This is a genomic window from Cytobacillus sp. Bva_UNVM-123 (assembly GCF_046351715.2).
Classification (GTDB): Bacteria; Bacillota; Bacilli; order Bacillales; family Cytobacillaceae; genus Cytobacillus.
Map to the genome: position 1 here is coordinate 1,209,846 of NZ_CM177772.1, position 115,343 is coordinate 1,325,188.

108 protein-coding genes and 3 pseudogenes (2 of these 111 cut by a window edge) are annotated in these 115,343 nt (G+C 36.3%); 79 read left to right on the top strand and 32 right to left on the bottom strand.

From position 1 onward, the window contains the following. Window positions 1-197 carry the 3' end of a hypothetical protein gene (locus KDN24_RS05825; protein ID WP_409971412.1) on the top strand. It extends 370 nt beyond the left edge of the window, so the window shows 197 of its 567 coding nt (coding positions 371-567); the start codon falls outside the window, past its left edge; the stop codon is at window positions 195-197. A gap of 169 nt (window positions 198-366) precedes the next feature. Here the strand turns inward: KDN24_RS05825 and KDN24_RS05830 are convergent, their stop codons facing one another. Together KDN24_RS05830 and KDN24_RS05835 are read right to left on the bottom strand one after the other, a co-directional pair. Then, on the bottom strand, window positions 367-1,419 hold the full coding sequence (locus tag KDN24_RS05830) for a lactonase family protein (protein ID WP_409971413.1): 1,053 nt from the start codon (window positions 1,417-1,419) through the stop codon (window positions 367-369). 282 nt (window positions 1,420-1,701) lie between these two features. Further along, on the bottom strand, window positions 1,702-1,860 hold the full coding sequence (locus KDN24_RS05835; protein ID WP_409971414.1) for a hypothetical protein: 159 nt from the start codon (window positions 1,858-1,860) through the stop codon (window positions 1,702-1,704). Between the two features lie 91 nt (window positions 1,861-1,951). Here KDN24_RS05835 and KDN24_RS05840 point away from each other — a divergent pair, with 91 nt between their 5' ends. Continuing rightward, window positions 1,952-2,899, top strand: a complete 948-nt coding sequence (locus KDN24_RS05840) for an aminoglycoside phosphotransferase family protein (RefSeq protein WP_409971415.1) — start codon at window positions 1,952-1,954, stop codon at window positions 2,897-2,899. A gap of 120 nt (window positions 2,900-3,019) precedes the next feature. Here KDN24_RS05840 and KDN24_RS05845 read toward each other — a convergent pair whose 3' ends face one another. Then, on the bottom strand, window positions 3,020-4,234 hold the full coding sequence (locus KDN24_RS05845; protein ID WP_409971416.1) for an MFS transporter: 1,215 nt from the start codon (window positions 4,232-4,234) through the stop codon (window positions 3,020-3,022). Between the two features lie 373 nt (window positions 4,235-4,607). Between KDN24_RS05845 and KDN24_RS05850 the strand changes: the two genes are divergently transcribed. Beyond that, complete coding sequence (locus KDN24_RS05850; protein ID WP_409971417.1) at window positions 4,608-6,068, top strand: alanine/glycine:cation symporter family protein; 1,461 nt, start codon at window positions 4,608-4,610, stop codon at window positions 6,066-6,068. Between the two features lie 72 nt (window positions 6,069-6,140). On the opposite strand, the gene KDN24_RS05855 is transcribed toward KDN24_RS05850, so the two are convergent. Then, on the bottom strand, window positions 6,141-6,569 hold the full coding sequence (locus tag KDN24_RS05855; protein WP_491348341.1) for a hypothetical protein: 429 nt from the start codon (window positions 6,567-6,569) through the stop codon (window positions 6,141-6,143). A gap of 148 nt (window positions 6,570-6,717) precedes the next feature. Between KDN24_RS05855 and KDN24_RS05860 the strand changes: the two genes are divergently transcribed. Both KDN24_RS05860 and KDN24_RS05865 read left to right on the top strand, forming a co-directional pair. Next, window positions 6,718-7,851: a DEAD/DEAH box helicase gene (locus KDN24_RS05860; protein ID WP_491348342.1), complete on the top strand. Its 1,134-nt coding sequence runs from the start codon at window positions 6,718-6,720 to the stop codon at window positions 7,849-7,851. An 84-nt stretch (window positions 7,852-7,935) separates the two neighbouring features. Continuing rightward, the gene (locus tag KDN24_RS05865; RefSeq protein ID WP_409971419.1) at window positions 7,936-8,067 is read left to right on the top strand and encodes a hypothetical protein; all 132 of its coding nucleotides are present in this window, start codon (window positions 7,936-7,938) and stop codon (window positions 8,065-8,067) included. 91 nt (window positions 8,068-8,158) lie between these two features. On the opposite strand, the gene KDN24_RS05870 is transcribed toward KDN24_RS05865, so the two are convergent. Beyond that, window positions 8,159-9,685: an FAD-dependent oxidoreductase gene (locus tag KDN24_RS05870; RefSeq protein WP_409971420.1), complete on the bottom strand. Its 1,527-nt coding sequence runs from the start codon at window positions 9,683-9,685 to the stop codon at window positions 8,159-8,161. A 137-nt stretch (window positions 9,686-9,822) separates the two neighbouring features. Between KDN24_RS05870 and rraA the strand changes: the two genes are divergently transcribed. Continuing rightward, window positions 9,823-10,299, top strand: coding sequence for a ribonuclease E activity regulator RraA (gene rraA / locus KDN24_RS05875; RefSeq protein ID WP_409971421.1), 477 nt, complete (start codon window positions 9,823-9,825; stop codon window positions 10,297-10,299). 45 nt (window positions 10,300-10,344) lie between these two features. On the opposite strand, the gene KDN24_RS05880 is transcribed toward rraA, so the two are convergent. Beyond that, window positions 10,345-11,268 carry a VanW family protein gene (locus tag KDN24_RS05880; protein WP_491348343.1) on the bottom strand — a complete coding sequence of 308 codons (924 nt, stop codon included), beginning with the start codon at window positions 11,266-11,268 and terminating at the stop codon, window positions 10,345-10,347. A gap of 161 nt (window positions 11,269-11,429) precedes the next feature. Here KDN24_RS05880 and KDN24_RS05885 point away from each other — a divergent pair, with 161 nt between their 5' ends. From KDN24_RS05885 to KDN24_RS05915, 7 genes are all read left to right on the top strand, one after another. Then, window positions 11,430-11,786 carry a lmo0954 family membrane protein gene (locus KDN24_RS05885; RefSeq protein WP_409971423.1) on the top strand — a complete coding sequence of 119 codons (357 nt, stop codon included), beginning with the start codon at window positions 11,430-11,432 and terminating at the stop codon, window positions 11,784-11,786. Window positions 11,787-11,809: 23 nt separating this feature from the next. Further along, on the top strand, window positions 11,810-12,457 hold the full coding sequence (locus tag KDN24_RS05890; protein WP_409971424.1) for a PspA/IM30 family protein: 648 nt from the start codon (window positions 11,810-11,812) through the stop codon (window positions 12,455-12,457). A gap of 136 nt (window positions 12,458-12,593) precedes the next feature. Continuing rightward, complete coding sequence (gene liaF / locus KDN24_RS05895; RefSeq protein ID WP_491348344.1) at window positions 12,594-13,331, top strand: cell wall-active antibiotics response protein LiaF; 738 nt, start codon at window positions 12,594-12,596, stop codon at window positions 13,329-13,331. Next, window positions 13,328-14,350, top strand: a complete 1,023-nt coding sequence (locus KDN24_RS05900; protein ID WP_409971426.1) for a sensor histidine kinase — start codon at window positions 13,328-13,330, stop codon at window positions 14,348-14,350. Before liaF ends, KDN24_RS05900 begins: the two co-directional genes overlap by 4 nt. A 79-nt stretch (window positions 14,351-14,429) precedes the next feature. Next, a complete protein-coding gene (locus KDN24_RS05905; protein WP_409971427.1) occupies window positions 14,430-15,074 on the top strand; it encodes a response regulator transcription factor in 645 nt (214 codons plus the stop codon). A 409-nt stretch (window positions 15,075-15,483) separates the two neighbouring features. Further along, window positions 15,484-16,818, top strand: a complete 1,335-nt coding sequence (locus KDN24_RS05910; protein WP_491348345.1) for a polysaccharide biosynthesis protein — start codon at window positions 15,484-15,486, stop codon at window positions 16,816-16,818. 92 nt (window positions 16,819-16,910) lie between these two features. Next, complete coding sequence (locus KDN24_RS05915) at window positions 16,911-17,462, top strand: RNA polymerase sigma factor (protein ID WP_409971429.1); 552 nt, start codon at window positions 16,911-16,913, stop codon at window positions 17,460-17,462. A gap of 220 nt (window positions 17,463-17,682) precedes the next feature. Here the strand turns inward: KDN24_RS05915 and KDN24_RS05920 are convergent, their stop codons facing one another. Beyond that, entirely contained in the window at window positions 17,683-18,189 is a 507-nt protein-coding gene (locus KDN24_RS05920; RefSeq protein ID WP_409971430.1) for an acyl-CoA thioesterase, read from the bottom strand. A gap of 216 nt (window positions 18,190-18,405) precedes the next feature. On the opposite strand from KDN24_RS05920, the gene KDN24_RS05925 reads away from it, so the two are divergent. Further along, the gene (locus KDN24_RS05925; RefSeq protein WP_409971431.1) at window positions 18,406-18,732 is read left to right on the top strand and encodes an SCP2 sterol-binding domain-containing protein; all 327 of its coding nucleotides are present in this window, start codon (window positions 18,406-18,408) and stop codon (window positions 18,730-18,732) included. A gap of 85 nt (window positions 18,733-18,817) precedes the next feature. Here the strand turns inward: KDN24_RS05925 and KDN24_RS05930 are convergent, their stop codons facing one another. Beyond that, window positions 18,818-19,315, bottom strand: a complete 498-nt coding sequence (locus tag KDN24_RS05930) for a GNAT family N-acetyltransferase (protein WP_491348346.1) — start codon at window positions 19,313-19,315, stop codon at window positions 18,818-18,820. A gap of 142 nt (window positions 19,316-19,457) precedes the next feature. Between KDN24_RS05930 and cls the strand changes: the two genes are divergently transcribed. From cls to KDN24_RS05955, 5 genes are all read left to right on the top strand, one after another. Further along, on the top strand, window positions 19,458-20,969 hold the full coding sequence (gene cls, locus KDN24_RS05935) for a cardiolipin synthase (RefSeq protein ID WP_491348347.1): 1,512 nt from the start codon (window positions 19,458-19,460) through the stop codon (window positions 20,967-20,969). Window positions 20,970-21,235: 266 nt separating this feature from the next. Continuing rightward, window positions 21,236-22,627, top strand: coding sequence for a TldD/PmbA family protein (locus tag KDN24_RS05940; protein ID WP_409971434.1), 1,392 nt, complete (start codon window positions 21,236-21,238; stop codon window positions 22,625-22,627). A gap of 1 nt (window position 22,628) precedes the next feature. Next, on the top strand, window positions 22,629-23,972 hold the full coding sequence (locus KDN24_RS05945; RefSeq protein ID WP_409971435.1) for a TldD/PmbA family protein: 1,344 nt from the start codon (window positions 22,629-22,631) through the stop codon (window positions 23,970-23,972). Window positions 23,973-24,117: 145 nt separating this feature from the next. After that, window positions 24,118-24,843, top strand: a complete 726-nt coding sequence (locus KDN24_RS05950; protein WP_409971436.1) for a response regulator transcription factor — start codon at window positions 24,118-24,120, stop codon at window positions 24,841-24,843. Beyond that, window positions 24,840-25,928, top strand: a complete 1,089-nt coding sequence (locus tag KDN24_RS05955) for a sensor histidine kinase (protein WP_409971437.1) — start codon at window positions 24,840-24,842, stop codon at window positions 25,926-25,928. Before KDN24_RS05950 ends, KDN24_RS05955 begins: the two co-directional genes overlap by 4 nt. Window positions 25,929-25,994: 66 nt before the next feature. Here the strand turns inward: KDN24_RS05955 and KDN24_RS05960 are convergent, their stop codons facing one another. The 3 genes from KDN24_RS05960 to KDN24_RS05970 are packed head-to-tail and all read right to left on the bottom strand — an operon-like array spanning window position 25,995 to window position 29,076. Then, window positions 25,995-26,606, bottom strand: a complete 612-nt coding sequence (locus tag KDN24_RS05960; protein WP_409971438.1) for a hypothetical protein — start codon at window positions 26,604-26,606, stop codon at window positions 25,995-25,997. 36 nt (window positions 26,607-26,642) lie between these two features. Next, a complete protein-coding gene (locus KDN24_RS05965; RefSeq protein WP_409971439.1) occupies window positions 26,643-28,202 on the bottom strand; it encodes a hypothetical protein in 1,560 nt (519 codons plus the stop codon). A 16-nt stretch (window positions 28,203-28,218) separates the two neighbouring features. Further along, window positions 28,219-29,076: an ABC transporter ATP-binding protein gene (locus tag KDN24_RS05970; protein WP_409971440.1), complete on the bottom strand. Its 858-nt coding sequence runs from the start codon at window positions 29,074-29,076 to the stop codon at window positions 28,219-28,221. 98 nt (window positions 29,077-29,174) lie between these two features. Here KDN24_RS05970 and KDN24_RS05975 point away from each other — a divergent pair, with 98 nt between their 5' ends. Further along, complete coding sequence (locus tag KDN24_RS05975; protein ID WP_409971441.1) at window positions 29,175-29,342, top strand: hypothetical protein; 168 nt, start codon at window positions 29,175-29,177, stop codon at window positions 29,340-29,342. 108 nt (window positions 29,343-29,450) lie between these two features. On the opposite strand, the gene KDN24_RS05980 is transcribed toward KDN24_RS05975, so the two are convergent. Both KDN24_RS05980 and mscL read right to left on the bottom strand, forming a co-directional pair. Further along, the gene (locus tag KDN24_RS05980) at window positions 29,451-30,101 is read right to left on the bottom strand and encodes a Bax inhibitor-1/YccA family protein (RefSeq protein WP_409971442.1); all 651 of its coding nucleotides are present in this window, start codon (window positions 30,099-30,101) and stop codon (window positions 29,451-29,453) included. A 69-nt stretch (window positions 30,102-30,170) separates the two neighbouring features. Continuing rightward, on the bottom strand, window positions 30,171-30,572 hold the full coding sequence (gene mscL, locus KDN24_RS05985; protein ID WP_409971443.1) for a large conductance mechanosensitive channel protein MscL: 402 nt from the start codon (window positions 30,570-30,572) through the stop codon (window positions 30,171-30,173). A gap of 298 nt (window positions 30,573-30,870) precedes the next feature. On the opposite strand from mscL, the gene KDN24_RS05990 reads away from it, so the two are divergent. Continuing rightward, the gene (locus tag KDN24_RS05990) at window positions 30,871-32,028 is read left to right on the top strand and encodes a hypothetical protein (protein WP_409971444.1); all 1,158 of its coding nucleotides are present in this window, start codon (window positions 30,871-30,873) and stop codon (window positions 32,026-32,028) included. Between the two features lie 53 nt (window positions 32,029-32,081). Here KDN24_RS05990 and KDN24_RS05995 read toward each other — a convergent pair whose 3' ends face one another. Continuing rightward, window positions 32,082-33,314 carry an aminopeptidase gene (locus tag KDN24_RS05995; protein WP_409971445.1) on the bottom strand — a complete coding sequence of 411 codons (1,233 nt, stop codon included), beginning with the start codon at window positions 33,312-33,314 and terminating at the stop codon, window positions 32,082-32,084. A 671-nt stretch (window positions 33,315-33,985) separates the two neighbouring features. On the opposite strand from KDN24_RS05995, the gene KDN24_RS06000 reads away from it, so the two are divergent. The 3 genes from KDN24_RS06000 to hutH all read left to right on the top strand — a co-directional run bounded on the left by KDN24_RS06000 (window position 33,986) and on the right by hutH (window position 39,277). Continuing rightward, window positions 33,986-34,510, top strand: coding sequence for a hypothetical protein (locus KDN24_RS06000; RefSeq protein ID WP_409971446.1), 525 nt, complete (start codon window positions 33,986-33,988; stop codon window positions 34,508-34,510). A 787-nt stretch (window positions 34,511-35,297) separates the two neighbouring features. Beyond that, window positions 35,298-37,487 carry a DNA topoisomerase III gene (locus KDN24_RS06005; RefSeq protein ID WP_409971447.1) on the top strand — a complete coding sequence of 730 codons (2,190 nt, stop codon included), beginning with the start codon at window positions 35,298-35,300 and terminating at the stop codon, window positions 37,485-37,487. Between the two features lie 290 nt (window positions 37,488-37,777). Then, on the top strand, window positions 37,778-39,277 hold the full coding sequence (hutH, locus tag KDN24_RS06010; protein WP_409971448.1) for a histidine ammonia-lyase: 1,500 nt from the start codon (window positions 37,778-37,780) through the stop codon (window positions 39,275-39,277). Between the two features lie 70 nt (window positions 39,278-39,347). Here the strand turns inward: hutH and KDN24_RS06015 are convergent, their stop codons facing one another. Continuing rightward, window positions 39,348-39,527, bottom strand: a complete 180-nt coding sequence (locus tag KDN24_RS06015; protein ID WP_409971449.1) for a hypothetical protein — start codon at window positions 39,525-39,527, stop codon at window positions 39,348-39,350. A gap of 84 nt (window positions 39,528-39,611) precedes the next feature. Continuing rightward, complete coding sequence (locus tag KDN24_RS06020) at window positions 39,612-39,782, bottom strand: CotG/ExsB N-terminal domain-containing protein (protein WP_409971450.1); 171 nt, start codon at window positions 39,780-39,782, stop codon at window positions 39,612-39,614. A 157-nt stretch (window positions 39,783-39,939) separates the two neighbouring features. Here KDN24_RS06020 and KDN24_RS06025 point away from each other — a divergent pair, with 157 nt between their 5' ends. The 6 genes from KDN24_RS06025 (at window position 39,940) to motB (ending at window position 45,103) form a co-directional block, all read left to right on the top strand. Beyond that, window positions 39,940-41,034, top strand: a complete 1,095-nt coding sequence (locus KDN24_RS06025) for a CotH kinase family protein (RefSeq protein ID WP_409971451.1) — start codon at window positions 39,940-39,942, stop codon at window positions 41,032-41,034. Window positions 41,035-41,237: 203 nt separating this feature from the next. Then, window positions 41,238-41,405, top strand: coding sequence for a hypothetical protein (locus KDN24_RS06030; protein ID WP_409971452.1), 168 nt, complete (start codon window positions 41,238-41,240; stop codon window positions 41,403-41,405). Window positions 41,406-41,857: 452 nt separating this feature from the next. Then, window positions 41,858-42,112, top strand: coding sequence for a hypothetical protein (locus KDN24_RS06035; RefSeq protein ID WP_409970504.1), 255 nt, complete (start codon window positions 41,858-41,860; stop codon window positions 42,110-42,112). After that, on the top strand, window positions 42,054-43,316 hold the full coding sequence (ltrA, locus tag KDN24_RS06040; RefSeq protein WP_491348469.1) for a group II intron reverse transcriptase/maturase: 1,263 nt from the start codon (window positions 42,054-42,056) through the stop codon (window positions 43,314-43,316). Before KDN24_RS06035 ends, ltrA begins: the two co-directional genes overlap by 59 nt. 226 nt (window positions 43,317-43,542) lie before the next feature. Beyond that, window positions 43,543-44,337, top strand: coding sequence for a flagellar motor stator protein MotA (motA, locus tag KDN24_RS06045; protein WP_409972199.1), 795 nt, complete (start codon window positions 43,543-43,545; stop codon window positions 44,335-44,337). Next, complete coding sequence (gene motB / locus KDN24_RS06050; RefSeq protein ID WP_409972198.1) at window positions 44,330-45,103, top strand: flagellar motor protein MotB; 774 nt, start codon at window positions 44,330-44,332, stop codon at window positions 45,101-45,103. Before motA ends, motB begins: the two co-directional genes overlap by 8 nt. A 233-nt stretch (window positions 45,104-45,336) precedes the next feature. On the opposite strand, the gene KDN24_RS06055 is transcribed toward motB, so the two are convergent. Further along, entirely contained in the window at window positions 45,337-46,539 is a 1,203-nt protein-coding gene (locus tag KDN24_RS06055) for an MFS transporter (protein WP_409972197.1), read from the bottom strand. A 237-nt stretch (window positions 46,540-46,776) separates the two neighbouring features. On the opposite strand from KDN24_RS06055, the gene nosD reads away from it, so the two are divergent. Genes nosD through KDN24_RS06075 form a run of 4 tightly spaced genes read left to right on the top strand, consistent with a single transcriptional unit; the run spans window position 46,777 to window position 50,141 of the window. Continuing rightward, window positions 46,777-48,138, top strand: a complete 1,362-nt coding sequence (nosD, locus tag KDN24_RS06060; RefSeq protein WP_409972196.1) for a nitrous oxide reductase family maturation protein NosD — start codon at window positions 46,777-46,779, stop codon at window positions 48,136-48,138. Continuing rightward, window positions 48,135-48,596 (top strand): nitrous oxide reductase accessory protein NosL, encoded by a 462-nt coding sequence (locus KDN24_RS06065; protein ID WP_409972195.1) that lies wholly within the window; start codon window positions 48,135-48,137, stop codon window positions 48,594-48,596. The genes nosD and KDN24_RS06065 overlap by 4 nt, the downstream gene beginning before the upstream one ends. Further along, window positions 48,593-49,417 carry an ABC transporter permease gene (locus tag KDN24_RS06070; protein ID WP_409972194.1) on the top strand — a complete coding sequence of 275 codons (825 nt, stop codon included), beginning with the start codon at window positions 48,593-48,595 and terminating at the stop codon, window positions 49,415-49,417. The genes KDN24_RS06065 and KDN24_RS06070 overlap by 4 nt, the downstream gene beginning before the upstream one ends. Continuing rightward, entirely contained in the window at window positions 49,410-50,141 is a 732-nt protein-coding gene (locus KDN24_RS06075; RefSeq protein WP_409972193.1) for an ABC transporter ATP-binding protein, read from the top strand. Before KDN24_RS06070 ends, KDN24_RS06075 begins: the two co-directional genes overlap by 8 nt. Window positions 50,142-50,187: 46 nt before the next feature. Here the strand turns inward: KDN24_RS06075 and KDN24_RS06080 are convergent, their stop codons facing one another. After that, window positions 50,188-50,808, bottom strand: coding sequence for a nitrous oxide reductase accessory protein NosL (locus KDN24_RS06080; protein ID WP_409972192.1), 621 nt, complete (start codon window positions 50,806-50,808; stop codon window positions 50,188-50,190). 247 nt (window positions 50,809-51,055) lie between these two features. Here KDN24_RS06080 and KDN24_RS06085 point away from each other — a divergent pair, with 247 nt between their 5' ends. Continuing rightward, window positions 51,056-52,147, top strand: a complete 1,092-nt coding sequence (locus KDN24_RS06085) for a carbohydrate kinase (protein WP_409972191.1) — start codon at window positions 51,056-51,058, stop codon at window positions 52,145-52,147. A 17-nt stretch (window positions 52,148-52,164) separates the two neighbouring features. Then, a complete protein-coding gene (locus tag KDN24_RS06090; protein WP_409972190.1) occupies window positions 52,165-53,079 on the top strand; it encodes a pseudouridine-5'-phosphate glycosidase in 915 nt (304 codons plus the stop codon). 53 nt (window positions 53,080-53,132) lie between these two features. Here KDN24_RS06090 and KDN24_RS06095 read toward each other — a convergent pair whose 3' ends face one another. After that, window positions 53,133-53,477 (bottom strand): helix-turn-helix domain-containing protein, encoded by a 345-nt coding sequence (locus KDN24_RS06095; RefSeq protein ID WP_409972189.1) that lies wholly within the window; start codon window positions 53,475-53,477, stop codon window positions 53,133-53,135. 224 nt (window positions 53,478-53,701) lie between these two features. Between KDN24_RS06095 and KDN24_RS06100 the strand changes: the two genes are divergently transcribed. The 3 genes from KDN24_RS06100 to sinI (KDN24_RS06110) all read left to right on the top strand — a co-directional run bounded on the left by KDN24_RS06100 (window position 53,702) and on the right by sinI (KDN24_RS06110) (window position 54,642). Continuing rightward, window positions 53,702-53,926 (top strand): hypothetical protein, encoded by a 225-nt coding sequence (locus KDN24_RS06100; protein WP_409972188.1) that lies wholly within the window; start codon window positions 53,702-53,704, stop codon window positions 53,924-53,926. A gap of 1 nt (window position 53,927) precedes the next feature. Continuing rightward, on the top strand, window positions 53,928-54,098 hold the full coding sequence (sinI, locus tag KDN24_RS06105; RefSeq protein ID WP_409972187.1) for a DNA-binding anti-repressor SinI: 171 nt from the start codon (window positions 53,928-53,930) through the stop codon (window positions 54,096-54,098). Window positions 54,099-54,492: 394 nt separating this feature from the next. Continuing rightward, the gene (sinI, locus tag KDN24_RS06110) at window positions 54,493-54,642 is read left to right on the top strand and encodes an anti-repressor SinI family protein (RefSeq protein WP_409972186.1); all 150 of its coding nucleotides are present in this window, start codon (window positions 54,493-54,495) and stop codon (window positions 54,640-54,642) included. Window positions 54,643-54,869: 227 nt separating this feature from the next. Here the strand turns inward: sinI (KDN24_RS06110) and KDN24_RS06115 are convergent, their stop codons facing one another. Together KDN24_RS06115 and mnmH are read right to left on the bottom strand one after the other, a co-directional pair. Next, window positions 54,870-55,193, bottom strand: coding sequence for a helix-turn-helix domain-containing protein (locus KDN24_RS06115; RefSeq protein WP_409972185.1), 324 nt, complete (start codon window positions 55,191-55,193; stop codon window positions 54,870-54,872). 184 nt (window positions 55,194-55,377) lie between these two features. Next, on the bottom strand, window positions 55,378-56,436 hold the full coding sequence (mnmH, locus tag KDN24_RS06120) for a tRNA 2-selenouridine(34) synthase MnmH (RefSeq protein ID WP_409972184.1): 1,059 nt from the start codon (window positions 56,434-56,436) through the stop codon (window positions 55,378-55,380). Between the two features lie 222 nt (window positions 56,437-56,658). On the opposite strand from mnmH, the gene KDN24_RS06125 reads away from it, so the two are divergent. The 9 genes from KDN24_RS06125 to KDN24_RS06165 all read left to right on the top strand — a co-directional run bounded on the left by KDN24_RS06125 (window position 56,659) and on the right by KDN24_RS06165 (window position 69,470). Beyond that, complete coding sequence (locus KDN24_RS06125) at window positions 56,659-58,356, top strand: methyl-accepting chemotaxis protein (RefSeq protein ID WP_409972183.1); 1,698 nt, start codon at window positions 56,659-56,661, stop codon at window positions 58,354-58,356. A 204-nt stretch (window positions 58,357-58,560) separates the two neighbouring features. Next, the gene (locus tag KDN24_RS06130; RefSeq protein ID WP_409972182.1) at window positions 58,561-59,559 is read left to right on the top strand and encodes an ABC transporter substrate-binding protein; all 999 of its coding nucleotides are present in this window, start codon (window positions 58,561-58,563) and stop codon (window positions 59,557-59,559) included. Between the two features lie 2 nt (window positions 59,560-59,561). Then, window positions 59,562-61,634 (top strand): ATP-binding protein, encoded by a 2,073-nt coding sequence (locus KDN24_RS06135; RefSeq protein ID WP_409972181.1) that lies wholly within the window; start codon window positions 59,562-59,564, stop codon window positions 61,632-61,634. 23 nt (window positions 61,635-61,657) lie between these two features. Continuing rightward, on the top strand, window positions 61,658-63,001 hold the full coding sequence (locus KDN24_RS06140; RefSeq protein WP_409972180.1) for a sigma-54-dependent transcriptional regulator: 1,344 nt from the start codon (window positions 61,658-61,660) through the stop codon (window positions 62,999-63,001). A 226-nt stretch (window positions 63,002-63,227) separates the two neighbouring features. After that, complete coding sequence (gene tatA, locus KDN24_RS06145) at window positions 63,228-63,455, top strand: twin-arginine translocase TatA/TatE family subunit (protein WP_409972179.1); 228 nt, start codon at window positions 63,228-63,230, stop codon at window positions 63,453-63,455. 15 nt (window positions 63,456-63,470) lie between these two features. Continuing rightward, a complete protein-coding gene (locus tag KDN24_RS06150) occupies window positions 63,471-64,373 on the top strand; it encodes a 4Fe-4S dicluster domain-containing protein (RefSeq protein ID WP_409972178.1) in 903 nt (300 codons plus the stop codon). A 32-nt stretch (window positions 64,374-64,405) separates the two neighbouring features. Further along, on the top strand, window positions 64,406-65,701 hold the full coding sequence (gene nrfD, locus KDN24_RS06155) for an NrfD/PsrC family molybdoenzyme membrane anchor subunit (protein WP_409972177.1): 1,296 nt from the start codon (window positions 64,406-64,408) through the stop codon (window positions 65,699-65,701). Further along, a complete protein-coding gene (locus KDN24_RS06160; RefSeq protein WP_491348348.1) occupies window positions 65,694-68,792 on the top strand; it encodes a molybdopterin-dependent oxidoreductase in 3,099 nt (1,032 codons plus the stop codon). Before nrfD ends, KDN24_RS06160 begins: the two co-directional genes overlap by 8 nt. 81 nt (window positions 68,793-68,873) lie before the next feature. After that, window positions 68,874-69,470 carry a molecular chaperone TorD family protein gene (locus tag KDN24_RS06165; RefSeq protein WP_491348349.1) on the top strand — a complete coding sequence of 199 codons (597 nt, stop codon included), beginning with the start codon at window positions 68,874-68,876 and terminating at the stop codon, window positions 69,468-69,470. Window positions 69,471-69,731: 261 nt separating this feature from the next. On the opposite strand, the gene KDN24_RS06170 is transcribed toward KDN24_RS06165, so the two are convergent. Then, a complete protein-coding gene (locus tag KDN24_RS06170; protein WP_409972174.1) occupies window positions 69,732-69,959 on the bottom strand; it encodes a DUF1128 domain-containing protein in 228 nt (75 codons plus the stop codon). 158 nt (window positions 69,960-70,117) lie between these two features. On the opposite strand from KDN24_RS06170, the gene KDN24_RS06175 reads away from it, so the two are divergent. The 3 genes from KDN24_RS06175 to KDN24_RS06185 all read left to right on the top strand — a co-directional run bounded on the left by KDN24_RS06175 (window position 70,118) and on the right by KDN24_RS06185 (window position 71,823). Continuing rightward, entirely contained in the window at window positions 70,118-70,588 is a 471-nt protein-coding gene (locus KDN24_RS06175) for a low molecular weight protein-tyrosine-phosphatase (RefSeq protein ID WP_409972173.1), read from the top strand. A 12-nt stretch (window positions 70,589-70,600) separates the two neighbouring features. Further along, window positions 70,601-70,942, top strand: a complete 342-nt coding sequence (locus KDN24_RS06180) for a YtxH domain-containing protein (RefSeq protein WP_409972172.1) — start codon at window positions 70,601-70,603, stop codon at window positions 70,940-70,942. A 104-nt stretch (window positions 70,943-71,046) separates the two neighbouring features. Then, window positions 71,047-71,823 (top strand): YihY/virulence factor BrkB family protein, encoded by a 777-nt coding sequence (locus KDN24_RS06185; RefSeq protein WP_409972171.1) that lies wholly within the window; start codon window positions 71,047-71,049, stop codon window positions 71,821-71,823. A gap of 255 nt (window positions 71,824-72,078) precedes the next feature. Here KDN24_RS06185 and KDN24_RS06190 read toward each other — a convergent pair whose 3' ends face one another. Together KDN24_RS06190 and KDN24_RS06195 are read right to left on the bottom strand one after the other, a co-directional pair. Then, window positions 72,079-74,001, bottom strand: coding sequence for a heavy metal translocating P-type ATPase (locus KDN24_RS06190; protein ID WP_491348350.1), 1,923 nt, complete (start codon window positions 73,999-74,001; stop codon window positions 72,079-72,081). Window positions 74,002-74,249: 248 nt separating this feature from the next. Then, complete coding sequence (locus KDN24_RS06195) at window positions 74,250-75,428, bottom strand: MFS transporter (protein ID WP_409972170.1); 1,179 nt, start codon at window positions 75,426-75,428, stop codon at window positions 74,250-74,252. Between the two features lie 154 nt (window positions 75,429-75,582). On the opposite strand from KDN24_RS06195, the gene cax reads away from it, so the two are divergent. From cax to nhaC, 3 genes are all read left to right on the top strand, one after another. After that, the gene (cax, locus tag KDN24_RS06200; RefSeq protein WP_409972169.1) at window positions 75,583-76,641 is read left to right on the top strand and encodes a calcium/proton exchanger; all 1,059 of its coding nucleotides are present in this window, start codon (window positions 75,583-75,585) and stop codon (window positions 76,639-76,641) included. Window positions 76,642-77,130: 489 nt separating this feature from the next. Beyond that, window positions 77,131-77,949, top strand: a complete 819-nt coding sequence (locus KDN24_RS06205) for a YfkD famly protein (protein WP_409972168.1) — start codon at window positions 77,131-77,133, stop codon at window positions 77,947-77,949. A gap of 223 nt (window positions 77,950-78,172) precedes the next feature. Then, complete coding sequence (gene nhaC / locus KDN24_RS06210) at window positions 78,173-79,594, top strand: Na+/H+ antiporter NhaC (protein ID WP_409972167.1); 1,422 nt, start codon at window positions 78,173-78,175, stop codon at window positions 79,592-79,594. Between the two features lie 65 nt (window positions 79,595-79,659). On the opposite strand, the gene KDN24_RS06215 is transcribed toward nhaC, so the two are convergent. Beyond that, the gene (locus tag KDN24_RS06215; RefSeq protein ID WP_409972166.1) at window positions 79,660-80,931 is read right to left on the bottom strand and encodes a transcriptional regulator; all 1,272 of its coding nucleotides are present in this window, start codon (window positions 80,929-80,931) and stop codon (window positions 79,660-79,662) included. Window positions 80,932-81,289: 358 nt separating this feature from the next. Between KDN24_RS06215 and KDN24_RS06220 the strand changes: the two genes are divergently transcribed. The 18 genes and pseudogenes from KDN24_RS06220 (at window position 81,290) to KDN24_RS06305 (ending at window position 98,568) form a co-directional block, all read left to right on the top strand. Beyond that, on the top strand, window positions 81,290-82,399 hold the full coding sequence (locus KDN24_RS06220; RefSeq protein WP_409972165.1) for a mandelate racemase/muconate lactonizing enzyme family protein: 1,110 nt from the start codon (window positions 81,290-81,292) through the stop codon (window positions 82,397-82,399). Between the two features lie 13 nt (window positions 82,400-82,412). Continuing rightward, window positions 82,413-83,117, top strand: coding sequence for a GNAT family N-acetyltransferase (locus tag KDN24_RS06225; RefSeq protein ID WP_409972164.1), 705 nt, complete (start codon window positions 82,413-82,415; stop codon window positions 83,115-83,117). 120 nt (window positions 83,118-83,237) lie between these two features. Beyond that, window positions 83,238-83,420 carry an SE1561 family protein gene (locus tag KDN24_RS06230; protein ID WP_409972163.1) on the top strand — a complete coding sequence of 61 codons (183 nt, stop codon included), beginning with the start codon at window positions 83,238-83,240 and terminating at the stop codon, window positions 83,418-83,420. Between the two features lie 247 nt (window positions 83,421-83,667). Then, entirely contained in the window at window positions 83,668-85,215 is a 1,548-nt protein-coding gene (locus KDN24_RS06235) for a fumarate hydratase (RefSeq protein ID WP_409972162.1), read from the top strand. A gap of 176 nt (window positions 85,216-85,391) precedes the next feature. Next, on the top strand, window positions 85,392-86,147 hold the full coding sequence (pdaA, locus tag KDN24_RS06240) for a delta-lactam-biosynthetic de-N-acetylase (protein WP_409972210.1): 756 nt from the start codon (window positions 85,392-85,394) through the stop codon (window positions 86,145-86,147). An 841-nt stretch (window positions 86,148-86,988) separates the two neighbouring features. Further along, a complete protein-coding gene (locus KDN24_RS06245; RefSeq protein ID WP_409972161.1) occupies window positions 86,989-88,278 on the top strand; it encodes an MFS transporter in 1,290 nt (429 codons plus the stop codon). A 93-nt stretch (window positions 88,279-88,371) separates the two neighbouring features. Next, window positions 88,372-88,581, top strand: a complete 210-nt coding sequence (locus tag KDN24_RS06250) for a hypothetical protein (protein WP_491348351.1) — start codon at window positions 88,372-88,374, stop codon at window positions 88,579-88,581. Window positions 88,582-89,943: 1,362 nt separating this feature from the next. Next, a complete protein-coding gene (locus KDN24_RS06255) occupies window positions 89,944-90,084 on the top strand; it encodes a cytochrome C oxidase subunit II (RefSeq protein ID WP_409972160.1) in 141 nt (46 codons plus the stop codon). Window positions 90,085-90,096: 12 nt separating this feature from the next. After that, window positions 90,097-90,564 (top strand): cytochrome c oxidase subunit II, encoded by a 468-nt coding sequence (locus KDN24_RS06260; protein ID WP_409972159.1) that lies wholly within the window; start codon window positions 90,097-90,099, stop codon window positions 90,562-90,564. 14 nt (window positions 90,565-90,578) lie between these two features. Continuing rightward, window positions 90,579-92,276, top strand: coding sequence for a cbb3-type cytochrome c oxidase subunit I (locus tag KDN24_RS06265; RefSeq protein ID WP_409972158.1), 1,698 nt, complete (start codon window positions 90,579-90,581; stop codon window positions 92,274-92,276). 88 nt (window positions 92,277-92,364) lie between these two features. Continuing rightward, window positions 92,365-92,994, top strand: a complete 630-nt coding sequence (locus KDN24_RS06270) for an SCO family protein (protein WP_409972157.1) — start codon at window positions 92,365-92,367, stop codon at window positions 92,992-92,994. 2 nt (window positions 92,995-92,996) lie between these two features. After that, entirely contained in the window at window positions 92,997-93,554 is a 558-nt protein-coding gene (locus tag KDN24_RS06275; protein WP_409972156.1) for a hypothetical protein, read from the top strand. A gap of 370 nt (window positions 93,555-93,924) precedes the next feature. Continuing rightward, a pseudogene (locus tag KDN24_RS06280) lies at window positions 93,925-94,841 on the top strand (DNA-3-methyladenine glycosylase family protein). A 223-nt stretch (window positions 94,842-95,064) separates the two neighbouring features. Next, on the top strand, window positions 95,065-96,456 hold the full coding sequence (rlmD, locus tag KDN24_RS06285; RefSeq protein ID WP_491348352.1) for a 23S rRNA (uracil(1939)-C(5))-methyltransferase RlmD: 1,392 nt from the start codon (window positions 95,065-95,067) through the stop codon (window positions 96,454-96,456). 772 nt (window positions 96,457-97,228) lie between these two features. Continuing rightward, entirely contained in the window at window positions 97,229-97,444 is a 216-nt protein-coding gene (locus KDN24_RS06290; RefSeq protein ID WP_409972153.1) for a hypothetical protein, read from the top strand. A 35-nt stretch (window positions 97,445-97,479) separates the two neighbouring features. Then, window positions 97,480-97,614, top strand: coding sequence for a hypothetical protein (locus tag KDN24_RS06295; RefSeq protein ID WP_409972152.1), 135 nt, complete (start codon window positions 97,480-97,482; stop codon window positions 97,612-97,614). 304 nt (window positions 97,615-97,918) lie between these two features. Then, the gene (locus KDN24_RS06300; RefSeq protein ID WP_409972151.1) at window positions 97,919-98,110 is read left to right on the top strand and encodes a hypothetical protein; all 192 of its coding nucleotides are present in this window, start codon (window positions 97,919-97,921) and stop codon (window positions 98,108-98,110) included. Between the two features lie 134 nt (window positions 98,111-98,244). Beyond that, window positions 98,245-98,568: a hypothetical protein gene (locus tag KDN24_RS06305; protein WP_409972150.1), complete on the top strand. Its 324-nt coding sequence runs from the start codon at window positions 98,245-98,247 to the stop codon at window positions 98,566-98,568. A 445-nt stretch (window positions 98,569-99,013) separates the two neighbouring features. Here the strand turns inward: KDN24_RS06305 and KDN24_RS06310 are convergent, their stop codons facing one another. Continuing rightward, window positions 99,014-99,475 (bottom strand): DUF4365 domain-containing protein, encoded by a 462-nt coding sequence (locus KDN24_RS06310; protein ID WP_409972149.1) that lies wholly within the window; start codon window positions 99,473-99,475, stop codon window positions 99,014-99,016. A 243-nt stretch (window positions 99,476-99,718) separates the two neighbouring features. Between KDN24_RS06310 and KDN24_RS06315 the strand changes: the two genes are divergently transcribed. The 4 genes from KDN24_RS06315 (at window position 99,719) to KDN24_RS06330 (ending at window position 102,536) form a co-directional block, all read left to right on the top strand. Then, on the top strand, window positions 99,719-100,072 hold the full coding sequence (locus KDN24_RS06315) for a hypothetical protein (protein ID WP_409972148.1): 354 nt from the start codon (window positions 99,719-99,721) through the stop codon (window positions 100,070-100,072). Continuing rightward, window positions 100,062-100,220 (top strand): hypothetical protein, encoded by a 159-nt coding sequence (locus KDN24_RS06320; RefSeq protein WP_409972147.1) that lies wholly within the window; start codon window positions 100,062-100,064, stop codon window positions 100,218-100,220. Before KDN24_RS06315 ends, KDN24_RS06320 begins: the two co-directional genes overlap by 11 nt. 377 nt (window positions 100,221-100,597) lie before the next feature. Next, window positions 100,598-101,629 (top strand): hypothetical protein, encoded by a 1,032-nt coding sequence (locus KDN24_RS06325; protein WP_409972146.1) that lies wholly within the window; start codon window positions 100,598-100,600, stop codon window positions 101,627-101,629. 688 nt (window positions 101,630-102,317) lie between these two features. Further along, the gene (locus tag KDN24_RS06330) at window positions 102,318-102,536 is read left to right on the top strand and encodes a hypothetical protein (protein WP_409972145.1); all 219 of its coding nucleotides are present in this window, start codon (window positions 102,318-102,320) and stop codon (window positions 102,534-102,536) included. A gap of 74 nt (window positions 102,537-102,610) precedes the next feature. Here KDN24_RS06330 and KDN24_RS06335 read toward each other — a convergent pair whose 3' ends face one another. Together KDN24_RS06335 and KDN24_RS06340 are read right to left on the bottom strand one after the other, a co-directional pair. Then, window positions 102,611-102,835: a DUF2188 domain-containing protein gene (locus KDN24_RS06335; RefSeq protein ID WP_409972144.1), complete on the bottom strand. Its 225-nt coding sequence runs from the start codon at window positions 102,833-102,835 to the stop codon at window positions 102,611-102,613. A gap of 138 nt (window positions 102,836-102,973) precedes the next feature. Continuing rightward, window positions 102,974-103,102 carry a hypothetical protein gene (locus KDN24_RS06340; protein WP_409972143.1) on the bottom strand — a complete coding sequence of 43 codons (129 nt, stop codon included), beginning with the start codon at window positions 103,100-103,102 and terminating at the stop codon, window positions 102,974-102,976. A 584-nt stretch (window positions 103,103-103,686) separates the two neighbouring features. On the opposite strand from KDN24_RS06340, the gene KDN24_RS06345 reads away from it, so the two are divergent. Next, the gene (locus tag KDN24_RS06345; RefSeq protein WP_491348353.1) at window positions 103,687-104,031 is read left to right on the top strand and encodes a hypothetical protein; all 345 of its coding nucleotides are present in this window, start codon (window positions 103,687-103,689) and stop codon (window positions 104,029-104,031) included. A gap of 818 nt (window positions 104,032-104,849) precedes the next feature. Then, a complete protein-coding gene (locus tag KDN24_RS06350) occupies window positions 104,850-106,583 on the top strand; it encodes an HNH endonuclease (protein ID WP_409972142.1) in 1,734 nt (577 codons plus the stop codon). A 1,118-nt stretch (window positions 106,584-107,701) separates the two neighbouring features. Here KDN24_RS06350 and istB read toward each other — a convergent pair. The 4 genes and pseudogenes from istB to KDN24_RS06370 all read right to left on the bottom strand — a co-directional run bounded on the left by istB (window position 107,702) and on the right by KDN24_RS06370 (window position 113,459). Continuing rightward, window positions 107,702-108,453: pseudogene (gene istB / locus KDN24_RS06355) on the bottom strand (IS21-like element helper ATPase IstB). Window position 108,454: 1 nt separating this feature from the next. Then, window positions 108,455-109,978, bottom strand: a pseudogene (gene istA / locus KDN24_RS06360) (IS21 family transposase). Between the two features lie 719 nt (window positions 109,979-110,697). Beyond that, window positions 110,698-112,128: a hypothetical protein gene (locus tag KDN24_RS06365; RefSeq protein ID WP_409972141.1), complete on the bottom strand. Its 1,431-nt coding sequence runs from the start codon at window positions 112,126-112,128 to the stop codon at window positions 110,698-110,700. Between the two features lie 17 nt (window positions 112,129-112,145). Then, a complete protein-coding gene (locus KDN24_RS06370) occupies window positions 112,146-113,459 on the bottom strand; it encodes a hypothetical protein (protein WP_409972140.1) in 1,314 nt (437 codons plus the stop codon). A gap of 623 nt (window positions 113,460-114,082) precedes the next feature. Between KDN24_RS06370 and KDN24_RS06375 the strand changes: the two genes are divergently transcribed. Next, on the top strand, window positions 114,083-115,343 hold the 5' portion of the coding sequence (locus tag KDN24_RS06375) for a hypothetical protein (RefSeq protein ID WP_409972139.1). The gene runs 929 nt beyond the window's last position; only the first 1,261 of its 2,190 coding nucleotides appear in the window; it begins with the start codon at window positions 114,083-114,085; its stop codon lies off the right edge, out of view.

The window sequence follows — 115,343 nt, forward strand, 5'->3', positions numbered from 1 at the left end:
TAATTAAAGCATTAATAAATGGTCAGGAATCCTTGAAGGCTGAATTAAGTGAAATGAGATTACAAAATGCTAAGGACTTCGGTGAAATTAAAGGACAAATAAAAGGAATTGAAGACAGTATTGATTTATTGAAGGAAGATATATGGATGAATAAGAAAGACATTCGCAGAATCCAAAAAACGATGGGAATGTGTTAAAAAGGATAAACACCGTTTGGATAGCACTCATATTCCCCAAAAAATGCACAGCTTATTAACCCTCATTTGATAAAATTCCTTAAAAAATAGCCTTCCAAGTAATTAAGGAAGGCTATTTCTAGTAATAAATCCTAAGAATATTACCTTGAAAAAATTTTAAAAGATATGTTTACTTTAGGAATTTCACACAAACTGGTTCAGGAACTACAATATTTTTCTGCAATAAAGTTAGTTTTCCAGTAGCTTCATCTCTCGCGAATAAAACAAGATTCCCTGAATTTTGGTTAGAGGCGACAAGAAATTTCTCGGTAGGGTCTAATGTAAAATCCCTTGGCCAATCTCCTTCCGTAGAAGTATGGTCAATGATATGAAGCATTCCTGTTTCTTCATTAACTTGGAAGATAGCAATGCTATTATGACCACGATTGCCTGCATATACAAAATGGCCGTCAGAGGAAATATGGATGGCACTTCCTTGATTGTTCTCATCAAAATTTTCAGGAATGGTTGATATAGATTGAAGCTGTTTGAAGCTTCCATCTTTCTGATCATAACTTAAGACAAGAACTTCTGAGCTAAATTCAGTCATGACAAAAGCATGTTTTCCGTTCGGATGAAATGTAATATGTCTAGGTCCACTGCCTGGCTTTACTGAGAGAGAATTTTTTTGAGCAAACTTACCGTTTAATAATTCATACGTAATAATTTTATCAATACCAAGCTCTACAGCTATAACGAATTTTTTATCTGGTGTAAATCCTGCATAATGGGTATGTGGCTTTTCTTGTCTTTTATCAGGCCCTTTTCCTGTATGTACAATAATAGAAGTTGGAGGAAGAATCGCCCCTGTTTCCTGATTCAAATCATGTGCTTCTATCGTGCCTTTATGGTAGTTGGCGCTTAAGACATAGTTTGATTTATTGTCTATGCTTACATGACATGGAGGTGCGCCTTCTGAAACATGGCTGTTAATAAAAGTTAATTCACCATTTTGGCTATTAACACGAAAAGCAGCGATTCCACCTAATTCTCCATCCTTCACAACCGAATATAGAAAATGATTGTCATGGCTTAAAGCTAAATAGGTTGGATTATCAAGTTCAGCAACAAGTGCAGCCTCAGCTATTTCCCCTTTTTTTGTATCTAAAGTGAAAGAATAAATTCCTTTACTCTCCCCTTTTGTATAAGTGCCGATAAGTCCGACGAACTTATAGTTATCCATAACGACTTGCCCCTCCCATTCACTTAACATTCTGTTTCTTTTACTTTATCATAGAATTTCAGGATAGCAAAAATGGTACTATTTGTATTGACATTCGTCATGCAAGTTAGAAAATTTTAGAATTGGAGATATAATGGGGAATTTTCCTTTTCTATATTACTAATATCAATTAGTTCAACTACCAGTGGGGGATGGGGCAGTCTAAGAACGCGATGTCCTGTCACAACGTCTGCAATAGCACATCCTGCGCGTCGAAAAACCCCCACTGAATGAAGTTTCAGATTAATTGTCGTCTCCACTATCGTTATCTTCATTATCTACTTTATAAATATGGAGTCCAGGCTTTGCATCTTTGTCAATTTTGACTTGGCAACCAGTAATAAGAAATAACGAAAAAATAAGTGATGTAAAAGTTAAGAATTTCTTATTCTTTATGAACATTAAAAATCTTCCTTTCTAATTTTAGTATTAGTGTATTAGTTGTATAATGCACTAATACGATATAGGGAGTCAATAATTATGAGGAGGTATGATGAATATGATTAAGACATTGCGACAAAGTATCCCTTTTCTACAGAATGCCATTGAAATTGAAATCATTCATAAAGGTTTTTCCAGTGATGTAAAGTATGTTGTCTATTTCAAGCAAGGAGAAAAATATTTATTAAGAACAGCTGATCTGAACCTATTTTCCAGAAAAGCGGAAGAATTTCATCTGTTAAGTACATTACATAAAATGCAGGTTAATTCGCCAAAACCGATTAAGATCGGAGAAGTAGCAGAGTTAGAAAAATGCTATTATTTGCTTTCATATATTGAAGGTGAAGATGCACGAGATTTACTCCCTTTTTATCGTAATATAGTTCAATATGAAATTGGCCTGGAAGCAGGAGCTGATTTAAAGAAAATTAATTCAATTCATGCACCTATCTCAATAGGTCCCTGGTATGAAAGGAAAATGAAAAAATATAAAGCGTATTTAGAAACGTATAAAACATGTGGGATTAAAATTAAAGAGGATCATAAACTGATAGCGTTTATTGATAAGCATGTACATTATTTGAAGGAGCGGCCTAGTCAGTTTCTTCATGATGATTTCCATGTTGGGAACTTAATTGTTAAAGATGAGAAGTATGCGGGAGTAATCGACTTTAATCGTTTTGATTGGGGAGATCCCTATTTTGAGTTTATTAAAGTAGGTTTGTTTAGCAGGGAAGTAAGCATCCCTTTTTCAGTCGGACAAATTCAGGGCTATTTTAACGATAATATTCCGAATGATTTTTGGCAGCTTTACTCAGTTTATTTAGCAATGGAATTGTTATCTGCTGTAGTTTGGACAAAAAAAGTAGTTCCAGAGAAATTAACTGATATGTTTGAACGGATAGAGATGATTTTAGAGGATCATAAAGGGTTTGAGCTAATTATTCCGACTTGGTATAGCGAATACAACAAAGAAAGCGATATTGAAATATCAAACTAAATCATATTATTGAAAGACTATCATATTGACACCAAAATAAAAAGCTGTTCCTTGATCATATGAAATGACAAAGGAACAGCTTATTTATGAACAAACAAAATGGCTGAAAAAGGGAAAGATTTATGCAGATTTCCCCACTACTTCTGTTTTTGGATGGCGGTTCAGTGCAGCTAATAAGATTAATCCACTTATAATAAGCAGCATACTTGTTGAAATGAACACGGCAGTAAATCCAAAATAACCCGAAACAATGCCTCCCATTGCAGGCCCAATTATATTCCCGAAGAAACGTAAGCTCGTATTATATCCGAGTACTTCGCCTTGCATCGCAAGCGGGGCTTCCTGCCGAATATAGGCAATGCGAACAGGGATGATCCCGCCAATTGAAATTCCCAGTAAAAACCGAATGAAGACAAGCTGCCATATATTAGTGACAAATCCTCCAGGTAAATAAAAGATCCCAGCAATAAATAGTAAGATGATCAAAATTTTTATATAACCATAACGGTCAGCAATTTTCCCCCATTGTCTCGCCATCATTAAGTTCCCTAGCCCGGCTGCTGAAAAAGCTATTCCTGCGAAGAAAGCAAGATTTTCAGGTCCATGTAATTCACTGACATATAAGGATAGAATCGGTTGAACACTAAAATGTGCCATTTGAATAAGGGATGAAATAAGGAGTACCGTTAGTAAAATAGGGTGTCGAATGATGTGTAATAGCACTTCTTTACTAGAATATTTTGTTCTTGTATTTTCGTTACTCGATATTTTATATTCTCTTGCAAAGATGACGAGAAAAGCAGAGATAAATATTGAAATTGACGTCCATTTAAATGTATCTGCGTAGCCGAACGAATCTGCAAGAATTCCACCAAGCAAAGGTCCCATTAAAGAGCCGGTTATACTTCCTGTTTGAAGTGTGCCCATCACTTTACCAGCAATTTCTTTTGGTGTTTGTGTCGAAATAAAGGCTTGTGACATCCCAATAAAACCTGTAAAAATCCCCATTACGAGGCGGAGGATAAATAGCTGCCAAACAGATGTAACAAATCCCATTAGGAAAATAGAAATCCCCATCCCAATTCCAGAGAAAATAAGGATTTTTTTTCTTCCGTATAAGTCTCCAATTCTTCCCCAAATCGGTGAAAAAATAAAGGCCGTAACAAATGTAACCGCAAATGTCCAACCAGACCATTGCTGAACATAAGTCGTTGAGTATTTTCCGAATGTCTCAATATATAAAGAGATAAACGGTAAAACCATCGTCATGCTTCCAGAAATAAAGAAATTTGCGAACCACATGATAGATAAATTGCGTTTAGCTTCCCGAGTCATTAAATATACAGCTTCTTTCTGAACAATTATTTCGGAACCCTAAATATATTATAACGAAATTTTCGAAAATATAAAATGAAATAACTTATAAGAGAGGAACTGTACATTTTTTTCTAAAAGTCATAAAAATACTAAAATGTATCTGTATAAAACCAATAAAAAAATTGTTGTATTATAACAAATGGTAATTTTTAAATGTCATTAAGGAAGAGAAATGATATTATCTGTATTTACTTGTAATATAACAATTTTATTTGATTTAAATTTTGCTATAAAAATGATTTTTAAAAATAATAATTGTTTTATTTTTACGCTTGTTCTATAATTCTTAATAGGTAAAAGATTCAGAATATATAAAAAAGGGGGAATTTTGTTGGAGGCTTTTGTAGGTTCATTGAATGATATTTTATGGAGTACACCGGCAATCTATGCTTGTCTAGGTATTGGATTATTTTTTTCTTTACTAACGAGGTTTTTACAAGTAAGACATATTAAAGAGATGGTTACCCTTATGTTCCAAGGAAAAAGTTCTGAAGCGGGTGTTTCATCTTTCCAGGCATTATCTATCGCTCTTTCTGGCCGTGTAGGAACTGGTAATATTGCTGGAACTGCAACTGCAATTGCAATGGGGGGACCAGGAGCTGTTTTCTGGATGTGGGCAATTGCCTTTATTGGTGCAGGATCGGCTTATGTTGAATCGACATTAGCACAAATTTATAAAGTGAAAAAAGATGGGCAATATCGTGGCGGCCCGGCCTATTACATAGAAAAAGGAATCGGAATTAAATGGTTTGCTGTCCTTTTCGCTATATCTGCTTTACTGGCAATGGCAGTCTTAATGCCCGGAGTTCAATCCAACTCAATTGCAACAGGGATGGAAAATGCATTTGGTATTAATAAAGCGGTTACAGGATTCATTATTATTTTTCTATTAGGTTTAATTATTTTTGGCGGAGTAAAGAGAATTGCTTCTGTTGCACAAATTACTGTACCATTTATGGCGTTAGGTTATATGTTAGTTGCTCTTATCATTATTGGTTTGAATATTAGTGAAGTACCAGCAGTAATTTCTTTGATTTTTAAAAGTGCATTTGGGGCTGACGCTGCATTTGGCGGAATTCTTGGGAGTGCAATCGCATGGGGAGTAAAACGTGGAATTTACTCGAATGAAGCGGGACAAGGAACTGGTGCACATGCTGCTGGAGCTGCGGAAGTTTCCCACCCTGCAAAACAAGGATTAGTTCAAGCGTTTTCTGTATACATAGATACGCTATTTGTATGTTCAGCAACAGCATTCATGATCTTATTTACCGGCATGTATAACACAGTTGATGAGAAAAATAATGGTGCAGTCCTTTATGAAGGCTTGGCAGGAGTTGAAGCAGGTCCAGGATACACACAAGCTGCAGTTGAAACAGTCTTGCCAGGCTTCGGCTCAGGATTCGTAGCGATTTCTCTTTTCTTCTTTGCTTTCACGACGATTATGGCTTACTACTATATTGCAGAAACAAATGTTGCCTATTTATTTAGAAACAGTAAATGGCCGATGTTTTTCTTGAAGCTTATATTGCTTGGAGCAACATTCTACGGTGCAGTCAAAACAGCAGGTCTAGCATGGGCATTAGGGGATGTTGGCTTAGGTTTAATGGTATGGTTGAACTTAATTGCCATTGTCATTCTCACAAAACCGGCCGTAATTGCTTTGAAAGATTATGAAGCACAAAAGAAACAAGGACTCGACCCTGTGTTTAACTCGACAAAGCTCGGCATCAAAAATGCTGAGTACTGGGAAAATGGTTATCAGCTTGAAAGTGAAAAAGAAAAAGTATCTTAACAAAGAATTGAAAAAATGCTCGGCTAAAGCTGGAGCATTTTTTCTTGTTTACATGTAAGATTACTCACATTCTTATTGTGAGCTACTTAAAATGTTTATGATGAATTCGTTTGCTGATTTTCGATTCGATATTGTAAAGAAGAAAAAGTGATTTTCATCATCATAAGTCATAATATATGGTTCTTCGTCTTCAGGGTAAAATATAATCATTTCATCAACGAGGGAGTCCATCCATTGATTTTTAACATGAATCATTGGTTTAATCGGAATTTTCATCATAAGACCTTTTTTAGGAATAGGATTAATTTTTTTGTAAATATCATGAATATCATTAAGAATATTCTCTGCTTTAGCTTGGATCATTGGATTTGACGGTACGCTTTTAATGACGCTCTCTTTTTCGATATCAAAAACTTCAATTTGATTCATTGTTTCTGCATGAATAGGAACATTAACCATTAGGAATGAAATAAAAAAAAGAAATCCAATTTTTCGAATCAATCTAATTCACCTCAGTAATAATATGACCAAGTTGGATTTTCTTTATAAAAACAATGAATGGTAAAGACTAGACATCATTCTTTTCATACGATAGGATCATTAACAGTAATAATGACGTTTATATTGTTAAAACATAAAGGAGTTACCTATGACACATTCGTTAATTAATCAACTAAAGCCTTTTTTACAAGAAGGATGGAAAAAATCTGAATTTCAGCAGCCAACAACCATTCAGATGAGAACGATTCCAGCTGTATTAGAAGGAAAGGATGTTATCGCAGAATCGCCAACAGGAACGGGGAAGACGCTTGCCTATTTATTGCCAATACTGGAACGAATTGACCCAGAAAAAAAAGCCGTACAGGCTGTTGTCATCGCACCTTCTCAAGAGCTCGTTATGCAAATCCTTCAAGAAATTCAGAACTGGACTGAAGGCAGTGGTATTCGAGCTGCTTCATTCATCGGAGGGGCCAATGTAAAACGGCAGCTCGAAAAATTGAAGAAGCATCCGAATATTGCTATTGGGACACCAGGAAGAATGCTAGAGCTAATTAAACAGAAAAAGCTAAAGATGCATGAAGTAAAAACAGTTGTGCTTGATGAGGTTGATCAATTATTTGTTCCAGAACATTTAGATACGATTAGAAGTATTGTGAAGTCAACATTAAGTGAGCGCCAAGTTATAATGGTATCGGCTACTCTTCCGATTGCGGTAGAAAAAATAGCTAAGGAATTAACGAATGCTCCCGAAGTTATTAAAGTGGAGACGGATGATACCATTAATGCTGAGGCTGTAGAACATATTTATTTCATTGTTGAGCAAAGGGACAAAATAAAGCTGCTTGAAAAAATTTCACGCCTTGAAGCGATCAAAGCTCTTGTATTTGTAAAGGATATTGGGAATCTTACAGTAATCGCTGAAAAATTACAATACAATCATATCCATTCTAGCTCTCTTCATAGTGACCTTAGCAAAGTTGAGAGGCAAAGTGCTTTAAAGGATTTTCGAGCTGGAAAGACAAATATGCTTCTAGCAACAGATGTAGCTGCGCGAGGATTAGATATTAAAGGTGTGACCCATGTTGTTCATGTTGATTTTCCAAAGGATATGAAGCAATATATTCACCGTTCTGGAAGGACAGGTAGATTCGGAGCGAGCGGAACAGTTATTTCTCTTGTGACAGAGAGGGAAGAAAGAGAATTGAAGAAGTTTACAAAAGAATTGGGCACACAAGCTAATAAAAAAGTAATGCGAGGCGGTAAGGTTGTTGACCCTACTTAACAGGATTATCCTGAATAATGTGTGCATATTCGCCCATACTACATTTGAAAGAAAGCACGATTGATAAAAGGAGTAGAGGCGAATATGGGTAGAAAAAAACTAGGTAATGCAAATGCACAACGAAACAATAACGTAAAAAAAGGCAATCGCACAAGCTCTGAACTAGTCGAATTTACGACTGGAGCAGACAAAAATAATACTGCCAATAAACAATAACAGGTGCCAGGCACCACTCGTGGACAGAGTGGTGCCTTTTGTCTTTTTATGGTGCCTGGCACCGTTTTAAGACACCGTTTTAGGCACCGTTTTATTCCAATTCAACTTTTCTTAACGGCCTTTTCGTTGGCCCGTTAAGTACTTCTCCATTATATGAATAACGTGAGCCGTGACAAGGGCAATCCCATGTTCGCTCTGCGTCGTTCCATTCAGTTTCACAGCCAAGATGTGTACAAGTCGTATCGACTAAATGGAGTTTGCCTTCTGTATCTCTATATGCTCCCGCTCTTTTCCCATTGACCATTACAACAGCACCTTCATCGTTTGCAACTTCACTTGGTTCTTTCGGGACAAGCTCAAGTTTCCCTTTAATTAAATGACCTGCAACATCAGTGTTGATTGAAATGACCTTCTTAAGGCTAGGGTCGGCTTGAAATCTTGAAGGATTGAATAAATCACGATAAGGGTTGTCTTTTTCCATAATGATATCTTTCAACAATAGAGCGGCAGCGGTCCCATTCGTCATACCCCATTTTCGATAGCCAGTTGCAACAAGAATCCCATGCTTATTTGCCGTAATTTGGCCAATATAAGGTACTTTATCAAGAGTGATTAAATCTTGTGCTGACCAACGATATGGATAATCGGTGATTTTTAACGTTTTTTCCGCAAATTCCTCTAATGCCTCATAATGCTTTATCATATTAATTCCTTGACCTGTTTTATGGCCTTCTCCTCCGACGAGGATAAGCTTATCTCCATTATAAGGAGTAAATCTTAATGAACGAGTTGGCATATCAGCACTATAATACATACCACCTGGAAAATCTTTTTCCGTTTTCACACCAAGAACATAAGAGCGGCTAGCATACATTCTTGCAAAATAAAATCCCATCATATCGACAAATGGGAAGTGTGAAGCAACAATAACATGCTTACAATTTACACGATGTCCATCTCTCGTTATGACGACAGGATGATCACCTTCTCCAATGTCGGTTGCAGTCGTATGTTCATAAACCATCCCACCTGCTTCAGTGAAACGATCAAGAAGTTGGCGTAAATATTTTAAAGGATGAAACTGAGCTTGGTTTTTCATCACGATTACTGATTTTGTTTGAATATCGAAAGGAATGCTATCAGCCGTTGTACTAGCAATTCCAAGCTTAGCGTACGCATCCATTTCTGTTTCGACTTTATGAGCATATTCATCTGTTGTTGCATAAATAATGGCATCTTCATTGCTAAAGTCGCAGTCGATTTGTTTTTCTGATACGGTTTGCCGAATGAAGTTTAATGCACTATTTTGTGCCTCATAATAAAGCTTTGCTTTTTCCACGCCAAAGTGATTGATTAATTCGTCATAAATTAACCCATGCTGTGCAGTAATCTTTGCAGTAGTATGACCAGTCGTACCGGTTAAAACGCTGCCTGCTTCTAAAATCGTGACTTTATAGCCTTCCTTCACTAACAGTAAACCCGCGGTAATCCCGGTTATTCCACCACCAATGATGGCAACATCAGTCGAAGTATGTTCAGTTAATTTTCCGAATGTAGGCTGCTCGATTTCTCTCCAATAAGATTCAGGGGATTTTGGCATTTTTGAATTAGATGTCATAATGTTCCTCCAATAAATATTCTTATACATAATTTTTCCAATTGAGACAGTTTGTATACAAGGTTCTCTTGAAAAGGAGGATTATCACAATTGCTGGTGAATAGTTTATATAAAAAACAAATGGAGGGATTGTCAATATGAATATGAAAACAGCTGATTTATGTGATGAATTTAAAAGTGAATTAACTGTTTGTCAGTTAGAGTTTAAATCCTATGGAAAAAGAAAACGTTTTTTTGGAAAAATATCAACCGTTAAAGTATTCGAGGACAATGTCCTGGTGAAAAAGGCATTAGAAACGATTCCAGAAGGAAATGTACTGATTGTTGATGGAGGGGGGTCAAAAAGATGTGCGCTATTAGGTGATCAACTAGGTGAAATTGCTGTACGTAGAAAGCTTGCTGGCGTCATTATTAACGGATGTATCCGAGATACAGCTGAGCTTGCTGGCTTAGACGTTGGCATTTTTGCTATTGGCAGCAATCCGTTAAGGAGTGAGAAAAAAGGAAAAGGTGATCAAGAAATCACTGTAACATTTGGTGGGATTACATGGAATCCGGGTGATTACGTATATGCAGATGAGGATGGAGTAATCGTCAGTCCTAGAGCACTATAAACAAAAGGCGAAGGGAAAATAAAATCCCTTCGCTTAAAACCTGACTTAATCCATTGCCTCCTCAGCAATATGTATTTCCTCTGGAAGCATTTTCGAAGCTTCTGGTACAGAACGAGGCTCATAGTCGATTTCATCGGAGGAATAAATCTGAATAACCATTTGTCCTCCAAAGACTTTTGCACGAATGAGGATCGGAAGGCTATAAATGTTTTTAAAACGATAATCTGGTCCATTCCAGCTTACTGCAGCATCTCTACCAGGTGGTACATACGGAACTTTTTTTGAATGGGAGTAGCGTGCTAAAATTTTCATTCCAGCACGATCTGTTGCATTAAATAAAGTTGACGACACTTGGCAGATCCCGCCACCAATATCCTCTGACAGCTCTCCTCTAACAATGACAGGTGCTTTCATATATCCTCTTTCCTTTGTTCTTTGTCCAACAATTCGATTAAATGAAAAGGTTTCCCCAGGAAAAATAACATAACTATCGATTGCTTGAGCAGCCAGTTTAATATTATGGGTTCTTGCTCGATTTCTTTGATTAAAAAAAGTGACATATTGTCCAATTTGTTTCGTCCGAATATGAATTAATAAATCACGGTCTACTTTCGGATGAATTGGGAGCATAGGCAACTCTATTTCCGCAGCAGTTGAATGATAAAAAAAAGAATAGAATAGATCAGTGAATGCTTTTCGATATAATCTTCGTCCGAACTCCCCCTCTCTCACTTGTCCTGCATGATCAATATAAGCATTTTTTGGTTCCAAGTATGTCAAATTGTCCAGCTTAATCAGAAGTTGATTATATTTATCTAAATCAATGAGAGGAACTCCTGGAATAGGCGATTCATAAGTAGAACGATCAATATTTGCTATCGTTTCCCCTTGACTTTTAACTGTTAAGCTGTCAGGAAGATTGACTGGCTGAATAAATAGCAATAATCCACATAACCAAGAAAAGCTCATGAACTTCAACACCTCCCAAACTTAGTATGGTTTTCATTTGAAATTTCAAACCACATATCTACTTGTACTCCGTCTCAAGTCGTAGTTAAAAATAAAGCTCTAGCTCGTTATGAAAATTTGGGAATCTAGGTAAGATGGAATCAAGAAAGGAGGAAATGAACATGAAGAAATTCGGTTTATTTTTAATAGGAGGGCTAGCAGCGTTAGTCTTACTATCGAATTTAGGTTCGATAATTGGTTTAGCAATAAGCATTTTAATTTTATACCTCGTGTTTAAACAGTTTTTGAAAGCAAACTCAACATTAGGAAAAATTGCCTGGGGCATACTTGGGTTAATCATTCTCGCAACTTCTGCAACAAATGTACCAGCGATTCTAGGTATTGCAGCTGCCTATATTCTTTACTTAGTATACAAAAAGTGGAATGAAACAAAAGCAGCAGAAGTAAAAGTAAAAGTTGAAGATAATGACCCATTTGTCAATTTTGAAAAACAATGGTCTGAATTAAATCGAAACTAAAATGATGGTAAGGAGAGATTAAGATGGGAAATTTATTTACTCGCATTAAAAACACAGTATTAGCAGATATCAATGAGGCTTTAGATAAAAAGGAAAATAAGAATCCAATAAGTTTATTAAATCAATACTTGCGGGAATGTGAAGTTGAAACAGAAAAGGTTCGTAAGTTAGTGGAGCGCCAATATTTACTGAAAGAGGAATTTGCACGTGAATATAATCAAGCGCAAGAATTAGCTAACAAAAGAAAACGCCAGGCGGAAATTGCTGCTCAGGCAGGGGAAACGGAATTAACTTTATTCGCCTCTGACGAGTATGAGCATTATGAAGAACGTGCTTATCGTTTGAAAGAAGCTTTAAATCATGCTACTTCTCAGCTTGGAGATTTAGAACGTAAATATGAAGAAATGAAGCATAAGCTAAAAGATATGCATATTCGCAGAATGGAGCTAATGGGTAGAGAGAATGTGACAAGAGCACAAAATAGAATAAACAAAGTACTCGACAATAACGATCACTCAAACAACTCTTATTCACGTTTTCAAGAAATTGAAACATATTTAGACCGATTAGAGCATCAAGTTAATAGCTCTTATCATCGCAACACAATTGATGCAAGAATCGCTCAATTAGAAAAAGACATGAAAAAAGAAGAAACTCATTCTATTTCTTAAGGGAAACATGGTATTCTTAAAAGGCGTACATAAAGTTACGCCTTTTCGGGCTAATAGAATCGTTAAAATTTATGCAGATACTAAATTAAAGCTGAAATTTCATACATTATCGTCTGATTAGAAGGGAGGATGCCCAATGTTAAATAAAGTGAAAAGTGAATACATTAGTTGGATATTTTTGCTAGGGATTATTATACTTTTCTTAGAATTTACTTTTTTTAACAGGGGATTAATTTTCTCCCTTTTAGTAAATATCGGAATGATTTATGTAGGAAGAAAATGGATGCCAAAAACGATAGGAAAATTATTGTTTTGGTTTGGGATTGTATTATTAATTATTAGTATATTTAGTATGATAACCTTTAGGTTTTTCTTGCTTGCTATTTTAGTTCATCTCATCATGCAATATGCTCAATCAAAACGAAAGCCAGCACATATTCGTCCTGTTATAAAAGATGAGATGGGTATAGTTTTGGATAAGGAACCAATTCATAAGAAGGAACCACTTTTTGCTAATCAATTATTCGGTCAGTTGAAAACACCTACTCACAGCTATGAATGGCGAGATATTAATATCCAAACAGGAATTGGCGATACCATTATTGATTTAAGCTATACGGTGCTGCCAAAAGGAGAAACGGTCATGTTCATCCGAAACTTTATCGGCAACATTCGGATTCTTGTACCATATGATATCGAGGTAAGTGTGAATCATTCGGTCATTACTGGCACGACTGAAATTTTTGAAATGGAAGAATCAAAAGTTTTCAATCAGACAGTGCACGTTCAGACTCAAGGCTTTGAAAATGCTGAACAACGCATAAAAATTTTCACCTCTTTGTTTATCGGTGATCTAGAGGTGAAACGTGTATGAATACTGTTCAGCGACAAATTGTTTGGGGAGCAAGTCTAGCAATAATAATATGTACCATTTTTATTATCTCTTTATTAATAGGATTTCCCGTTATAAGTTGGAAGGAATTATGGGATACGAATGTGATGGATATTCCATTCGTTCTTTTTGTTCCAAGCGTTAGTATTGTTATGGGTCTTTTATTTGGTCTATCACTTGGCGTAAATTGGAAGAAACAGTTCCAATTAATTGATAGCTGGCTTCACGAAATTGAAGAAGGTCGGCAATTAGAAATAAAAGAAAAGAATTCGAGTACAGAGCTTCATTCAATTGCGACTAGAATTGAAAAAATTCAAAAGCAAATCGTTGATCAAGCAAAACTCTCACAAAAATTGGCAACGGAAAAAGCAGAAGATATTGAAATGAGGATGCAGGAAATTATTTCTCAAGAAAGAAATCGATTAGCACGTGAACTTCATGATTCCGTCAGTCAGCAGCTGTTTGCTGCCTCTATGTTGATGTCTGCAATAAATGAAGCAAAATCGTCAACAGATGACAGGGAGACAAAGCAATTGAAAATGGTTGAAGAAGTGATTCATCAATCTCAACTGGAAATGCGTGCTCTTCTTCTTCATTTAAGACCTGCTGCTTTAAAAGGCAAAACATTGCAAGAAGGTATTGAAGAACTGTTAATCGAATTATCACAAAAAGTAACGATGCAAATCAAATGGAAAATCGAAGATATCCCTCTTGATAAAGGGATTGAGGATCACTTATTCCGTATTCTTCAAGAAGCAGTTTCAAACACTCTTCGTCATGCAAAATCGACTATGCTTGAAGTGCTTCTTATTCAGCGAGATGAGTATGTTATTTTACGAGTCGTCGACGATGGTGTTGGTTTTGATGTTGAAGAAGCGAAAGCAGGGTCCTATGGGCTGCAAAATATGTATGAACGTGCAGTTGAAGTTGGTGGGACAATTAAAATTATTAGTTTAAAAAATAGCGGAACACGTCTTGAAGTTAAGGTTCCGATGATATAGAAAAGCTAAGGAGATTCGCTTATAACCTCGAGTCCCTAAAGCTATTACAGGATAAAGAAATGCCGAGAGGGTGAAGGCGATGATCAAAGTATTGTTTGTTGATGACCATGAAATGGTGAGAATTGGGGTCTCTTCCTATTTGTCAGCACAGCCTGATATTGAAGTAATTGGTGAAGCAGATAACGGAAAAACGGCTATTGAGCTTGCATTAAGTTTACGACCGGATATTATTTTAATGGATCTAGTCATGAAGGAAATGGATGGAATTGAGGCAACGAGAAACATTATTGAGCAATGGCCTGAAGCAAAAATCATTATTGTAACAAGCTTTCTTGATGATGAGAAGGTGTACCCTGCCCTTGAAGCAGGTGCAACAAGTTATATGCTGAAAACTTCTAAAGCAAGTGAAATTGCTGATGCCGTTCGTTCTACTTTCAAAGGTCAGTCTGTTTTAGAGCCAGAAGTAACGGGCAAAATGATGGTGAAAATGAGACAGAAAACACAGCAGCTGCCTCATGAAGAGTTAACGGGAAGAGAGATGGAAATTCTTCTTCTCATGACAGAGGGAAAAACGAATCAAGAAATTGCTGATGAACTTTTTATTGCTCTCAAAACTGTAAAAACCCATGTTAGTAATATCCTTAGCAAGCTTCAAGTTCAGGATCGTACACAAGCAGTTATTTATGCATTTAAACATAAGCTTGCAGGTAATGGCGGAGAATAGTTTTAACGTAATCGTACGTTTGCTCTAATATTCAATGTTATGAACCGCGCTAGCTCTGTCATAAGCCAAGTACCTTTGTTCATGTGATTCGTCGTAATGGGCATATAAACTGGGCTATTTGGCATGCTCGAATTTTTCCTCAGTTGTTGTTATATTTTGACTGTAAACTTTTATAATCTTGTTTTTAATAAATATTAGCAGCTATCTGTGCACCCTCAATTAACAATCATTTTTTAAACGAAATTTAAACTTGTTCGCCCGCAGTTTTAACCATGTCTTATTAAAATATAGATTAAGGTTAAAAAACAATAAAATAATCTCATAACTTGTCTCATATCTTATATAAAATGCTAATCACGATCATGCAGATATGCTCGTTGCAATAGGCATACATATAAGGAGAGACAAAATGAATAAATTTTTCAAAGGAACGTTATTACTTGCATTGGCTGCTTTTGCAGGGGAATGCCTCGAGTTTTTAGTAAATATGATATTAGCTCGGGAGCTGGGAGAGAGAGGGCTCGGAATGTATATGTCTATTCTTCCGACCATTTTCTTAATTGTTTTACTTGCAAGCTTTGAGCTTCCAATCTCGATTTCTAAATTTATTGCAGAAAAAGATAAAAAATATCACCAAAGCATGCTTAACCAAGTGATCAAATGGACGGTTATTTTTACTGTTATTCTATTGCCAGTAGCCATTTTAATCATCCCTTTTGTAGGTGTATTTGATCAATATCACCCATACTTAAGGTGGGTCGTTATTATCTTTATTCCAATTGTTTCTTTTTCATCCATTACACGTGGGTTTTTTATGGGAAAGCAACAGATGGGAAAGATTGCTACATACAATTTTTTGCGTCGGATGATCCAACTGTTATTACTAGTTTTTCTTTATCAATTTTTTCAGTTTAATACAGAAACAGCCGTCTTTATTGCTTTATGTACACTAATTGGCAGTGAGATCGTTGTCTTTTTATATTTGCTGTATATGTTTATCATTCAGTATCAATTAATAAGAAAAGATTCAAGTGAAAAAATGAACGGTAGTAAGGTTCGGAAGAGCTTGCTTGCTGTTTCCATTCCTACGACCGCACTGAGAGTATTTCACGCATTAACCCATGCAGTAGAGCCGTTTTTAATAAAAGCTGCCCTTTTACAAGCAGGAGTAAGCGGTGTGATAGCGACAGAGCATTTCGGAATGCTTGCGGGAATTGCGATGACAATTGGATTTTTCCCAGCATTTATCGCCCATTCCTTCTTAATTATGCTCATCCCGACGGTATCAAAGGCTTATGTCGAAAAAGATACAGAGCAGCTTCGAAATCTCCTTCAGCAAGTGTTTTTCATTACGATTTTATATGGAGTTCCAGCTGTTGCTTTCTTTTACTTTTTTGCAGAGCCTTTAACAAGTAAGTTTTTTCATTCTATTGATGCCGCTGTATATTTACAAATGCTATGGCCGTTTTTCTTGCTTCACTACTTTATTATTCCGATGCAGGCATATTTAATTGGTTTAGGGCTAATGAAGGAAGCACTTTATCATTTTATCTGGTCAACTATCGTTTCATTCTCTCTTATGTATGTGCTTGGCTCGATGCCTGTGTTCCAAATGGACGGAGTTATAATTGGAATGAATGCCGGAGCAACTATTTTGTTTCTAATGCACTATTTAACCATTTGCCAAAAAATAAATGTCAGTATTTTACTAGCACCTAGCAAGCGATTCAAGTTAAAATCATAATCTTTTTCTAAAATAAGAAAAACTGTAGGGGTTAACAGTTTTATTTTCGTCTATTAAGATGAGTACGAATTTTAATGAAGGAGTTAATAGAAATGCATTTCTGTGAGCAATCGCAATCCAAACAAGTGATTGATCAATACTTTGAAGACTGTGTAAACGAGTATGGCAAATCACTTTTTAACTATATAAAATTTAAGGTTAGACATAAAGAACTTGCTGAAGATATATATCAAGAAGTGTTAATTTCAGCTTATACTGCTCTTCCATTTTTTGAAGAAAGGGCAAAGCTGAAAAACTGGCTTTTTAAAATTGCTATTAATAAATGTCGGGATTACTGGAGAAAGGAAAAGTCTGCCAATCGTTTTTGGGAAGAAAAAGTGTATACATATGTTGAAGATACCAATCCCCTGCAGATGCCAGAGGAATCCATTGTTGCTAAATGTACAAAAGCAGAAATGGAGGATACTCTCCAGGAACTTCCAAAAATGTATCGTGAACCTTTAATATTATTCTATTATCATCACAAAACATTGATGGAAATTAGTACAACGACAAAAATACCACTATCTACCGTAAAAACAAGAATGAGAAGAGCAAAGGATCAGCTTCGGCCAAAAGTGGAGGATCTTGTTGGAAATGGATGAATGTAGGCACAGGATAATAAAATGATTTCTATTAACTTATCCATTGAATTCTGTTCCAGCCGCTTCGCCAACCGGTAAGTCTCCTTGGCGGTAAAGCTCCTGCGGGGTCTCCCCCTGTCAGTTTGTCCCGCAGGAATCTTCGCGCTCGGCCTTCCACTACAATCCAACTTAGTGCAAAAAAATAACCTTCCCACACTTCATTCAGGTGATGGTAATATAGTTAGCTCGTAAATCCAAATGTTTTGGCTCTGCCAATACTAGCAGTACGTCTTCTTTTACGAATATCAGCTCGTTCTTTTGCTGAGTTATATAAGCTTTTTTCTTCATCCGTTTCAGGAATAACGGCAGGCACAGGAGTCGGCTTTCCGTTCTCATCAATAGCGACCATTGTTAAAAAAGACATCGCACAAAGATTTTTTTCCCCTGATAATAAATCTTCAGCGATAACTTTTACAAATACTTCCATCGATGTTCTTCCGGTATACGTGACAAATGATTCAACATATACGGCATTTCCTTGATGAATGGGATGAAGAAAATCAACAGAATCTGTAGAAGCTGTGACTGTATTTTTTCTTGCATGACGCATAGCTGAAATGGAAGCTACGTCATCTATATAAGCCATTAGCTTTCCACCAAATAATGTCCCATGAGAGTTCGTATCAGGTGGTAGGACAATACTTGTTTTGACGATAAATGATTCCTTGCAAAATTTTGACTCACTCATTAAAATTCCCCTTTTCACAATATAAAAATTTTTCGTAGATTCCCAAGCCTTTATTTTAACTTAGTTTCACCGAAATTTGTTGTAATATCCAAATCTTGAAATTTTGCAAAAAAATGAATGATAATTCATTTTTAAGCAGGACTTTTAAGTGTAAAGGTTGAATAAAATCATTAATTGCAGTATTTCAGTTTATTTTCACAAATAGGGGGTAAATATATGTCAGTAAAAACCGAACTTTATCAGTTAGCAGAAAAGATGAACACAAATCCTGAGCATATACGAGACGAAAAGGATCGTATTTATCAAGTGAATCTAAAAGAGAGTGGTTCTTTCCAAATTGTACTGAAAAATGGCAAAGTAGACATAATAGAAGGAACTCCATTTGAATCTGAAGTAACGCTTATCCTATCTGACGAGAATTTCTCAAAATTATTAAAGGATAACTTAAACACAACGATCGCATTTATGACTGGAAATTTAAAGGTTGAGGGGAAAATGGGATTAGCATTAAAACTTCAGGAGATTGTGAAGAAATATCAATAAAGGTGCCAGTGTAAATAGCTAGTAGCAATCATGATCACCGATTAAACTGGTGATCATGGTTAAGTAATAATCGGTTTAGAAAAAATTAGAGAAACAAAACCATATGCTCCTCATCAAAATACTCATCACCAATTTTTAACGCTCTTTTTTCTTCTCCATATACTTCAAAACCGAAAGAGGAATAAAGTTTCCTTGCAGCCGAATTCTTTTTTTCAACAGCTAAATAAACTTGTTCAATGTTATTTAGCTCTTTTGCCAGCTTTATTGCTGTAGATAGTAATGCATTCCCAACGCCTTGTTTCCGCATAGAAGATGAAACATACATCCCAACAATATGTGACCGGTGCTTTAGTTTGAGCTTTGTTTCTTTAAGTAATGTAACCGTTCCAATTAAATTCTCTTGCTCGAAAGCGCCAAATGTGAAAGAATCCGGAGATTGAAATCGCTCTCGATAAACAACAGCTGTGTATTTACTTTCCTCCTCAAAGCTTGAAGAAAATGCTTCAGGGTGCTCGGATAATGCTTGCAATCTAATTCTTCGGTAGGCATCAGCATCTTCTGCTGCTAAAAGTCTTATATTCATTTGTCTCCTCCTAATATGTAATGAATAGTTGAAGTATTCATTTAAGTATATAATACCGAGACTGATTGCGTAATCACTAAAGCCTAAACAAATTGGCAATAATATTTCCAATACATCTAGAAAAGATTTGGAGAATAAATAGATGAAAAAACGCAGAATAGAATTTTTAATTGCTCTTATTTTAATTGTATCTATTTCTATGTTTTTATTTAGTCATTTGAGCTGGCCATTAAAAGCTATCTGTTTGCTTTTTTATTTCTCTTCGCTAATGGTGAGTATGTACTCATTAATGCTGGAAAACCGTTCCCCCCAGAATACTTTGCTTTGGATATATGTGCTTGCGTTTTTTCCTGTATTTGGGTATTTATTTTATCTTTTTTCAGGTCAACTTTATTTGAAAGGGTATCTATTTAAAAATAAACGTAAAAAGGATAGGGAGGAATGGAAAAGATTATTAAAGCTAGATAATTCACCAGATTTATCTTTTCTACAAGATAGTCAGCTATCCTTCGCTAAATTTGCGGGGCAAGCTTCTCCAACTCCAATAAGTACAGCGACTCGTACATTTATTTTGAAAAATGGCGAAGAAACTTTTTCGGAGATTATAAAAAATCTTAAAAAAGCTGAAAAATTTATTCACCTAGAGTATTACATTTTTCGCTCTGACAGTCTTGGGAAAAAAATTATGAATATTCTGATGGAAAAAGCACAAGCAGGTGTCGAAGTTCTCTTTATTTACGATGCAGCTGGAAGCCGAAAAATCGCAATTGAGGATTTAGAAGCAATGAAGACTTCGGGGATTAAAGTTCAGCCATTTTCACCATTGAAATATGGCTTTTTTAATCAGAAAGTTAATTTTCGCAATCACCGGAAAATCATTATTATTGATGGGGAGGTAGGCTTTGCTGGAGGCTTAAATGTTGGGATTGAATATGTAGGCAAGGACGAGGAGATAGGTTTTTGGAGAGATACTCACATGTTATTAAAGGGTGAAGCTGTCTATTCACTCCATATGGTCTTTTTGCTTGACTGGGAGTATGTGAGTGGAGAGAAGGTAAAGCATAAACATTCAACCTCAAAAACGGTAATTGATGATGGAGTATTGGATGGAGCTGTACAAGTTGTTGCAAGTGGACCAGATACACAGCAGGGGCTGATGAGTGATTTCTATTTTTCCATGATCGCCTCAGCGACAAAATCAATTTGGATTGCTAGCCCTTATTTTATTCCAGATGAATCGATTCGGACTGCCTTGAGGGTGGCCTCAGCGAAAGGAATTGAAGTAAGGATTATCGTCCCCGAAATTAATGATGGCTTTTTAACACAGTATGCTAGTCAATCCTATTTTCCGGAACTGCTGCGATATGGAGTTGAAATTTATGCTTATAAAAAAGGTTTTCTACATCAAAAAGTGATTATTATTGATGGAAATTTAGCTACGCTTGGAACGGCTAACATGGATATGCGCAGCTTTCATCTTAATTTTGAGGTGAATATGTTCTTATATGGAACGAGCTCTATTCGTGATCTCGTCGCACATTATGAGGAAGATATGGAGGAAAGCGAGAAAATTAGTCCAGTTCAATTTTATAAGCGTGGCTTTATAGAAAGGTCTAAAGAATCCTTTGCACGTTTATTTTCCGGTGTTTTATAAAAGTGGCTATCCGAAAACAAAGAGCCTGGCACCTCCAACACTTTATATAGATAAAAAGCAGTTAAAGTACTCTATATTGTGTTGTGAGGAGAGAGCTAGGCACTTATCGGACAGCCCCATTTTTCATTTGCGAACGCGCAAATGAATTTTTTTTATCCTTTCCCATATATATTGCTATAATGTCGCAAAGTAGAAAATTAGGAAAAAAGTGATATAATAGTAGTGTTTGAATAATTTGAAAATATAAAAATAAAGGAGGTCCCTTGATGTTTTCTAAATCTGTCATTGAAGACGTCTTAACTGCTGCCTTATCAACAGGAGGCGATTTTTCTGAAGTGTTTGTTGAGGATCGCTATGTAAATAATCTTACACTTCAAGGTGGGAAAATTGAAAACAGTTTATCAGGTAGAGATTTTGGAATTGGTATTCGTGTATTTAAAGGGCTGCAAAGTGTATATACATACACAACAGATGGAACGAAAGAAGGGCTATTAAAAGCGGCAAGAAATGCTGCTCACGCAATATCAGGGGAGACCATTATTCAATTAAAGCTACTAGAAAAAGAAATGATTACATGTGCACACCCAATTGCGATTAATCCGTTGGAAACGGAGAAGGTTCAAAAAGTAAATGTTATGAAAAAGGCATATGAGATTGCCAAAAACTATCATTCTCGCATTGAACAAGTCATTGTTCGTTACTTAGATGAGGAACAAAATGTGCTAATCGCGAATAGTGAAGGGAAATATGTTGAGGATCGCAGAGTTAGAAGCCGATTAGCGATCCAATCCATTGCATCTGATGGGACACAAATTCAACCAGGCTTCTATGGTCCTGGAGCACATAAAGGATTTGAGTTTTTTGAGAACTTGAATCTTGAACATTATGCTGGAGAAGCGTCTCGAATTGCGGTTGCAATGCTTGGTGCAGATCCATGCCCTAGCGGGAAATTCCCAGTCATTATTGATAATGAATTTGGTGGTGTTATTTTCCATGAGGCTTGCGGACACGGATTAGAAGCAACATCTGTCGCAAAAAACAACTCTGTTTTTGCGAATCGTATCGGGGAAAAAGTAGCTTCAGACGTCGTTACTTATATAGATGATGGAACACTGGAAAATGAATGGGGATCCATTACGATTGACGATGAAGGTGAAAAGGCACGTAAAAATGTGTTAATTGAAAATGGGATTTTAAAAGGATACTTGATTGATAAATTTAATGGGCGCAGAATGGGGATGGAATCTACTGGTTCGGGCAGAAGACAGTCATACCGATTTGCACCAACCTCTAGAATGACGAACACTTATATAGCGGAAGGAAAGTCAACTCCGGAGGAGATTATCGCCAATACAGAGCATGGTATTTATGCAAAATATATGGGTGGTGGTTCAGTTAATCCCGCGACAGGAGATTATAATTTTGCTGTTATGGAGGCTTATTTAGTTGAGAATGGCAAGCTTGGTAAGCCGCTTAAAGGAGCAACACTTGTCGGCAACGGACCTGAAACCATTAAGCTTGTTGATATGGTCGGAAATAATTTAGCACACGGTGCAGGTATGTGCGGCTCTTTAAGTGGAAGCATTCCTGTCAATGTGGGACAGCCGATGATTCGAGTAAGTGAAATGACTGTCGGCGGTAGTAAGGAGGCTGAATAGAATGAGTATTTATGAATTCCAGCAGAAGCTATTTGAGCTTGGAGAGAAATATGGTTTTACTGATATGGAACTTTATTTTGAGAGCGAGGAAAAATTCGGCTGTGGGTTATTTAAAGGTGAAATTGATTCTTATGAAACTTCAGAAGTCGCAGGTGTATCATTTCGCGGGCTTTATGAAGGGAAAATGGGCTATGCTTTTACAGAAAAAATAGAAGAGGATTCTATGTTATTTTTAGTAGAAAATGCTAAAGAGAATGCTCAATATATAGAAGATGAGGTTCAAGAAGAAATTTTTGCTGGGAGTGAAAGCTACCAAAACGGAAGCTATTATTCTAATGAATTAGAAAAAGTGACGATTCCTGAGAAAATTGCGCTTTTAAAAGCAATAGAAAAGGAAATTTATGCGTATGATAACCGAGTAGCGGGAACAAATTATTTCATGTTGGAAAGTACGGATTCGGAGCGGGCAATCATAAATAGCAAAGGGCTCTCCATTAAAGAGAGAACCAATCATATTGGAATGTATATTTCGGTTATTGTGAAGCAAGCAGACGAAACGAAAACAGGTGCGTATTTTAAGGTTACGCGTGATTTTACTCTTTTCAATCCAAAGGACATTGCCAAGTATGCTGTAGAAGAGGCATTGTCAAAGTTAAAGGCACAATCAGTAGAAAGCAAGAAATATCCTGTATTATTGAGAAATGATGCAGCTGGAAGCTTGCTAGAAACGTTCTCACCGATTTTCTCAGCAGAGATTGCCCAAAAAGGCCAATCACTTTTAAAAGATAAAGTGGGAGAAGTGATCGCAGTCCGTGATTTACAAATCATTGATGATCCATTTTTAGAAGAGGGAATTTCTAGTCGAACTTTTGATAGCGAGGGGGTCGCTACCTTTAAGAAGGAAATTGTGAAGAATGGAAGCCTAGTCACCTTGCTTCATAATCGAAAAACAGCAGGCAAAGCTGGGGTTGAGTCTACTGGAAATGCTTATAAATCTTCATATAAGGGCTCTTTAACTGTTTCACCTGCTAATTTTTATGTCATGCCTATGGATAAGAGTTTCGAGGAATTGATTGCCTTGATTGGAGAAGGAATTATCATTACACATTTAGCAGGTCTTCATTCTGGAGCTGATACTGTTTCTGGTGACTTCTCCCTTGCTGCCAATGGATTTTTTGTCAAGGATGGAAAAGTCGAAAAAACGGTAAAACAAATGACCATTGCCGGTAATTTCTATGATCTATTAAATAATATTGAAGAGATCGGTTCTGATTTGCAATTTTTCATGTCAAATGTTGCCTCACCGTCCTTGTTGATTAAGGAATTAGCGGTAACCGTCGAATAATGATTGTTCATATGACTGTCTCAAAAGTCAGCTGTGGCTTTGAGGCAGTCTATTTTGTTGCGAAAACTTTTTTTCGCGAAGAGGAAAATGGTAGAATGGAAGTATAGGATATTAATGGGATAGTGGAAATGGGGAATAATAAATAGTGACAAAGCCTGAGCATATTTTACTAGTTGATGATGAAAAAGGGATATTAGAGCTGCTTGAAACGACATTAAGAAAAGAGCGCTATATGAGTATCACTTGCTGTGAAACAGCTCATGAAGCATTATTCCAAATAAAAAACAAAAATTACGATTTAATTGTCCTTGATGTCATGCTTCAAGATATGGATGGTTTTGAATTATGTCGCACAATTCGCCATTATACGAATGCCCCTTTAATTTTTGTCACGGCATGTTCTAGCGATTTAGATAAATTAACAGGATTAGGGATTGGTGGAGATGATTATATTACAAAGCCCTTTAATCCACTAGAGGTAGCAGCAAGAGTTAATGCACAGCTAAGAAGAAGGCGTATAGATTCACAGCACCATTCAGAGAAGACGGTAGAAAAGATTTATGATTACGGCCGCTTTTCTCTTCATATAGAGGAAGCAAAGCTATTAGTGAATAATGTACCTGAAGTTTGTACGGCGAAGGAATTTGAGCTCCTCATGTTTCTTTGCAGGCATCCAAATCGAGTTTTTACAGCTTCTCAATTATATGAACGAGTTTGGGGAGAAGATAGTTTTGGAGATGATAAGACGGTCGTTATGCATATTTCAAAATTACGAAAGAAAATAGAAAAAGATCCGAAAAATCCAGAGTTTATCTTAACTTTAAGAGGGATTGGGTATAAATTTGTACCGAATGGTAAAGGTGAAAGATGAAAATAAGTTTAAGATTTACCCTTCATTTAATTATTAGTTTCATGATTGGCCTTGCACTTGTTACATTTGGAACGATTCTGCTGATAGATTTCATTTTGCCAGCAGTGCGTATGACAGAAAATAATGGTTATTATGATTTAATTGTTGTCGTTTTTTTTCTGCTGATTATTTTTTTGTCTGCCATCGTATTTGGAAGGTTTTTTGGTAAGCCGCTTATTGAAATTTTGACATGGTTGCAGCTTTTGGCAAAGGGGAATTATCAATTTCCATATACTACAATTAAGAAAAGAAAGGGAAAATTAAGCTGGCCCTATAGTCTTTACGAAGAAGTTATTGTAGGGCTGAAAGAGCTTACAATGAAACTAAAACAAGCCGAAGAAAGTAAAGAAGAGTTAGAACGGTTAAAAAAAGAGTGGGCAGCGGGTATATCTCATGATTTAAAAACGCCACTTACATATATTAATGGTTATTCTGCTTTACTTCTTCAAGATAAAGATTGGAGTAATGAGGAGAAAGAGAAGTTTTTAAAGGAGATTAATCAAAAAGGTCTACAAATGGAAGAGTTAATTAAGGATCTCAACTTTTCATTTAAAATGACGGCTGCTTCCTTGCCTGTTCTTTATAAAGAGCACTCAATCGTTGAATTTGTTAGGAGATTGATTGCCAATATTTTGAGTGATTCCTCTATCGTTGATAATGAGTTCACACTTATCGCTTCAGATTCAGAGATAAAAGGTTTCTTCGATGATAAACTAATGTACCGTGCAATGGAAAACATTTATATGAATGCAATCATTCATAATCCCCCAAAAACAACCATTCAAACAACCATTCAATCAATTGATGATATAGTGATCATTATGATTGAAGACAATGGAAATGGTATGGACAAAAACACGGTAGAACATATATTTAATCGCTATTATAGCCAAAACAACATTGAGAAGAATACTGATGGTACAGGTCTAGGAATGAGTATTGCAAAACAAATAATAAGTGCACATAATGGCACGATTGTAGTTGAAAGCGAACCAAATTTCGGAACGAAAATGATAGTTTCATTTCCCCTTACCGTTCAAAAATAGGTGATAAAAAAGATTGCTCTTTTTATCACCTATTTTTGTCGGTTATGACTAAAAAATGTTAAAGTATTAATCGGTCTGTACTAAATAGATATTTCCACTGCTAGTTGCCGCTTCAATTTTCATTTTTGCATGCTCTGTTAGATGCTCTACAATGTTTCCTCCTCCTTTTTCCTGTACGACTAAATGGGCTGTGAATGCTGATTCAATTTTTCCTGTTGCTGCCTTTAAGCTAATATTCATATCATCAGGTTTATCTAATAGTTGAATGGTTACATCCCCGCTATCAGTTTGGATGTTCCTCACAATGCTTTTAGCCTTGAGAATAATTTTTCCTGAAATCGTTTCAATCTTTATTTTTTCATATATTTTTTCTGGAAGCTCAACTTTTAGTTCTGGCGTATGAAAATTTACTACTTTAGATGAGGCTTTTGCTTCAATATAAAGGCTGTTTTCTTTTTCCATAATTTCAGGCTTTTCCCCACCGGTAACCGTTATTTTCACTTCATTACTAGTGGTCGTTATCATATTTACAGTTTGATTATCTGCTGTTACGTATATCTCTTCCATTTCTTTTGCGGGAATTGAATTCGTTATCTCTTTCTTCGCATCTTTTCCACAAGCGGTAAGGACTGTTACAAAAAGTAGAGGGATAAAAAAACCGAACAATATTTTTTTCATGATTTTCTCCTATTTGAAATTTTTTTGAGTTTCACATTATCTTAAGCTAGGCTTTCTAATCACCCCGACATATGCAATAGCTAGTAAAATAATCGTCATAGCTGAATACATCAGGGGTGCAGGTGTAGCAACACCTGAAAAATCAACATAGCTCATGCCATTAACAGGACCTAAATACCACCAAATCATATAAATCACCTCGAACATTTTCTCTGAACTGCTCCAAGCACCAAGAGCGGATGCGAGTGCAGGGATGAAGAAACATGCGATGAGCCAACATAATAATTGAAGATAGTCACCAGCTATTAAAAAGCGAATGATGACTCCGAGTGAAACAATCGTAGTGATGCATACTCCACTTACCCAGGCAGCAAAAAACGGATAGATAGGTGAGCAAGTTGTTCTTAATAGTTCTATTACTCCATATCGTTTTTCTTTTACATTAATGAGTGACCATGCTGAGAGCGGCCAAATCATAATGACAGGCAGCCATGCCTTCACAAAAGACATAGGTGCGAATAGACAGAAGAGAATAATGGCAATGGTTACTAGATGCCACCATAAGGACATTTTTTTGATTAAGAAAAGGATTTCATATTGTACTACTTTCACAAAGTTAACGCGATTTGTCCTTACAATACTTGTCAACGAAATAGACGGCACTTCGAATCTTTGATTTCTGCTATTCTTAGACTCTCTTAAGAACAACCAAGAGCTAGATTTATTATTAGGCGGAAACGCATTAAACATGGCTGTGGAGAGCAGGGTTAGCAAAATGGCGCCTACAATCCAAAGTCCCCGCTTGAAATGTTTAGTCAAACTCCAATCAATCCCTTGCCATTCAAAAGTAAGTGCTGGCTGATTCATCGGATAATACCCGAAGCTCCCACCGTCATTTCCATTTACCATTTCACCGTAAACGAAGCTTGCTTCTTTGACCATATCTGAACGAATGACATCTATACCGAAAATATCAATGAAGCTATCAGGCTTTTCCAGTGACATCACACTTAAGATGAGCCAAAGAAAAAAGAATAGTATATTCCCCGTTGTCCCTTTTAAGCCAGGGGTTGTATCAAATAAAATGGCTATCGCTGAAAGCATAGCAAAGGAGGGAATGATGAGATAGATAGTGGGACCAATATAGTCCAAAATCTCAATAAGATAATTTTCGCCTCTTAAAAGCTGCATGATAAGAAAGGAAGCCATTAAAATAATATGAATCGTCATAACGATGAAAAAATTGCTGAGAAACTTACTGCTGAGATAGGTTAAGTTTCTAACCGGTGAAGAACTAATTAATGGCATTAGCTTATATTGCGAATCATTTGTGACTCGATTTTTAAGCATATAAAAACCAAAAAGCCAGACAAAAATAGTAGATAGCATTGTTCCCATGCCACCTAGCCAAGCAGAATTATACTCTCCTCTCACACCAGAAATATAGAAAACTTGGTAGCCTGCTGAGGCAGCTGGTACTGCTAAATATGCTAGAAATAGGATGAGGCTTATTAAGATGAAAAAACGACTATTGCGCATATATTTAATGGTCTCGATTGAGACAAGTTGGAAAAAATTAGAAACTGCTGCAAACAAATGAATTCCCCCTTAATTAAGAAAGATGAAATAAATAAGCTTCTTCTAATGTTGCTGAAACAGCTTTGCAATTATTTCCGGGATTTGTATTAGAAATCATTCTTATTTGAATTCCATTTCCTCGATGAATGGCACTGCTAATTTGATACATTTCTTGAATAGCGGAAAAGTCTTGAGTAGGAATAAGTTGCTCCCAAACTTTATTTTCAGCTGATTTTATTAATTCCTCAGGTGTCGTCATTTTTGTCATCTGTCCCTTTTTCATAATGGCAAGGTTAGAAGCAAGAGCTTCAATATCTGATACAATATGGGTTGAATAAATGATCATTCTGTCACTTGCTAATTGAGATAGTAAGTTACGAAACCGAATTCGTTCTTCTGGGTCTAAACCTACTGTTGGTTCATCAACAATTAATAGAGCAGGATCATTTAATAATGCCTGTGCAATCCCTACGCGCTGAAGCATTCCTCCTGAAAAACCTCCTAATGGCTTTTTTATAGAGTCGGTTAAATTAAGTGACTCTAAAAGCTCAAACATTCGCTTTTTAGCTGAGTTTGGCTTCAGCCCTTTCAAAGCTGCCATATATGTTAAAAACTCAATTGAAGTCAAATTTGGATAGACACCAAAATCTTGTGGCAAATAACCGAGCTGTTTTCGCAAGTGCTGAGGCGTTTTTGCAATATTACTTCCATTCCAAGAAATTGTCCCACTATCAGCCTTTTCAATGGTTGAAATGATGCGCATTAAAGTTGATTTTCCTGCACCATTTGGACCTAAAAGTCCTAATATTCCGGACCTAAGCTGTAGACTAATTTGATTGAGGACAAGGTTTTTTCCGTAAGTCTTTTTTACTTGTTCAATATTTAGTTCCATTTATAACTCTCCTTAACTAATTTAAAATTAACTTTAAATGATGAAAGTAACAGGAAAGTAAAATGAAAACCAAGAGAGAGTAAAATGAATCTTTAGAAATGTGGGATACAGTTTATGTAGAAATAGAAATAAAAGATGACCTTGGAAATAGCTATTCTGGAGAAGGTAACGGTGGCAGAGGAAAAGATTCATACAGCATGAATTGGAGTAAAACAGTACAAAAGCTAGATCCGAAAGTCAAAGTTCATAGTAACTCCTCATGTTGATTTAAGAAAGCTTGGACCTAATCAACAAGGTAAAGCAGAAAAAAAGAGTTGTCCTCAAGTCGTTCATTGACTTGGAGACAACTCTTCGTTTGTTACTTGTTAAAGCTCTTAATCTCTGCTCCCTAATATTCCAAAAATCCGCAAAATATTAATGAACAAGTTAATAAAATCAAGATATAAATTAAGAGCCATTAATGGAACTTCTTCAGCTGAAACGCCGTATTGCTTCATGCGATTGAAATCAAAAAGAACATAACCGCTAAATACGAGTACGCCAACAAATGAGAAGGCGAGCATTCCAGTAGAGCTTAACGGCCAAAAAATATTAAAAATTGAAATGGCAATTAAAGCAAGAAGTGCTGCCATTAGCATGCCGCCTAAAAAGGTGAAATCACGCTTTGTTTTTGAGGCATAGATAGCAATACCTGTGAACACAGTTGTTGTCGTTGCAAGTGCAAGCAAAACTGGATTTGGCCCAATTGTTGTTAGATAATGAGAAACAATTGGATACGTTGTAATCCCAGAAATAAATGTAAAAGCAAAAAGAAAAGGATAAGATATTGCTTTTTTACGGCGTAAGAAAAAAGCAAAGATGAGCATTCCAACCTCAAGAATAACGAGTGGAAGGAACATTGCTGGTGGAACAAAGACACCTACCATTGTACCGATAAAGGCAATGCCTAAAGATAAAGCAAAAGTTCTTAAAACAGATGGTAAATATCCATTTCGATTAACTGTTTGTTGTGATTGTGCATACATTTTAGTTATTTTCACCTCATATTTAATTAGCTTATCCTTTTATACGAGCTTACAAGTAAAAAGTTTCAATCAGTTTGATTTTCCCCGAACTTTTTGAATATCTTCTTTCAGTAAGTCACGAATTTCAGATAAAAGAGCTTCCTTCTTATCCACCTCAACTGGTGCAGGCTTCTTTTCTTCTTTCTTTCTAAAACGTTCATTGATCACTTTAATGAAAATAAAAATTGAAAAAGCAATGATAAGAAAGTCAATAACAGTCTGAATAAATGAACCGTATTTCACTTCAGCATCATTGAAAGTAAAAGAAAGAGCTGTAAAATCAATCCCCCCTATAAGCAGTCCGATAAGTGGCATAATAATATCATCAACAAGTGATGAGACAATTTTTCCGAAAGCAGCTCCGATAATAACCCCGACAGCAAGATCTAGAACATTTCCTTTAAGGGCAAACTTCTTAAATTCATTCCACATTCAGTTCTAACACCTTTCTATACAAAATTAACGTTTATTATACTATGTTTAAAAGAGTGAAAGCTAGTTAAAATAGGCGTGTTTTTCAATAAAATCATTGTTAATACCGTATTTATGTCTATCGAATCTAATAACTCATATGTATAATAGACATACTACGAAGTACAGAAGTGAAATGATAGGAAAATGGATAAATTTTTAGATTTGTAGATTTCGCTTCTATTTGTTACAATTTTAACAAGAAATATTTCAATTCTATTACAAAGAGAAAAAATGATTTACTTACTAGGGAGATTTTATGAAAAACTATTTATATATACTATCTTTAATGTTGTTTTCGGGAGCTCTAGCAGGATGTTCCAATGAAACAATTGCTTTAACAAATGCAATGCAGGATAAACAAGAAACACAAAAAGAAGCCAAAAGAAAACAAGCGATCATGTCAGAAGGAAAAGAGCAAAAAGATACAGGATGGCTGAAGGAGAATTCTCATTTTCAATTCGAGGTAAAAGACGGTGAATTTATTTATACTTTATTCCTTTTTGCTGAGGATGAAATGAGTAAACTTGTCCGAAAAGAACAATATTATTCAGGTCATTATTCTGTCTATTTAGCTGAAAAAGACTCGACAGTCGCCTATAAGCAAAATATTCTGCAAGAAATGGAAGAATTAACTTTTCATTTTTCTTCTGAACAAGTTTATCCATTGAATATTGGGAATAAAACACTTATTGGAATTCTACAGCCTCAAGATGCAAATAATTCAACTCCTTTATTATTAGCAGTAAAAGATGGAGAGGTAAAGATTGTTCAAACTGCAGATATCTTACCATCGATTTATGGATATGAGATGAAGGCAATAAATCAGAAATACTTGCAAACGGCCCATATTCAAACGAATAATGAATGGAAATTTGTTACATGGGAATATGATAATGATGCCATGAAGCTAATAAAAATAGATGAGTCTGATTTGGCGAAAAGCGATCAGGCTGAGCTTTTTGATCAGGATTGGTACAGTCTATGGAGTGAAAAAAGAGAGAATTATTTTCCTTACTTGAATCTAGAGCTAAATGGGGATGTGATTGAGAAAGCAAAGCAAGGCATCCCGTTGGGAAGTCCTTATCCAATTGGCACAAATATTTCTAATATAAAAAAGGCTGCCCCGAATTTTATGATGGAAGGAATTCAAGAGGGAGTTCCATTTGTCATGTATCCTGAATTTACTTATTTTTATAATGAAGCATCAGGAATTGTAACAGCTGTTTCGATCCCTGGTGAGCGAATGAAGATGACAATGGATGAAATCATCCGTTTGTTTGGGGAACCTGATTTTGAAGGTTATGATGGGTTCAGCCAAAATCGAAAGGCTATTTATGTTGCAGACAAATATACAATTGAAGTGAAGACGAATGTCAATGAAGAAGTAAACAGTATCGATTTACAAAAAAAATAATAGAAGAAAAGCCATTTCACATCGCATGATGTGAAATGGCTATTTTTGATCCTCTAGAATGCCCAGTCTCCATTGCGGAAGATTGGCTCCACTTTCCCATCTTTTGTTACACCATCAATGTCCATTTCAGCAGATCCAATCATAAAATCAACATGTGTTAAGCTATCGTTCAAGCCATGTTCCTTTAATTCTTCGCTAGACATTTGCTTGCCACCTTCAAGACAGAAAGCATAAGCACTGCCGATTGCCAAATGGTTTGAAGCATTTTCATCAAACAATGTGTTATAGAAGAGAAGGTTTGACTTGGAAATTGGTGAATTGTAGGGAACTAGTGCCACTTCTCCAAGATAGTGAGAGCCTTCATCTGTTTCAACAAGCTGTTTCAGAATAGCTTCGCCTTCTTCAGCTTTTACGTCGATAATCCGACCATCTTCAAAGGTAATTGTAAAGTTATCGATAATATTGCCGCCATAGCTTAACGGTTTTGTACTAGAAACGGTACCGTTCACACCTGATTTTAATGGAGTTGTAAATACTTCCTCCGTCGGCATATTGGCCATAAATTCGTCGCCTTTTTCATTTATGCTTCCAGCACCACACCATAGGTGTTTTTCAGGAAGCTCAATTGTAAGGTCAGTGCCAGGAGCTTTATAATGTAATTGTTTATAACGTTTATTGTTTAAATAGTCCACTTTTTCATGAAGTGTTTGATCATGTTTTTTCCATTCTGTGATCGGGTTATCTACATCCACTCGTGTTGCTTTGAAAATAGCGTTCCAAAGCATTTCTACTCTTTCCTCAGCTGGAGTGTTAGGGAATACTTTATCAGCCCATGCCTGTGACGGAGCAGCGATAACAGTCCAGCTTACTTTATCCGACATCATCATTTTTCGATAGTTCGCCAGAGCTTTCCCTGCTGTTTTTTGGAAATTAGCAATTCGTTCTGATTTTACTCCTTTTAGCAAATCAGGGCTTGAAGAAACGATAGACATAAATGCAGCACCATTTGCAGCTAATTCTTCAACCTCTTGTGCACGCCATTTAGGATATTCTTTAAAAGCTTCATCAGGAGCAAGGTCATATTTTGCTCGTGAAACAATGTCATCACTCCAGTTCACGACAACATTATACGCACCAGCTTCATAAGCATTTTTAACGATTAAACGAACGAGCTCAGCTGAGTCAAGTGCAGTATTAATAACAAGAGTTTGGTCCTTTTGAATATTAACACCAACCTTAACAGCAAGCTCAGCATATTTTTCTAGATTTTTTTGAAAATTAGTCATTATGTAGTCTCCTTTGTCAGAGTTTTCCTATTTATTGTAACTTTTTCATTTGAAAAAAGAAACTTTTAAGTAAAATTTCTTATATGGATTTTTTATTTATCGCAAACTTATTTGGTTTTTCTGAAATCAGATTGAATGACTTCATTTGTATATACAGGAATGAGCAGCTAATACTCTGCAACAATAAATAGAAGGAAGGGGATATCTCGAAAGATAACCCCATAGTCTTTTACTTGGTCCATGGAGAAAATGTCGAAAATTCAGAATGTTAATTTTACAAAATATACGTTATTGTAAGAGATGTACTAGTTCAACTGAAAATTGGTATAAACTTCCGAATCATTTGATTATAAGGAATACTTTGGAGATGTCGCTTACACTTTTCAATCTACGGTAAAAGCTAAGTATAGTGATGGGACTACGTCGGACGATTTGAATTATGGTTATCAATGGGGTAATACCGTTCAATAAAAACAGAAAAGAGTGAAGGAATACGAAGAAATTAGGGTTAGTCACTTCATTATTTATGTAGTTAAAGTAATACTACTCTTGGCTCTAGATTTAATGTTTCATGGAGTACCTATAGTTATCATTCAAATGATGGATTTGCGACTGCAAAATATAGTTTAGATACAGTTCATTAGTTTCTAAATTAAGGGAGGTAGAGAGTTATGAAAAAAGGGGTTATTTTAATAACCGGATTAGTTTTGCTATTACTTGGAGCAAGTGTTGGAACAGCTAGTGAAAAAGGGTTCTTTGCTTTTGAAAATGCTTTAGAAAAACCTTTGAGTATTGAAGAACAAAAAAAGAAAGAGATTGTTGATAATGCAAATAAGCAGTTTTTGGCAGAAGTTAATCAGGATATTCAAAAGTCATTAAATTTGGATGTTAAGGGTTTTGAGGAAATAGAATTGAGTGTTTTGTATACTATTGAAGAATATAAAGATCTCGGACGTTTGGTTATGGAAGTTATGGATAAACTAGAAATTGGTGATGTTCAACCAACACTTTATAAAAATGAAGATAAGGTCCTGATTATGTATAAGAAAGCAGATGGTTCAAATGTTGTACACAAATATAAGCTCGACAATGAAACGGAGAAGTGGGAAAAGACCCAAAAAGATGGTGCTAAAGGAAGAAGTATTGTCCATCCATTGGATAGAGTAAATGTCCCGCCAGCTGAAAGTAAAAAATAGTTTTTTAGTAAATGAAAGAAGGGGAGTATTTTTGCTCCTTTTTTAAAGTATGGGACAAAAGTGAAATAAATAAAGCTGAAAAAGATATTCAGCGGAATTTAGATAAAAATGATCTTCAGGATTACACCCTAAAAATAAATGAAAAAGAATAATATCTACAATAAAATTAATATCCTCTTAGAATAAATTAGATATTATTGAAATAGAGAATAATGAAACAATAAATATTTGGAAAAAAATAAAGGGATGCTCTATAAGTGATATGCTCCCTAACTTATCAGATTTGGCATCAATTCATATTTCAGATGGATGGGTCAATTATACTAGAAATTAGATTATAGTGTAGTGGTCTTTAATGAAGTAAATGAAGCCTGATTTCTCACAAGTAACACAGAGAAATTAGGCTTTTTACTATTTGGAATTCAAAATGGTTTTAGTGCATTTGAACTAATTTAAATGATTAAAGCCCTGTTTAAGAAAAATAAAAAGAGATGGGAAACAGAAGAATAAGAATTAGGGAATCCAAAGATTATATTCAAGTTATGGAATATAAAGAAGTTATTAATCATTTGGAACGGGAACACCAAAAGGTAATATTAATTAACGCTTCCCCGATTTCATTTTTTAGAATATTGCTATCATACTACTATTGTTTTAAAAAAAACAAGATTTTTTAGAACGGCTCTAACCTTCATGTAAGGTTAGTTTTTAAATAATTATTCATATATAATGAAAGGAAGTCGGGAAAATAAATTGAAAAGAAGAACCGAAAGGATGTTTTTATTAGGTGAAGAAAAGTGTAGTTATTGCTGAAAAGCCTTCTGTTGCACGGGACATTGCTCGTGTATTGAATTGTCATAAAAAAGGAAATGGCTATCTAGAAGGAGATAAATATATTGTGACGTGGGCATTAGGACACCTCGTGACATTAGCGGATCCAGAGAACTATGATGTGAAATATAAGACATGGAATTTAGAGGATTTGCCAATGCTGCCTGAGCGATTAAAGTTGACCGTCATCAAACAGACTGGGAAGCAGTTTCAAGCGGTTAAAAGCCAACTAATTAGAAATGATGTTGGCGAAATAATCGTGGCAACGGATGCAGGAAGAGAGGGTGAATTAGTCGCACGTTGGATTATTGATAAAGCGAAGGTGAATAAACCGATTAAACGGTTATGGATTTCTTCTGTTACAGATAAAGCGATTAAAGATGGCTTTGCCCATTTAAAGCCCGGCAAACTATATGAAAATTTATATGCTTCTGCAGTTGCACGTTCAGAAGCAGATTGGTATATCGGCTTGAATGCGACCCGTGCACTAACGACTAAATTCAATGCTCAACTTAACTGTGGCCGTGTACAAACTCCGACTGTTGCGATGATTGCCGCACGTGAGGAAGAGATAAAGAATTTTAAGCCACAAACATATTACGGGATTGAAGCAGTAACAAATACAAAATTAAAGTTAACTTGGCAGGATAAACAAGGAAATAGCCGCAGCTTTAATAAAGAATTGGTCGATGGCATTGTCATAACGCTCGGTCGTAAGGAAACAATCGTAACAGAAATTGAACGCAAGCCAAAAAAATCATTCGCGCCAGGCCTATATGATTTAACAGAATTACAAAGAGATGCAAATAAAATCTTTGGTTATTCAGCAAAGGAAACATTAAACATTATGCAAAAGCTATATGAACAGCATAAAGTTTTAACATATCCTCGTACAGATTCGCGCTATTTATCGTCAGACATCATAAATACGCTGCCAGAGCGCTTAAAAGCATGTGGGATTGGTGAGTACCGTCCTTTAGCAAATAAGGTTTTAACAAAACCGATTAAAGTAACGAAATCCTTTGTAGATGACAGTAAAGTAACCGATCATCACGCCATCATTCCGACAGAAGGCTACGTGAATTTCTCAGCCTTCTCAGACAAGGAACGCAAAATCTATGATCTTGTCGTCAAAAGATTCTTAGCCGTTTTATTTCCTGCATTTGAGTATGAACAGTTAACTTTACGAGCAAAAATGGGCGAGAAAAGCTTTGTTGCACGTGGAAAAACAATTTTACATCTAGGCTGGAAAGAAGTGTATGGCAATCATTTTGAAGAGGAAGAATCAACAGATGATTTAAAAGAACAGATTTTCCCTCAGATTGAAAAAGGGGATAAATTAAATGTAAAGCTCATCACGCAAACATCAGGACAAACGAAGCCGCCTGCCCATTTTAATGAAGCAACTTTATTATCTGCAATGGAAAATCCGACGAAGTATATGAAAACGGGTGATAAGAAACTGGCAGATACGTTAAAATCAACTGGAGGGTTAGGGACGGTTGCGACACGAGCTGATATTATTGATAAACTGTTCAACTCATTCATGATTGAAAAGCGTGGAGGCAAAGAAATTTTCATTACGTCTAAAGGTCGCCAATTACTCAACTTAGTACCAGAGGAATTAAAATCTCCTGCCCTTACCGCAGAATGGGAAATGAAATTGGAGCAAATTGCAAAGGGACAGTTAAAAAAAGAGCGATTTATTAGTGAAATGATCAATTATACGAAGGAAATTGTTGCCGAAATAAAAAATAGTGATAAAAAGTATAAACATGACAATATTTCAACGAAAACTTGTCCTGATTGCGGAAAACCGATGCTAGAAGTGAATGGCAAAAAAGGAAAGATGCTCGTATGCCAAGATCGTGAATGTGGCTACCGAAAAAATGTTGCACGACTTACAAATGCTCGTTGTCCACAATGCCATAAAAAACTTGAGCTGCGTGGAGAAGGGGATGGGCAAATCTTCACATGTAAATGTGGTTATCGTGAAAAGCTATCTGCTTTTGAAGCACGACGGAAAAAAGAATCAAAAGGAAAAGTAGATAAACGTACAGTCCAAAAATATTTAAAACAGCAAAAACAAGAAGAGCCAATTAATAACGCATTGGCAGAGGCATTAAAGGGGTTCAAGTTAGAATAAGTAAATAAAGTGATGACTATCTTTAATAGAAAGCTGTTACTGCAATAAAATTCCCTTTAGCCTATTAACAATCTAATAATCTAACTTGTTAAAAATTGTAAAAGAAAGATTGACAACTGGTTAAATAAAAGCATAAGATTAATTATATTCGGAAAAATTCCTAATAGGGTTGATGAAGATGCTAAATCATGTTCGAATGGTAAATAAAATGAACAAAAAGGCTGAGTTTCAAACGTTTGTTTGAGACTCAGCCTTTTCTTTATCTCACTAATGTATTGAGGAGGAAGAAAATGGTTGTATTAACTGGACAAACACTAACTTTAAATGAAGTAAAAAAGGTACTGTTCAATATGGAAGAAGTCGTTGCTTCCGAAGAGAGCATGGAGGCAGTAAAAAAGAGCCATGCTGCTGTTACAAAAATCGTAAAAGAGGAACGAGTTATTTATGGAATTAATACCGGATTTGGAAAATTTAGCGATGTATTAATTAATCAAAAGGATGTAAAGGATTTACAGTTGAATTTGATTCGCTCCCATGCGTGTGGAGTTGGCGAGCCATTTCCAGAGTCTGTTTCACGGGCAATGGTCGTTTTGCGAGCAAATGCTTTATTGAAAGGTTTTTCAGGTGTACGACCTGAGCTTATCGAGAGATTGCTTGAGCTTGTAAATAAGCAGATTCATCCCGTTATTCCACAGCAAGGATCGCTTGGAGCAAGTGGTGACTTAGCACCACTATCCCATCTTGCATTAGTTCTCGTTGGGGAAGGAGAAGTATATTATAAAGGAAATCGAAGACCTGCACTTGAGGTTTTAACAGAAGAAGGATTGACCCCTCTTACTTTAGAAGCGAAGGAAGGGCTAGCATTAATAAATGGTACCCAGGCTATGACTGCCATGGGCATTGTTGCCTTTTTGGAAGCGGAAAAGCTTAGCTATCAAAGTGAGTTAATTGCAGCTGTCACGATGGAAGGTTTAAATGGAATTATTGATGCTTTTGATGAAAAAGTTCATCGGGCAAGGGGCTATCATCAGCAGGTCGATACAGCAAGAAGAATGAGAGAGTATTTGGCAGATAGTAAATTAATTTCTAGGCAAGGGGACATTCGCGTTCAAGATGCTTATTCAATTCGTTGCATTCCCCAAGTTCATGGTGCGACATTTCAAGCACTAGATTATGTAAAGGAAAAGCTAGAAATTGAAATGAATGCAGCAACAGATAATCCACTGATTTTTGATGATGGAGAGAGTGTCATTTCCGGTGGAAATTTCCATGGCCAGCCAATTGCACTAGCAATGGATTTTATGAAAATTGCGGTCGCAGAGCTTGCGAATATTTCGGAAAGAAGAATTGAGCGATTAGTAAATCCACAGCTTAATGATTTACCGCCATTTTTAAGTCCAGAGCCAGGCTTGCAATCAGGTGCAATGATTATGCAATATTGTGCTGCAGCATTAGTTTCCGAGAATAAAACATTGGCACATCCAGCAAGTGTCGACTCCATTCCTTCCTCGGCAAATCAAGAGGATCATGTGAGTATGGGTACAATTGCAGCAAGGCATGCCTATCAAATCATCCAAAATGTCAATAATGTTCTTGCGATCGAGCTTATTTGCGCCTTACAGGCAGCAGAATATAAAGGTTATGAGAAAATGGCTGCGACAACGAAAGAGTTTTATTTAGAAGCGAGAAAAACAATCCCTTCTATCTCAAAGGACAGAATCTTTGCTAAAGATATTGAAGCTTGTTCAGCATGGCTGAAAGCTTTTGATATGGCATCTCTAACACGATAGAATAGAGCAGGGTCTAGCATTTTGGTTTCTAGACCCTGCTTTCTATATTTAAGCTGACTCTATTGAATCATTATTTTTCACGAAATTCAGTTCCATCATGACCTTCAATGCGGTTTTTAAATGCCTCTTGAATAACAAGAAATTCTTCATCTTCTTGTGCTTCAGTTGCTTTTCCTTCGATTACAGCATTTTTAGGGAAATTGCCAGGATGCTGCTTTTTTTTGTGATTAAAATTTTCTCCACGAGACATGTTATACGCTCCCTTCATCATTCTTTTAGTAGCTTACCCTTTAATAAAATTCCTATGTAAAAAGCTCTGCATGAGCAAAGCTTTTTAATCCTTTTTTTCATAATCGTTTTCTGTTTGTACTTGATTAAGCGTATTCTTATCGGACTGCCTTGATCTTCTTGGAGAAAGTGGCTCTTGATAAAGAAACTTTTCCATTCCAGCAGCAATCACTTCATTAACTGCCTGACGAATATCATCCTCACTATATTTTTTCAAAAGCTCATCATCCCTTCTTTTCCTTTATATAGCATACGATTTTTAGCGGAGGTTTGACTTAGACGAAAGCATATTCTAGGAAAGCAGAATAATTAGGAATGTCACCCTTCAGATGTTTGTCATACGATTAAATAACGGCAAACGAAGGGTGATTAAATTGAAAAATGAAGAGATACCTATTTATAAGTTGTTTATTAACCCAAAAGATCTCATTGATTTGAAGAAAGATATTTGGTCTGATAAATCTGTAATCGGGAAATTAAATATAAATCAAAAAAAGCATGATATCGATATTAAATATAGAGGATATTATGTTCGGGAGTTTAAGAAGAAATCGTATCATATCCAGTTTTATAAGCCTAAAACATGGAATGGTGCAAAGGAACTTCATTTAAACGCGGAATATAAGGATCATTCTTTACTCAGAAATAAGCTTTCCTTTGATTTCTTTTCCTCCATTGGAGTTATGACGCCAGCTGCAGAGTATGTTTTTCTAGTGTTAAATGGAAAACAAGAAGGCGTGTATTTGCAGTTAGAATCTGTAGATGAATACTTCTTTAAAAAAAGAAGTATTCCAGTCGCATCCGTTTTCTATGCGATTGATGGTGATGCCAATTTTTCGTTAATAAGTGAATATGATAATGCCCCAAAACGCTCTCTAGGAATGGGGTATGAAATAAAATACGGATTGGACGAAGAAATTTTGTTCTTACAAGAATTTATTTTTAAAGCAAATACACTATTAAGAGAAGAATTTGAACGAGAAATTGGAAATTACATGGATGTGGAAAAGTATTTACTATGGCTTGCAGGGGTAGTATGTACTCAAAACTTTGATGGGTTTGTCCAAAATTACGCCTTGTGTAGAAATGGAGATAGGGGCTTATTTGAGATTCTGCCATGGGATTATGATGCAACATGGGGGAGAGATGTTCATGGGGAAATTATGGAATATGACTATGTACGAATAGAAGGATTTAATACGTTATCAGCGAGAATTCTCGATGTCCCTTCTTTTAGAGAAAGATATTATAATAACTTGCTTCAAATCCTCAATCACCAATTCGCAGTCGACTTTATGCAGCCTAAAATAATGGAATTACACTCCCTTCTTCGACCATTTGTGTTAAAGGACCCTTATAAAAAAGATCATATTGAACAATTTGATATGGAACCAGAGTTTATTTGTGATTATATTGCAGATAGAAATAACTATATGAAAAGTGAACTTAAAAAACTTAGCTATCCCTAATTTAGGCGAATATTGCTTGATTATTGATTAAAATGGGCGGTTTTCTCTAGGTGGTTGTCCATACAAAGCGACAGTGGGAGCATATCTTATAGTAGTCAAAAGAAAGGAGGGAATGTAAATGTCTATGTCCCATCAACCAGAACACGACGGAAGAAGACGAGTCATTAATGCTGAAGAAGTGAATATTAATGCTAACAGAGTAAATGTATTCTCAAATCGGAGAACTGATCGGAGAACTGATCGGAGAAGTTGTCGTAGAAGTGATCGTAGAAGACGTAGTGATTGTTGCTGTAGAAGACGCAGAAGTGATTTTTGTTGCAGAAGAAGAGGTTGTTTCTTCTTCTAAAATAATATTGTTGAAAACTGACTAAGCAAAACAAGCAACAGTCGTATGAAAGCTAATGTGTATACAGTTTTCATAAAAAGTGACGAACAAAAAGACAGGGGTATGTAGCCCTGTCTTTTTTTCGTGCGCCCAGCATGGGTGCAATCTATAGGGTGAAAGTCCTGAACTGTGAAGGCAGAAGTAGCAGTAGCTTAACGCAAGGGTGTCTGTGGTGACGCAGAATCTGAAGGAAGCGGGCGGCAAACCTCCGGTCTGAGGAACACGAACTTCATATGAGGCTAGGTATCATTGGACGAGTTTGCGAAACAAAACAAAGTCCTTTCTGTCGAAGGTGATACAGAGTAAATGAAGCAGATAGGTGGAGGGAAAGATTGCACTCTTACCTGGGGAGGTCTGATGAGAACATGAAGTACCCTTCATAACCTACTTGGCGACAAGTAGCTGAATCATCAGAAGTCAGCAGAGGTCATAGTACAAATGGGTCTAGAACCATTTGGAAGGACTGAACAATTAAGAGAGAATAGCCCTTGGCATGCCGTTCTGGATGATGGAACACAGAAAACAGAGAAACCTCACATGATGAAGGTAGTGGTGAATCCCATGAGGTGCTTCATGGAGGGTGTAGTTCAGGCGGTTATAAGAAGACAAGTTATTCACGGAAAGGAACGAAATGGTGAAATTGAATCAAATTTTAGCACGACTGAATATGATACAAGCACTCAAGCGAGTTGAGGCGAATAAAGGAAGCCATGGAGTAGACATGATGCCCGTAAAATCCTTACGAGAGCACATCCTCGAAAATTGGGAATCCATTAAATCGCAGATTCTAGCGGGAACCTATGAACCGCAACCGGTGCGTCGTGTCGAAATCCCGAAACCAGACGGCGGTGTGCGTTTACTAGGTATCCCCACCGTGACAGACCGTTTGATTCAACAAGCTATATCGCAGATATTATCAGAGGAATATGATCCAATATTTTCGGATAATAGCTATGGATTTCGACCAAATCGGAGTGCCCATGACGCTGTCCGAAAAGCGAAAGGTTATTTGAAAGAAGGATATCGATGGGTTGTCGATATGGACTTAGAAAAGTTCTTTGACAAAGTCAATCATGACCGCTTAATGAGTACATTAGCGAAAAGAATTCAAGATAAGCCATTACTCAAACTCATCCGAAAATATCTCCAAGCCGGTGTCATGATAAATGGAGTGATTTCAAGTACAGAAGAAGGAACACCACAAGGTGGTCCACTCAGCCCGTTACTTTCAAACATCGTGTTAGATGAGCTCGATAAAGAATTAGAGAGACGAGGTCATAAATTCGTTCGGTACGCAGATGACTGTAATATTTACGTGAAAAGTAAACGTGCAGGCGAACGTACGATGGCAAGTGTACAGCGATTTATTGAAGGAAAACTACGACTTAAAGTAAATGAACAAAAGTCAGCAGTAGACCGACCGTGGAATCGGAAGTTCTTAGGGTTTAGTTTTACCTACCATAAAGAACCGAAGGTTCGTATTGCGAAAACAAGCCTACACCGAATGAAGAAGAAAATACGAGAAATTACCTCAAGAAAGATGCCATTTCCAATGGAATATCGCATTGAAAAACTAAATCAATATCTAACTGGCTGGTGTGGTTACTTCGCGCTCGCAGAGACACCAACAATATTTAAATCTTTAGACAGCTGGATTAAAAGAAGATTGCGAATGTGCCTTTGGAAGAATTGGAAGAGCCCTCGAACAAGAGTCAGAAATCTCGCTCGCTTTAACATTCCTTATGGAAAAGCATATGAGTGGGGAAACAGTCGAAAAGGCTACTGGCGAATTTCAAATAGCCCCATATTACACAGAACCCTCGGCATTTCCTACTGGGAAAAGCAAGGGTTAAGAAGTCTGCAAGTTCGTTACGAATCTTTGCGTTACTCATCTTAATTGAACCGCCGTATACGGAACCGTACGTACGGTGGTGTGAGAGGTCGGGGGTTAATCACCCCCTCCTACTCGATTTAAGCACGCCGAAAGACCCGCCGAAAGCAAGTTTTTCTAACAATTAATAGATTTGTTCTAAAGTTTATAAAAAAAATGTCGAAATAAGAAAGGAGTATTCATTTTTTCTAATACAAAAATTTAAAGATTTTTTAAGATAGGTGAGGGCAAAATGGATAAAACATCGATAATTGGTTTGATTTTAGGAATCATTGCAGTTGGAGTAGGAATGTTTTTAAAAGGGGTTAGCCCTATGGCTATAATAAACCCTGCTGCGTTATTAATTATTGTTCTTGGAACAGTTGCCAGTGTGACAATTGCATTTCCGACAAGTGAGATTAAAAAGGTTCCAAAATTGTTTGGTATTATTTTTAAGGAAAAGCAGCAAATGAATCCAGTTGATTTAATTAGAATGATTTCAGATTGGGCACAGTTAGCTAGAAAAGAAGGGCTGCTTGCACTTGAAGCGAAGACGAATGAAATCGACGATCCTTTCTTGAAAAATGGACTTTCTCTTGCTGTAGATGGGCAGAGCGCAGATTACATACGTGATATTTTAAATGAAGAAATTGAGGCAATGGAAGAAAGACACTCAGCTGGTGCGCAAATTTTTTCCCAAGCGGGTACCTATGCTCCTACTCTAGGAGTTCTTGGTGCTGTTATCGGGTTAATTGCAGCACTAGGAAATATGAATGACACTGACGCACTTGGTACTGCGATTAGTGCGGCATTCGTTGCAACATTATTAGGGATTTTTACTGGGTACGTTCTATGGCATCCATTTTCAAATAAGCTTATTCGAAAATCAAAGCAGGAAGCAAAACTAAAAGTCATGATGATTGAAGGTATTCTGTCTGTTCTAGAAGGAGAAGCGCCAAGAATTATTGAACAAAAACTAGCTTCATATCTACCTGCTGGGGACAAAAAGTTATTCCTTGCAGAAGGTAGTGTGAATAAAGATGAGTAGACGTAGAAAGAAAAGTAAAGAAGAGGGACATATTAATGAGTCTTGGCTGCTTCCATATGCAGATCTTTTAACTTTGCTTTTAGCTCTATTTATCGTTTTGTTTGCTATGAGTTCTGTTGATGCACAAAAATTTGAAGAGCTATCGAAAGCTTTTAATGCTGCATTCACTGGAGGAACAGGGATTTTTGAATTTCCTAAGCCTATGCCTGAATCAAAAATGCAGACAGGCGACAAAGCACAACCAGAAAAAAAGGATGAGAATAGTTTAGATATTGACAAAAGTTTACTTCAGCAGGCTGATCAAAAGGAACTTTCAGTCATTCAGCATAAAGTGAATTCCTATATTAAACAGAATGAACTATCTGGAAAATTGGATACTTCCTTAACAGATGAAGGGTTGTTAGTGTCAATTAGGGATAATGTTTTGTTTGCTCCCGGCAGTGCAGATGTAAGGGAATCAGACCTTAAAGTGGCTAATGAAATTTCAGATCTTCTTGTTATGGAGCCACCAAGAAATATTATTATTAGTGGTCATACAGATAACGTTCCAATCGGTAATGCTCCTTTTGATTCGAACTGGGAACTAAGTGTTATGAGAGCGATTAACTTTATGAAAATAATTTTGAAAAATGAAAAGCTTGATCCTAGTATGTTTAGTGCTAAAGGATTTGGTGAATTTCAGCCAGTAGCACCAAATAATACAAGTGAAGGAAAAGCAAAAAATCGAAGAGTTGAAATTTTAATTTTACCAAGAACAGCAAGCTGACCCAAAAGGTCGTTCATAACGATTTTTACGCTGAGTTGATTGGAGTGGAAGACGCGAAGACTCCTCGAAAATGCATACGCATTTTCTCGTGCGGAGATAATTCTGAGATGATTACTCAACGTCCTGCGGGAAATCAACGGACAAGTTAATAAGAACAAAAAACAAGAGAATGCCCCTAAAAGTTATCCTTTTGGGACACCTCTTGTTTTTTTTATAAATAAGTGTGTGCACTTTTATGAGATTTTAGTTTCAGATTGAACGAGCTGTTGTCGTTTCGAATCCTTATTACCATGAAGAAGATGATAGGCAACTAAAGCTAGCAAAATAACAAAAGTGAGCATGAAATAGAGTGTTGAAAGGCTAGTATGCACGGCTATCATTCCAAGTACATAAGAACCGAGACCAATTCCAGCATCGAGCATAGTAAAATATGTTGACGTTGCAAGCCCTCTTTTTTCAGGAGCAGCATTTTTGATTGCGACTGTTTGCAAACTCGGTGTAATGGTTCCGTAGCCTAATCCGATAATGGCTCCTGACAGTAGAAAGGTAAGCGGATGATGTGCTTGACTTAACAATAGCATGCCAATTGCAAAAATAATAATGGAGGGATAAATAAGTTTATTTTCCCCGTAAAGGTCAAACCATCGACCAGTGAAAGGTCTTGAAGCTAGGATAGCTGCTGCATAAACGACAAAGAAGAAACTAGCAACTTCAAGTAGACCAAGCTGTTTGGCATAGATGGAGATAAATGAAAGAATTCCAGCGTAGCTGAAAGCAAGAATTCCAGTCACCAAAGCGATTGGAATAGCACTTTTTTCGAATAGACTAGCAAATGAGACTTTGCTAGCTGTTTTTTCCTTTTCATGTTTACTTTCAGGAATCGTTGCAGTTGCTGAAAGGAGAAAAGCAATGAAGGCTAACACTGCACATAGGATAAATAGCCAATTAATAGAGGCATATTGCAAAATGGTTAAGCCGGTAAATGGCCCAATGACCATCGCTAAATTCATAAATGTTGCGTAATAGCCTAGTCCTTCCCCTTTTCGTTCATTTGGAATAATATCTGCCACAATCGCTCCTGTCGCCGTCGTTGCCATGCCAAAACCAATCCCGTTTAGAAATCGAAGTCCTAGTAAAAGAGGAAGTGAATCTGCCCAAAAATAAAAAAAGGACGAAATAGAAAATATGCTCATGGCAATCAGCAATATCTTCCTTCTTCCTATTTCATCAACCCATTTTCCTGTAATTGGTCTGCTTAGAACAGCAGCAATTAAAAATATAGAAACAATTAAACCCACTTCCGTTTCATTTCCGTGCAAATCCTCTAACACATAAATGGGTAAAGTAGTTAGTAAAATATAAAATCCTATAAAAAGAAAAAAGCTAGTGAAAGATATACTCAAAAAATCCTTTGTCCATAATGGTTGTTTTTTCATGATGTAATAAAAGACCACCTGTGTGAATAAATTAACTTTCTTACTATATAATATTTTACATAAAATGTCTAGAAAAATATTTCGGATTCCGAATTAATCCCACTAATTTATTTACCCAAACGTTCAGCTACTTCATTAATTCCCCATAGTAATTTCAATATTCTTTCACAATTTTTTGCTAGATTAATGGTGCAATATGCCATTCAAGTTTTGGAAAGTTTGCAAAGGGTGTGAATTATGAGTGAGTTGATAAAGGGGAGACGGTTTTATCTAGCTGTATTAGTTATTTTCTTAATGATTTCATCAAATGCTCGTGTTTTGGCTGCCGAGAAAATGGTCAAATCTGGCACCACATTGCAGGAAATGATTAATAATGCACAGGCTGGAGATATCGTAAAAGTTAAAAAGGGGTTATACAAGGAATCAATCGTTATCTCTAAACCGTTAACGCTTATTGCGGAAGAAGGCGTCATTATTGATGGAGATGGAAACGGGAGTGTTATCACAATAACTGCTGATGGTGTAGGTGTGAGCGGATTTGCAATACAAAACAGTGGTAAAGCGAAAGATGACAGTGGAATTGTTTTAAAGGGTGTAAATGGGGCCTTAATTGAGGCTAACAAGATGACGAATGTTTTATATGGAATTTATTCAGAGAATAGCTCAAACAATACGATTAAAAATAATGAAATTTCAAGTTTTCCTACCCATTTTTCCAAACGGGGAAATGGCATTCATCTTTATAAGGGAAAAGGAAATCTCATCGAGAATAACAAAATTGTCAATGTTCAGGACGGGATATACTTTGATTTTACGACGAATAGTCAAATTCAACAAAACATAGTTAAAGATTCAAGGTATGGCTTTCACTTCATGTTTAGTGAAGATATTATAGCTGAAAAAAATTTAATTCAAAAAAACATAACAGGCTTTATGGTGATGGATTCAAAAAATCTTCAGTTCATTCGGAATGAAATAGTTGATCAATTCCATTTCAGAGGGGTAGGAGTTCTTCTTTATGATGTAGACAACATTGTACTGGAAGAAAATAAAATTAAACAAAATAGCGCAGGTCTTTATTTTGAAAAAGCGAGATACACGCATATCAAAAGAAATATTATAGCGGCAAATCAAGTAGGCTTACAATTTAAAAGTGAAAATGAAGGAAATATATTAAGGGAAAATAATTTCATTGGAAATGTCGTTCAGTCGAAAATTGCTAATCACAATATGCGGCTTGATGACAATGAAATGGGAAACTATTGGGATGATTACACTAGCTTTGATTTAACGGGTGATGGGATTGGCGAGATTCCGTATAAAGCAGGTTCAATCTATGATCGAATTTTGCAAAAATATCCTCATTGGCAATTTTATTTTGAAAGTCCTGCGATAAAAATTTGGAATAAAGCAGAATCTATGTTTCCGTCAATTGGAACAGTAAATGTATATGATGAAAAACCGTTAGTTGAGCCAGTGAAATTGGCAGAAAATATGAAAATGAAAGAAGCTAAAACGACAATATCCACATTGTTTATTGGCCTGCTATTAATCGCTTCTTCATTATTCATTATCGTGAAGGGGAGACGAATGGGATGAAAAGAATTATTTTGCTAGTACTAGGTGTCATGTTTTTATCAGGTTGTGGCAGCGATAAATCCTTTGAGCCAGTAGAAATAAATACTGAAATTGATGTATGTGAAATATGTAATATGGGAATTGCTCACGAGTATTATGCAACAGAAATCATTTCAACAGATGGGGATGTATATAAATTTGATGATATCGGCTGTATGCTTGAGTTTTTAGAGCGTGATCAGAAGATTTCGAACGATAAGGTTGCAAAACAATATGTGAGAGATTCAGAGACAGGTGAATGGGTCGAGCTTGAACAAGCTTATCATGTTTATCATCCTGATTTTTGGACACCAATGGCAAATGGAGTTGTGACGTTCAAGGATAAGGAACAGGCTGAGAACTATATGAAGGAACAAGGAATGGGGGAGTTATATGACTATGACAGACTATTAAAGCATCAATGGGGCTGGGAGCAATGACGACTTATCAAATAGCTAGACAGCAGTTAACACTCATATTAAGAAGTAAATGGTTAGGTAGCTTTGGCATTTTGTTTGCTTTATTAGCTGTTTTTGTTACTTTCTTCGGTCATTCAGGGCAAACAGGGTATAACGGGTTCAGCCGGATGTCGGCAAGTCTCTTAAATTTAAATTTATTATTAATTCCTTTAATTGCGCTGCTAATTGGCAGTTTATTTCTCGCCGGGGACAAAGAAGACCAAGGACTTATGCTGTTATTAACGTATCCAGTATCGATCAAGACGATTTTAACCGGTAAATATGTGGGGCTTTTTCTCGCAATATGGTCAGTCATTACGTTTGGCTATGGCGCGGCAGCGATTGTTATGTTTATCGCAAATGCCGCATCCTCGATAACAGTTTTGCTATTATTCTATTGTCTTTCGCTATTATTAGCTGTCATTTTCTTAGCTTTATCAATGCTGATTGGGCTATGGTCCAAAACCCGTTTTCAAGCATTAGGATTAAGCTTAATCATATGGGCAATCAGTGTATTATTTTATGAGTTTATCGTTATGGGAATTAGTTTATTTATTACAAAGGATTGGATATTGCCAATGCTTTCAACATCTATTTTTCTTAATCCCGTTGAATTAATAAGAGTGTGGGCCATTCTATCATTAGATGGTGCATCTGTTTTTGGACCAGCATTATATGATTTAACTGTGTGGGCAAATGGCTGGATCGGAAAAAGTTTATTCATAATGGCGACTGTTTTTTGGATTAGTGTCCCCCTCCTATTTAGCCACCTTCTCATCAAAAGGAGAATCGGACATGAATAAAGATGTTTTAATCGAACTAGCCAATATAATGAAAAAATATAATGAACATAAGAGAATTGGTGAAATTTCTTTTACGGTGAATAAAGGAGAAATCCTTGCTCTTTGTGGTGGAAATGGAGCAGGTAAAAGCACACTTATTAAAATGTTGACAGGGATTATGAAACCGAGTGCTGGAATGATAAAAATCGCTAATAAACAGGCTGACACGATGAGTATGCAATATAAAGCGTTTTTTTCATATATGCCTGATGATATGGTTTTTCCAAAACAATTAACAGGTTTGGAAATCCTTAAATTTTTTGCTGTATTGCAAGGGATTGGTGAAGAGCGGGTAGAGGAAAGCTTAAGGAGGGTCGGCTTATTCGATGATCGAAATCAATTCATTAAACATTATTCAAAGGGAATGCAGCAAAGACTCTCACTTGCCCAGGCACTTCTATCAGATGCCCCCCTTTTAATTCTGGATGAACCGACGAACGGGCTTGATCCGTTTTGGGTTTTTCGTTTTAAAGAAATGATGAAAGAAGAAAAAGCAAGCGGCAAAACGATTCTTTTTTCTTCTCATATTCTTTCGATAGTTGAAGAAATTGCAGATTCTGCCGTTTTTCTTGAGGAAGGAAAGCTTCTGTACTATGAAGAAGTGGCAAAGCTTACAAAGATGAATGGAGATTATACGCCACTTGAAAAAGTATTTTTCGAAAAACAAAAAGCTGTAGGCAGATAAGAAACCGCTGCGAATGACGCAGCGGTTTTCTATATAATGTATTAAATTAATGACTGTCTCCTCCATGCTCCTCATCATGATCATCACCATGCTCATGGTCATGATCATGATGGGCGTCGCCATGTTCACCATCCATTTTCTTATATCTTTCATTAGAAGTTTTATCAATCTCATCCCAAGTGGAAATGGCGAGATTCATATTGCTATTTTCGCTAATAAATGTTTGAGCACTGTCTTTTGTTTCAAAGAAAGCAAAGCCGTATTTCATCGGTGTATGTATGTCACCATATACAGGGACAGCTTCTTTAGCATTGATCCATTCCTTTGTTATATAATCACGAACCCACATTTTCTTAAAAGCTTCACCTGTTTCTCGTTCATAGTTCAATAAACATCCAGAATCATCGAAGAAGAGGTGCTTTCCTTTTGAATCAATGGCTTGTGCAGTGAAAACCCCCATTTCTTCTTCTTTTGTATAAACTTTCATACTGCAAAATGCGCATACATCGTCTTTTGTTGGCTCGATCGGTTCGATATTTGCTGTCTCATTTGCTCCATCTGTTTGCTCTTTTTCATTAACCACTTTCTCATTTGTACTGTTACTTCCACAAGCAGATAAAGCTAAAACAAATAAAGCACAAAAAAATAATAAACTTAATTTCTTCATTTCTTGTCCCTCCACTTTGTTCTCAGTGTATCAAAGGTAGTCTACTGAATAAATGTGATTAATTGATGAAAAATATGAGTGCAAAGAGTGAGATTTAATCGGTATTTTTCTCACAAAATAAGCAAAGGGGTTCTTAAAACAGTTGCTAAATAATAAACAAAGGTTTATTATATAAACATAAGTTTGTTTTTGTTTAATGACTGTCATATAGGTAAAAGAGAATTTTTTGTATAAGGGCTGAATCTTTATGAATGAAAAAGAACAGTTAATATTGCAGCTTATTAAAGAAGATCCGTTTATATCGCAAATTGATCTTGCTGAAAAAACAAAGTTGTCAAGATCAGCGGTAGCTGGCTATATTTCTTCTTTAACGAAAGGAGGAAAACTGCTGGGACGTGCATATGTTCTTCCAGAGAAGAAGGAAATTTTATGCATCGGTGGTTCAAATATCGACCGAAAGATACAAGTATTAAATAATCTTCAATATGGAACGTCTAACCCTGCTGAAAGCACACAGTCGTTCGGGGGAGTAGCCCGCAATATTGCTGAGAATTTAGGGAGACTTGGAGTAAACGTTTCCCTTATGACAATTGTCGGCAAGGATAGTGAAGGAGAATCTCTTCTTGATTATACAAAATCTTTTGTAGATATGAATCCTTCACATGTTTCACCAGATATGGCAACAGGTACGTATACAGCAGTTCTAGATAGTACTGGTGAACTTTCAATAGCTCTTGCAGATATGTCCATTTACGATTCTGTTGATATTGAGTTTGTAGAAAAAAAATGGGGTTATGTTGCAGCTGTTGAGATGGTTGTGATTGATACAAATTTTCCAGCAAATGTTTTGGAAAAAGTAATTAATCGTTGTCATGAGGAAAATATACCACTATGCATCACACCTGTTTCTGCACCGAAAATAAAAAAACTCCCACAAAAGCTACATGGTGTTACTTGGCTCATTGCTAATAAAGATGAAGCTGAAGCCATGTCTGGAATGACCATTAAGAATGATGATGACTTTTTTAAAGCGGCAGAGCTCATCATGAGCAAAGGAGTCGAAAAAGTGGTGATTACTCGAGGGGATAAAGGATTGATTTATGTTACAAAGGATGAATCAGGTAAACTGCGCCCTCCTCATGTAACAGTTGTCGATGTAACAGGTGCAGGTGATTCACTCGTTGCGGGAATTATGTTTGGTCATTTGAAAGGGTTGAACACAGAAGACTCATGTAAAATTGGAATTTCATGTTCTAGCCTAACCCTTCAGTCACATGAAACAGTTAATCCGAATTTAAATGAGATTCGATTACAAGAATTATATAAACAATACTATTAAAAAGGAGCTTTCACATCATGTTAGAAAACTGGTTACATTTTTCCGATGAGGTACTTGAAGCAAAAAAACAAAACAAGCCTGTTGTTGCACTAGAATCTACGATCATTTCACACGGAATGCCATATCCTCAAAATGTGCAAACAGCGAAAGAAGTAGAAGAAATTATTCGTCAAAATGGCGCTGTTCCCGCAACAATTGCGATTATCGATGGAATAATTAAAATTGGTCTGTCAAACGAAGAATTAGAATTTTTAGCTCAAAGTAAAGATGTTGAGAAGGCGAGTAGACGTGACCTTCCTTTTTTAATAGCTAATAAGAAAAACGGTGCGACAACTGTTGCCGCTACAATGATTTGCGCAGAGCTTGCAGGGATTGAAGTGTTCGTTACTGGAGGAATTGGCGGCGTTCATCGGGGGGCAGAATTAACGATGGACATTTCTGCAGACTTACAAGAGCTTGCAAAAACGAATGTTGCGGTTGTTTGTGCCGGTGCAAAGTCTATTCTAGATATTGGCTTAACATTAGAATATCTTGAAACACAAGGAGTTCCTGTCGTCGGGTTTGAAACAGATGTCCTTCCTGCCTTTTATACGAGAACAAGTCCATTTTCGGTAAATTATCGTGTGAATACAGCAGAAGAAGCGGCTGCAATGATTCGAACAAAGTGGGAGCTTGGTTTAAATGGTGGAATCGTTATTGCGAATCCAATTCCTGAGAAAGATGCATTGGAGGAGAGCTTAATCACATCCACAATTGAAACAGCATTAAAAGAAGCAGAAGAAAATAATATTGGTGGTAAAAAAGTAACACCATTTTTATTAGGGAAAGTAAAGGAATTAACGAAAGGGACAAGCTTAATTGCAAATATTGCACTTGTTAAGCATAATGCCGAAGTTGGAGCTAAAATAGCTGTATCCCTTCAACAAAAATAATATGATAAAGGCCAAGCTCTGTCACGATGTTGCATTGAGTGGCCTTTATTTTTTTAATCAATATTTCGACTCCTATTCTTAAATTTAACGAAATCTAAATAATAACTAAAATCCTCTTTTGTAAATCCCTGCTGAATTGCTTCATTTACAAGTTGAATCCATTCCTGATCAATGGTGCGTTTTTCTATTTCTTTCCTCCTTTTCTTCTGTTCTAACAAGTCTTCTACATTTGTATCAAGAGTTTCAGCTAGTCTTGAAAGAACTTGTAAAGATGGATTCTGCTGAATCCCTCTTTCTATGTAACTTAAATATGATTTTGAAACACCGGCTTTATCAGAGAGTTCATTAATGGAATATCCCTTTTCAAGCCTCAATCGTTTTATACGGTTTCCTACCATTTATTTTTTCCCCTCTGTTTATATTCCATGTTTTCATTATAACGAACAAACTGTTCAATAAAAAATACAAAAAATTAAGATAATTAAAGTAAACGAGAGAAAACCTGAGAAAATCGTTCTTTAAAACGAAAAAATGACTGAATTTAGAATTTTAAAAAATAATACATCTGGACTATACTCAATTTGAAAGTTCGTTAAAAAGAACGTTTTAAAGGTGGTGCTCAATGTATCAAAAAAACTGTGATCGATGTAACCGCCCGTCATTTAGCAGTAGTGAAATGGGAAAATGGATATGCCCAGTTTGTGGACAAGACTTGACAACATACCCTTTCTTTAATGCTATGACAATGGAACGAATTAATGTAAACTCATTTCCTTTTCAAAAGAAAATGAAGTGTTATCAAAACAATGAATATGTGACTGTTCAAAATAATAAGGAAGAAAACTAAAATGGAGGGAAAATTTGTGCTTGAAACAACATCAAATATTTCCGAATTAGACGTAGAATGGCTTCAATTAATAATCGAAGCAAGAAACCTTGGAATTGAGAAAAAAGAAGTATTAGATTATTTAATAAATAACGGAATGAACATAGAGAATATTGAAAAAGAAAGTTTTTAGAGAATTAATTAAATTTTCTTAGTGAGATTTATCACTTATTTTGTCTGTTTCTTCCAAAAAAACGACTTCATTCAACAAAATTTTTGGCGTATTTCATGGTGATTAAGTACCGGCTACCTATTTTCAATGATTGTAAAAGTAAAGTTATTAAGAAAATTGTAGAATAATGTTAAATAATCAAAGAAAAATTGGGCTTGCTAATTATTTGAGTAGACAAAAAGTAACACAATAAAAATATGAATACGATTAAAATTTGAATAGTAAAAGGATTATTAGTACATAGAAAATCATATTCATATTGTTTATGGCTAATGGGGAAAGACAATTGAGATGACAACAGTATTCATATGGCTAGTTTTGCCTAGAATACATTCGTATTTTGGGGGGAGAGACTGTGGTTGAGACAAAGGAAGTACATAAAAATGAGGAAATGGATAGGGAGTGGCTACAGTTAATAATGGAGGCAAAAAATATAGGGATTAAGAAAGAAGAAATTAGGAGATTTCTTTTTAGAGAGCATGAGGTTCTTGTAGAAGGGCGATAAATATAATAGGTTTTAGGAAGTATTCCTTGGAGGATGTTAGTTTTAGGGAATGCTTTTTATTTTCAGAAGCAATAAATGAGTGCCGCAAAAGCGGCACCTCCATTTCTAATTCGTAGCACAATGGGCTTGTTTTAAGCCTGAGGGCAAATGCAGCAGGTCAACAATGACATAAGGGCGTGATATTCTATATAAGCAATCCTTTTGTTAATCGCTTTTTTATCGTTGCTCTATTTATTTTGATCAATTCTCCATTTATTGAATTCGAGAAATTCACGAAATTGATCTTTCGTCACACCAGAATTCATTGCTTCCTGCACGATTTTAAGCCAATCGGAATCTAATTCTTCAGTATTTGGTTGTTCATGTATTAAATGATCAACTGGCACATTAAGCACAGCAGCTATTTTTTCAAGAAATTGTATTGAAGGATTCGTTTGCAAGTTTCGTTCAAGTGAACTTAAATAAGACTTGGCAACGCCAGCTTGTTCTGCAAGCTCGGATAACGACATTTTCTTTTCTTTGCGGAGTAATTTTACTCGTTCACCGATCATCCAATCTCACACACCTTATCATGTTATCTACTTTAATTATAACAATATCAATGAATTAGTTCCATATTAAGAACATTATAATTAAAAAGATATTAATATTTTAACATATAATATCATTGAGAATTAAATAAATATACATAAATTTTAATAATTTTATTCTTTTTTCAAGCTGAAAAGCACGATTCTATCGTGTTTTGATTTTTCTTGATTCAATAATTTTCATGATTTCTTCAACCGCATCATCGCTATTTTTTACTTCTACATGAAAGAAAGGGCCGTCGTACTCCAGCTGTTTATAAGAATAACGAGGGTCATAATAGTTCTCTAAAAGAGTTTTAATGAACAATTTATAGTTTTCAAATGTTGCAGCCTCATCAAGAATAGAAATAATTTCTCGATCCTTTATTCGTTTTTTTATATAGGAAAAACGTTCAATTACCTTCTCCTGGAACCAAACTTCATGGATGTAAGGCATTACGTATTCATGATAAATCCGTTCCACTCGAGAATTCAATGAGGCTTGAAGATTAATATTTATACCTTGCTGTTTTTTGTGAAATAGTTCGTCAGGTTGGACAACTTTGCCTATTCGTTTACTTTCTGCTTCGATAATGAAATATGGTTTACCATTTATTTCAGTTAATGTTTGAAATAAAAGTGCATCAAAGTTTTTTTGATTGTTTCCCGTCTCTAATCCATACGTACCAAATATAGACCCGCGATGCTCAGCTAGTCCTTCTAGATCTATGATAGGAAATCCCTTTTTGCCTAATTTATGTAAAACCTCCGTTTTACCGACACCAGTCATTCCATGAAGCGTAATCGCTTGATCGGGGATCAATTCTGGAATTTTTTCCAAAATATATTGGCGGTAAGCTCGATATCCCCCAATTAATCGTGGAATGGAAATGCCAGAGAAAGATAAGAAGGTTGCTACTGCTTTACTTCGCATTCCACCTCTCCAGCAATAAATAACCGGATGATGATTGTCTGCTAGTAAATCCTTAATTTTGCGTAATAAATCTGGGATTTTTGGTGAGACAATTTCCATTGCTCTCCATTTCGCTTCGTCAGATCCAATTTGTTTATAAACCGTTCCAATTTCAACACGTTCTTCATTAGAAAATAACGGAATATTTACTGCTCCTGGAATTTTGAACTCATTAAATTCTTCAGGTGATCTCACATCAACAGGAATTGCTTTCTTTAAGTTGATAAACTGTTCTATATTGATTTCTCTCATCTGCTATTCCTCCGAGTCTGTATCCTTATAGAGGATATTACATAAATATTATTTTATCCATTAATGAAGAGATTGAAAACCCACTGAAAAAAATAACACTATTAGCAATTTATTAATATAAAATATTACTCAATTTATGAAATGTTTATGAAATAGTGTAAATAGTTATTGTTAATATTGTCAATTCTTGTAGAATTTTCTTAACGGGAAGGAGATGGTTGTGTGAGGCGATTATTAGCATTGCGACTTGGTACAAAGTTTAATATTCTAGTTGTTTCGTTGTTATTATTATTTTCAATTTTCATTTCATCTATTTTAAATATTTTCGTAACAGATGTTATAAAAACGACAGCGACAGAAAAAGCGAAAGGTGACCTGCAGCTAGGGTATATTGCGCTTGAAGCAAAATATCCAGGGGATTGGAATGTAAAGGACGGCGAGCTTTATAAAGGTTCTGTTCTCGCAAACAATAATACTGAAATGGTTGATTATATTGGTGAGCTTACAAACGGAACAGTCACGATTTTCCTTGGTAATAAGAGGGTAACCACAAATGTAATAGCGGAAGGGAAAAGAGCGATAGGTACGGAGGCTAGTCAAGAAGTTATTAACCATACGTTAGTGAATGGCCATAATTATTATGGTGAGGCAAATGTAGTTGGTCACACGTACCAAACGGCTTATCAGCCAATAAAAGATAAAGATGGTTCGATTATTGGAATGTGGTATGTGGGGGCTCCGATTAAAATGGTTGGAACTGCCTTAAAACAAGTAAATACCGCACTATTTTCAACACTAATCATATTTATCATCGTAGCAACAATCGTTACTATTATTTTTTCAAATCGAATAAAAAAACGTCTTAAACAAGTTGGAGCGGCTTTGGAAAGCGCAGGAAAAGGGGATTTTACATTTACAGTCAATGATCGAACAGGAGATGAAATATCGGCTCTCGCAGCTAACTATAGTACGATGAGGGAAAATCTTATTCATCTCGTGTATAAAATGCGTGAATCAGCTGAGACACTTGCTGCTTCATCAGAACAACTATTCGCAGGTGCTGAAGAGACAGCAAAAGCAAGTGATCTGATTGCTGCTTCATTGCAGGATGTGGCAAATTCAGCAAATGAACAAGTGGCATCGACAGATCATTTAAATGAAACGGTCATCCAGATGACTTCTGGAATTAAACAAATATCAGACAGCTCAGTAGAAGTTCAACAATCAACTGCAAACAATTTACGGGCTTCCGAGCAAGGAATTGAAATTGTTGGCAGAACACGAAAACAAGTTGAGACGATTGATCAGATGACAAAAACGACATCTAATAATATTGTTCAACTACATGATAAATCGAGAGAAATTGGTATGATTATTAACATGATTACTGAGATTTCCGAACAAACGAATCTGCTCGCTTTAAATGCTGCGATTGAAGCAGCAAGAGCTGGTGACCAAGGACGAGGATTTGCAGTAGTTGCTGATGAAGTAAGAAAACTTGCTGAACAATCGAACTTATCTGCCAGTCAAATTAAAAAATTGATTTCTGGAATACAGACAGATATCGAGCTGTCAGTAAACTCTATGGAAAGTGGAAGATTAGCTATTGACGAAGGATTGCAGCTAGCAACAACAGCAGAAAAATCCTTTAGGAACATCAATGAAACCATTCAGCTTGTTGATAAACAAATAAATACGGTATCAGAAGCAGTACAGGAATTGGTTAAAGGTACAGAAGAGATCCATGATTCATTAGACAAGATGACAAACAAAATTCATAGTACTTCTAATTCTGCGCAAAACGTTGCAGCAGCAACAGAAGAACAAAGTGCTTCAATGCAAGAAGTATATGCCTCTTCACAAGGTTTGAGTAAATTGGCTGAAGAATTAAGAGATGCTGTACACACATTTAAAATATAATAATGATAGCGCCTTCTAAACAATTTGACATTGATTGTTTAGAAGGCGCTTTCTTTAAGAGAACTCGTCGGGGTCAGTCCAGTTCGTACGTCGCTGAACAAGGCGCTTTCGCTTTTCTCTGTAAAAATTCATATAATTATCCTATTTAACAAGCTAATCCATGAGTTTATTTCGGTATAGTGAGGAGGGGTGACGTTTTATATTATGAAAACAAAATGGTACTTTTTTATATTGTTACTCATTACAGCAAGTCTCCTTTTCAATAATCTCATTAGCAAACAAGAACAATCCCCGATAAAAATTGGGGTAGTAATGATTGGCGATAGTAGAATAGAAAAACTTAAAAGCTTAAAAAGAGGATTGGCGGATCTCGGTTATGAAGAGAAGTCGATTACATTTGTTGTTATAAATGCAAATGATGATGAAACAAAATTAAGAAAGGAAATTGATGAGCTATTAAAAAATAAACCGCAAATAGTTGTAACGCTCGGTGGAGTAGAAACATTAACCGTGAAAGAAAAACTAGAAAAACATCAAATGAAGATTCCTGTCGTTTTTGCGGGTGTAGCTGCTCCAAAGGAAATTGGTATTATTGAAGATTACCGTTCACCGGGAGGGCTATTTACAGGAATCAATAATTATCATACAAGTATATCAGGAAAAAGATTGGAGCTTTTGCATGAGCTCGTCCCCACTTCAAAAAGATTCCACGTTCTTTACGACAAAAATACGAAAGTAAGTGTGCTAAGCCTTGAAAATGTAAAAGAAGCAGCAAATAAGCTTTCCTTACAAATCAATCCGATTAATGTTAGTGAGCCCGATTTTCTTGTTCAATTAAGCAAAACGGTGCAAGAAAAAGATGCCTTGCTCATGTTGCCAGGATTTCGGATAGAATCACTAACAGGTGAAATTGCCAAGTTTTCTAGAAAATATAAAATCCCAACGATGGGTGTATATGGTACAGAGGTAGAAGAAGGGATATTGGCTAGCTATGGAGTAAGCTTTGCTGATCAAGGATACCAAGCTGCAAGATATGTGAGCCTAATCATTCAAGGAAATTCTCCAAGTGATATTCCTGTTGAGCTTCCAGATACGATCCGTTTTTATCTTAATCAAAGTGTTTGTAATGAATTAGGTGTAAAGCTTAATCAAGAGCTAATCCCGATTGCAAATTTTATCTATCCACATGAGGAGGGACGTTAGCAATGAAAAACGGGCTGACTAATTGGCTTTCCTCCCAACCAATTCGGATAAAGGTTCTTGTTTTTGGTATATGTATGTCTACACTGCCGCTCTTACTGCTAAGCTTTTATTATTATTCTCATGTGAAGGCTGATTTGGAAAATAGAATAATGGATAAACAGACATTACTTCTTCAAAATTTATCGAATGAAATTGAACTAGAATTTAGTCAAACATTTCAACAGCTTCAAATTGCTTCGACTCTTAATAAGCAGTCAAAACAGCAAAGCGTATTTTATGAATTGTTACAGCAAAATGAATCAATTGAAGAGCTTGTTATGACAGATGAAAAAGGATTTGTAACGAAAAAGCTTTCTCGTTACAACTTAAATATTCCGAACGAAAATGAACAATGGTTTTCTAATGAAATGTGGTTTGATTTCCAATCAAAGAGCAAAATTTATGGGAAAGTCGAGTTTAATCAATTTGGGCAGCCGGTGATGAAGCTGACAATCCCTTATATAGAGGATGAGCAGCAAAAAGCGATTGGCGTTATCATTCAGCTGCAAAAAATAATTGGAAAAATCTCGTCGTTAAGACAAGAGTTTTCCTCCTATTTATATTTATTAGATCAAGATGGGAAAGTCATTGCACATCAAGATTATAGCAAGCTTTGGCAAAAGCGTTCAGAGGCAAATAAATTAGAAGTACTTGGTGTTCAAGCAGAGATTAATAATTTAGGGTGGACATTGGTGATGGAGCTTCCAAAGACAACCGCCTATAAACCGATTAATGATATGTTTCGAACTGGTTTATATGCAGTAGCACTTGTAACACTTATTGTCAGCCTTATTAGTATTTATGCAGGGTTATATTTTACGACACCAATCGTTGATTTAGAAAAAGGAATGAATCATTTAAAAGCAGGGAACAGACCAGCTCCCCTGAATGTAAATCGTCATGATGAGCTAGGTAAGCTTTCACACTCCTTTAATGAAATGAGTGAAGAGCTCCAGGAAAAATCATTGAGGCTTGAGCAAGAAAAAGAAAGGTTAAGTGTTGTCGTCAATGGAATTGAGGCGGGACTGGCACTTGTGACGAAAGATTATCAAGTATCATGGATGAATCCAATGCTTAAAAGCTGGTTTAACCTAGAGAATTTCCATTTCCCATGCTATGAGTTAATAGGTGGGAAAAAACAGGCGTGTCAAGAATGTCCGATTACTTGTCCAGAGCTTGAAGGGAATGGAGACACAGTCATGCGGATGAGGGGGAAGGGCGGAGAGGAAAGGCTTTTTCGTCACCGTGTCTTTGCGCTAAATCATGCTCTAGAAGGAGAAGGAGAATATCTTGTTGTGATTGAGGATATTACAGAGCAAAAGCAAATGGAGGAAAAAATGATTCAAACAGATAAATTAAGTGCACTCGGTTTGATGGCCTCAAGCTTTGCTCATGAAGTAAATAACCCGCTTGCGACGATAAATGTGTATGCGGAGGACTTAATTGACCGTATTGAACAGCATGATGAAGAATTAAATGAGGAAGAAATGGCTTTTTACTTAACGAAAATAAAAGAAAATACGGAAAGATGCAAACGCATTACGAGCAATCTATTAAACTTCTCAAGAAAGACGAATTGGACAGTGGCAAAAATTGATATGAACGAAACGATCCAAAATAGTATTAGTCTTGTAGAAGCATCATTGAAAAAGAAGCAAATTCAACTAGAAGTCGATATCGAAAAGAACTTACCCATTTTTTGGGGCGATAGTTTAAAGCTTATGCAAGTTCTTGTCAATTTAATAAATAATGCAATGGATGCTATCGAAAACAATGGTTTCATCTATATAGTGGCTCAAGTTGAAGAAGAGCATATTTGCATATATGTAAAGGATAATGGCTGTGGAATGACTAACGAGACACTTGGAAAGGTATTTGATCCTTTTTACACAACGAAGCCTGTTGGCAAAGGAACAGGACTTGGATTATCGGTATGCTACGGAATTGTTGAAGAATTTGCAGGAACAATAAATGTAGAGAGTAAACGAGGAATGGGGACGACTGTAAAAGTCCAAATCCCGATTAGCAGAACATAGATTGATATAGGAGGGGATTATAAATGAGTAATACTCGGCTATTAATTGTTGATGATGAAAAAGATTTACTCGATCTTCTCGTAAAAAGATTAAGTAGAAAAGGATATATAGTAGATGCGGCTGAAACTGCAGAAGCTGCTTTAGAAAAATTACAACAACAATTTTATGATATTGCGATTTATGATATTCGTTTACCGAAAATGGATGGAATAACACTATTAAAAGAAACGAAGAAAAAGGTGCCTGAAACAGAAATTTTAATGCTGACTGGCCATGGAACAATTGAAACAGCCATTGAAGCGATGAAATATGGTGCATTTGATTATTTAACAAAGCCTTATAATTTATCAGAGCTAGAATTAATTATTCAAAAGGCAGAGGAAAATAAGAAATTAAAAGAAAAAAATGAAAGTATGAAAAAAATCATTAGACAGCACAATGATTTTCAAATAATAGGGGAAAGCCCGATATTCCAGGAAGTCATTGAACTGACGAGAAGAATCGCTAATAGTGATGTGCCTGTCCTTATTCAAGGTGAGAGTGGAACAGGTAAAGAGCTGTTTGCTAAAGCTCTACATTACTGGGGAAATCGAGCAGACGAGCCTTTCGTCGCGATAAACTCAGGGGCTCTTCCAGAACAATTGCTTGAAAGTGAATTATTCGGTCATGTAAAGGGCGCATTTACAGGTGCAAATCAAGATAAAAAGGGACTTGTAGAAGCAGCAGATGGAGGGACATTATTTCTTGATGAGCTAGGTGAAATGCCACTTGCGTTGCAAGTGAAGCTTCTTCGGTTTTTGGAGCTAGGCGAGTTTAGAAGAATTGGAGATATTAGAGAAAGAAAGGTTAATGTCCGCAGCGTTGCAGCGACCAACCGAAATATTGAGAAGGAAGTTGAAGAAGGGAATTTTCGTCAAGACTTATTTTATCGATTAAATGTTGTGAACTTAACGATTCCACCTTTAAGAGATAGGAAGGAAGATATCCCTTTACTTGTTGAATACTTTCTAAGGCAAGGGAAATTTTCAGGTAAAATGCTATCACAGGATGCGTTAGTTCAACTGCAAAACTATCATTTTCCTGGAAACGTGAGAGAACTTCATCATTTAATTGAACGTGGACTCCTATTATCGAGCGGAGATACTATTGAAGCTCATGATATGCTTCTACCATTAAGAAAAAATGGGGAAGCTAACGAGCATTTTGAGGATTTTTGCTCATTGGAGGAAATAGAAAGGGAACATATTGCTGCTGTATTAGAAAGTATGGGCTGGAATAAAACGAAGGCAGCAGAAGTGCTTGGGATAAGTGTAAGAAACTTATATCGGAAGATTGAACAATATCATTTGAAGAACATGACAAACTGACATATGCCATAATGTCTTAGTTGTGACATTTTGGCATGATTATTTATGCAGCAAAGGGTGCTCCCTTTTGCTGCATTTTTATTTTTTTTGCAAGAAAAAGATATTGGACCCCTAGTACTATCAATACTTTTCTATCATATTTTTGCTTAATTATAAACTTCAATTGTTTTGGCACGCAACTTGCATTAATAACAGTGTAATAAATAAATGCAGAGGAAGTGGCAAGATGTTATCAAATATTGGAATTCCGGGTCTTATTTTAATCCTTGTGTTGGCATTAATTATTTTTGGACCGAAAAAACTCCCTGAAATTGGCCGTGCAGTAGGACAAACATTAAAAGAATTTAAAAAATCTGCTCGTGAGCTGACAAATGATGTCGCAGATGATGTGAAGAATGAAATTAATGATGTAAAAAGTGAAATAAAGGACGTAAAGGAAACAGTATCAAAATAGAAAGGAGTTTTCGCAATGGTTCTTATAAAAAGAGGCGGTTTAAACCCAGAAGATTACGATCAACTTGCCGATAATTTTGTACCTGATGCAGATAAAGTACTATCAAAAAGCCCTTATGATTCACAACTAGGTGTAAATATGGCACGGGATGCAAGAAGGGTTATTAATGGAAAGTTAAAAATTGAGGACTTCCATAAAGTATATTCAGCATCGTTAATAAAAGAATTCGGTGATCATTATGCAGGCGATGTCCCTAGTAAAGATACAGGAGAGAAAAAAGGAAAAGAGCCGAAATGGGGCATGGTAATCGATTTAAAAAAATGTGTAGGCTGTGATACTTGTACAGTCTCTTGTAAGTCTGAAAATAGAACACCTCCAGGAATGTCCTATAATATTGTGCTTGAAACAATGAAGGGGGATTTCCCGAATATTTCATTAGTAAACTTGCCAAGACCTTGTATGCAGTGTGATAAGCCGCCTTGTGTTCAAGTTTGTCCAACAAGAGCAACATATAAATTAGAAAATGGGATTGTCACGATTGATAATGATCGCTGTATTGGCTGTCGTTATTGTATGGTTGCTTGTCCATATGGAGCGAGGTCATATGATTTTGGTGATGGCTATGATCAAGAAATGTTAGGCTATAACGATGTGACAAGCCCTGAATATGGCATGGAACGTGGAGAAAGAAAGAAAGGCAAGATACCGGAAGAGACTGTTCGAAAATGCAGCTTCTGCTATCATCGCTTGCAACGTGGGGAAGAGCCAGCATGTGTCGAAACATGTATTGGGGATGCGCGTTATTTCGGAGATATGAGTGACCCGAATAGTGTTGTTTCCAAGCTTGCGGCAAGCCCAAGAGCATTCAGGTTAAAGGAAGAATTAGGGACTCAGCCTAGAGTTGTATATTTACGATAAAAATTAGAGCTTTCACTAAAGGAGTGGTTTAAATGATTTCGAAAGCGAGTATTGACAAAGGTATGCTTCCTTCCCAGCAATCGGAAAAGGGAGGAATGATAGAGAAGATTTGGTGGGCAGCTTTAATCATCGTGTTTGGAATCGGTGTTTATTCGATAATAAGTGGATATTTTCTTCAAGGGATGTCATCCACTAATTTATCTAATACCGTTCCATGGGGTGGATGGATTGCCTTCTATATTTATTTTATTGGTATGAGTGCAGGGTCATTTTTATTATCAACATTAATTTATGGCTTCGGCATGGAAAAGTTTGAGAAAATTGGTCGCTCAGCTTTACTATCTGCAATCGTTTGTATGATTACTGCGATAACATTTGTTTTCTTAGATATTGGTAGACCTGACCATGTAATGAATGCAGTTATTTATTGGAATGTTTTGAGTACGATGTCTTGGGAGATTCATTTCTATATTGTATATATCGTATTGCTTTTGCTAGAGCTATATTTCTCTATGCGTAAGGATTTAGTGAAAGTAGCAAAAGGTGATCATTTTAAAGCGAAATTAGCGAGAATGCTTACTTTTAATAAAAAGGAAATAACGGTTGCAGAACAGGCTCGCGATAAAAAGCGGCTGAAAATCATGGGGATTATCGGTATTCCTTTGGCGATTTTTGGTGTTCATGGAGGAACTGGATCCATCTTTGCAGTTGCGAAGGCACAGCCATATTTAAACTCTGGACTATTCCCGCTCATCTTCATTTTGTCGGCATTAGTATCTGGAACAGCATTATCTATTGCTATTTATGTGATTAAAGCAAAAGTAAAAAAACAGAAAATAGATGTTCCAATGGTTCGTTCACTTGGCAGCATGCTTGCTTTATTTTTAGGAATTGAATTTGTGATGGTATGGTATGAGTTTTTAATTGGCATATATGGACTAGGTCATGAAGAGCTTGGAACGATTAAATTATTGACAGGCAGTGTTTGGTGGTGGAGCTTCTGGATTTTCCAAATGGGCTTAGCGATGTTCTTCCCGCTCATTATTCTGTTTGTTAAGAAGACCCGAGAGTCAGTAGGCTGGATTTTATTTGCCTCCATTATGACGATCATCGGGGTAGTTGGGGTTCGTTTCAATATGGTTATTCCAACATTAATCATGCCAAAGTTTGAAGGGATGCCAGTAGGAAACTATTATCCGAATTTGTCTGAATGGCTGACAACATTCGGTCTTATCGCAATGTGTCTCATCATCTATACAATTGGTGAGAAGTTGTTCCCAATTGAGGAACTAGATTCAGATGATAAAGAGGTGAGCGTACATGAGTAAGGACAAAATGAATCGAAGAGGGTTTCTTAAAGCGCTAGGAACTTTTGGAGCAGTTGCCATCGTTGGTCCTGCTTTTGTCGGCCCAGTTAAACAAGTGATGAACGGTGTTTGGACAGATGATGGTCATGGAATAGGGACGAGCTATCAAGACTACTCGGCAGAGGATATTATTTTCACTTCATGCCAGCAATGTAATGCCTCATGTACGATCAAAACGTATATTGTTTCAGGTAATCCGAACAGTCCATATTCATCCATTATTCGTAAAATTGCTGGTAACCAATACAGTCCAATTGGTATGGTGCCATTCGGTCATATGAACTATGATACACCACTAGAAGAAGCTATAAGAGGAACAGGAGATATTGCACGATCAGGACGCTCACATCGCGGAGCGAAAACATGTCTAAAAGGGCAGGCTGGAATCCAAACAGCTTATGATGCATACCGTGTTCAAAAGCCATTGAAGCGTGTTGGCGAACGAGGGAGCGGTGTTTGGAAGTCGATTAGCTGGGAAGAAGCTTATAAAGAAATTCTCGAAGGAAGCAAAGATATTGGAACACCTGGCTTAAAGGAGATGTGGGCATTTGCTTCTGAAGAAGCCGTAATGGCTGATTGGGAAAAGTTGAAGAATGAAGAAATGTCGAAAGCCGAATTTGAGGCAAAATATAAAGATATTTTAATTGATACAGATCACCCTGATTTCGGGCCGAAATCCAATCAGATAGTCGTTATGGCAGGGCATCGCCGCGAATTTATTGAAAGGCTTGCTGGATTTAGTCTCGGTACTGCCAACTACTATGATCATGGAGGCTACTGCGGAATTACAAGTGTAATGGGAAATGTTCGCTCACATGATGCGACGAAACAGAAGAAGCGGATGATTCCGGACTATGAAAATGCTGAATTTGTTCTCGTTTGGGGCACAAATCCATTAACAGCCAATCGTGGTCCGACAACATTTGCTCCGCAAATAACAAACGCAATTGATCGAGGCATGAAAATGGTTGTGATTGACCCTCGCTTTAGCAAAACCGCCGAAAAGGCTCATATGTGGGTTCCGGTTAAGCCTGGTGGTGATGGTGCATTAGCGCTTGCGATGTGCCGCTGGATTATCGAAAATAATCGATTTGATGAAATGTATTTACGCAATCCAAATGGAAATGCCGCTGAGTTAGATGGAGAAGTGACCTGGAGTGATGCGACTTACTTAGTGAATGTTGGCGAGAAGAAGCGTCCTTTCTTAAGAGCAGTAGACTTAGGTTTAGGTGAGGAAGAATTTATCGTCTTAGAAAATGGCAAGCCTGTTATTCATACAAATGCAACACAGGGTGACCTCGAAGTAGATACAGAAATAAATGGCGTGAAAGTTAAATCGGTGTTTACAATTTTTAAAGAAAAGGTAATGGAAAAATCTCTTGATGAATATTCGAAGCAATGTGATATTTCGATTGAACAAATCGTTGAGATTGCGAGAGGATTCACTTCCCATGGAAAAAAAGTCGGCATTCATTCCTATCGTGGACCAGCTATGCATACTAATGGCTATTACAGTGTCCGTGCGATTAATATGTTAAACCATCTAGTCGGTAATCACGACTGGAAGGGTGGAGACACAGCAATGGGTGCGAAATTTAAAGCTACTGAAGGTAGGTATGATTTAGCAGCAGTTCCAAATGCAAATAAATCATGGGGAATTCCATTGACAAGACATAAAGTTCCTTATGAAAAAACTTCCCTTTTTGCTAAAGACGGGTATCCAGCTAAACGTCCATGGTATCCAATTGGAAATAAACTAATTCATGATGTATTGCCAAGTGCTGCGGAAGGCTATCCATATAAAATTCGTGCGATTATCGTGAATAGAACCTCGCCGATTATGTCAGGTCCACGATCTAATATGCAGGAGAAATTCATCCGCGATCCGAAAGTAGTGGAATTAGTTGTTTCATCTGATATTGTCATTGGTGAAACAACGAAATATGCTGATTTTATTTTACCTGATTTATCGTATCTTGAAAGCTGGAATGCAGAAGATATTTTCCCGATCTTAAAGTATAAATTTGCTGGACTTGTTCAGCCGGTAACAAGGGTAGTTCCTGATGCACGGGCAACCGAACAAGTATATATTGATTTATTAAAAGGAATGGAACTTCCAGGGGTTGGAGATCATGCATTTGTCGATGGCTCTAGTCTCCATTGTCCTGAGGATTATTACATTAAACGTGTTGCCAACATCGCCTTTGATGGCAAAAAGCCTGTCCAAGACGCGAATGCCGAGGAACTTGCGATTTTTGAAAAGGCAAGGAAAAAGGCACTTGGCAAATATTTCGATATGAATGTATTGAAAAATGCTGTAAAGCAGGATGAATGGAAAAAGGTTGTTTATGTTTTGAACCGTGGAGGAAGATATGAGCCTCAAGGTGATGAATATGCTGGCAATCATATAAAATATCAATTTAATAATCTAGTCCATTTTTACGATGAAAAAGTGGCTGGCTTTAAGAGTGCCTTTACTGGGAATTTCTTTGAAGGTGTGCCGATTGTTGATGAAATCAGGCTATATAATGGTGAAGTGTATGAACCGAAAGATCCATTCCAATTTATTAATTGGAAATCAAGAAATGTCGCAACACATCGTACAGAAAGCAATGCATGGCTAAGAGAAATTCGCCCAGAAAACTATTTATGGATTAACCCGGCTGATGCGAAGAAAAAAGGCATTAAAACGGGTGACACGCTCTTAATTTCTTCCACAAGTGCAAAGGTAAAAGGGACAGCACTTGTCACACCAGGAATAAAGCCAGGTGTACTCGGGGCAAATTATAGCTTCGGTCATTTCGCATATGGTGCTGATGATGTCAAAATTGACGGCAAAGTCATGAAGAAATCAGAGAAATATGGACACTTGCCATTTGATACAAATGTGCCGTTACATGAAGAAAGCGGCTATGCAAAAGCACGTGGTAAAGGATTCTCTGTCAATGCTTTAGCTGATAAAGATCCTAGCTACTTTGAAGGTTTCCTAGCTGACTTAATTGCAGGCGGCCCTGCTCAGCAAAATGTTTATGTTGATATTAAGAAGGTTTGATAGAAAGAAGTAGATTTATTCTGTCATTTAGCAGGGATTCTTCCCTGCTGAATAATAAGAAAGAGCGGGAGGGAAATAAACATGCAGACAATGGAAGAATTGAAGGGCAGTTTAGCATTAGCAAATATTATGTCCGTCATTTGGCTAGGGGATTGGGAGCGCTATGAGAATATATTTGCGGAAATGCCTATTGAATTGAGAGAGCAGTTTCCTTTTCATCAATATTACACACACGATGAAGTTGCCATTTGGCATGAGAATCACTTTTTCATTCCTGGAGAATATTTCATTTCTCCCTATTTCTCATCTTACACTAGCAATAGAGGGCAAGATGTAGAGGAAAGAAGAAAAAGCCTACTTTGTTTAATTGGCCATTACGAGAAGATGGGTTTTTATTTTCCATTAGAAAAGCAACTCTATCCCGATCATACTGGCTGTATCATGGTATTTCTAAGTTCCTTATTGCAAGAGCAAATAAAAGCAAAGCATGATGCGGATGAGGAGCTATATTTCCAATTGGACGAATTGAAAAGTGAAATCTTAACCGATTTTATTGAGCCTATCTTAAGTCAGCTGCAAAAAAATTCGCTTAACAACGCGAAACATCCGTTTATTAATGAGTTTCTGCAGTATTTTTGTCGTTCACTAGATAAAGAAGAAATTTTCTCCCTCGTATAAAATGAAATGAGCGATTTTTGAGCTAAATCGGCCATTTTTCGAATATATCGGTCACTTTTGGAATAAATCGGTCATTTCTCGGATATATCGGCCATTTTTAGAATATATCGGCCATTCCCGAATATATCAACGACTTTCCTATATATCGCATTTGCTCACAAAATAGCCGAATTAAGTAAGGGTGTCTAGAAAGTCAAATTAGTTGACTCACTGGACACCCTTTATTAACATGGGCATAGATTGACGGAGCTATCTCTGCATTTACTTATTTTTTCTTAAATTGCCTAATTCTTCTGCCAATGCTTGCATTTCATTTGGGCTAAAAGAGTTCTTTTTCATGACGAGTTCGTAAATATCCTTTAATTCCTCATACATTTCTTCATCAAAATGTGAAGGTTTTATCGCTCCAAAATTGAGCACCTTAAGTTTTTCTTTAATTTTTTCAATCATAAACTCGACGTTTTCAGTTGATTGTTCTGTTAAATTCATCTGGCTTCCCCCTTGTTAGTAAAAATTTTTAGCTTTTCTAAGTATCATCATCTTTCCATGTCGATAAGTAAATGTCAACTAATTAAATAGCTACCTTCAATATATATGTTGCGCAAATGGGGAATATTTAAGAAAATGATGACAAGGAGGAGATATTTATGATTCATGTCCTGTTTGTCTGCCTCGGGAATATTTGTCGTTCACCTATGGCTGAAGCAGTGTTTCGTGACTTAATAAAAAAGGAAGAGCTGGAAGATAAAATTACGGTTGATTCAGCAGGAACGGGCAACTGGCATATCGGGAGTCAGCCTCACGAAGGTACGAGAAATATTTTGGAAAAATACAATATTCAAGCTGAAGGGTTGAAGGCTAGACAATTAACGGTAGATGATTTAGAGCATTTTCACTATATTGTGGCAATGGATGCCTCCAATGTGCAAAATATTAATAAACTTCAATCTGAACAACCACATGCAGAAGTTGTTAGACTGCTTGATTACATCGATGAAATGGAGAAGAAAGATGTACCTGATCCATACTTTACAGGTGATTTCGAAGAAACATATGAACTCGTGAAAAAGGGCTGTGAGCAGTTTTTAAAAGCTCTTTGCATAAAGCATACTATTTAGGAAAGAGAGTGAATGAATATGGGGAAATCATTATTTTGGAAAGGCGTGTTCATCGGCGCGATTGCTGGAGGAGCGTTAAGCTTAATTGATAAAAACACGCGTGAATCTGTTTTCTCAAGCTGTAAAAAAACAACAGACAATGTTTCGTATTATGTGAAAAATCCACGTGAAGCTGTAAATCAAGTGAAAGAAGTTACAAATAAAATAAAATCAACCATCGAGCAAGTAAGTGAGGATGTTTCATTTATTACCGATAGGGTAGAGGAATTGAAGGAAGGCGCTCCTCAAGTTTCTAAGCTTTTGAGCGACACAAAGCAAAGCTTTTTTGAAGAAGAAGAGTTAGAAGCGGAGTAAAGAATGCTTCTTATACAGCTGCTCCAATAATAGCTAAAAAATTGAGGTGATTGGAAATGAGACGCTCCTTTCTATTATTGATTTCGCGATTATGGAAGAGGATAATGGAAGACGATTTATTCGGTCTAGCTGCGCAATTAGCGTACTATTTCCTGCTCTCACTCTTTCCCTTACTTCTTTTTTTAGTAACATTGCTTCCATATTTACCGATAACAGAAACCGATATTCTTGCTGTCGTTAAAGATTTTGCACCACAGGGAGCCTTTGAATTTATAGAATCGAATCTACATGAGCTGACAACAAAAAATATTCAGCTGCTCTCATTCGGAATCATTGCTACCATTTGGTCTGCTTCAAATGGTATTAATGCAATTGTCCGTGCTTTTAACAAAGCATATGAAGTTCAAGAAAGCCGTTCTTTTCTAGTTGCACGTGGAATGGCGATTTTGTTTACTTTTGCTATGCTGTTTGTCATGATCATCGCATTATTATTGCCTGTATTTGGAAAGATAATTGGTGTTTACTTATTTTCTAAATTTGGACTATCAGACGATTTTCTCGCACTGTGGAATACGTTAAGGTGGCTAGTTAGTTCCATTATCTTATTTATTGTCTTCACAGGGCTTTACTGGATTGCCCCAAATAAAAGGCTGTCATGCATTAGTATTATTCCTGGTGCACTTTTTGCAACAATAGGTTGGGAATTATCGTCATTAGCTTTTTCCTATTATGTAACAAATTTCGGTAACTACTCTGCGACATATGGGAGTATTGGAGCGATTATCGTTCTGCTAATTTGGATTTACTTAACGGGGATAATTATTATTATTGGCGGAGAAATAAACGCGTTACATAGTAAAATTAAAGATGAAAATTGTTAGCTGTTCATGACATATGTTTCCTTCAATAATTTGACCTTTCTGATAAAGACTAAGATAGGGGAAAATGAATATGAGCTTTTTATAAAAGGAGGCGTCTATCTATGTCCAAGAAGGCAAATAAAGATGGTGGCACAAAGCAAAAAGGTAAAAATAAACCAAAGCAAAAGACATCTGGATCAGCTAACGGTCAAAACGGATATCATTAATAAAGTAGAAAAAATCCTGGGAACAATGACATCCCAGGATTTTTGTGTTTTATGAACGTAAAAGTCTTAAGCTGTTCAAAATCACTAATATCGTACTGCCTTCATGCGCGATTACCCCGAAAGGAAGATCGACAAATTGCAGGAAGTTAGACGCAATGAGCAGCATAATAACGGTAATTGAAAAAACAACATTTTGCTTAATGATGCCATTCATTTTTCTAGAAAGATTGATTGCTTCTGCAATTTTAGGCAAATCGTTTTTCATTAGAACGACATCGGCAGTTTCAAGAGCAACATCTGTTCCTTCTCCCATAGCAATACCGACATTTGCCGTTGCTAATGCAGGTGCGTCATTTATTCCATCGCCAACCATGGCAACCGTCTCATAGCTGTTTTTCAATTCCTTCAGATGTTCGACTTTATTTTCCGGCAGACATTCAGCAATATAATTATCAAGATGAGCTTCTTTTGCAATGGCCATTGCTGTATTCTGACTATCTCCTGTAAGCATAACTGTATATATTCCTTGCTTTTTCAGGCGATCAATCGCTTTTTTCGTTTCTTCACGGACAACATCTTGCAGGGCGATAATCGCTGCGATTTCATCATTTTTTTGTACATATACAACTGTTTTGCCTTCCGCTGCCATTTTTGCTGCTGCCCCATCTGCAAAGCTTTGAGCAGCGTCAATGCCGACAAATTTTGCTTTTCCAATTTTCCATTCATCTTCATCAATTGCTGCTTTTACTCCCCAGCCTGCAACATCTTCAATACTTTCTGGATGAATGAGCGGTTTTGTTAAGTGTTCTTTTGCATATTTCACAATAGCACTAGCTAATGGATGTGTTGAATGACTTTCGATGGAAGCAGCTTTAAGCAGTACATCATTTTGATCAAGACCTTCTGCAACAATTAAGTTCGTTACTTCTGGTTTTCCTTTTGTCAGTGTTCCTGTTTTATCAAAGGCAATTGCTTTTAAATGGCTTAAGTTTTCTAAATGAACGCCACCTTTAAAAAGAATGCCATTTTTAGCTCCATTTGAAATAGCTGATAATGTGGCTGGCATAATAGAAGCAACGAGTGCACATGGGGAAGCGACTACAAGAAGCACCATTGCTCGATAAAAGGTTTCCGTCCAACTCCATCCGAAAAGGAAATGGGGAAGAATCATCATTAACCCAACAAAAACTAAAACCAATTTTACATAAGTTCCCTCAAATTTTTCAATAAATAGCTGTGAAGGTGATTTTTCACTTTGTGCTGATTGAACGAGCTGGATAATTTTTTGAAACAGTGTTTCATTGTTTGGCTTTGTAATTTCGACAGTAATGGATCCATTCAGATTAACGGTTCCAGCAAAAACCTGATCATCACTGCCCTTTGTCACGGGAATAGATTCTCCTGTAATTGCCGCTTCATCTAAAGTTGTTTGTCCTTTTAAGATTTTTCCATCTGAAGGAACTCTTTCTCCCGGTTTTACTAAAATAAGGTCACCAATGACTAATTCTGATACGTGAACCTTCTCTTCATGTCCATCGTTCACGAGTAAGGCTTCTTCAGGCTGTAATTCCATTAAGGAAGAAATTTCTTTATGGCTTTTATTCATCGTATATGTTTCTAAGGCGCCGCTAACGGCGAAGATGAAAATGAGAATGGCACCTTCAGTCCAATAGCCAATTAACCCAGAGCCAATCGCGGCAAAAACCATCAACATTTCAACATTTAATTCTTTATTGGCAATCGTTTCTTCAATACCTTCTTTTGCCTTGGCAAATCCGCCGATGACAAAAGCGAGAATATAAGCAGATACTGAAGCATTCGCTAAATCGTTTTTGTCCAAAATCCATCCTGTCACAATGAGAATCCCACTTAATAATGCTGCAATTAATTCGGCATGTGGCTTTATTTTTTCGATGAAGCTAATATTCCCGTTTATTGAACTTTTTGATAATGCTTTAGAATCTGTACTCATCCCATACCCCTCCTTGAAATTGGTTTTCAATTACATTTTCTAATTGAGAAAAATAATCAACATCAATACCCCTATTAAACAATGAAAGCTGTCACCATGTAGGTGACAGCGGAAAAAACAATAGAAAATATAAGATTATCCAACGATTATTTATAGTTTACTATATAAGCTATGAAATAACCAGATAAATGTTCAACTTTTATAATGATTATTTAATTATAATTTTTATATATAAATGAGAGTAATTATCATAAATAGGATTCATTCTTTTCCGTAGCTTGTTTTTGTCCAAATAACGTAACGGTCAGGAAGAGAAGGAAGAGTATCACACTAATAATATTGAAAAAACTAATCGATTTAAAATATTGGATGAAAACACCACCAATATAAGGGCCAGTAAGACTTCCGATGCTAAAAGCAATTCCACATAGCAGATTTCCTGTAGGCAGAAGGTTCCTTGGGACTAAATCTGCCATATAGCTAATTCCTAAAGAGAAGGTCGAGCCAACAACCATTCCTGAAATAAAAAGACAGATGGCTAATACGGTCAACTGCCCTTCGAGAAAACCAGCAGCCATAAAACTTAAAAAACCGGTAAATAAAATGAACATTAAAATGTTTCTTCTTCCATATTTATCACTTAGAACACCAAGAGGAAGCTGGAAAACAATCGCTCCAACAGCAAAGGATGTTAAGAGAATGGAAACTTGTGATATTTCGAAGCCAATCCGTAGTGCATAAACGGGGAAACTTCCATTCAAGGAGGCTTCAAGGAATCCATAACCTAATGGGGGAAGAAAGGCAACCCATGCATACTTTGTCGCTTCTGAAAAACGTTTAATCGTTTCTTTAAATGAGTTCACTTCAACTGCTTGTTCTGGAAAATCATTTTTTAATGTAAATAAAAATAACCAGGCAATAAAACATAAAATAGAGGAAACGATAAAAGGCAGTGCTTCATTAATATGAATGAGCGGCGCCATTAAAGGCCCGACAGCAAAGCCAATTCCAAAAAAAAGACCATATAAAGAAATATTTCGTCCTCTCCGATGCTCTGGTGAAAACGAGGTGATCCATGTTTGTGTCCCAAAATGAAGTGAATGATCACCAATTCCAATCAAAAGCCTAAGAATGAACCAAAACCAAAAAGATTTCCAAAGCGGAAATAACATTAGTGCAATAATGACAAGTGCTCCTCCAATGATAATAACGGGCTTGTATCCATATTTTCTCAATGGATATTCCATAAAGGGAGAAATAAGCAAAATGCCTATATACAAACTAGTTGCATGAAGACCGTTTAAACTTGAAGAGACACCCTCATTTTCAAAAATAATCGCAATTAATGGCAGCAGCATCCCTTGACTAAATCCAGAGATTGCAACAATACTGACTAAAATCCAAAACTGGATGTTTTCTTTTTTCATTATTTTACCTCAATTTCTAGCAGAACCACTTCTCTTATTATTCTAACTATTACATGATGGTACACGATATGAAGGAGAATTGACAAGAAAAAATGTTTTGTATTTTTGGCTCTAGGGAAGAATAGGAGAAATGCTGGAAAGGAGAATTCTGTGAATGAATAAAGTATTTCTAATCCTTGTTTTAGTCGGTGTTCCGCTTTCAGTCATAGGATCGCTTATGCACTGGTCGAATGTAATCCTATTCATCATTTATTGTGTAACCATCATTGCGCTTGCAAGTTTTATGGGGAGAGCAACAGAAAGCCTTGCCATTGTAGCTGGGCCAAGTATTGGTGGCCTATTAAATGCTACATTTGGAAATGCTGTCGAATTAATTATTTCGATTTTTGCTCTTAAAGCAGGTTTAGTTGGGGTTGTGCTTGCATCGCTGACTGGATCTGTTTTAGGGAATTTGTTATTAGTTGCAGGTCTATCCTTTTTTGTGGGAGGAATAAAATATAAACGCCAGTCTTTCAATGTTTATGATGCAAGACATAATTCAGGTTTGCTTATGTTTGGAGTCATTGTCGCTTTTGTCATTCCAGAAATCTTTTCGAAGACGATGTCAGAGACTCGAACCTTATCTTTTAGTGTGGGTATTTCAATTATATTGATTACGTTGTATTTGGCTGCTTTATTTTTTAAGCTCGTTACACATCGAGGGGTGTATCAGTCTGAAAAAGAGAAAAGCCATCATCATAATGATGAGGTCGCCGAATGGGGGAAAGGGAAGGCGATTGCGGTTCTTGCTTTGGCAACACTTGCTGTTGCCTATATTTCCGAAAACTTAGTACATACGTTTCAAGCAGTCGGTGAAACATTTGGTTGGTCAGAATTATTTATTGGCGTCGTTATCGTAGCTATCGTTGGCAATGCGGCTGAGCATGCTTCAGCCATTTTAATGGCTTATAAAAATAAAATGGACATCGCAGTAGAAATAGCTGTTGGGTCTACTCTGCAAGTGGCCATGTTCGTTGCCCCATTGCTCGTATTAATTTCATTAATGTTTCCAACTGCCATGCCTTTAGTTTTCACACTGCCAGAGCTCATATCTATGGTCACAGCGGCACTTCTGATGATTATTATCTCGAATGATGGGGAGACGAACTGGTTTGAAGGAGCTACCTTACTTGCGGCCTATTTAATTATGGGAATTGGCTTTTATTTATTGTAAGAAGCAATAAATAAAAGCCTTTGGAATAAGCGTTACAGAAAGTGAGCAAAGGATAGAACACGATCTGCTTGGCATATCCCAAAGGCCATTTTGAATTATTTATTACTTAGAAAAAGGATGTAAATCTACTCGCTTTTCGGCATTAATCACCAACCTTTATGGGGTTATTTGACGATAAACCTTTGGACAGAGTGATGACTACATTTCAACTATTTTTTCATCCTCCTTATTTAAAAAAAGCGAATTGACTTAGCGGCCCTCCTTTATTAAGAGTAAGATCATTATACACCATAGATTAATATTTGTAAATATTCAGATTATTAAAAAGTGTTTTGTTTCATGTAATCATTATTTTAAAGTTAAGAGTTATCATGACATTTTGATCTCCATAATTAATACGTTTTCTGTCATGAGATGGATAATATGACTGAACTCCGAAAAAACTAATAATAAACGTAAATGATAGCAAGTTGGAAGGAGTTATACATCATGAAAAAATCAATATCGCTATTTGTGTTAAGTTTATTATTCATTTTCTTCGTTCAACAGCCAGCATTAGCGGAAAAAGAGCAGAAAAAGGTTGAAAAAGAACCTGAAGTTATAGCGATTCCGAACTCAGTTTTGAAAATTACGAAGGAAAACACTTATCCGAATCCGACTCAAGATATACCGAAGCTCCAACCGAGTGAGCTAACACAAAATTTAATGGATTCATCGAAAGTAAAAATTGAAAACCCTGATTTAATTCGGATGCTTAATGAATCATCAGTAAATGGTACTCCTTTTGCTGTAGGATATCGTGCAATTATTTATTTAGGGCAATGGCCGTTAAATTATGAATCAACTGAAACGTCGGCAAACTGGGAATATCAAAAGATTAATACGAATTATTTTGACAATCGAGGTGGAAATGCCCCTTATGCGATTCACTACGTTCAGGAGACTCAAAAAATTGTTCGTGGGGGTTTAACCGCTAAAGTCCCAAATACAGAGGAAGTAAAAAAAATGATGCTCTTAAAAGCAATGGAGAAATCTGGTCTGCCTCTTGCTTTTGATACTATCATTGGGGGTGGGACGAAAAAAGATCATAGGTACAATGTTCCGCCTAAACGGTTAGGCTACTTATATGGATATGCGCCTGCGGTTAATGAAAAAGGAAAAGTGACTTATGGTGAAGTGTATTTAATGTTAAAAGGCAATAAAAAAACGATTATTGTCAAAAATGTTACGTCACAAGGTGTCGGAGCATGGATTCCAATTCAAGACCATGTATCATTTAGCTTCTTTGCGTCAGAACGACCGAGATAAACATAAATGGCAGCGAACCCCAAATTGGGGGAGCTGCCATTTTTTTATGTACCAATATAGGGAAATTTTACATAAAACCGTATGAAGAGAATGCCATTTTTATTCTTGACGGTAAAGTTTAGAAGTTGTAATATAACACTATTAACGACTATTTAACGACAATTTTAAATAGTCTAAAAATAAGTAAGAAGAACTAAAATTAGCGGAGAGCTGGGGGAAATGTATGAAAAAGGAGATGTCGTTTAAGGTAGCTATTATTCCACTTATCGTCATGATTATTGTGATGGCTATTACAGTAATTAAACTAGAGCAAGGGCCGCATATTCCATTAATTGTCGGAACGGCAGTAGCTGCACTCGTGGCATGGCGATCAGGTTATAAGTGGAAGGAAATTGAAGAAGCAATGTATAAGGGGATTCGCCTTGCATTGCCAGCCGTCGTGATTATTATGCTTGTTGGGTTGACGATTGGAGCATGGATTGGCGGCGGTGTGGTTGCGACAATGATTTACTATGGTCTGAAAATAATTACTCCTTCTCTATTCCTCGTATCCATTTGTGTTATTTGTGCCATAGTATCACTTGCCATTGGCAGCTCTTGGTCGACAATGGGGACGATCGGGGTTGCAGGGATGGGAATAGGCTTAAGTATGGGGATTCCTGCTCCAATGGTAGCTGGAGCGATCATCTCAGGTGCCTATTTTGGAGATAAAATGTCACCGCTTTCTGATACGACAAACCTAGCTGCAGGATTGACAGGTACAGACTTGTTTGTGCATATTCGGCATATGTTTTACACAACGATACCAGGGCTTGTGATTGCATTAATTGTATATGCTTTTTTAGGAAAAAGCTTTGCGAATGAAAATATTGATGTTGAAGGAATTAATCAAACAATCTCTGCTTTACAAGATAATTTTGTCATTTCACCTTGGCTATTAATTGTGCCATTATTAGTCATTGTTTTAGTAGCTAAAAAAGTACCCGCTATCCCTGCTTTAGTTATTGGAATAACACTAGGCTTTATCGCGCAAATCGCTGTTCAAGGTGGAACGTTTGTAGAAGCTGTTACAGCTTTGCAAAGCGGATTCGTCATTAATACAGGAAATGAAATGGTTGATAAACTCTTCAATGGTGGCGGTTTAGATTCGATGATGTATACCGTGTCTATGACGATTGTCGCCATGACATTTGGTGGAATCCTTGAAAATACAGGAATGCTTCAAGCCATCGTAAAGCAAATTTTGAAGCTGGCCAAAACGGCAAAAGGTTTGGTCGCTTCAACAGTAGTTTCTTGTTTTGCAACAAATGCGACATGCTCTGAGCAATATATTTCCATTGTCATCCCATCAAGAATGTATGCTCAAGCCTATCGTGATAAAGGACTGCATTCGAAGAATCTCTCTCGTGCACTTGAGGATGGAGGGACATTAACATCTGTCTTTGTTCCGTGGAATACTTGTGGAGTGTTTATTCTCGGAACGCTTGGAGTTCATACGTTTCAATATGCACCTTACGCCGTCTTAAACTTTATTGTTCCGATTATTTCTATTATTTTTGCGATGACCGGTTTTTCAATTGTAAAATTAACAGACGCTGAAAAACAAGCACTTAAAGAAGAGGAAGAAACAGCGATAACGAGCTGAATATGTTGGGGCCGTCTTGTAAGTGTATCTTTTAGCTTAATAGACTGCCCCATTTCGATAGTAGATTAATAATAAATGGGGATATTTAATGCATATAATGCTCGAGGACGTCCTTGTTGGTAAGTCATTTCTTCCCCAACAATAAAAGCATATTTATGGTCGACTAGTTTTTTTATCATTCGTTCCGATGAGCGGCGCGTAATGAGTAAGTAATCAGCTAAATCAGCGGATGTGAATTCGTTTGATTGTCGAGATTTTATAAATTGAATGATTTTAGATAGATTGGCAGGGCTTAATTTTGCTTTTTGGGCAATTTTAAATAATTCAGGGTGATTGTTTGTTAGACGTTGTTGATGGTGTTTTTTTGGCAAAGGTCCATGCAGCTCTTTTTTATCGTCTAAAATAAAGGCGCTGCTATGATTTGTGTCTTTCTCGGCAAATTTTAACGCAATTTTAGCGTTCTCCATAGCCTCTTTCAATGTTTTGCCATAGCCAAAACCAATGGTAATTTCATTCGGCCACTTTGTGAAAATGTTATGAAGCAAGCCTTCCTTTATCAGTGCTTCGACATCACCACGAGTGCTGAAAATAGCATTCAGCCCATTTTCCAGCTGTTGAATCGTGATTTGCTGATGTCTTGCAAGTTCATTTAAATAGTCAATAATTTCGCGTGAGCTTTCTTTTAGGGAAAGATAAGTCACGGCAACTTGTGATAATTGACCTTTCACAAACTGTGCCTCTGCTTTAGCAGCTTCCAGTCCCCTGATGAGCGAGTTTGGTGGATCGGTCATTCTCATCGCAGGAATGCCAAGTGAGACTAATTGATCATATACAGCGTGTACACTCGTTAATGCTAAATCGATTGCTCCATTTTCCCAAAGGAAGCGATGAAAGGAAACGAGCTTTGCCATATCGAATTGATTTTTATTCAACATGCTTTTATAATCGATGACATTAGCAGGGAGAGGAGAGATATTCGCTGCCTCTAAAACATTTTTGACGATTGCCGCATCCATTAAGTCAATGGAAAGCCGCTGTAGAGAGATTTGTTTATGGTGTAAAATCGTCAGAAACGAAGATGAAACCGTGTAATCATCTTGGGCTAAAAAAACAGATGGAATCGGCAGACTTTCTCTTTCTTTCTTTGAAAAATAATAAGGCAATGCCCCTGAAAAAAACACGACATCACATGGCTTTAATTGTGTTAATAGCTTTGCTGCCTCCTGGGGGCTATTATACGGATACATATTCAGTTCAATATTCGTAACTTTAGGAGCAACAGTCTTGATTTTTGTGATAAATTCAGCTGATCCGAGGACCGCAATTTTCGTAATCATTTCTTCAACTCCTTGCAGGTTTGGCGCTCGCGCTTTTCTAATAATATTTAATGTATCACTTTGAAGTTAGATGAGTGTCTAGCTTCAGCGCCTAGCGACTAGTAAACTTCCCTCCCTCTCCCTACGATAAGTCAACATTGCGACGCACAGGATGTGCTAGCGCAGGCGTTGCCACAGGACGTGGCGATCTTAGCCTGGGATCATATTATCACTTGTCGTGTTTCCTTTATCTCAGTCGAGGTCAGTCCAGTTTATACGTCGCTGACCAAGGCGCTTACGCTTTTCTTTTAACCGTCTATTTACCGACAACTATATCAAAAATTTTGAATCATTGTAAACTAGAAAGGAAATCTCTCTTATGAAAATCACGTCTATTAATCTATATGTTATTCATTTACCACTTCACGTTCCGTTTATTGTCAGCTATCAGACATACGATTATATGCCATCTGTTATTGTTAGAATAGAAACAGATGAAGGAATTATCGGGTATGGGGAAGGTGTGGCAGATGAGCATGTAACAGGTGAATCAGCAGAAAGTGTCTTACAAATTCTGAAACATACGATCGGCCCAGTATTGATTGGACAAAATCCAATGGAAATCGAAAAAATTCATGAATTAATGGATCAGTCCACTTATCACGCACCAACGGCAAAGGCAGCCATTGATATTGCTTGCTTTGATATTATTGGAAAAAAACTAAATCAGCCTGTCTATCAGCTAATTGGTGGTAAATATCATCAGGAGTTTCCGATTACTCATGTGTTAAGCATTGCTGAGCCTGAAAAAATGGCAAGAGAGGCAAGGAATATGCTTGAAAAAGGATATCGTTCTTTTAAAATGAAGGTCGGGACAGATGTCAGAAAAGATGTGGAGCGTATTTCTGCTGTGCGTGCTCAAGTTGGCGAAGAAACGGCGATTCGTGTGGATGTGAATCAAGGCTGGAAAAATAGTGCGACAACCCTTGTAGCTTTAAATCAATTGCGTGACTGCCATTTAGATTGGATCGAGCAGCCTGTCGCAGCGGATGATATTGATGGGATGGTGGAAATTAAAGCAAAAACGACTATTCCCCTCATGATTGATGAAGGTTTAAGAGGACAAAGAGAAATGCTTGAAATCATTCAAAAGCGAGCTGCTCATAAAGTCAATATTAAGTTAATGAAGTGTGGAGGAATCTATCCAGCCGTTAAGCTTGCCCATCAGGCTGAGCTAGCTGGAATCGAGTGTCAAATTGGCTCAATGGTCGAATCCTCAATCGGTTCTGCAGCAGGATTTCATGTTGCTTTTTCCAAGAAAATCATCACGAGTGTGGAGCTGACAGGACCTTTGAAGTTTTCAAAGGATGTTGGGAATCTGCATTATGACGTTCCATTTATTCGGTTAACAGAAAAGCCTGGCTTAGGAATAGACGTCAACGAAGAAGTATTACGGGAGTTAACGATTGCTGAGGAGCTTGTTCGTTAAGGGGGAATTGATGATGGAGCGATTATATGAAGGAACACTTAAGAAAGAAGAGGAAACACAATATTTTCATGTGCAAATATTAACGAGTGAGCACTTGCAGGAAATTTTACAAGTGCAAGCTGAAGTTGTTTCAAAACTTAACAATCAAAGTACTTTGCAGCCCTTAACGGAAGAAGAGTTTCAATATATTTTAGATGGTCATGGACTTATGCTTGGAGCTTTTGTTGGCAATGAGCTTATTGCGTTCAGAGCATTATTAGCTCCGATTATTGATGACGAGCATTTAGGACGTGATATTGGTTTAAAGGACGATGAACTGCCTAGTGTAATTTATCAGGAAATTTCAAATGTTCTCCCTGCCTATCGGGGGAACCAGCTTCAAAAAACATTAGCCATTCTCATCATGGAGGAATTAGCAAAACAGGAGCACAGCTTTCGATATGTTTGCTGTACGGTCGCCCCATTTAATATTCCGAGCTTAAAGGATAAGTTTTCACAAGGCATGCAAATCGCTGCATTGAAAGTGAAGTATGGTGGAAGTTTACGGTATATTTTTGTGCAAGATTTACAACATACGAATCATCTAGATTGGACAGAAACCGTCTATATATCAATGGATGATACATCAGCTCAACAACTTAAGCTTGCGGAAGGCTTTCGCGGAATTGGAATGGAAGAGCGTGATGGGAAGCTAATCGTTAAGTATGGTAAGGAGTAGAGAGTTGTTTGTATGATAAATAAGAATTGATCAAGTAATGAAATTTATTTGGGAAAAATAATATTGCGAAACAATAATTTTTTCAGGTAAGATGGTAACGAGACGAAAGGAGAGAACAGCTTGGGAAGTCCTATACAAGATAAGAATGGACAAGTTTCTTTCTTGAAACAACGGTTAAATATGTTTCTAGGAGTACTTGATGCCATGGAACCAGAAGAAGTAGCACTTGAAGATATTGATCGCTTAATCGAAATGATCGATGAGTTAGAATCAAAATGTCGTGAATTTAATCATCGTGACTAAAATTAGCTACGAGTGAAAGTTAAACTTAAGTATTGTATGAGAGCCTTTTTAGGGCTCTTTATTCGTTTATTGATAAATTTTCCATGAAAGATAGTGTTTTTCGTTCGGAGAATAAATTATAAGTATTCTTGTAACCGATTGCGGTCAAAATCTTTCTTTACTATCATGTTCGGAGTATAATGATATACGATCATATTATCATTTTTAAATAGCGATAAGGGGAATACAAGGGGAAAGGGGAATAACAATGAATCTCGACAAGTTTCAAGAAAGTATGTATAAGCTAATTGTAGAAACATCTACGAATCTACCAAAAGATGTTCGCCGTGCGATTAAGGTAGCAAAGGAAAGAGAAAGTGCTGGAACAAGATCAGCCATGAGCTTAGCAACGATTACGAATAATATTAAAATGGCTGATGATAATATTTCTCCAATTTGTCAGGATACAGGACTTCCAACCTTCAAAATTAAAACGCCAGTTGGCGTGAACCAGCTCGTCATGATAGATGCGATCAAAAAGGCGATTGCTCTCGCAACAAAAGATGGGAAATTGCGTCCAAACTCAGTTGACTCGCTTACAGGTGACAATAGCGGCGACAATCTTGGGGAAGGCACCCCAGTAATTAAATTCGAACAATGGGAAAAAGACTATATTGATGTTCGTCTTATTTTAAAAGGGGGCGGCTGTGAAAATAAAAATATTCAATACAGCCTTCCATGTGAGCTTGAAGGACTAGGCAGAGCAGGCCGGGACCTTGACGGCATCCGTAAATGTATTATGCATTCTGTTTATCAAGCACAAGGTCAGGGATGTAGTGCTGGCTTTATCGGTGTTGGAATCGGTGGAGACCGTTCAGCAGGCTATGATTTAGCAAAGGCTCAGCTATTCCGTTCCGTTGAAGATGTTAATCCGAACGAAGAGTTACGTAAAGTTGAAGAATATGTGATGGAAAATGCGAATAAGCTTGGGATCGGTACAATGGGCTTTGGAGGAGAAACAACTCTTCTTGGCTGTAAAATTGGTGTAATGAATCGAATTCCTGCAAGCTTCTTCGTCTCTGTTGCCTACAATTGTTGGGCTTTCCGCCGTCTCGGTGTGGCTGTGAACGCTGAAACAGGAGAAATTAATGAGTGGATGTATCAAGAAGGCGACAAAATTGACTTCGGTGCAGAAGAAGCAGAGAAGGAAACAGCAGCAGCTTCTGAAACAAGCAGTAATGTCATTACATTACAAGCGCCAATTACAGAGGAACAAATCCGCAGCCTAAAGGTAGGGGATGTTGTTCAAATTAATGGAAGAATGTATACAGGCCGCGATGCGATTCACCATCATTTAATGAGCCATGATGCACCGGTTGATCTAAATGGTCAAGTGATTTATCATTGTGGCCCGGTTATGTTGAAAGATGCAGAAGGAAAATGGCATGTGAAAGCAGCTGGCCCAACGACAAGTATTCGTGAAGAGCCATACCAAGGCGATATCATGAAAAAATTCGGCATTCGTGCTGTAATTGGTAAAGGCGGAATGGGACCGAAAACATTGGCAGCACTTGAAGAACATGGCGGTGTTTACTTAAATGCAATCGGAGGAGCAGCTCAATACTATGCAGATTGCATTAAAGAGGTTGAAGGTGTTGACTTAATGGAATTCGGAATTCCAGAAGCAATGTGGCATTTGAGAGTAGAAGGCTTTACAGCGGTCGTCACAATGGATTCTCACGGAAACAGCCTTCACGCAGATGTTGATAAATCATCATTGGAAAAATTAGCTCAGTTTAAAGAACGTGTGTTTTAATTTATAAAGGGACCTTAACAGGTCTCTTTTTTTTGGGGGAGTGTGGAAATATTAACTAAATTTTATTGAAAATATTTACAGTCATTTAATTCTATTTTTCACAAACAATAAAGAAAAATAGAGGAGGAGTGCAGATGAGAAGTTTAAAATATTATGTACTCTTGACTGCGTTTTTAATGATTTTTCCTTTAATGACAAATGCAGCGCACAGCAATTCACCGATTCATTGGGGCTTCAAAAAAGGGGCAAATGAGGAACAGGCAGACGCAGGTAAACCGCTCGATGATTTGTTAAATCGACTAGATGCATATTACAAGGGTGATCCGACGAAAAAGGATATTTATTTAACATTTGATAATGGCTACGAAAACGGCTACACAGGCAAAATTTTGGATGTGCTAAAAAAAGAAAAGGTACCGGCAGCATTTTTTATTACCGGCCATTACATAGAAAGCGCGCCTGAGCTTGTAAAGAGAATGGCCGCAGAAGGCCATATTATTGGCAATCATTCATGGCACCATCCAGATATGACAACCATTAGCAATGAAAAGATCGCAAAGGAATTGGAAATGGTTCGTGCCGGTACAGAGCAGCTCACCGGAATAAAAAACATGACATACTTACGCCCGCCAAGAGGGATTTTCAGCGAAAGAACGATTCAAGCAGCAAGCGAGCAAGGGTATGTTCATATTTTTTGGTCATTAGCCTTTAAAGATTGGATTGTCGATCAACAGAAAGGCTGGAAATATGCATACGACAATATTATGAAACAAATCCATCCTGGAGCGATTCTCCTTCTTCATACCGTTTCAAAAGATAATGCAGATGCACTCGAAAAAGCCATTCAAGATTTAAAAAGCCGCGGCTATACATTTAAAAGCCTGGATGACTTTATGCTAAGTAGAGTATTTGACGATGTGATGCTTTATTAGGCGGTTGCTGACGGGGAGTGGCCGATGAATTTAGGAAATTGGCCGATATAAAGGGAAATTGGCCGATATAAAGGGAAATGGCCGATATAAAGGGAAAATGGCGGATATAACGGGAAGTGGCCGATATAATTGGAAATCGGCCGATATAAAGGGGATATGGCCGATATAACGGGAAAATGGCGGATATAACGGGAAAATGGCCGATATAATGTGGAAGTGACCGATATAACGGGAAAATGGCCGATATAATCGGAAATCGGCCGATATATTCGGGAGATGGCCGATATAATGGGAATTGGCCGAAATAATCGTGAAATGGCCGATATATGTGGAAAGTCGCTGATATATGTGTGAAAGTCACTGATACATGTGTGAAAGTTGCTGATATAAAGTGAAAGTCGCCGATATAAAGTGAAAGTCGCTGATATAATCGGAAAGTCGCCGATATAATGAGAAAATGGCTGATATAATCGTGAAAGTGACCGATAAAATCGGAAAGCTTCTAATATATCCAGAAAAGTCGCTGTAATTCTGCAAAGATACCTAATAAATTGATAAGTAGCTATCAATTTAATTGACATAGCTTCCTCAAATTACTATTTGACAATATCAAAAAAAGGGTGTAAAAATAGAAAGAAAATAAAATACAGTCCTTTAATACAATCCTGTGAGGTTGAGAAGGAAGCGGAAAATGTACAGTACCCTTTTTTTGTTCAAGTTTGCTAAGGCGAACTTAAATAGAGGTATCTGTATTTACTTGAGCCTTCTTATCTTTTTAGGTAAGAAGGCTTTTGTTATTCTTCCATAGATTGTGACTGTAAAATCAGGAGGAGGAGTAATAATGAACATATCTACAGAAGTAATGGAGGAGTCAAAATCAAAAAGGTATAAAACCTTGCTCGGTTCAGTTCTTGGTTATGCAGTAGAAGGTTTTGATATGCTGCTCTTATCATTTGTACTCGTATTTATTTTAAAAGATTTCAATTTAACAGAAGTAGAAGGGGGAAACCTTGTTTTAGCAACAACCATCGGGATGTTAGTAGGTTCTTACCTTTTCGGTTTCCTTGCTGATATATTCGGTCGAATCAAAATATTAGCTGCAACGATTCTCTTATTTTCCGTTGCAACAGCCCTTATCTATATCGCAACTGATTACTGGCATTTACTATTTCTTCGCTTTCTAGTTGGAATGGGTGTTGGAGGAGAATTTGGGATTGGAATGGCGATAGTAACTGAAACATGGTCAAAAAATATGCGTGCCAAAGCGACCTCGGTTGTTGCACTAGGATGGCAATTGGGTGTGCTTGCTGCCTCTATTCTCCCAGCATTAATCGTTCCACATTTCGGATGGAGAGCTGTTTTTTTATTCGGGCTCATCCCTGCATTATTAGCTGTTTTTGTTCGAAAAAGCTTAACAGAACCAAAAATGTGGGAGCAGAAGAATCAATATAAAAAAGAGCTACTAATAAAAGAGGCAAAAGGAAAATTAACTGAGGAAGAAGGAAAACAGCTTAAAAATTTAAAAGGGTTCCCTCTAAAAAAACTATTTGCCAATAAGAAAATCACCATTACAACAATTGGCTTAATCTTAATGTCCTTTATCCAAAACTTCGGCTATTACGGAATTTTCACGTGGATGCCAACAATTTTATCTCAAAAATATGGCTACACATTAGCAAAAGCGAGTGGCTGGATGCTCATCTCGACTATCGGAATGTTAATCGGAATCGCCGTTTTTGGGATATTAGCAGATAAAATTGGACGCCGGAAAACGTTCACGATGTACTATATTGGTGGAACGGCAGCATGCTTAATCTACTTCTTCTTACTAAAAGATGAAACATTATTACTATGGGGGAGCGCGATGCTCGGATTTTTTGCAAACGGAATGATGGGTGGCTTCGGAGCGGTATTAGCAGAAAACTATCCTGCTGAAGCCCGTTCAACTGCTGAAAACTTCATTTTCGGAACAGGCCGTGGATTAGCAGGCTTCGGACCAGTCATCATCGGTTTACTAGCAGCTGGAGGCAGCTTACTAGGAGCATTATCACTTATTTTCCTCATCTATCCGATAGGTTTACTCATTATGCTTATCTGTATACCAGAAACAAAAGGGAAAGTTATACATTAACATTATAAATAAATGGTCTGATCAGGGTTGTCCTATTGTTTATAAGGGCAACCCTTTTCGTATGGGAATGAAACGGAGCATAATGATTCCATTTTGTATGAATCGGAAAACAGTGGTGTTTCGATTCCCGAAATTAAGGGCGGGGTAAGTAATGAGAACGGGTTCGTTAACTTGATTCCTGAAATGATGGAGTTAAGTAATTATCGGGAAAAGGTTGGTCAACTTGATTCTCGAAACGAAAGGGTGAGTAATTATCGGGAAAAGGTAGATCCACTTGATTCCCGAAACGAAGGAGTTAAGTAATTATCGGGAAAAGGTTGGTCAACTTGATTCCCGAAATGAAGGAGTTGAGTAAAAATCGGGAAGAGGTTGGTCCGCTTGATTCCCGAAATGAAAGGGTTGAGTAAAAATCGGGAAAAGGTTAGTCCACTTGATTCCCGAAACGAGAGAGTAGAGTAAAGATCGGGAAAATGTTGGTGAACGTGATTCCCGAAACGAAAGGGTTGAGTAAAAATCGGGAAAATGTTGGAGAACTTGATTCCTGAAATGAAGGAGTTGAGTAAAGATTGGGAAAGGGTTAGTCAACTTAATTCCCGAAATGAAAGAGCAGAGTAGTTATCAGGAAAGGGTTGGTGAACTTGATTCCCCAAACGAAGGAGTAGAGTAAAGATCGGGAAAAGGTTGGTGAACTTGATTCCCGAAATGAAGGAGTTGAGTAACTATGGGGAAAATGTTGGTGAACGTGATTCCCGAAACGAAAGGGTTGAGTAAAAATCGGGAAAAGGTTAGTCCGCTTGATTCCCGAAACGAGAGAGTAGAGTAAAGATCGGGAAAATGTTGGTGAACGTGATTCCCGAAACGAAAGGGTTGAGTAAAAATCGGGAAAAGGTTTGTCAACTTGATTCCCGAAACGAAAGAGCTGAGTAGTTATCGGGAAAAGGTTGGTGAACTTAAATCCCGAAATGAAGGAGTTAAGTAATTATCGGGAAGAGGTTGGTCCGCTTGATTCCCGAAATGAAGGAGTTGAGTAATTATTGGGAAAAGGTCGGTCCACTTGATTCCCGAAACGAGAGAGTTGAGTAATTATTGGAAAAAGGTTGGTGAACTTGATTCCCGAAATGAAGGAGTAAAGTAATTATCGGGAAAAGGTTTGTCAACTTGATTCCCGAAAAGAAGGAGTTGAGTAATTATCGGGAAAAGGTTCGTCACTTGAATCCCGAAATGAAAGAGTTGAGTAATTATCGGGAAAGGGTTAGTCAATTGATTCCCGAAACGAAAGAGTTGAGCAGTTATCGGGAAACAGTTCACCCTCTTAATTTTCCCAAAAAGCTTTTCAATCCCACAACAATATTAATTATTGTCTCAAACTATCCCTGCTTCAGCTGTTTCTTAACCTCAAATGTTCATCATTTCGTCACAATTATTTTTTCTCACATGTCCTCAAGGCATCTCTTGAAAAACATAATTAACTTTTTAAACTAAAAAGTATAAAAAGTATGATAACACCGCCATTATCTCATTTTACATTTAATCCCACCCGAAAAAAATGTCGATTAAAACCATCCTTCATGTCGGAAAAATCAAAAATATATGTGATACAGTTCACTTTGTTGAGAACGGTTCCCAACTATGATGAAAGTGAAAAAACTAATAGGGGGGATAATGATGGGAGTTCCAAATCCAAAGGACAAAAATAAAAGGGATACAGAATCAGTAAAGGGGACTATTTTTTCCGTAGGTGTTGTCGGGGCAGTCATTCTTATTACGTATTTCATCATGTATGGACTTTATATGGTTAGAATTTAAGGGGGGATTAAGATGAAAATGCATCGTTCGGAAAAAGTGTGGCTCATAATAAGTTTTGGTATGATTATGGCTTTTATGTTTCTTACAGGCTACCAAGCATTTGCACTCGATATGGCGCCGCCAAGTGGAAGTGAAAGAATTGATTCATCAAACGTCGATAATATAGCACCATTTGATAATCCAGGTGTGAAAGAAATCGGCGAAAACGAATATGAGGTTGTTATGACATTGCAATTATTTAGTTTTACACCTAGTGATATTGAAATTCCTGCAGGGGCAACCGTTCACTTTATTATGACATCTAAAGATGTTGTACATGGCTTCCAAGTAGCAGGCACGAACCTCAATGCAATGGTAGTACCAGGATATGTACAAAAAATAACGCAGAAATTCGATAATCCTGGAGAATATTTAGTGTTATGTAATGAATATTGTGGGGCTGGTCACCAATTAATGGGAACGACCATCACGGTTAAATAAAGGGGGGATATTCAGTGGAAACAGCTATCTCGCATAAAGGAAATACAAAAATAATAAATCAACAAGCAAATAAAGTCCTTGGTATAAGCCTTGAAGATGCTAAACTTTCGAAATCATATTTATCTGTTGCTTTTATCGCATTGCTTATCGGTGGAATTTTTGGTTTATTACAAGGGCTAAATCGTGCAGGTCTTTTAGACTTACCGACATGGCTTAACTATTATCAAATATTAACAGCACATGGATTATTACTAATCGTCGTGCTATCGGCTTTCTTTACAGTCGGATATTTCTACGCTGGGATGTCACATGTTTTAGACGGACTTCTTCCGAAAGTAAGGAAAATAGCTTGGATCGGCTTCTGGTTGAAAATGATTGGCTTAGTACTCGTTGTTGTCATGGTGTTAATGAATGAAGCATCTGTCATGTTTACATTCTATCCGCCAATGGCTGCACATCCAGTCTTTTACTTTGGCCTAGTGTTTGTTGTCTTAGGGCTTTGGATGAACTGCTTAGGCTGTTTCATTCAAGTGGCTAATTGGAGAAAAGCGCATAAAGGGCAGCACCTTCCCATTTTAGCTTTCTTTGCAACAGGTGTATTTGTTCTAATCTTAGGTGCAACCGCTTTTGTAGCAGTTGAAGTTCTATTCATGATTATCCCTTGGACTCTCGGCTGGGTTGATACGATTAATGTTATGGTAGCGCGAACATTATTCTGGGCATTCGGTCATACAGCCGTGAACATCTGGTATTTAACAGCCGTCTCAGCATGGTATAGTATTGTACCGAAAATTATTGGTGGTAGACGTTTTAGTGATACATTAACACGGGTTGTCGTCATTGCACTTGTCATTATGAATATAACAGGTGGATTCCATCACCAAATCGTTGACCCTGGTATTTCACCATCCGTTAAATTCATGCACGTATTTATGAGCTTAGCAATTGGTTTTCCTTCATTAATGACTGCATGGGCCATGTTTTCAGTATTTGAAAAAACAGGTCGTAAAAAAGGTGGGAAAGGACTGTTTGGTTGGTTCAAAAAATTACCTTGGGGCGATGTTCGTTTCTTAGCACCATTTATTGCAATGGCAGCATTCGCTCCAGCTGGTGCAGGCGGGATCGTTCAAAGCACAAACCAGTTGAATCAAGTTGTTCATAACTCTATGTGGGTTGTTGGACACTTCCACTTAACTCTCGGAATGTCTGTAGCCTTAACATTCTTTGGCCTAAGCTACTGGCTCGTTCCATATTTATCAAAACGTGTATTAACACCAGCCATGAACAAATTTGGTGTCATCCAAACGATTATTTGGACAATTGGGATGATTATGATGTCTGGAACTATGCACTGGGTTGGACTACTAGGCTCTCCACGCAGAACATCTTATTCAACTTATGCAGACAATGCAACTGCATTAAGCTGGGATCCGTATTTACTAGTATTAGGAGTAGGCGCAACCATCCTTCTAATTGGAGCGATTATGCAAGTATATGCAGTATTCAATCTTATGTTCTTTGCACCTAAGGGAGAGACAGAATTCCCTATTGCAGAAAAAGAAGAAGGAGCTTCCAAAACTCCATATTGGACAGAACGTTGGGGCGTTTGGGTAGTGTTAATGATTATCGTAGTCGCCATGGCATATGTTATTCCATTAGTTGATTTCATTGTCAATGCACCACCAGGATCACCAACATTTAAGACTTGGTAATAACTGAAAAGTAAATAGCGAAATGAAAAATAAATAGGAGGTAGCTTACTGTTAGGCTATCTCCTTACTAGTAAAGGAGGGGATCTCCTTGAGTAAAAAGCGCCGAAATTCCATTTCATTACTCATCGTTCTGCTGTTTGGAATTGGTTTATTTTATACAGGTACTGACGGTTTTACCGCTTTTACCGCAGAAACAGCAAGGGTAAGCAAACTTATAGATAATAAACCGTTATTTCCAGAAGTTGTCATGGAGGATAGCTTCGGCAGAAAATATTCGATTGATGAATTTCACAATAAGTACGTATTTATCACCTTTATCTATACATCCTGTGCAACAGTCTGCCCGCAATTAGAGGTAAACATGTCACAGGTTTACAATAATATACCTAACAAATTTATTGGAGAAGATATTGTTTTTCTTACACTAAGCTTTGACCCAGAAAGAGATAATCCTGAAACACTAAATCGTTATAAGGATGCTTTTCATAGTGATGGAGAAACATGGAGAATGGCAAGAATACCGGATAAGGAAGAACTAGATTCTTTGCTAAAAAAATTCGGAGTCATAGTAATTCCTGATGAAAATGGCAACTTCGCTCATAATTCTGCCTTTTATTTAGTTGATAAAAAAGGTCGCTTAGTGGATGTCATGGATTATACGAAAGTTGATGAAGCCGCTAGTAAGGTTACGAGCATTCTCGAAAAGGAGGAGGGATAAAGATGAATCAGCAAATATTTGGGTTATTGTTATTCATTTTCTTAATCTTCCCTCCGGTTTCCAATTTAATGGAATCGGTCATGATCATTCACATGCATATGCAAATGCCGATGCTCGTCATGGCAGGATTTTTTATGGGAAAGTTTGTTTTAAGTCGATTTCCCAGCTTTTTTGAAAAATGGAATCATAACGGTGTACCTGGAATTATATTATTCGTTATTATCTTAGTTTATTGGATGCTACCGCGTACGATGGATGAAGCACTAAGTTTGTATAGTGTTGAATTATTTAAATTTATAAGCTTACCTTTTTTAGCGGGGATTCCACTCAGAGATAGTTGGAAAAAATTAAGCACAGCCTGGAAAAACTCCCTTATTATTAGTTTTACCGTCTTGTTTGCAGGAATGGGCTTATTATATATCATTTCTCCAGTGCAATTATGCAATAACTACTTGCTTATTGAGCAAATCACATTAGGCTGGGGATTTATAACGATGGGCATTGGTCTCGGTATTTATTTACTGTATGATGCGATTGTGGATCGTTCGCAATATGAATAGGAGTAGCATGGAGAGGTCGGTAAAATCGAAGTGCTCGAAATAAAGTTAATATATTTTAGGAAACCCGAATTCAGTAGATGTTCGGGTTTCTTTTCGTGAAGGATAGATAATCATACCTGTTGCTTTCCGCTGCAGGCACTTAGCGATCGCGGGCGGTCCAGGGGCCTCCTCGTCGTTAGCGCTCCTGCGGGGTCTCCCTTAGACTCGCTTTCCCGTAGGACGTTGAGTAATCATCTCCGAATTAACTCCGCACGAGAAAATGCGTATGCATTTTCGAGGAGTCTCGTGTCTTCCGCTCCAATCAACAAAATAGCAAAATCGACAAAAAATTCAACATACCTTTGAGAAAAAAGACAAGCCTTAGAAATACATGCTTAAAAAATGCTATAATACGGAAAAATGGTTAAAGGACGGAGTCTGCTTGGAAACAATTCAAATAATCGGACCGTATAATTTTGATCTTGTGTTGGACAGGCTTTCGATCGATCCACTGAATGAAGTCGATGTGGAAAATAGGTTAGTAAGAGTGCCGCTTTTAGTAGACAAGCACCCTGTTGTTGCTGAAGTGAGAGCGGTTGGAACAACTGAGAAGCCTGAATTTATCGTTACCGAGATAGATGAACGAAATAAGGAAAAGTCACTTGAAAGATTAGCAGAAATTTTTCAATGGAAGGTGCCACTTGAAACGATTCATACTCATTTTTAAAAAAAGAATCTGATTTAAAGCATATTTTCGGAGAGCATTTCGGAACCCCATTAGTACTAGATTTTTCTCCGTATAACTGTTTACTAAAATGTATCATTCATCAGCAGTTGAATATGGCATTTGCGATGAAACTTACAGAACGTTTTGTCAAAACATACGGCTTTGAAAAAGAAGGAGTCTGGTTTTATCCGCAGCCGGAAGTCGTTGCTGCGTTAACGGTGGAGCAGCTTCGTGAGCTACAATTTAGCGGAAGAAAAGCGGAATATGTCATCGGCATTGCGCAAGAAATCGTAGCTGGAAATTTAAATTTCACAGACTTAAAAGAGCTGTCAGATGAAGAAATTTTTAAACAATTAATCAAATTGCGAGGAGTCGGTCCTTGGACCGTACAAAACTTCCTGATGTTCGGGCTCGGCAGACCAAATCTCTTTCCTGTCGCAGACATCGGCATTCAAAACGCCTTAAAAAAGCTTTATCAATTAGAAGCGAAGCCAACCTTAGAGCAAATGGAGCAATTTTCTAAAGGCTGGGCACCTTACTTAAGCTATGCCTCCCTTTATTTATGGAGAAGTATTGAATAAAATGAAACTTCTATCAGTGAGGTGCTCTTTCCTCACTGATAGTTAGTTGAGTTAATCACGCTCAAAACGCCACGTCCTGTGGCTTCGCCTGACTAGGACATCCTCTCCGTCGTCGGGCATTTACGGGCAGTTGAAACCACACGAAGAAATATTTGTTTATTGCTAATCCAAAAGTGGGGTCTTACTGCCCGTTAATCTGCGAAAATGGAGTTGAAATAACAACATGAAACAAGAGCAAGCTGTTGAAATAAAACTAAAGCAAACCTTTCCATTAACGATCAAAAGACTGGGCATTAATGGGGAAGGTGTCGGCTATTTCAAAAAGAAAGTCGTCTTTGTGCCTGGGGCTTTGCCTGGCGAAGAGGTTGTTGTCGAGGCAACAAAGGTGCACCCAAAATTCACCGAGGCAAAAATAAAGAAAATCCGCAAAAAATCCGAATTCCGTGTTCAGCCTTTATGCCCAATATATGAGCAATGTGGCGGCTGCCAGCTTCAGCACCTTCAATATAGCCAGCAGCTGAAGGAAAAACGCGATATCGTCATTCAAGCATTAGAACGCCACACGAAATTAAATATTAATGAACTAAAAATAAAAGAAACAATCGGCATGGACGACCCTTGGAAATATCGCAACAAAAGCCAGTTCCAAGTTGGTATGAAGGATGGAAAAGTGTTAGCTGGCTTATATGGGATGAATTCACACACGCTTATTAACATTGACCAATGTGCTGTTCAGCATCCACAAACAATAAGGGCAACAGAAACGGTCAAGAAAATTCTCCAAGATCTACAAATCCCAATTTATCATGAAAAAACAAGAAAAGGTCTCGTGAGAACAATCGTCGCTAGAATCGGCATCCAAACAGGAGAGTTGCAAATTATCTTAATCACAACAAAGAAAGAGCTGCCGAAAAAAGCTTTAATAATAGAAGAAATTAAGAAACGCTTACCTGAAGTAAAATCAATTATCCAAAACATTAATGGTCAAAAGACCTCTTTAATCTTTGGGGAAGACACAGTTGGCCTAGATGGGAAAGACTTTATTCAGGAAACACTCGGAGACTTAAGCTTCGAGCTTTCAGCTAGAACCTTCTTCCAGTTAAATCCTGAGCAAACCGTCAAGCTATACAATGAAGTGAAAAAAGCGGCAGCATTAACAGGCAAGGAAAAAGTCGTAGATGCGTATTGCGGTGTTGGCACAATCGGATTGTGGGTCGCGGGAGGCGCAGCGGAAATTCGCGGCATGGACATTATTCCTGATTCAATCGAAGACGCAAAGAAAAACGCAGCCCGAAACGGAATTTCCCACGCCAAATATGTAACCGGAAAAGCCGAAGAATGGCTCCCAAAATGGGTGAAAGAAGGCTGGAAACCAGATGTTATCATTGTTGACCCACCGAGAACTGGGTTAGACGAGCAGCTTATAAAAACCATTTTGAAAGTAAAACCGAAGAAGGTTGTTTATGTTTCGTGTAACCCCTCTACATTGGCGAAGGATCTTAGCGTCCTAAGTTCGAAGTATATGGTGGATATGATTCAGCCGGTGGATATGTTTCCGCAGACAAGTCATGTAGAGTGCGTGGCGTTGATAGAGCTGAAATTTTTAAATCAATAATAAACTCCTGCTTCACATAACAAACCCATAGCATAATCAAAACAAAGTTCTGATATTCCTGTGGAAAAGGTGTGGGGAAATGCAGGAAAGAAAAGCATGAAAGAAAGGGTGGGAACAGGAATCCCATCCTTTTTAATTCAGGAAAAAGGTGAGAGGAAAAGAAGGGAAATCCTTATCCTTGACCCTAAATTCTGTTCCATGTCCTATTACATTATTTTTAAAAAATAATAAAGTTGTGGGATAAAAAGTTGAGAAGAAATTTGTGAAAATGAGTGAGTTGTGCAGGACTTTATTTTAAATGGTAGAAATTAGGGAACGTAGGAATGCGGGTTTGATCGGGATGGAGTAGAAGGAGTTTATTATTACTGTACATAGTTAGAACAGTTTCAAGAGAAACAGTAAAAATAAAAAAATTTTAGGAATAGGGTAACGCTCTGTTTCTCTTTTTAGGGGTTTTAGGGGAAAGGGAAGGAATAATAAATTATCTTGATAAAAATAAACAGAAAGTTTATGATGTAATTGTAAAAAATTACAAAAAAACAGGGATGAAAATAATATGACTACATACAGTGGTATTGTAAAAATTCCATATTCTATACAATGAACGCTCAGTCTTAGGACTGGGCGTTTTTCATTGTGTTTGAAACCAAACGCTATTGAAGGGAGTGATGAAAAAGCAGGAGACTCTTAAACGTGGATGAAGTGAGTTTTGTAGATGTAATCAACAGGTTTCATTACTACTTAAGGAACATATGAACAAGGAGGATTTAGAATGAGTAAGGGATTTCAGCAGGAAAAAGATATTGAAATAACCGAATTGGTGGAGGTTCTATCACTTGATGATGAATTAGAGTTGGACAATAATATTCGTGTATGGTTACAGACTAAGCCTGTTAAATTGCAGGATTATGGATTTGTAGCGGACAGGGAAGAAGAATATTTTGCAATACTAAATGAAATATCAGACTACTACCTGGAAGAGAGGTGATGATAGAGCGGTCACTAATAAAGGGGGAAGGTTTAATGGAACAAGATTGGAAGGGGAAATTGAAAACAGAACTCCTTGAGGATATGAAAAGAGAAGCAATTCGTAAATGGACAGAAGAAAAAGCCAGAATTTTAATGGATGAAAATTGGGATGATGACAAGATTGCATAAATTCTTGGGCTTAATATAGAAAAAGTCCAACGAATTAGAGAAGACTATCAAAGGTTAGAATTCGCAAAACAATTAGAGATAACGGAAGAACCAGCTTATATTGAGGAGGATTTGATTTCTAAGTGCTTATTAAAAGACATGTATTTAAAGAAAGGGAGACTGGATGTGGCAGAAAATATGCTGTTACTCAGTTTACATGCCACGGGATTGAAACGATTTATAGAGATTATTTCCGATGAAACTAAGGAAACCTTGCGAGAGATGTTAAATAAACAAGAATGGATGTTTAGAGGGAGGATGAAGAGTGAAATACTATCAAATGTTAGAAAATTTGCATGTTGTTTCTAATAATAAAGATAGGGGTGATGTGAACTTCTGGTCACAAGAGGTATATAGCCATTCTGATATTGTAGAAGCCTGTTTAGATACCCAACTACTTATAAGTAAAAAGATTTGTAGACAAGTTGAGTGGGGAAAAGAACAAAATGAAGAATGAGCAAGAAATACCAAAAGAATGTTGCCCATATTGTAGCAATAATTTGATAAGGGTTCTCTCGGAACAAGAACAAAAGAAATATAATCTACGTTATGTGAATGAGAAAATCGGTATTTCTAATTGGGATTCAATTTTTGCCTGGAAATGCCCGTATTGTTCAAAAACGTGGAGGAGGTAGTTATGACCCTATGTTAATCCCAAAAATAGAAGCTCAGCCGATTAATTATAAGATTTACGAAGAATATACACCAGGGGAAAATAAGTTAGAACTCTGGGATGGTGTTTTTCTTCCTTTTAAAAAAGAAAGACAGAAAATGTTGATGCTGTGCTTATTCAATATGGGCTTACAGGAGTTTATCCGTATTCTTCCAAAAGAATCAAAAGAAGAATTATTTCATTTGCTTCAACAAGAATTAAAAGATGATTTAACTCTTGCAATTTTCCTGACTTACTTTTAGTTTAATCAAAAGTTTGGTAAAATATAGTTTGCCGAGCTTTCGGGGGTAGGTTCATAAAAGGTTATTTTTTTTTGAGAACGACCACCCTTTTTGCTTTATGAAACAACCACTTCCTTTGTTTTGCAAAGTCTTGAGGTGGTTGTTTTTATTAGTTGTTGTATCAATCCAAAGTATATATCATTTAATATGATTATTGGTTCTGTTTAATCTTCCTTTTTGATTTTTGAACAGTTAGGACACGTAAGAATTTGAGCATTTTCAATAATTTTATTTCCAATTTTAACTGTTTGGATACAATTAGTAAGTACTGTCTTACATCGATAACATTTGTTGTGAAATGATTGATAATTCCGAGCATATTTCCATTGTAAAAAATCATTGCTTGTCATTCGGTATAACCTCATTTAATTATACAAATCAACATTTAGCAATAGCAGGGGCATTCTCATAAAAAATCCTCAATTGAATCCTCAAATTTAAAGATTTCAAGTATGGAGTAGTTCTTTTTGGAGATATTAATTCCATATTCAGGAGCACTTTTTTGCCCTGGTTTATCATAATTTCTATCAACGAACATTTCATTCGGTACTTCCCATGCTTGTGCTGGCATAAGGAAAATATCTGGCATTTCCCCAATATTAAAAATTAATAGAGCAAGGTATAGGTTTTTATTAGTAATGTCGAATTTGCTTTTCTGCATAAACACATATCCTGTTCCTCTAAGAGATTTAACTTGTATCTCACAGAACCGACCATTTTTATCTTTTATTATAAAATCTACGCCATGGTCATCTACTTCCGAAGTGTAAACATCACATCCGTATGAGGCAAACTCCATCTTTGCATAATACTCTGCATATCGCCCCATCTGTAAGGAATTTAGTATTGTCCAATCAGTATTTGGCATTGCTTTCCCTCCGTAAATAATCCTCATTTTAAACAGACTTTCTCAATACCAAATAATAACATAAAATAGTAGTATGTTATTTTGAAAATAAAAAACTAAGGATATAAAGAAAGGTAGATACGATGGAGAAACAATATTTTAACCTCATGCAATTCTTCGAGGGCTATGTACGTAATTATCGTAGAATGAACTTTATTTATAATTTAAAAATCTTGTTATAAGGAAAATAAGGAGGTAGTACAAATGGAAACTAATGAAAAAGATTTAATGCTCGTGAGTCGTGAAGCTGTGCTAAATGAAATAGGAGTTGAAAGTGAGGCTGAACTTGCAGAAAACAAGAATTTCCTGAAATTTTTAGGTTTAACAAATAAGATTGATATAAATGTTTTAGAGAAAATGCTCCCAGCAATTCCTAATGTGACTAATCTACTTAAGCAAAATCAGGATTTTATATTAAATGGTATTAAAGATCAAAAAGAAGTTTCTGTAAAAGCACTTGAAAGTTTTAATAAAACAAAAGAAATTATTGCTGAAAATTTAAAAAAGGATAACCTCACACCTGAACAATGGATAGAACTTATAAAAAATGCTCGATAAAACTGATGATAGAGTCGAAGATATACAAAAGGAAACGAAAAAAAGTTTTGGTGAGTACATTCAAAAGGGAATTAAATATGGCGGATTTATTGCTCTTGGAATGTTAGCTGTAGCTCTTAAAAGTGGATTGGATAAAAATAAGGAATAAAAAAGTAGGGTCATCGAAATACCAATTTGGGAAAGGGTAACGTATCTTAGAAAGTAGTGGGGAGACAAGCTGTGCTATTAGTCTATACTGAAAATTCGTATTAGAGTATTTTGTGGAAATTCCCTCTCCAGAATCGTTAAAGGAACTGAAAGATTTGTTTAGGGAAAACGGATAGAATTGTTAGATTTTTTTGACAAAAATATTTGTAACCAGACAATCAATAGTATAATAGAAGATACAAGAGCAAAGTTTTCAAGTGGTTCACAAGGGTGCCACTCACTGTACAAGTTGGACTTTATGGGTAAGTGAATTTAAAAAGGTATGAAAGAATGTTTTTATTGAAGAGTAATATATAGATAAGATTTGGGGGCTGGGTTATGAGTTTTTTTGATACAAAAGAACTTTTTTTAAGCTGTCGTACTGATAGTGATTTTTATGATAGCTCATTAGCAACATATAAAAGAAAGATAGAAGTTTTTTTTGAGTTTTTAACTGCGGATTATGGTGTAAATGAAAATAATTACAAAGAAGTGCTAAGAGGAATTGATAACATTGCAATAACCAAGAGTATAGAATTTTATGTTAAAAAGTATAGCATTTCTTTTAAGAATACTATTGATTTATATATTTCCGCTATAAAATCTTACTTTGAATTTTTGAATAAAAACTTGGATATTAGAAACGATAACTTTGACAGTGCTATAAGTTTTTCAGCAATAAAGAATTCGATAGATAATAAAATTATTGAGTTAGGATTAGAAACAACCGAACTTAAATCCCCAATTACAGAACAAGCTTTCACTAAAATTTTGAATAGATGTGATGGAATTTTAAATACTTACACTCTATATTTCCTATTGGAAAATAGAGGTAAGTCCAAAAAGAATCCTGTGCAAATATTCACTTCTGCTATAGTCACAAAATTAGTCATGCTTACAGGAATAAAAAACCAAGTAATTGATACCATAAAATTGAAAGATTATGATTCAGAGTTAAATATAATTACAATAAACAACTTTTCTATTCATTTACCAAACGGTCTTGGAAAACAAATGAAGTTATATTTGGAGTTAAGGAATTGCATAGTTGATAATAATGATGAAAATTACCCATTATTTGTTAAGAAGGATGGGACAAGTATTGGGATTGCGTATGAGTATATTTTTAAAATCTTGAAAGATACTTTAGGTAGTGCAAGTGCAGAATGTGTAGCAAAGTACACAATAATGCAAATGATTAAAAAAGGAATGAATCTTTATTTAATAAAAATGCTAACAAAGTTTGGGATTGAAAGTTGTTTGCATTGTCAGGAATTAGTTAATGACGAAAAAACAAATGAGGATATAACTTCTCAAAATAGATATATTGATTCAAAAATTAGAAGCATGGATGTGTTTGATTTATTGTAAAAGTAAATAATATGGTTCTCCGACCTCAAAAGATTTGAGTAGTGGTTATAAAAATTGCTCCTTTTCCCATAAAATCTAAACCCTGTTCTTCTATGTTAAAGCAAAATTGAGTTTTTTCCAAGGCGAATAACTTCTTCTCTTGGTCAAATAAGTTGTTCCCTAAAACGAGTGGAAATCGGAGGATTGTCTCCTGTTTTCCTCGTTTTTTATGTCCAAAAGCATGGAAACGTACCGTTGGTACGTAAGCAAGAGGCAATTAGACGATTGATACAAGCTCGATAATCCTTGTCATATTAAGGTTTTCGGGAAAGGAAGCATGAGAAAAAGAGTGAAAAAAGTTAGGGGGAAAAGCAGGAGAAACCCCTCGTTCCTAATCCCTTCACCCTGTCTTTCAGGGAACAACTTATTTTCCTAAAAAAAAGGATTCTGACAAAAAACAGGAGAAAAAAGGAGTGAACGGGGGAACAATCAATTTGACGACAGAAAATGGGGAAATCGGAGAAAGGCAGGAATGACAAGGGTTTGTGAGAAGGAGGGAGTTACCATTTATGGTTTGCAACTACATAGAAGGGCAGGGTTTTTTGAATTTAAATCTAAGATGATTTTGAAATTTGTAGGGGCAAGGGGTTAGGGATAGCAGAAAATCTGGGTGGAAAATTGTTATAATATATAAAAGGTGGTGAGGAAAATGAAAGCTGATGAAAAATTGATAAAGGAGATGGAGGCGTTCGATGATGCCTTCCCTGACGAAGTCTTTGCGATTCCTCGAAATCCCAAAGACCCAAGAGTAAAAGTGAGGTCATTGTTTGAACATTGTAATAAGCTGGGGATTCAACCTGGAGATTTAAGCGAAGAAGAAATGAAACAATTCCTTGTTACTAAATCAAATACCGATAAAAATACATAAGAAACAGGAGGAATGAGATTCCTCCCTGTTGCAGTTGTAAAGTAGTTATTGAATCCTTATGGATATTATTTCAATTAACCTCTTGGTGGATAAGGGTCGTTTCCGTAGCTGTTTTTTTCTCTGATTCTACCTTTTAGATTATGAATAACAAGTTCTGATTGCTGATTTTTTGCAATTTCTCTACCATATGAAATAGCTTCACGTTGAGTATTAAAAACTTTTGTAGCTCGTGAATTTTCTGCACCTTTTACTTGAAATCCACCACCAGAATGTGGTGTAACATGCTGATTTTTGCCCATATATACATCACCTCTTTAGTTAATATGTGTGGGAGGCGAACGTAAGTCTTCTTTTATGAAAATGAAATTTATTGTAATATAGACGTGGATATAAAAATCTTGGCTCTTATTTGTTCTGCAAAACAAATAAGGGCTTTTTTATTTAAGCTTCCTCTTTAGCTCTCGTTCGAGTTTTTGCATTTCTCTTTTTACTTGTTTATCTACTTCTCTATTTAACTCTCTAATTGCTCTATTTACTTGAGACGTATTAATTCGTACTCGCACCATTTAGTTCACCTCCTTGTCTGTAATCTTGGTAATCGCTTGTCTACCCCCACAATTAAGAATTATAGCATTATTTTCCATAATAAACAATATGTAGTATATGTTTTATTTGTTAAATACTATATATTGTGTTTGATTGCTGTATTTTATTTTTTGTCAAATGCGAAAATATTAGAAAACTTGAGGATACTCATGAATATTGTAGAAAATGATAGAGTTTCAATAATTTCTACTCAATTTCCTCATTTGCAATAATTGTTTCAATCATCTTTCAGTGTCCATTATCTACTTTTTTCCTTCGTCTTAATTATCTTTAATACTTCTCTACCCAGTCCTGTCATCGAATATTTTAACAAATGGAATCTATAATATAGTAAGTTTCAAATAAATAAGGATTCTTTTTAGAAGCTATTAATACAGGGAGTTCTAATTCGATAACGGATTAGGCAAATTGAACAGGAGGAGAGAATGAATATGCATGGAGATATTGTTAAAGTGAAGGGGAACAGGGAGATTCCAAGAACGTTTTCCAAGAATCTAAACACTATCGCCTACAAAAAAATCTGACTTACAAACAATTAGGTGAGATGGCAAAAATAGACGCAGGGTACATTCATAAGCTCGAAAAAGGTATTAAACGTGCTCCGAGTTATCCAATAATCCGAAATTTCTCAAGGGCATTATATGTGAATATAACAAATTTAAGTGATATAGACCCTATTGAGGAAGACCTACCAAGAAAAAGTATTCAAGAAGTGCTTGTATATAACGAATATCTGATTAAAGGTAAATTGCCGACAATCGAAGCAAGGGAGAATCTATTAGCACTCATACAGACATTGATGAACAGCGAGTGGAAAGAACATAGCAAACATATGGACTCTGTAAAGATATTAAACAAAGTAGATACATTTCTTAGGGCATTACAGTAAAGCATCATTAACAAAGGCGGAAGGAGAACTATGAAAATGGAATCTGGACTTATCATTTAGTTAATGCAATAAGTGGAGCTGTATTAGAAGTAATCCATAGTTATAAATATATTACAGACAGATTATTGAAGGACTATCTTTCCAGTAGTGTAGATGCATATACTAAAGAAGAGCTTGGATTTAATCAAAATCCCAAAGCAATTCTAGAATCAAGCTATGAAAATATTATAGCAGAAATAAAAAATGAAAATTTTTAATACCTAGATGTCCACGTGTAGATCATTAAAAAACTTAAAGCAAGTGTAGTTAAGTTTTTGAAAAACTCGTCTTTTACTCAAGGGGTGAATGAATACCTTTCCTCCAAGGAACCAGTAGATCTTTATGACATCATTTTTGTCTACTCAAGGCATGTTGAGTACTGTGTGTCGCTATCGAGAAATTAGCATTTAAGAACCACTTTACCTGTTAGTTGAAGCCCGACCGTACCGGTTGGACTTTTGTTAGTATCATTGGGATAGTTTAAGCTGTCATTTTTTAGATATCTTTGTACCGATCTTTTGAGGGAAGTGTTGTAGTCTATTTCAGGAAAGTAGAGATTTCTGGGAAAAATAATTATATTATTTAGACATAGTCGTAGTCTTAATGGTTCTGGTAAGGGTGTGTAATGGGGAATTTCTATTTATCTTTGCTGGATCGTATAGTTGAGTTTGAAGCTTATCAAATTGAGTGCAGAGCAATAAAAGTAATTCATGAGTATAAAACAGCAATCGCTAATAAGAATTTTGTGATCAAAAAATTGAATAAATTAAGGAGAAATTATGGGAAAAATAATAGGTAAGTATATTCAATATGGAGTTCCAAGTGATCTCGCAGATAAATATGACCAATTCAATTTGCCGATAACTACTTTCCGAACACTTTCTATAGAAAAGCTGGGTCAATTTTATTCTATTGCTAAAGAAGAAGCCAAACTTGTTAAACGATATATTCAAAGACAGCCGATCGATTTTTCGACTCTTCAAGAGTTATTATACAATAACAACTATACTTGTTGTTGTTGCAAAGGGGTAAAATCAGATGCATATATCATTCATCATATAGAAGAATATGAGATATCTCGAAATAATAGCTATGATAATCTTGCAGTACTATGTCCTAATGATCATGATCTAGCTCACAGACCGCCAAGATTAACGAATAAGATAAACTCGGATCATATTCGTTTAAGTAAGTTAAATTGGGAAAAGGAAGTGAAACTAAATAATATCATTGCTTCTCAACATGGCGAGAGGCAGGATCTTATTTTCAAAATACCTAAATTCAGAGAGTTATCCGAAGAAATAAAAAATTTGCAATCTCAATTAAATGATAAAGAAAAGATTATTGCTAGAAGTGATGCTTATTTCGAATCAGAAAGAAATAATTTATATGAAAAAATTGCTGAATTAACCTCACAAATAGATTTTATGGAACAACAAGTGGTTAATACTGCTCGAAATATTCTAAATAGTAATTCATTGTCTTTTGTTTTTTCAGATGCAATATCTTTTTTCTTGGATGGAAATATTGACAAAGCTATTGAAGTGTTAAATAAAACAGATTTAGATCAGGAGTTAAATGAGATTGAAGAAATTGAGCGCAAAAACAATATCAAACTTAAAGAAAATGCAGATGCTAGAATCTTGAGAGCTCAGCTGTTTCTGTTAAATATCAACATTGCTGAAGCTTTCGAATCGGCTGGACAAGGCTTGAAGATATACGAAAAATTGGCTGACTGCGATACTGAGACATATTTGCCTCAGCTAGTTAATTGTTTCGAAAAAGTAGGTACCATATATTATAATCTTGGTTTATTTGAAGAGTCAGAGGCTTGTTTTGTAAGCGGAATTAATATCTGCAGACATTTAGAAGAAAAAGGTGATTATTCTCAATTCCCTTTGTATGCTCTACTACTTCAAAATGTTGGAGCATCCTATTACAGTAGGAACGATTATAGAACTTCTGTTTCTATACTAGAGGAAGCAAGAATGATGTTTAATTTACTTCAAGAAATGCTTGAAAAGTATCAAGATAGCTATCAAATCAGCCCTACAATGATTGATTTTCAACGAGCTCTTGTTACAAGCAATCTAGGCATGTCGTATAAAAATTTAAATGCAGACGATCCTCGTGCTTTAGATATGCTACTTGAATCTCTAAGGATCTACGAAAGATTAGTGAAAGAAAACTTATCAAATGAAAAATGCCAAGGCTATGTTATAGTGCTTAAAGGTCTGGCTTCTTTATACTTTCAGAAAGGTGAAATAGAAGCTGCGAATAATTTTTATAATTTAGCTTTATCAGAAAGTAGAAAATTAGTTCTTAAAAATCGAATATATTATATTAATGGTTTAGCTGATTTACTATTGGATATTGTCGCGATTCATGTACAAAGTGGCAAACTTCAGGAGTCCGAAATTTACTGTGATGAAGCTATTCAGATTTATAGACAGATAGGAATAATGAAGAAAATGAAGCGCAATTATCCGCAGCATTATTGTATAAATGTATAATGCATATAAATAGAGAGGAAAAGATTGAAACGTGGAAGCCGATAGCTCATGAAGTTGTGAAGTTATGCGAGAAATACCCCGATAATATTGATGCAGTGTCGTATAGTTCAACTGCACGCGTTCTTTTATCAAAAAATAAAATTGAAGATAGCAACTAGTCTAATGTAAATTTTTAAAACCCTGGTATGCGATTGTGAGAGTCGCATGATGCGTTCTAGAAGAGTATTGCTAACACTTCCTTTGAACTCAGTGCATAAAATTAATTCTCTTTTTTCGGCCGGATGCAGGGTGGGGATTAGTACGATAATACAATGTCCAATATTAAAGAGCAGTCGGTTTCATTCCTTTCTTGAGGAGTTGGGTTTATTATATAACGCTGTTTACAAAATCACAAAAGGACGCAACTTTGAGGTGCTGACAGTCAAACATAAGGAGTCTCTCCACAGGAATACTTCGTTGAACTGAATTCGACGGGCCATATGCGTCAGCACTAAAACAGCCGGATCACAGGTCAAGAGAACCTGAAGAAACTTAATTCCAAAGGGAGTTCCAAGTAACATGCAACGGCGAAATTTCACTTCCCTTCTCCTACAATCTACGCACTTCTTGCCACTATAACAGAAGCGATGTACCGCATACGGTGTATGTGGAATACAGTAAGTGTGTGTCGCTCGTGAGAACACAGTGATTTAGAACCACATTTTAACTATATCAAAAGCCCAATCCTTTGCGAGAGGGCTTTTCGTTTTGTAATAAGATGTATTAGCAAACGCAACAATTCAATCGAGTATCTGATTTCAGTTCGGATTTCCCATATGGATTATATTGGAATTATATGACGAAATTTTATGTTGTGAGATGTGGAAATAGTGATTCAAGGGATTTAGCAAAAAGATATCAGACGAATACAAAATAATTGAGTAATGGATAATAATTATAACGATTGTGATGTGATAGGTATGGGTAAGCAATTTAGCAAACTCTCTATCATTCATTCAAAAATGACGTATTATATACACTATTCAATAGCAGTTTAGGACATCAAATGAGTGATTACCTGAAAATTGTAACCGTCAACCCCAATTGAACATTTTTTGCTCATTAACGATGAACACTTTTTACTCGTTGAAAATCTTTTGCTGATGCTTCAATGGATGACTTTCGTTGTTCATATGAATTACTTCCACGCGGTGTAACAGACGATCTAAAATCGCTGTCATCATCCCCTGATTGCCCACCAACTCTGTCCATTCTTCTGGGCTACGATTGGATGTTAAAATAAGCGAGCTTTGCTCATACAGTTGGTGTACGAGCTGGAAAAATAATGTTGCCTCTCGTTGATCTAAAGCCATATACATGACATGATCGATAATAATCATATCGGATGCACGAAGGCGTTTTAATTGAATTTGAGAGCGATGTGTAAATTCCTCTGTTTTTAACAACTGAATCAATTCACCCATTGTCACAAAGTACACTTGAAATCCATTTTGAATAGCTTCAATGCCTAAGCCAACGGCCAGTAATGTTTTACCGGCACCAGGTGGCCCTAATAAGATTAAATTATAGTTTTGTTCGAGCCACTGAAATTCACGTAATTGTTTCATCTGACGCTCCGTAATCGCTGTCTGCTCATCTAAATGAAACATATGTAGCGGTTTATGATATGGGAAGCGCGCCCACGCTAATCGTTTTTCAATGCTTTTTTCTTCATGTCTTCTTAACTCTAATGTTGTAAGCTGCTCTTAGAATTCTAAGTAGGTCCATGAAACCTGCTCAGCTTGACGAAGAATCTATGGAAGCCCTCCGCCGTTTCTGTTAACCTCAAATGTTTAAAAGCTTGTTGAATATCTGCTACACTCTTACTCATTTCATTTTCTTCCCATATGGTAAATGTATTCTTGTAAATCCCTTGTTTGAACTGCTATTGTCACAGATTGGTTTAGTTCCACATCAACTGTTGGTCCAATATCAGTCTCTTGTTTCGTACGTTTAAAATAGACGACAACGTCACGAAATTCATTGGCACTATACAATTTTTCTTGAATACATTTTTCGAGAGCGAAAGAAATCCATTCTGGACTCTCCGTCGCAACTTTTTGGAAGAGTAATAGTTGGTCACGTCGATAACGTCCATATGTATGACAGACTTCCTGTATATATTGCGCTGCTCCTTCATAAGGAAATAACGTAAGCACATGTTGGTGTAACTTATCGAGCGACGTGGAACGAATCACGTCCGTGATTTACATTTTTAATCAACTTACCTTTTTCAAAACTTATCGTATGATCCGCAAGGATTTCACCAGTATGTGGCACCACAATCCTTAATATTTGTCCATTTGGAATCAAGTTTACTTGTGTGGATGCTTCGTATAGGTTCCTAACGGAACAGAGTATCGATTAGACGTATACCGAACTGTATTGTCCTTGTTCACATTCCTTGTTATAATTTCTGTATGGTTGCTTTCTGATAAAGAAAGCGGTGAGGAGACTTTTTTCAAGTGTTGCTTTTCCAGGAGAAACACTTCAAAAGGTCTCTTTTTTGTGGTGTTATGGACTTTATAATTCCCTGTCCGTTCTAGCCATTTTATAGCTCTTTCATTCCAATCCTCAAGGGTAGAATAAATACGATTTTTCGCAAAGTTGATTTTCACATACTTCACGACGTTCTCAATCTTCCCTTTGGACTCAGGGTCTGCTTTGCGACAAAGATACACTTTAAATTTACGGTCTTTTACATAACGCTGAAATTGCTTTGTTAAAATAAGATCTCCTGCATTTTCACTAACTGCGATTAAATTGTCCTGATCATATACAATCTCTTCTGTGAAACCGCGATAATATTGAAATGCCTTTTCATGACAAAGAATTGTATCTTGCGTAGTAAAAGGACGATCTTGCTATACCATATATTTCTGACGAGAATGTGCCAACACAAAAGCGATAAAACATAATTTCATTTCTTTACCATTCGCATTTCTTTGAATCGTTTGTCCCCAGTCAACCTGCATTTGTTTACCTGGTGGCTGTTCGTCTACAGCCTCAAATTCTCTTGGCTCTTCTGACTTATCAATTTGATAAATTTCCCGCATTTCATTTACATATCGTCTGACGGTACTTTCTCCAACCTCAATATCCGGAAAATGTTCCTGCAGCCAATCATAAACTTGTGCGCCACTTAGACTCGGATATTTACGTAGCCAATTGACAATCCAATCCCGATAGGGATCTAGCTTTTTCTTCCGTTCAATAATACTGAATTCATTTAAAGCTTCTTCGAATGTCATGTCTAAATATTTGTACACGGTGTTACATGAAATCTTAAGCCGTTTTGCGATTTGTGCAATTCGGAATCTCCGTTCACGTAGTTGATGTATTTCAATATATAACACAAGCTTCTCCTCCATTAGTACAGTCCCCCTACAAACTAGTATTTCTAGTCTATAGGAATCTATTAACTCGGTGAAAAAGTGTTCAATTGAAATGAGCAAAAACTGTTAATTATATTTTAGCGTTTACATACAAAACGCTATTCATATAAAGTGTTGTTAAATTCAATTGTTAATACATGTGTAAAATTAAAAGGAAATTATATATATAGAACTATCTTTAAAGATGATAGGAATGGATTCATCAAGAATATTTTAGAAACAACAGGATTTTATATAAAAGATCAAACAAGATGGGGGATTTCAAATACTGGTAAATCTGCAGGTGAGGGTGAAGTTGCAGTTGCTCTACTTATTGAAGAAAAGAATTCTCCATACTCAATTATTGAAGTTATGAATTAATCATCATTAGATGCAAATTATTTAAATCTCTATATCAATAAGATTTTTAAATATGACACGATCAGGCCTTCCATTTAATTTTATTATTAGTTATGTGAAGATAAAAAATTTTGGATTTAAATATAAAAAACATATCACTGAACACAAATATCCATGTGAATTAGAAACTACTAATTTTGGTATAGACAACGAATTTTATTATTAGGGGATAAAAATTGTATAAGGAATGGAATGGTAACTGGATTATATTATATATGTGTTAATATTATTTGGATAATATTAACGTGTAGACCTTAAGCAGCATCCACACGTATTTTGTGTTAAATTAATAACGAAAAAACTTGTTTTGGTATGCCAGTGATTTGATGAATAAAATGAAGTAAAGTTTTAGCACTTATTGTAATGCTTTTTATGTCATTAAAATATTGACCCAACTCTTTCTCATTAATTTCTTTGTCCTTTAAGTCATACTCATAAAGTACAAAATCGAAATACCTTAGAATGTCATAGTATGCATGAGGATTTTTTGTAATCCTCGAAATCATGTCTAAAAAAGCTTCATGATAGCTAGGAGGGGTTAAATTAATCGTTTGCTTTTTGGTAGGAATATTGAAATCCGGAACTTGTTGTTTAACTAAACTAAACGCTATCTTAAAGGAAGCATTGAGAATTTCATTTCTTTTTTTTATAGGAATCTCGCTTGAAATAAGACCTTCAGTAATTGTTTCACGTCTTTCTTCTTCAGAAAAATAATACACTTCCTTGGAAATATCAAGAGTAGCCAAGGTTAATAAACAAACTAATTCATATATCGCCCACCGAATAGCAGAAAGTTGAGATTCTTCTAGTGGCAAGCTAACATAAGATGATAAATCCCTTAATGCAGTTATACTTTTTTTGACTTTAGTGAAATTATCAAGATTCCAGTAATTACTTGTAATGAAAGATGTAATTTTTTTAAATGATTCATTGTTAGGAATACTAATTCTAGAAAAAGCTGTTTTTTTATCTTTCAAAATATTATAATCCCAGGAGCCGCGCCAATCAGAATATTTTACTCCAAAATCGGACTCAAGCTTGTCGATTAACCGAATATCAAGTATTTGTACTCCAGTTTTTCGAGCGTATTGTTTGGTAGCAAATCTTACATCATTTTTAACGAATATTACATCGTCAGCATTGAGTGTACTTTGAATTCCATGGATCCAGGTTAATCTATCATGTGGTCGTGCTTGGCCTGATTTACAATCAACCCAAAGTGTCTTTTTTGAAAAGTCTCTATGAATATAGATTCCGAAAACATCTAGATCAGTAATCGGGTCTGCAGAATCATCATTACTTGTTTTTAGCAAAACTCCAGTTTTAGTGAAGTATCCCATATGATAAAGTAATCTCTTCATCCTATATTCTAGTAAGTCTCCACTAGATATAGTTGGTTTATCATTAGGAACTTTTTTAGTTGAATTAGCTCGATTATTATGTTTTGTTTGACGATCATACGAAATCGTATTTTTTAATGGTATGGCTGTTAGTTTCTCTTTTTTATCAATAGTCTCTGGTAAGTCAAATGTTGGTTGTTGAACTTGTTCCGGTACTACAGTTGGTTTATCATTAGTTGGTATATCCGAATGTTTAGATTGTTCAGTACCATGTGTTTTTTCATCAAGACCAAAGGAATCCTCTTTATTTGAATTGTTCTCGTGAGACATGAAAGCACCTTCCTTTCTTGAATTACCAGTATCTTTCTTCAAATGTTACTCCTTCAATGTTACAAAATTTCATCTCTAAGGATCCTATTTAAATATTCTTCAGCTTCCTTCACGGGTTCCGGAGATTCGCCGAGATGAATTCTGTTTTCTTCAGGTGTTACAAAAGAACCTGTATCAGATAAAGATGAATAATCAGTAACATCGCTCGAAGAAGAAATATGATAATCCGGACTTTTGATTATATCCAATGCGGCTTGTGCGACATCTTTTCGAATTAGCTCAAGAAAATAGCCACTTTCATTTCTACCTCTATAATAGTTGTAGCGTGAACCATATGAGACTTTAATAATACCCTTTTTTTCTAAAAGCGTATAGTCAGTTTCGTTGGCTGGATGAGGTCCAATTCTACCTTGATCAATAAGAAAGCTAAGAAATCTTTCAGTCTGTTCAATTGTTGAATATTGGGTATAGTTTTCACCAAATCTGAGCGAAGCCAGCAGTAGCTTTACATCGTCTAAGATGTCATCTTCATATCCTGCAGAACTAATAAGTTCTGAACTAAATCCAAAATCCTTTTGAATTCCTCTACTTGAGATTATTGTAATAGGATTTATCATTCCAGTTTTCTTCGCAAGTATAAATAACTCATTATCAATAGTAGGCAATTTCTCCAGTGGGAAACCTTGCGTTCCTTGGATAAGTTCGATTATATCTTTTAGATTTTGTTTTTTGCCAAAGTCTAAGCTAGATATTGCCATAGCGATTTTTTTATGATTGGGACCCCAGACGTATTCATTACTGATAATAGCCTCCTGAGTTTTCGATTTCTTCAGCAGTTGAATTAGCTTAAATTGATTTTGTAAAGTAAGTGCTAACTGAATTTCTTGATCACTAAAGCCTTGCTTATTAAAAAGCTGAGTGAGTTCGCCCTGAAGGTAAGGGATTTTTTTTGTTGCATCCATCGTTTCGACAGTGATTCTTTCTATAGGAGTTGGACCAGATACTTCAAATACTTTACCAGTAATATCTAAAACATTATGATTAGTAAAAACGTATTCTGCGATACCTGTAATATCTCCAACACTATTTCTAATAATCTCAACTTGCTTGTCAGAAGCTTCTTCAAGCATCGGTAGAATAATTTTGTGTAGTTCTTTTGGGGATATGTTAACTGAGTTAGCCATTTTTTCTAGTTTTTTTATGTTATCTATTTCATTATTTCCTCGAATAACACCTAATAACCTTCCTGCTTTTCCAGCAGTATTTAAGGTATCAAATTCATCAATATTCGAACTGTCAGTTCTATAGGCTTTAAGATGTTTTTGTGTTGCAATGGACCAATAACCAGACTTTACATTATCATGTTCTGACATAAAATTGCCCCCGTGAGATTGTTGATAGTATTGGATAATATTTCTATATACATTATAATTTAAATTAGGCCATATTGCACTTGAAATTTGAGTTAATATAAAAAATGAAGATTGAAGTGAAGAATATTACTTATCATTATCCACCTGAGTTAATGGGGTTGCTAATACAAGTATTATCGTAACAGTTTCCTTTGCTGCTTATGCTGCCTATCTTCTTGCTAAATTGTTTTAATAGTTTTTGATAGTCGCTGATTGCATACTGGACACGAGTCACAACTCACCTAGAACTTATTTTCTAAGTAGAAACAAAGTCTCTTAGGTTAAGCCATTATAATTTCTCTCTTCTGTGATCTAATTACACTTTAATAATCGAAAACTGAATAAAGTTTGTTGCTACGATTTTGATAATTTATTGAATGATTAATTTAGTAAGATTAATTCTATAAAAATGTTAAAAAGTATGCTTCGTTATCTGCGAGTGTTTATTAATAAAATTTCATGTACGTAAAATCCCTACTTCATGTAAATTATATAGGGGATTTTTGTGATCTGAGTCGAATGGGATGTGTTTGAAAAAACAATTTATTATGTAAGTTTAAAAGCTTGGGAATGGGGGCTAATAATTGGAAGACTTAGAAATGAAAGAATATAGTTTTGAAGATTTGAAAAGTTCATTGGAAACAGGAAATTTAATCAAGTCAGCTAAGATAATAATGCAGTTATTTATGTTTCATAAAGATTTTAGGAAGGGACTATTGTTAAGTGGATGTTTACCTGAACCACTAAGTAGAGAATTTTCCCAAGAAAAATTAAATAAATTTCTTCGATTATGTCAGCATCTAGAGCAAGAGTTTCAGAAATTTGATAAAGAATTTGATGATGATAATGCAATAAGTTTTAAAGAAACCTATTTTAATGTCGTAGCTACTATACATTTTATAAATAAATTTGCAAAAGAAAATGAAAAGCGTCTTTTAAAAAATGATTTTTTAAGTTACCCATTTACTAAGCAAATACAAATGCTTTGCACTTTTATTGAAAATCAATCAAGGTACGCAGGTAAGGAAGTTAGTAAGAAAATTGTTGAAAAAGGTTACATTACGGGTCTAGAGCAAGCAATAACATCAGAAGAAAATCTATTGTCTATAGAAGATAACCTAGAAAATACTGTTGAAATCTTCGACACGCTTTTTAGGTTTTTACATTTTAATTCTAAAGGAAAAATTGAAAAAAGTAATTTTGAAGTTTATTCGGATATTTCTCCTTATAAAATTCCTAGTGTTGAGGAGTTGTTGTTGCTTTCATTACATAGAAATTCACTTGAATCACTTTGGGAAAAAGTTAAATACTCACAATGGGACTTTATTAAAACTTCGATAGAAGACAAAAGTGTCCTATATTTTATTCCTCCAAATGATGAAGCATTAAAAGTACAAATATCAGCTATTCATAGATATAAATATAAGGCTTTTATAAATATGGCTAAATTAATAAATAAAATTAATGAAGCTGAATATAAAACGATACAAAGCATTATAGATAAGTTTGAGTTTTCTTTGGAAAACCCTGAATCATTATTCAATATTAATACTGATATATTTATTAAAGTAGGAAAGATAATAGATATAAATATAAAAGGTTTATATGAAGATTTAAGTGAAACATATGGTTCAACAATTGTAAAAATGAAATTTGGAAAAAGTAGGAAGATTCCGGTAGAAGACTTTTTAAAAGGAATAAAGTTCTTAAAGGTATTTGCCTATATTTATAGTAATAAATCACATGATAATATTGATGATAAAAATGAACAGACTTTCTGCTATTTGGCTCCTGTGTTTGAATTAGATGTATTAATTAATAAATTTCTTGAAATCTTTAAATTTG

Bases quoted from the DNA above. Each gene is read 5' to 3' on its own strand.
- KDN24_RS05860 (WP_491348342.1), top strand. From the start codon at position 6,718: ATGACACATTCGTTAATTAATCAACTAAAGCCTTTTTTACAAGAAGGA.
- nosD (WP_409972196.1), top strand. From the start codon at position 46,777: ATGAGTGAGTTGATAAAGGGGAGACGGTTTTATCTAGCTGTATTAGTT.
- KDN24_RS06100 (WP_409972188.1), top strand. From the start codon at position 53,702: ATGTATCAAAAAAACTGTGATCGATGTAACCGCCCGTCATTTAGCAGT.
- KDN24_RS05920 (WP_409971430.1), bottom strand. From the start codon at position 18,189: ATGAGTGAGTCAAAATTTTGCAAGGAATCATTTATCGTCAAAACAAGT.
- KDN24_RS06080 (WP_409972192.1), bottom strand. From the start codon at position 50,808: ATGAAGAAATTAAGTTTATTATTTTTTTGTGCTTTATTTGTTTTAGCT.
- mnmH (WP_409972184.1), bottom strand. From the start codon at position 56,436: ATGAGAGAAATCAATATAGAACAGTTTATCAACTTAAAGAAAGCAATT.
- KDN24_RS05870 (WP_409971420.1), bottom strand. From the start codon at position 9,685: ATGACATCTAATTCAAAAATGCCAAAATCCCCTGAATCTTATTGGAGA.
- KDN24_RS06140 (WP_409972180.1), top strand. From the start codon at position 61,658: ATGAGTAATACTCGGCTATTAATTGTTGATGATGAAAAAGATTTACTC.
- KDN24_RS05960 (WP_409971438.1), bottom strand. From the start codon at position 26,606: ATGAAAAAAATATTGTTCGGTTTTTTTATCCCTCTACTTTTTGTAACA.
- KDN24_RS06370 (WP_409972140.1), bottom strand. From the start codon at position 113,459: ATGTCAGAACATGATAATGTAAAGTCTGGTTATTGGTCCATTGCAACA.
- KDN24_RS06330 (WP_409972145.1), top strand. From the start codon at position 102,318: ATGAAAGCTGATGAAAAATTGATAAAGGAGATGGAGGCGTTCGATGAT.
- KDN24_RS06075 (WP_409972193.1), top strand. From the start codon at position 49,410: ATGAATAAAGATGTTTTAATCGAACTAGCCAATATAATGAAAAAATAT.
- KDN24_RS06225 (WP_409972164.1), top strand. From the start codon at position 82,413: ATGGAGCGATTATATGAAGGAACACTTAAGAAAGAAGAGGAAACACAA.
- KDN24_RS06205 (WP_409972168.1), top strand. From the start codon at position 77,131: ATGAAAAAATCAATATCGCTATTTGTGTTAAGTTTATTATTCATTTTC.
- KDN24_RS05940 (WP_409971434.1), top strand. From the start codon at position 21,236: ATGTTTTCTAAATCTGTCATTGAAGACGTCTTAACTGCTGCCTTATCA.
- KDN24_RS06235 (WP_409972162.1), top strand. From the start codon at position 83,668: ATGAATCTCGACAAGTTTCAAGAAAGTATGTATAAGCTAATTGTAGAA.
- KDN24_RS05865 (WP_409971419.1), top strand. From the start codon at position 7,936: ATGGGTAGAAAAAAACTAGGTAATGCAAATGCACAACGAAACAATAAC.
- KDN24_RS06290 (WP_409972153.1), top strand. From the start codon at position 97,229: ATGAGTAAGGGATTTCAGCAGGAAAAAGATATTGAAATAACCGAATTG.
- KDN24_RS05975 (WP_409971441.1), top strand. From the start codon at position 29,175: ATGTGGGATACAGTTTATGTAGAAATAGAAATAAAAGATGACCTTGGA.
- KDN24_RS06070 (WP_409972194.1), top strand. From the start codon at position 48,593: ATGACGACTTATCAAATAGCTAGACAGCAGTTAACACTCATATTAAGA.
- KDN24_RS05945 (WP_409971435.1), top strand. From the start codon at position 22,629: ATGAGTATTTATGAATTCCAGCAGAAGCTATTTGAGCTTGGAGAGAAA.
- cax (WP_409972169.1), top strand. From the start codon at position 75,583: ATGAATAAAGTATTTCTAATCCTTGTTTTAGTCGGTGTTCCGCTTTCA.
- rraA (WP_409971421.1), top strand. From the start codon at position 9,823: ATGAATATGAAAACAGCTGATTTATGTGATGAATTTAAAAGTGAATTA.
- motB (WP_409972198.1), top strand. From the start codon at position 44,330: ATGAGTAGACGTAGAAAGAAAAGTAAAGAAGAGGGACATATTAATGAG.
- KDN24_RS06335 (WP_409972144.1), bottom strand. From the start codon at position 102,835: ATGGGCAAAAATCAGCATGTTACACCACATTCTGGTGGTGGATTTCAA.
- KDN24_RS05890 (WP_409971424.1), top strand. From the start codon at position 11,810: ATGGGAAATTTATTTACTCGCATTAAAAACACAGTATTAGCAGATATC.
- mscL (WP_409971443.1), bottom strand. From the start codon at position 30,572: ATGTGGAATGAATTTAAGAAGTTTGCCCTTAAAGGAAATGTTCTAGAT.
- KDN24_RS06150 (WP_409972178.1), top strand. From the start codon at position 63,471: ATGGTTCTTATAAAAAGAGGCGGTTTAAACCCAGAAGATTACGATCAA.
- KDN24_RS05830 (WP_409971413.1), bottom strand. From the start codon at position 1,419: ATGGATAACTATAAGTTCGTCGGACTTATCGGCACTTATACAAAAGGG.
- KDN24_RS06185 (WP_409972171.1), top strand. From the start codon at position 71,047: ATGGAAGACGATTTATTCGGTCTAGCTGCGCAATTAGCGTACTATTTC.
- KDN24_RS05880 (WP_491348343.1), bottom strand. From the start codon at position 11,268: ATGAGCTTTTCTTGGTTATGTGGATTATTGCTATTTATTCAGCCAGTC.
- KDN24_RS06095 (WP_409972189.1), bottom strand. From the start codon at position 53,477: ATGGTAGGAAACCGTATAAAACGATTGAGGCTTGAAAAGGGATATTCC.
- KDN24_RS06115 (WP_409972185.1), bottom strand. From the start codon at position 55,193: ATGATCGGTGAACGAGTAAAATTACTCCGCAAAGAAAAGAAAATGTCG.
- KDN24_RS05910 (WP_491348345.1), top strand. From the start codon at position 15,484: ATGAATAAATTTTTCAAAGGAACGTTATTACTTGCATTGGCTGCTTTT.
- KDN24_RS05970 (WP_409971440.1), bottom strand. From the start codon at position 29,076: ATGGAACTAAATATTGAACAAGTAAAAAAGACTTACGGAAAAAACCTT.
- KDN24_RS06255 (WP_409972160.1), top strand. From the start codon at position 89,944: ATGGGAGTTCCAAATCCAAAGGACAAAAATAAAAGGGATACAGAATCA.
- KDN24_RS06065 (WP_409972195.1), top strand. From the start codon at position 48,135: ATGAAAAGAATTATTTTGCTAGTACTAGGTGTCATGTTTTTATCAGGT.
- nrfD (WP_409972177.1), top strand. From the start codon at position 64,406: ATGATTTCGAAAGCGAGTATTGACAAAGGTATGCTTCCTTCCCAGCAA.
- KDN24_RS06165 (WP_491348349.1), top strand. From the start codon at position 68,874: ATGCAGACAATGGAAGAATTGAAGGGCAGTTTAGCATTAGCAAATATT.
- KDN24_RS06130 (WP_409972182.1), top strand. From the start codon at position 58,561: ATGAAAACAAAATGGTACTTTTTTATATTGTTACTCATTACAGCAAGT.
- KDN24_RS05845 (WP_409971416.1), bottom strand. From the start codon at position 4,234: ATGACTCGGGAAGCTAAACGCAATTTATCTATCATGTGGTTCGCAAAT.
- KDN24_RS05990 (WP_409971444.1), top strand. From the start codon at position 30,871: ATGAAAAACTATTTATATATACTATCTTTAATGTTGTTTTCGGGAGCT.
- KDN24_RS05900 (WP_409971426.1), top strand. From the start codon at position 13,328: ATGAATACTGTTCAGCGACAAATTGTTTGGGGAGCAAGTCTAGCAATA.
- KDN24_RS06180 (WP_409972172.1), top strand. From the start codon at position 70,601: ATGAATATGGGGAAATCATTATTTTGGAAAGGCGTGTTCATCGGCGCG.
- KDN24_RS06035 (WP_409970504.1), top strand. From the start codon at position 41,858: ATGGGTCTAGAACCATTTGGAAGGACTGAACAATTAAGAGAGAATAGC.
- cls (WP_491348347.1), top strand. From the start codon at position 19,458: ATGAAAAAACGCAGAATAGAATTTTTAATTGCTCTTATTTTAATTGTA.
- nhaC (WP_409972167.1), top strand. From the start codon at position 78,173: ATGAAAAAGGAGATGTCGTTTAAGGTAGCTATTATTCCACTTATCGTC.
- KDN24_RS06085 (WP_409972191.1), top strand. From the start codon at position 51,056: ATGAATGAAAAAGAACAGTTAATATTGCAGCTTATTAAAGAAGATCCG.
- sinI (WP_409972187.1), top strand. From the start codon at position 53,928: ATGGAGGGAAAATTTGTGCTTGAAACAACATCAAATATTTCCGAATTA.
- KDN24_RS06245 (WP_409972161.1), top strand. From the start codon at position 86,989: ATGAACATATCTACAGAAGTAATGGAGGAGTCAAAATCAAAAAGGTAT.
- KDN24_RS06090 (WP_409972190.1), top strand. From the start codon at position 52,165: ATGTTAGAAAACTGGTTACATTTTTCCGATGAGGTACTTGAAGCAAAA.
- KDN24_RS06170 (WP_409972174.1), bottom strand. From the start codon at position 69,959: ATGAATTTAACAGAACAATCAACTGAAAACGTCGAGTTTATGATTGAA.
- KDN24_RS06295 (WP_409972152.1), top strand. From the start codon at position 97,480: ATGGAACAAGATTGGAAGGGGAAATTGAAAACAGAACTCCTTGAGGAT.
- KDN24_RS05840 (WP_409971415.1), top strand. From the start codon at position 1,952: ATGAATATGATTAAGACATTGCGACAAAGTATCCCTTTTCTACAGAAT.
- KDN24_RS06260 (WP_409972159.1), top strand. From the start codon at position 90,097: ATGAAAATGCATCGTTCGGAAAAAGTGTGGCTCATAATAAGTTTTGGT.
- KDN24_RS06340 (WP_409972143.1), bottom strand. From the start codon at position 103,102: ATGGTGCGAGTACGAATTAATACGTCTCAAGTAAATAGAGCAATTAGA.
- pdaA (WP_409972210.1), top strand. From the start codon at position 85,392: ATGATTTTTCCTTTAATGACAAATGCAGCGCACAGCAATTCACCGATT.
- KDN24_RS05980 (WP_409971442.1), bottom strand. From the start codon at position 30,101: ATGTATGCACAATCACAACAAACAGTTAATCGAAATGGATATTTACCA.
- KDN24_RS06160 (WP_491348348.1), top strand. From the start codon at position 65,694: ATGAGTAAGGACAAAATGAATCGAAGAGGGTTTCTTAAAGCGCTAGGA.
- KDN24_RS06015 (WP_409971449.1), bottom strand. From the start codon at position 39,527: ATGTCTCGTGGAGAAAATTTTAATCACAAAAAAAAGCAGCATCCTGGC.
- KDN24_RS06315 (WP_409972148.1), top strand. From the start codon at position 99,719: ATGGAAACTAATGAAAAAGATTTAATGCTCGTGAGTCGTGAAGCTGTG.
- KDN24_RS06275 (WP_409972156.1), top strand. From the start codon at position 92,997: ATGAATCAGCAAATATTTGGGTTATTGTTATTCATTTTCTTAATCTTC.
- KDN24_RS06350 (WP_409972142.1), top strand. From the start codon at position 104,850: ATGGGAAAAATAATAGGTAAGTATATTCAATATGGAGTTCCAAGTGAT.
- hutH (WP_409971448.1), top strand. From the start codon at position 37,778: ATGGTTGTATTAACTGGACAAACACTAACTTTAAATGAAGTAAAAAAG.
- KDN24_RS05930 (WP_491348346.1), bottom strand. From the start codon at position 19,315: ATGAATATAAGACTTTTAGCAGCAGAAGATGCTGATGCCTACCGAAGA.
- KDN24_RS06220 (WP_409972165.1), top strand. From the start codon at position 81,290: ATGAAAATCACGTCTATTAATCTATATGTTATTCATTTACCACTTCAC.
- KDN24_RS06345 (WP_491348353.1), top strand. From the start codon at position 103,687: ATGGCAAAAATAGACGCAGGGTACATTCATAAGCTCGAAAAAGGTATT.
- rlmD (WP_491348352.1), top strand. From the start codon at position 95,065: ATGAAACAAGAGCAAGCTGTTGAAATAAAACTAAAGCAAACCTTTCCA.
- KDN24_RS06135 (WP_409972181.1), top strand. From the start codon at position 59,562: ATGAAAAACGGGCTGACTAATTGGCTTTCCTCCCAACCAATTCGGATA.
- KDN24_RS05995 (WP_409971445.1), bottom strand. From the start codon at position 33,314: ATGACTAATTTTCAAAAAAATCTAGAAAAATATGCTGAGCTTGCTGTT.
- tatA (WP_409972179.1), top strand. From the start codon at position 63,228: ATGTTATCAAATATTGGAATTCCGGGTCTTATTTTAATCCTTGTGTTG.
- KDN24_RS05835 (WP_409971414.1), bottom strand. From the start codon at position 1,860: ATGTTCATAAAGAATAAGAAATTCTTAACTTTTACATCACTTATTTTT.
- KDN24_RS05885 (WP_409971423.1), top strand. From the start codon at position 11,430: ATGAAGAAATTCGGTTTATTTTTAATAGGAGGGCTAGCAGCGTTAGTC.
- KDN24_RS06215 (WP_409972166.1), bottom strand. From the start codon at position 80,931: ATGATTACGAAAATTGCGGTCCTCGGATCAGCTGAATTTATCACAAAA.
- KDN24_RS06320 (WP_409972147.1), top strand. From the start codon at position 100,062: ATGCTCGATAAAACTGATGATAGAGTCGAAGATATACAAAAGGAAACG.
- KDN24_RS06030 (WP_409971452.1), top strand. From the start codon at position 41,238: ATGTATTCTCAAATCGGAGAACTGATCGGAGAACTGATCGGAGAAGTT.
- KDN24_RS06175 (WP_409972173.1), top strand. From the start codon at position 70,118: ATGATTCATGTCCTGTTTGTCTGCCTCGGGAATATTTGTCGTTCACCT.
- KDN24_RS05915 (WP_409971429.1), top strand. From the start codon at position 16,911: ATGCATTTCTGTGAGCAATCGCAATCCAAACAAGTGATTGATCAATAC.
- KDN24_RS06310 (WP_409972149.1), bottom strand. From the start codon at position 99,475: ATGCCAAATACTGATTGGACAATACTAAATTCCTTACAGATGGGGCGA.
- motA (WP_409972199.1), top strand. From the start codon at position 43,543: ATGGATAAAACATCGATAATTGGTTTGATTTTAGGAATCATTGCAGTT.
- KDN24_RS06000 (WP_409971446.1), top strand. From the start codon at position 33,986: ATGAAAAAAGGGGTTATTTTAATAACCGGATTAGTTTTGCTATTACTT.
- KDN24_RS05955 (WP_409971437.1), top strand. From the start codon at position 24,840: ATGAAAATAAGTTTAAGATTTACCCTTCATTTAATTATTAGTTTCATG.
- KDN24_RS06055 (WP_409972197.1), bottom strand. From the start codon at position 46,539: ATGAAAAAACAACCATTATGGACAAAGGATTTTTTGAGTATATCTTTC.
- KDN24_RS06195 (WP_409972170.1), bottom strand. From the start codon at position 75,428: ATGAAAAAAGAAAACATCCAGTTTTGGATTTTAGTCAGTATTGTTGCA.
- KDN24_RS05905 (WP_409971427.1), top strand. From the start codon at position 14,430: ATGATCAAAGTATTGTTTGTTGATGACCATGAAATGGTGAGAATTGGG.
- liaF (WP_491348344.1), top strand. From the start codon at position 12,594: ATGTTAAATAAAGTGAAAAGTGAATACATTAGTTGGATATTTTTGCTA.
- KDN24_RS06190 (WP_491348350.1), bottom strand. From the start codon at position 74,001: ATGAGTACAGATTCTAAAGCATTATCAAAAAGTTCAATAAACGGGAAT.
- KDN24_RS05925 (WP_409971431.1), top strand. From the start codon at position 18,406: ATGTCAGTAAAAACCGAACTTTATCAGTTAGCAGAAAAGATGAACACA.
- KDN24_RS06325 (WP_409972146.1), top strand. From the start codon at position 100,598: ATGAGTTTTTTTGATACAAAAGAACTTTTTTTAAGCTGTCGTACTGAT.